Below are 115,343 nucleotides of genomic sequence, written 5' to 3' on the forward strand. Positions count from 1 at the left end.
TGACGTGGACACTAAAGAGCGCTTGCTGTCCACCGCCGACTGGCTGCTACACGATAATCTGCGCGATACATTGGAAAAATCCTTGGTGGTACCCATGAGCCAGCAACTGGCCGAGGTGCCGGTCAAGATAGAAACAGCCTTCGCCCAGGGTGGTGCTGGAAAGAAGACGATTCTCGACATTAACGCGTTCCGAATGGTGCCACAGAAGATTGTCGTTCGTCCCGATGGCATACAAGTTTTGATTAAAGTAGAGTCGAAGGTGGCGGTGGTAGTAAAACATTTGTAGTGGGCGTCGGGTGCCAGCGCCACAGATACCGGCTGGCCGTCGTGCGGTAGGGACGCCAGGGTTCGGCAATCGCCAGCAGCGCTCTATAGAGTGCCTTGCCCGTTAAACCATTGGTTTGATCAGGGTAGGCCCGGATCATTTTCTGTCGAATGATAAGGTCGTCGATAGGCAGTACGTCCGGGCGATCCAGCGTGAACATCAACAGCATTTCTACAGTCCATCGGCCAACGCCTTTGATCGGAATCAGGTATTGTACGATTTCTTCATCAGTCATGGAATTCAGATAGGCCCGGTCCATGGGATTTGTCAGAAAAAACTCCGCTACACTCTGGATGTACTTGATTTTCTGAAAGGACAGCCCAGCGCTACGTAGCTCATCGGTTGTTTTGAGCAAGACTAACTCCGCCTGAGGATCATTGTCAGGAAACAGGGCCAGAAAACGGGCAAAAATAGCGTTGGCGGCTTTGACCGAAATTTGCTGGGAGACAATGCTTTCGAGCAGGGATAAGTAAAGCTCGTTAGGCGGTGCCGGAGCCGTGGGATCTGGGATACGAATAGCGGGAGTTTCGGCAATAATCTGCGCCAGAACAGGGTCCTGGCTCAGGTGCGTACGGATGAAGTCGGCGGGTTGCATCGGCGGTTTCGGAATCTCTGGTAAAGATAATACCTGGCATCGCGACTGGTCGTAGATTTGTGTTGGATTCACTACCTGATGTTGCGGGAAGCCGGAACAATCGGGCGGGTAGTGGGGTAATACGTAGACATTCTTTTCCGACGCTTCATGTCGAAACACAAACGTTACCGCTCGGCGGAGAAAACCTTTGGTACGTCACCGGGGACCCTGACCTACATTGGTGAGGACATCGAGCACGCGATAAAAATCAAGCGGATCAAGTATAACGCCGACGAGTACCACATTGATGATAACAGCAAATTAAGCGCCTGCCAGCTTCCCGACACGGGCACGCCGTTTGTCAACTGGACCGACGTCGATGGCATTCATAAAACCAAGGTAATTGCCGCCTTGGGGCAACGTTACCACCTGCACACGCTCCTGCTGGAAGACGTAATAAACGTCGAGCAGAAACCCAAGATCGAGCTGTACGACGCTCCCCCCGCGCAGGACAGCGAAACATCGAGCGGGCCGGTTGTTTTCGTGACCCTAAAAATGCTGCACCATAACCAGGAACAGCAGATCATTGAAGCGGAACACGTTAGTCTGGTGCTGGGCGAGAATTACCTGCTGTCGTTTCAGGAAGAACGCACGCATGATATCTTCGATCCGGTGATCGAGCGGATCAAAGCCTCGTCGGGCAAAACGCGCCGGAACGGACCCGATTACCTGATGTATTCGTTGATGGACCTGATTGTTGACCATTATTCGGTCGTTGTTGAGCGGATCAGCGACAAAATCGACGAGCTGGAAGAAGAGATTGTGAAGGAAGCGACGGACCGGGAAATCCTTAACCGACTGTACCGGCTAAAACGCGAGCTGGGATACATCCGCCGAACAATCCTGCCAGTACGCGAGATCATGTCGGTGCTCCTGCGCGAAGATTCATCCCTGATTAAGGCGAGCACGGTGCCGTTCCTGCGGGATTTATCAGACCACGTAAATCAGACAGTGGAGACGCTTGATTCCCAGCGGGATATAATTTCTGGGCTGATGGATGTCTACTATTCTATCGTGAATAACCGGATGAATTCGGTCATGAAAACGTTGACCATTGTGTCGGCCATTTTCATTCCGCTAACCTTTATTGTGGGCGTCTACGGTATGAATTTCGACCATATGCCCGAACTTCACAGCCGCACCGGCTATTTCTGGGTGTGGACGGCCATGGTTGCGATCGCCATCGGCGAAGTGATTTATTTTAAACGACGCGGCTGGATGTAAGTCCGGCGGCTCTGATTATGATGACTGCGTATCAACCATCGCTGCTCGACGCACGCTGGCTAACCGATTCCCGTCAGGTTCCTGACCAGGTGACGAATGCCGTTTTTTTTGCCATTCGGGGGGAGCACCACGATGGCCACCAGTTTATTGGTGAGCTTTACCAAAAAGGCGTCCGGCAGTTTGTAGTGGAGCGGGCAGCCCTGACGCCCGACCGGCGCGCTGAGCTGAGCCAGTACGCCGACGCTACGTTTGTTGAAACCGACAGTAGCCTACGAATGCTGCAAACGCTGGCGGCCGACTACCGGCGTCAGTTTACAATCCCGGTCGTCGGCATTACGGGCAGTAACGGTAAGACCATTGTCAAGGAATGGCTGGCTCAGCTGCTGAGCGATGATTACGTCGTGGCCAAGAGTCCGAAGAGCTACAACTCGCAGTTGGGCGTGCCGCTGGCCGTTCATCAGCTCAACGAGCGGCACACGCTGGGGATCTTTGAAGCGGGAATCTCGCGACCCCACGAGATGGAAATGCTCGAAGCAATCATCCAGCCTACCGTTGGTATTTTCACAAATATCGGTACGGCTCACGATGAGGGGTTTCGGACGCACCGCCAGAAGATTGCCGAGAAACTGCGGTTATTCAGCCACGTTAAAACGCTGATCTACTGCGCTGATTACCACGAAATCGACGAAGAGGTTCGCTTGTTGATCAGAGCCGTTAATCCCAGCGTGCAGCTCACGAGCTGGTCGCTGACCGGTAAGAACGCTACGTATCAGGCATCCGTTGATGGTGATCTGCTCCGGCTAAGCACATCAACCGACACGCTCACGTTGCAACTGCCTTTCTGTGACCCTGCCTCGGTCGAGAATTTATTGCACTGTCTGGTAACCATGCAGGCGTTGAACGGAGAAATCGTACAGGCCCAGCTACAGACACGGTTGAATCGATTACGCCCGGTATCGATGCGATTGGAGCAGAAGGAGGGGATCAACAACTGCGTCCTGATTGATGATTCGTACAATAACGACGTAGCGGGGCTGCAATTGGCACTCAGCTTCCTGAACCAGCAAAACGGCCGCGACAAACGGGTGGTTATTCTGTCCGACGTATTGCAGTCGGGGCAACGGGAAGAGGACCTGTACGAGCAGGTTGGCACGATGATGCGGCTCAATCAGGTAAGCTGGTTTATAGGCATCGGGCCGGTTGTTGGGCAGCACCGTAGCTGTTTTGCGGACAACAGTTTATTTTACGAAACAACGGATCAGTTTCTGGCCGAATTCCCCGTTGACGAACTGCGCGATAGTGCGGTGCTGGTAAAGGGAGCCCGACCTTTTTCGTTCGAGCGGATCGTGAACCGACTACAGCGAAAAGTGCACGGTACGGTGCTGGAGATTAATTTGGATGCGCTGACGCACAACCTGAACTATTACCGGGAAAAGGTGGGGCCGCAGACCAAGATTATGGTCATGGTGAAAGCCTTTGCGTATGGCAGTGGTAGTGCCGAAGTCGCTCAGCTACTTCAGTTTCACCGGGTCGATTATCTGGCCGTGGCCTATGCCGACGAAGGAGTGACGTTGCGGCAGAACGGCATTACGTTACCCATCATGGTTATGAATCCGGCCCCGCAGAGTTTTGCTACGTTGCTGGACTATCGCCTGGAGCCTGAAATCTACAGCCAGCGTATGATGCAGGAATGGGGAGCTTTTACGGCCAATCAGCCAGCTGATGTGATTCCGTCGATTCACCTGAAGATCGATACGGGTATGCACCGGCTGGGCTTTCTGGAAAACGAAGTCGCTGGGGTTGTGGCGTATATTAAGGAGCGCCCTGCACTCCGGGTCGCTACCGTATTTACGCATCTGGTTGGGGCCGACGAAGCCCGGTTCAATAGTTTCTCCCGCCAACAGTACGACACTTTCCTGCGTAGTACCGACCAGCTGGAAGCCCAATTAGGGTATCGACCTACGCGCCACCTGCTCAACTCGGCCGGAATCGTGCGCTTCCCTGAATTTAAATTGGACATGGTACGGCTGGGGATCGGCCTGTATGGCGTCGAGTCAAGTCAGCTGGAAAGCGCCATGGTACGTCCGGCGGGAACGCTCAAAACGGTAATCAGTCAGATAAAAACCATCCCCGCCGGCGAGTCCGTTGGCTACAGTCGCCGGGGGGTACTCAATCATGTCGCCCGTATTGCGACGCTGGCAATTGGCTACGCCGACGGTTATGACCGGCGGCTTGGTAATGGCGTTGGCCACGTACTGGTCAATGGCGTTCGGTGTCCAACGGTGGGTAGCGTCTGCATGGATATGACCATGGTAGACGTAACGAATGCCCGCGTCGAGGAAGGTGATGAGGCCATTGTCTTTGGCGCAGACCTATCAATCACCGAGCTGGCCCGGCAGATTGGCACGATTCCCTACGAGATTCTGACTGGCGTAAGCGAACGGGTCAAGCGAGTATTCTTTAAGGAAGGTAACTGATCTACTTACGGCTGCTGACAGGAGCGTTGGTCACACGGGTCTGCTTTAGCAACCAGGTGGCCAGCTCTTTGCCCGCGTTGAAGTTTTCGTACTGAGCTGGAATTCGGCGGCCGTCTGTGTACTCATTATACAGCCAAGGATCGCCGACAGCGAAAACGGTACCCTTGCCCCATTTGGCTATTGCCATAATGATATCGCCGTTTTGACTGACGATAGTTTGGGCGGGTGACTGCACGCCAAGCGGGGATAACTCTTTGATGTAAACCTGCTTTGTTGTCGGAAAGATAGTTTTTGAGAGGGCCGTGCGTTGAGTCGTAGCGATCTGAACGGTACCCTGTTCAAACTTCGTGCCCTGCACCATATTAACGTTTTTGGGGAGAAACCGAATCCCGAACTCGCTCGCTAGCTGATTAAAGTGCGGGTGTTCGCAATTGGACGTATCGTTCGCCAGCAGCATCAACACCCCGCCGTCTTTTACCCATTTACTGATCGTCTGAATGTCCGCCGGACTGACGTAGTTAGGGGACGCTGTTTCCTTCTTCGTATCGGGGTCGACGATGATATAGACATTGACATTCTGCAAGTTACTGGCCGTTGGCGCTGTAACCGAAACGGTGCTTGCTCCCAGATTTCGGAACGTATCGCCCCAGAGCCAGAAGCCAGAATGCTGCCGGTCCTCCCAAGTGTAGTGAAACGGCTCAAGCTGGCCGTCGGCTCCCTTGCGGAATTCGTGATTAAAGTACGTATCAACGCCCACCGTCTTTTTTACGCCCAGCGGCACAGCACGTTCCTGATCGATCTCCATTTCGATGCTGGCAAAAATAAAAGGACCAACACCTTTCAGATCATCCTGGCGCAGGGGCTCACTGAGGTAGTAATCGTAGCTACCGTCGCGGTACGGATTACCGCCCAATCCGCTCACCAATACGGTTTTTTCCAGGTGAATCAATCCTTTGTCATCGGTCGAGATAAAGTTTTTGAGCATACCCGCGTATCCTTTACGTGCTGCTGGCATCATCGATACGGGCAGGTAACCCATACGCACACCTTTCGCCAACGCATACACGAACATAGCTGTACCCGACGCTTCCAGATAGTTACGATCGGCACCCATTCGATCGGTTACCTGAAACCAGCAACCCGACGCCGGGTCCTGAAACTTGACGACGGCGGGCATGAGCCGTTGCAAAATGGTAATTAACTCGCCCCGGCGGGAATAGCTGGCTGGTAAGTAGTCCAACACATCGACCAGTGCCATGGTATACCAGCCAATTGAGCGGCTCCAGAAATTGGGCGACGTGCCCGTCTGGTGGTTGGCCCATTTTTGCTGCCTGCTTTCATCCCAGCCGTGGTAAAGGAGCCCCGTTTTAGAATTGCGGGCGTGTTTTTCCATCCACACAAACTGGTTCGTTATGTCGTCAAAGCTCTTGGTTTGCGTGTTTTTGGGCGCAAACAGAAGGCTATATTCGGCGTAGAAGGGCTCGGCCATGTACAGACCATCCAGCCACATCTGATTGGGATACCGCTTTTTGTGCCAGAAACCACCTTCCGTGGTCCGGGGCTGCTGGGCCAGTTGATTGCGCAGAATATCGGCTGCTTTCCTATATTTCTCCCGGCCGGGAAGGGTTTGCTGCGCGAGCATCAACAGCGACCGGCCGGGCGTAACAAGGTCGATGTTGTATTCGTCCAGCGCGTACGTCCGGATCGTACCATCGTTTTGCACGAAGTTGTCAACGTTTTTCTGAATATAATCGAAATAACGCGCGTTGCCCGTCCGGTACCAGAGCCGCTCCACCGCTTCCAGAAAAACGCCCATTTCATACTCCCAATGCGCTGCTTTTGCCATCGGATAGCGAATCGAGTCCGGATTGTTTTTGATTATAGTTTCGGCGAGTCGTTGCGACCAGGGTAGCTGAGTGGGTGATATCGTCTGTGCCCGTGCAGAACAAGCAAGAAGGGACAGGCAAAAAAGCAGTTTTTTCATGGGGGCAAAAGGAGAGGCATGCAGCGTACGGCTAAAAGAGTTGTCCACCCGCTTATATACTTTTTCTTGTCAGAAAAGCTGTGCGAATTGCGCCGGAAAGTGCAACTGATTATATATCCATTTCATAGATAAGGCCGCTTGATTACTAAGAACGAGGGGTGTTATTGGGTCGTTTAATAGGAGTAAAGCGCTGGTTTGTAGGGGTATTAAGATAAATGTAACCGGTCGATAAGTTGCATTTTCCTTAATAGTTTAATTACTTACATTCACTATGCTCCCCAACTAACTTTATGAAGTATGAATCAGTACCTTATTATGCTCATTGGCGCTGTTCTGTTAGTCGCCATAGTCGTGTTCCTGGTTCGGAAAATCACGTTTCGAAAGCGTTGTCCCGTTTGTGGTAATCGACACACGGACCGAATAGCCCGGCCTCGGTGGCTGAAAGCAATTCTGCCTACAGTACCCATTAAATCATACCGCTGCCTGGCATGCCACCACAATTACCTTCAGATTGATTTATCGGCAACCCGGCCAACTCGGCAGACTACCTGATCGATTGCAGATACTTGGTGCAAGCGGTGTGCGTTCTTGCACCAGCTCATCATCCATACTATAAGCAAAAAAGCCCAGCCTTGTTGACAAGGCCGGGCTTACTTATTACGTCAATCAGTCTATTGCTCAGCAGTTAGTAACCAATATTTCTGGAAACGACCGACAATCTGCTCCAACTGGTCTAGGCTCAGTGGCTTGGTGATAAATTCGCGGGCGCCCAGCCGAAAAGCTAGATCCCGGTCGTCGGTATTGGTTGACGTGGTAAGCATGATTACGGGTGTATTCATGTGCTTACTGCTTTGCCGAAGTGACTCAAGCACCTCGAATCCGTTGAGTCGGGGCATGTTCAGATCCAGTACGATCAGAGTAGGTGTGTGTTCAGTTTGTTCCAGTTGTTCCAGCAGATCCTGCCCGTCGTTAACAAACTGCAGGTGGCAGTGAGGATAATGCAAACTGAAACTGATTTTGAGTAAAAAGCGGTCATCGTCATCATCATCGGCGATGAAGACGTAAGGGGTAAATGAAGGATTCATTCGGTTAAGATTAATTACGGTGGCTAATACACGTCAAAAATAAGATTATTCGTGACATTGTACCTATATACGGAATCATTGGTCAACGGGATTACCCTGCTAAAGAAATTGTACTATTTCTGCCGATGCCTCCTATGTATCAGCAATAAATAAGTAGCAGCGGATCGGTACAGCTTTATCGGGTATAATTATTGTAACATCACTTACGTTGATATAGTACTAATTAGAAAATAAAGGAAAAGCGAACTACTGTGGCGTTGATGGATTATTCAATGACTAACATCAGGTGGCTGCTTGGGTAAAGTTTTTCAGTTAATAAGTGCATTTATGTTCCTGACTTTCGGTCAATACAGTACGCTTACTGCAGTGCGCCAGTGCTTAACCTGGGATCAATTGGCCGAACAGACCAGTTTCGACCAGCTGATGGTTAAGTATTACGTCATGGGGTTGCTAAACAGCGGTTTAGTGGTAGCTAACTATGACGAAGAAGAGAACGACGTTTGCTACCAGCTGACGCCAGAGGGTGCCGATTGCGTGCGCGAATACGAACGAAACAACCCCGAACTGACCATTCGTCAGATGATTTGGTAGGTGTATACTAGATTGCTGGCGGGCGGCTGCTTAAGAGTCGCTACGTAACAGCAACGTATCGAGTTGAGCTTTGCTTAAGTCCAGCTCCTGCTCGGCTGCGCGTACACTGGCGTCGCTGAATTTCCCCTCTTTGTGTAGTTTTATCAGCAGATCCTGCTGAAAATTGCTGATTAGTAACTGGGCCGTCAGCAAGTCGTTGAACGCATCCATGGCATCGGCTGACGTTTCGTAGGTTTTTCTGCTTTCGGAAAGATTACGACCCAGTCGATCGACAACGCGTTCGTAACGAACCCGGATCTGACGTTGAACGTCCTTGTCGATCGTGTCGGGCAGATCGTTTTTCACGAAGCTCAACACACTGCGTGCCATAAATAACTGGAGTTCGTTTTCCTCGTTTCGATCGGCTTGCTGTGGCTCTACACCCAGCAGTCGAATAAGTAACGGGAGCGTTAGTCCCTGCAGTACCAGGGTAGCGAAAATCACCACGAAGGCGAGGAACAGGATAATTGGCCGGTTGGGAAACGGTGTACCACTGGGCATCGTCAACGGCAGGGCCAGCGCTGTCGCCAGCGAAACAACCCCCCGCGTACCCGTCCAGGCAACGATCAGTACATTTTTCCAGTGAATTTCCTCGTGGTCAGTTGCATTACGTTTGTAGGCCATCAGGCGCTGATAGTACGCACTAACGAATACCCACAAAATCCGGACAATGATCGTTACGATGCTGATAATGATACTATACCGAACCAGATCCCAGGTTGAGTAGGTGTACAGACCCCGGACGATAGCCGGTAGCTGCAACCCGATCAGAATAAAGATTACCCCATTCATCAGAAAAATGACCGTATCCCAAACCGCGCGTGATTGCATGCGGGATTTATAGGAAAAAACTTCGGGAGCGCGCCAAGTGATGACCAATCCAGCGCTGACGACCGCCAAGATGCCGGAAACCTCAACGTGCTCAGCGGCTAGATAAGCCACAAAAGGAGCCAGGAGGGTCAGACTGGTTTCGACAATCGGATTGTTATGAACACGCGCGAAAACCAGGCTGAATACGTATCCGGTAGCGATTCCTATTAGTAACCCTCCACCGGCCACAAGCAGAAATTGAAGGCTGGCCTGCCAGAAGACAAATGATCCCGTCATCACGGCGGTGACCGCGTACCGGTACGCAATTAGCGCTGACGCATCGTTCAGTAAACTCTCCCCCTCTAGAATCGCAATAACCCGTTTGTTCAGGCCAAGTCCCTGCGTGATGCTGGTTGCGGCTACCGCGTCCGGTGGCGAAACAATAGCACCCAGCACAAAAGCCAGGGGCCAGCTAAAGCCTGGAATAAAATAGTGGGCGGCCATAGCGACGGCCAACGTAGTAAAAAAAACCAGCGTAACGGCCAGCGTCGATATGGTCCGGATGGAGGCCGTAAACTCCTGCCAGGAAGTCTTGGCCGCCGAATCGTAGAGCAGCGGAGGCAGAAAAATCAGGAAGACCACGTCTGGATCGAGTGACAGATCGGGCAGGACGGGAACGAAACCAATGAACAGCCCCACCGCGACCAGCAGTACCGGGTAAGGCAGTTTTATTTTGTCAGCTACCGCCGACAGGCCTATCAAGATGGCCATGATAAAAATTACGTTCTCAAAGTTTTCCATAGTGCAGGGGGGGCATGGTGACTCGCCATGGTCAGGCTTGTTCCTGTTTTCTCGTTAATAGCTGGAGATCTTGTGGGTAATCAGTAATCGTTTGTCACCGTTTTGCAGGGTCGTCGCGAAAATATACGTATCGCCCCCTTCCTTCAATCCCAGCTTTTTGCGCAGGTCAGCAACTGACTGGGGGAAGTTTCGTACGGTTAGGTTAGCTTTCAAACCGGGTACGATCGGCTGCAACGACTTCCGGTCGGGTTTGCTGATCTGTTGCAGCGCAAATGTCCGACCTGGAAACGCCGGAACGAGTTCATCACTGGTGTAGAGATGGCTGCTGGGAGCCAGCTTCCGCAGGCCAAAACGCGTCGCTACCAGCCGAAAGGCCCCTGCCTTTAAAACGGCCGCGTTGGGTTCGTAGAGATACATCTGAGGATCGCCGAGCTGGACGGCCGCCGTTCGTTCGTCGCTATGCTGGTAGGCAAAGCGAATAGTTCGTTCGGGAAACAGGTTTACCGCAGTAATGGTAAGACCTGGGGCAGACTCCGCCGTAAGCACAAACAGTACTTCTTTGACTTCCCCTTGTACCGCCACAATATGAACAGCGTCAACGCCCGACAGTTGCCGAACGGTATCATCGATGTCAATCAGCGGAGAGACCTTTAGGAGTACTCGATTGGTCTTGGTCAGTAAGTTCGCTAAAACAGCGGGTTGGGATAGATCGGGCTCGCAGTCGGCCAGTCGAACGACCTTCCCGCCCTGTTCGTTCCGGCGATGGGGGTCCAGGTAAATCCAGTCGACGGGTTCGGCCAGTTCCTGAGCAACGGTCAAACCGTCGCTGGTCTGGACGGTTACGTTCGTCGCACCCAACCGGGGTAGGTTGTAAGCCGCAAGTTCGGTCAGATCCGCCCGATGTTCGATGTACCGAACCTGTTTTACCCGTTCCGCAAAGGCCCAGCTATCAACACCCATGCCTCCGGTTAGGTCCAGCAGTTGGTGCCCACCGACCAGCGATGCCTTATAACGGGCGGCCTGCTCCGACGAAGCCTGCTCGACCGATAGCGCCGGTGGAAATACCAGCGCCTGGTTGGCGTACCAGGTTGGCAGTTTGTCTTTGGCTTTCTGCCGGGCGGCAATTTGCGCCGTTAGCTCCCGAACAGGTAACTCCGCTGGATGCGATCGTAGGAGCAGCTTGCTGGTATCGGCGGTGAGATGCTGCTGAATAAACTGCTGGTCGGAAGCGGACGGAACAAACAAAGGAAATGCGGAATCGTTGCTAGTATAAACAGGCAACGTCACAACCCGACTTTACGGTTCCGGAAATGAAGGGTCGTTTTTACACAAGTGTGTAGTACATATAGATTAATTGGGTTATAAAATCGTTTATAGTGCAGGTCAATCCGTAATTGCTCAGGTTCGTTTATGAAAGTGCTTTTCACCATTACTATAGTACTTGTCTGCCTGCTGACGCTGGGCTCCTTCACCCCAAAAGCTGATAATCCCGATGCCATTGTTGGCACGTGGCTCAGTTCCAAAAAACGAAACCAAGTACAGATTTTCAAACAGGGGAATACCTATTACGGTCGCGTTGTCTGGATGATAGAGGCCAACGAACCGGGGACAAATAAGCCTAAGATGGATGAAAAGAACCCGGAAGAAAAATTACGTAATCGCCCCCTGATTAACCTGGTCATCCTGACAAACATGAATTATAAAGGGGGGAACCTGTGGAGTGATGGGCAGATCTACAATCCCGAAGACGGTCGTACCTACGGCTGCGATCTGGCGATGCGCGGGCCCAATATCCTCAGTGTTCACGGATACATGCTCGGCATGCGAATGCTCGGGCAAACCAAAGACTGGACCCGGGTGAAGTAATTCGCCTGAAATCAATAGAAGAAATAACGGGTCCATTGACTCGCAAACGGACATTCTACATAAACAATGGATTTTATGGGCAGTTAGGTGTGAGCTGGGGTGTTTTAATCAGTCTTTAATCTAAGACGATCTCGCTCCGACTCAACTAATCAGGGTAAACCCATGAAAAACCATTTCTTCTCAGCGCCCAGTATCTGGGGCGTACTCGTTGCCAGTTGCCTGCTGGCCTGCAACAAAGACAGCGTCGTTGACCCACAGATTCCGGAGACAACCGATTCACCAACATCCTCTCAAATCCAAGGGAACGTATTTGAACCCGCTCTGGTCCCGGCAACAGATGCCCGGATTGCACAGCTTAAAGTGCCCGCCGGGTTTACCATCGCCAAATTTGCCGATCAACTGGGGAAACCCCGCCAGCTAGCCGTTAGCACTTCGGGAAATGTGTACGTTACCGACCGGGCGGCTGGCACGGTAACGCTGTTACGTGATACCAATGCTGATGGAAAAGCTGATACTAAACAGGAGGTCGCTAAAATCGCTAATGTACACGGTATCACAATCCACGCTGGCCGAATGTATCTGGTGTCCATCAACGATGTGTACACCGTCACGATGAACAATGATGGTACCCTGGGCCAGCCTCAGCGCATCATCAGCGATCTGCCCGACGCTGGTCAGCACCCCAACCGCACGATTGCCTTCGGACCGGATGGACTGATGTACCTGACGGTGGGGAGTACTTGTAACGCCTGCGCCGAGCCCAATCCGGAACACGCGACTATCCTGCGCGCCAATCCAGACGGGACCGGGCGGGTCATTTTTGCGAAGGGGTTGCGGAATACGATTGGTTTCGGCTGGCATCCGCAGACTAAAGAAATGTATGGCTTTGACCATGGTATTGACTGGTTGGGCGATGAACAGCAACCCGAGGAATTAAACCTAATTAAGCAGAACGCTTTCTACGGCTGGCCTTACATTTTCGGCGATGGGGTGTACAACGCCCACCCACGCCCAACGAGCGATACAACCTACGCGCAATATCGGGCACTGACGACCGTGCCAGTGCTAACCTATAAGGCACACGCGGCTCCGCTGGCCATGATTTTCTACACGGGAAGCATGCTGCCGACCGAGTATCAAAATGATGCGTTTGTTACGATGCGGGGTTCCTGGAACCGCACCGAGCCATCGGGCTATAACGTTGTTCGCGTGCATTTCGAAAATGGTAAACCCGTTCGAACGGACGATTTCGTCACCGGCTTTCTGGTTGACAACAATCGTTCACAGTTTGGCCGGCCGGTTGGTTTGATTGCGCATCCTGATGGCTCCTTGCTCTTTACGGATGATAACAACGGAGTTATTTACCGGGTGAGTTACCAACGGTAAGAAGGCCGTTTCGCTACTAAGTGATCGTTTATTAGACGGCGTGTTGACAGTTAATCAAAAACTGTCAACACGCCGTTTTTGCTTATATAAATTGTATTGAGTATGGCAAAAGTTAAACTTTTTACAGGATTTTAGGATTATTTACTGAGAAAGCTATTTTTGTGGCTTACAGTATGAATAGACAGCATAAACACATACTGATCCTTCGATTTGCTTGCTTATTACTGGCATTACATGTCATTAACATAAGCATCGACGCTCCCGATACGTATCCACTAACCGGTCAGGCTGTTGAATACCGGGAAGCTCGGTCGTCGGGAACCTCCCAAAGTTTTCGAAAATTACTGATGCAATCCTGGTTGGGCGTGCCCGAACTGGGTCAGACGGACGGCATGGCACCCGGTGATTCGGCCAGTAACCCCATCATTCCCAACGTCGATATTCTGGTCGAAAAACTGCCTACTTACGCTATCCGTACGTTTCGGGAACCTGCTGCTGAATCTGTTTTTCCCAACCCCCTGATTCATTCCAGCCTGTATATTCTGGATTATCTGACGCCCCCTCCGCAGATCGCTTAGGTCAATTTCTGGTTTGATACGTTCGTTTGCTATCGATTTCTCCGGTTGAAGTCGATCAGACCGCCGTATCCTGTCCCGAACGTTCTACCCGTTTCGGCGACTTCTAGTCATTTTCTTTTCATTTTTCTGCTCATTCTATGATTGATAAGATCATTGCATGGAGCGTGCGCAGTCCATGGACCGTTGGACTGCTGCTGCTCGTGCTTATAGCCTGGGGGGGCTATTCACTCAAAAATTTACCTATCGATGCGACGCCTGACGTAACTAATCAGCAGGTGGACGTAATCACGAACTCACAGAATCTGTCGTCGCTCGAGATCGAGAAATTCATCTCCACGCCCATCGAGCTGGCCATGGCTAATATTCCTGGTTTGATCGAAGCCAGGTCTGTATCGAAGTTCGGTTCGTCGGTCGTGAAGTTGATTTTTACGGACGACACGGATATTTACTGGGCGCGTCAGCAGGTATTCGAACGACTCGAACAGGTCAAGAACGACATTCCCGAGGGGGCCGGGACGCCCATTTTGGGTCCGGTATCGACGGGACTGGGGGAAATCTACCAGTACGTTATCCGACCGATCGATCCCAAAAATCCGCGGTACACGTTGACCGAGATCCGGACGTTGCAAGACTGGTCAATCCGGCGACAACTGCTTGGTATGGAGGGTATCGCTGATGTGAGCGGCTACGGCGGCTACAGTAAGGAATACCAGGCGAAGCTGAAACCCGACCGGATGCGGGCGCTGGGCGTTACAGTCGACGACCTGTACGCAGCCCTCTCGCAGGGCAACGGTAATACGGGGGGGGCCTACATTGAGAAGGACAACAAAGCATTTACCATTCGCGGGGTCGGACTGATCAATACGATCGATGAGGTCGCCCAGACGGTCGTTCGTAAGAATGGGAACGCGCCGATTCTGGTCCGGGACGTGGCTGATGTCGACATGGGCCACGCCCTTCGATTTGGCGCCTTGAGTCAGAACGGCAAAGGCGAAGTAGTAGGGGGCTCGATCCTGATGATGAAGGGTGCCAACGGGAACGAAGTGATCAGTCGCCTTAAGGAGCGGTTCAAAGAGATTCAGAAAACCCTGCCCGACGGCCTGGTCATCGAGCCGTTCCTGGATCGGTCCCGGATCGTTACGGCCGCCATTGATACCGTAGCGCACAACCTGATTGAAGGAGCGGTCATCGTTGTGATCGTGATCCTGGTGCTGCTGGGGAACTGGCGGGCTAGTCTGTTGGCGGCATCAGTGATTCCACTGGCCATGCTGTTTGCCTTCATCTGGATGGGACAACTGGGCATTGTCGGTAACATCATGAGTCTGGGCGCCATTGACTTTGGGCTGTTGGTCGATCCGGCTATCATCGTGGTGGAGTCAGTTGTCCTGTTTCTGGCCATTGCCATGGGGAAACGCCAGGAACAGGCTGAGCACGAGGACGGAGTAAACAAAAAATTTACGTACAAGGAACGGCAGAATATTGTGATCGACTCGGTTGTCGACGTAAAACGATCCGTGCTGTTCGGGGGGATAATTATCCTGATCGTGTATTTCCCGATTCTGACGCTGGAAGGCGTGGAAGGGAAAATGTTTTCACCCATGGCGAAAACCGTTGGTTTCGCCATCCTGGGTGCGCTGATTCTGGCCATCACCTACGTACCGATGATGAGTGCGCTCATCATGCGCCCGCCCAAGTCAGCCCATGATCATGGCTTCTCCGAGAAACTGGTTCAGTTCTTTTACAAGGGCTTACGGCCGGTATTGGCGGCTGGTCTGCGGGCCAAGCTTGTCGTCGTTGGCGTAGCCGTTGGAATTCTGGTACTGGGTGTCATCGGTTTCTCCCGCATTGGGGGGGAGTTCATTCCGAAGTTGCAGGAAGGGGACATGATGATTGATATGGACTTGCCAACTGGTACCACGCTGACGGAGTCAATTCGCCTGAGCCAGATTTTTCAGGCCGCGCTGATCAAAGAATTTCCGGATGAGATCAAAGGCGTAGTTTCCAAGATCGGCACGTCGGAGGTTAAAGTTGACCCATTGCCGCTGGAATCGCAGGAGTTGTACATCTCCCTGAGTCCCAAAGAAACCTGGACGAAGGCGACGAAACAGGAAGACCTGGCCGTGCAGGTCAATGACTTCATGGCGCAGTACCCCGGTCCGATCTACGCCATTACGCAACCCATCGAAAGCCGGGTCAACGACATGATGAACGGGGCCCGTACGGATGTAGTAGCGCAACTGTACGGCGACAACCTGGATACGCTGCTCGTAAAAATGCGGGAGATTATTGGCGTCGTGCGGGAAGTCCCCGGTGCGGTTGACGTAAAAGCCAGTAAAGTATTCGGGCTGCCTCAGTTGAATATCAAGTACGACCGGCAGCGGCTGGCCGTGCATGGGATCAAAGTCGAGCAGGTGAACCGGGCTATTCAGATGGCCTTCGGGGGAGCGACCGCCGGTACGATCTTCGAAGGGGATCGGCGGTTCGATCTGACGTTCCGGCTCGCGGGCGACGACCGTGTCCGCCCGGACGCCATCGAAAACCTGCTGGTGAACGATCAGAATAACAATCCGATTCCCCTGCGCGAACTGGCTGATATTACGGAAGACATTGGCCCCTCGGAAATTACCCACGTTAACATGAAACGGGTGGTCAATATTGGCTTCAACGTGCGGGAACGCGACCTGCAATCGGTGGTAAACGACGTAATCAAAGCCGTTGACGCACAGGTAAAACTCCCCGCCGAATACTCGATTACGTACGGCGGGCAATTCGAAAACTTCAGTCGAGCTAAGGACCGGTTATCGATCGTATTGCCCATTTCGCTGCTCGTCATCTTTGGACTACTCTATCTGACGTTCGGCAATTTCCGGGACAGTCTACTGATTTACGCCGTCGTTCCATTGTCGGCCGTGGGAGGCATTCTATCGCTGATGCTGCGCGACATGAACTTCAGTATCTCGGCGGGGGTAGGCTTTATTGCCCTGTTCGGCATCTCGGTGCTGAACGGGATTATCCTGGTCAGCCATTTCAACGCGCTGGCCGAAGAGGGCGTTGCCGACCCGAACGAGCGGGTATTACGTGGGTTGCAGGAACGATTGCGCCCTGTACTGATGACCTCGTTCGTGGCCGCGCTAGGCTTTATTCCCATGGCCTTGTCGACCAGCGTTGGTGCCGAGGTGCAGAAGCCGCTGGCAACGGTTGTGATTGGGGGCCTGCTGACGGCAACCATTCTGACCCTGATCGTACTGCCCGTGCTTTACGCTATGTTCTCCCCGAAAAATGTATCTGCCCAGCCACCCGTCGAAACTGAAACCATTGCATGAGTAGTCCTATAAAAAAACAATTACCACTAGCCGTAGCCTGTTCGCTGCTGTTGGTGGCTACGGCGAAGGCGCAGCCACAGTCGCGCCGAGTTGTTACGTTGCCAGAAGCCATTGAGTTGGCAATCCGCGAGAACCCACAGGTGAAAGTAGCCCGGCTGCGGGTCGATAAGCAACGGGCGCTGATACCGGGAGCATTAAGTTTGTCGGGGCCAGAGCTGATTTTCGAAGCGCCAACCACAACTCGGTTTCAGCCGGGGGTACTGCTGCCGTTTTCGTTGCCCACTGTCTACAAGAATCAGAAAAAAGTGCAAATGCAGCAGGTTTCACTGAGCGAAACCGAGCGGAGCACGGTGGCGAATACGCTACGCTACAACGTACGAACCGTATATAATGACCTGAAATACCTGCGCGAAACCATCAACAACTACCGCCAGCAGGACAGTCTGCTGCTGGTTTTCTCGCAGGTAACTCAGGTTCGTTTGCGGGTCGGCCAGATTTCCCGCATCGATCTGCTGAATGCGCAGGCGCAGCAGCGTGAAATTAACTACCAGCTCGACCAGACCAGGGCCAAAGTCAGAAGCGCCCGGATTCAACTGGGGCTGCTGATTGGCGTGCCCAACGACACCACGTTACGGGTAACGGGGCCATTCGAGCGAATGGGATCGTCATACTCGTTCCTGACGACGGACTCTACGTTTACGCGTAACCCGCAGACGGCTTTCTACCAGCAGAATCTGCGGTTGAACGAGTCGGCGCTGGTGCTGGAAAAGAAACGGCGGCTGCCTAACCTGATCGTCGGGTATCTGAACCAGGGGTACCGGGATTCACCGCTGCTGTACCGGTTCCGCTTTGGGTTGTCGCTGCCGGTCTGGGGTTGGGTTGCTCAGTCACGCATTGCCGCGGCTGAAACGGACGTAGCCATTGCTAACAGCCAGATTACCCTGAACAATTATGAGTTACAGGGTGATTACGACAAAGCTTACTCGGATTACCTGCAGTACGCCGAGGCTTTGGAGTATTACACCTCCATCGGTCTGTTGCAGGCTAACGAACTGATCAAAGCGGCCAATGATGGCTACCGGCTCGGTAGTATCGGTTACTATGACGTACTGCTTAGCTTACAGCAGGCATTTAAAACCCGGCTGGGGTATCTGGAAGCCCTCCGTAATTTCAACCAATCGGTCATCACGCTACAATATCTGAAAGGAGAATAATCAACCATGAGTCGACATACTATTGCGGGAACGTATTTAATACTGGCGTTACTGGCAGCCTTGAGTGGCTGCCAGGGATCGGCAGAGAGTAAGGAAGGAGAGGCCGTGAAAAAGGCGCCGGTTAAGCGGGACGTTAACCGGCTCAACCTGACTAAGAGCCAGCTTAATACCGTTGGTGTTGATCTGGTCAGTCTGGAATCACGTGTGCTGGAGCCTATCATTTATGCGAATGGGGTCATTACGTTGCTTCCCGACAGTAAGGCCGAAGTGAGCAGCCACATCAGCGGGAAGATCGAGCAGATTTACGTACGGGAAGGGCAGGGGGTTCGCAAGGGCCAGCCGCTGGTACGCTTATCCAGCTTTGCGTTGCTGGAATTAGAGAACGACTACGCGGCTGCGGCCAGCGATGCTGAATTTCTACAGGCCGAGTTCAAACGGCAGGACGAACTGCGGAAAAGTAACATTGGTGTACTGGCTGATTATCAGGCCATTGACGCCAAGCTGAAAGCGGCCATTGCCCGCCGGACGGTGCTAAAAAGCAAGCTGAATCTACTGGGGGTGAAAGCCGGGCTGGCGCTCGAAGGTCATCCGACCAACACCGTTATCATTCGCTCGCCCATTGACGGTTTTGTGTATAAATTTCTCGAGAATATCGGCGCTACGGTACAACCCGAAACGCTACTGGCTGAAGTGATTGACGCCAACCGGGTACAGGCTGATGTATTTGTGTACGAGAAAGACGCCAACTACGTGCGCGAAGGGCAGGCTGTGGAGCTAAGTTTTGTCAACCACACGCTAGCGCCCGTCAAAGGGACGGTAAAATACATCTCGCGCTCGATCGATAATGAGAACGGCGCCATTACCCTGCACGTTGTCTTCGAGCGGCCAAAAAATAGCCCAATGCTGCTGGCCGACATGACTGTTCAGGCCCGGCTGGTGGGCTCTGGTAAGCGGGAGAGCAAGAATACCTTGCCACGAACGGCCATTCTGGATGACGGAACGGATAAGTTTGTCTTTGCGACCAACGAAGCCAAAGGGGATACGATGACCTTCCACCGGGTTAAAGTCGAGTTGCTGAGCCAGGGGGAAAAATACGTGGAAGTGCGACCCGTCGACAACCTGACGGCCAGCATGAAAATAGCCAACAATAACGTCCTGGCGATCGAAGCCGAACGTAAGAAAAACGAGTAATCTACGGTTTTCTTGACGGTCAAGCGGCATAGCGTTCCGGAGAAATATAGTCGGATACGTTGTGCCGCTTTGGGTTTATCCATAGTTTCGTCAAACGAATCGCTCTTCAGCCGTGTTGGAAGAAGATTCGGACACCTAATACCACCTCAATGCTCCTCAACCTGTTGCTGACCTTATTACTGGTTGGATTAAATGGTTTTTTTGTCGCGGCAGAATTTGCTATTGTTAAAGTACGCGCGTCTCAGCTTGAACTAAAAGCCCTGGCGGGCAACGCTTCGGCCAAATTGGCCACGCATATGGTATCGAACCTGGACGGGTACCTGGCGGCAACCCAGTTCGGTATTACGCTGGCCAGTCTGGGGCTGGGCTGGATTGGCGAACCGGTCGTATCCAGGGTTCTGATTGCTGGTTTCGACCTGATGGGTTTGCAGATTGCGCCCGACCTGGCCCATCAGATTGCCCTACCCGTTGCCTTTGCCGTGATTACCGTGCTACACATTGTGTTTGGTGAACTGGCTCCCAAATCGTTTGCTATTCAGCGCTCCGAAACGACTACCCTGCTGGTGGCCTATCCGCTACAGGGATTTTACGTTATTTTTCGCCCCTTTATCTGGCTGCTGAACGGCGTTGCTGGTTTGGTGCTAAAGGGCTTTGGTATCGAGGCTAGTCATGGTAACGAAGTTCATAGCCCCGATGAGCTAAAATTCCTGGTCCACCAGAGCCAGGAAGAAGCCGATACGTCGAATGATAATACGCAAACGGCAGACCTGACCATTGTCGAAAAAGCCTTTGACTTCTCGTCGCGTACCGTGCGGCAGATCATGACCCCCCGCACTAATATTTTCGGGGTAGACGCCAGTAAATTCAACGAAGACACGCTGGAACTGATTCTATCCGAGAATTATTCGCGGATCTTGTGCTACGAGGATGACCTGGATCACGTATTGGGTATCATTCATCTGCGCGAGTTGCTGGTGTGGTTACGAAGAAATTCGTCGGTTGATCTGCATCAGCTCATTCGGCCTGCGCTTATTGTGCCCGAAACCAAACGAATCCGGGTGCTACTGCGTGATTTTCAGCAACAGCGCAAGCACGTGGCAATCGTGGTGAACGAGTATGGTGGTACCGAAGGCCTGGTCACCATGGAAGATATTCTGGAAGAACTCGTCGGCGAAATTCAGGATGAATCGGATGATGAGCGGCCTATGGTGGAACAAGTTGGCGAACGTACCTACGCCGTGCTGGCGGGGCAGTCACTCGATGACATGAACCCCCTACTGCCGCACCCGGTGCAGAAACGGGGCAATTACGAGACTCTGGCGGGGCTACTGCTGGATCGCTTTGGCCGTCTGCCCGAAGTGGGCGAAAAAACCGTCATCGACGAGTACGAAGCAACTATTCTGGGGAAAAATGGGAATTCCATTGAGCGCGTGGAGCTTCTCGACGTATCGCAGGAAGACTGATAGGAAGTAGTAGACATCGTTCCTGTTACTAATCGGGTCAGACGGGGTTGAGGCCACTTTTGGCAAAAAAATTAATCTTATTGGGGCCGGAACGAGTTACTAATATGTGGGACCCTCGGTCGAGAAGTCCCTATAGTTAAGTTTCTTTTGTAACGTTAGAATCACCCGTGCTATGGCTGATAAGTCTGTCAATCTTGACGAATTAAGTATCAATACCATCCGGTTATTATCTGTTGACCAGGTTCAAAAGGCAAATTCCGGTCACCCAGGCTTACCCTTAGGCGCAGCGCCGATGGCCTATGTACTCTGGTCGCGTTTCCTGCGCTTCAATCCGAAAGATCCCCATTGGCCCGACCGCGATCGCTTCGTTTTATCGGCCGGGCACGGATCGGCACTGTTGTACAGTTTGTTGCATTTGTACGGTTATGATCTGTCGCTGGATGAGTTGAAAAACTTCCGGCAGTTTGAATCGAAAACACCAGGACACCCCGAGTCAAATCTCACTCCGGGTATTGAGGTGACCACGGGTCCGCTGGGACAGGGCTTTGCCAACGGTGTGGGCATGGCCATGACCGAAGCGTTCTTGGGCGCTACGTATAACCAGGGGGATCACAAAATAGTCGATCACTACACGTATTCGATCGTCAGCGACGGTGACCTGATGGAAGGTATTGCTTCCGAAGCGGCTTCGCTGGCAGGACACCTCAAGCTCGGTAAGCTTATTTATTTGTACGACGACAACCTGATTTCGCTGGATGGACCGACGAATCTGGCCTTTACTGAAGACCGGATGCAGCGTTTTGACGCGTACGGTTGGCATACCCAGACGGTAGAGGATGGTAATGACCTTGACGCCATTGAAGCAGCAATCAAAGCTGCTCAGTCGGAAACGGAGCGTCCGTCTATTATTGCAGTACGTACCATTATTGGTTACGGCAGCCCGAAGGAAGGCACCAGCAAGGTACACGGCAGCCCCCTGGGCGAAGAGGATACGAAAAAGGTGAAAGAGTTCTTCGGGTTTGATCCTGAAAAATCGTTTTTCATTCCCGACGAGGTTAAGGGCTATCTGCTGCAACCCGGTCAGAAAGGAGCCGACCTGCAAGCCGACTGGCAGCAGCGGTTTGAGGCATACAAGGTTGAATTCGCTGATAAAGCCAATCTGTTCTCGCTCTCGTTCGATCACAAATTGCCCGAAGGATGGGATGCTGAGCTTCCGGTTTTCGAAGCCGACAGCGATCCACTGGCCACCCGGCAGGCATCGGGCAAAGCCCTCGAAGCCCTCAAAAAATCAGTATCGTTTCTGTTTGGTGGCTCGGCCGATCTGGCGTCCTCGAATGACATGCCCACCAAAGGGGATGTCAGCTTCCAGCCCGGACATTACGATCACTCGAACATCTGGTTTGGGGTGCGCGAACACGCCATGGGTGCCGCGCTCAACGGCATGGCGCAGCACGGCGGAGTTCATCCCTACGGAGGGACGTTCCTGAACTTCTCGGACTACATGCGGGGAGCCATCCGGCTGACGGCCTTGGCCGAATCGGCTGTTACGTTCGTATTTACCCACGATAGCATCGGCCTGGGTGAGGATGGACCAACCCACCAGCCCGTCGAGCAGGTCGTATCGCTCCGAACTATCCCCAATATTATTGTTATTCGTCCCGCCGACGCCAACGAAACCGTTGAGGCATGGCGCGTAGCGATGACGCAGCCAAAAACACCGGTGCTGCTGATTCTGAGCCGGCAGAAGCTGCCTATTCTGGATCAGAAAAAATACGGGTCAGCGCGGCAAGGGGTCGAGCGGGGAGCATATATCCTCAGCGAAGCCGAGGGTGGAAAACCTGAGTTGATCCTAATCGGTACTGGTTCTGAGGTGTCGCTGGTGATGAAGGCACAGGAAGAATTACAGAAACAAGGCATCCCGACGCGGGTGGTGAGCATGCCGTCCTGGGAGCTGTTCGAAAAACAAGACCAGGCCTATCACCACGAAGTACTACCCCCGACGGTCAAAAAGCGGCTGGCGGTAGAAGCAGGTTCGCCCATCGGCTGGCACAAATACGTTACCGACGAAGGCACCACCATTAGCATGAATCGCTTTGGTTTGTCCGCCCCCGGCGAGGAGGTCATGGCGTATTTCGGCTTTACGGTAGACAACGTCGTGAAGGTGGCGCACACAATTTTGCAGGGGCAGCCATCGGGCATTGAAAAGAAAGAAGTGCTTTCGTAAGGTGGGTTTGTCCACTATCAACGAGGAGCTTATCATACATTAATCTAGTAACAAACATGGCAACGAGTAACGTAAAGAAAATCCATGATTTCGAGCAGAGCATCTGGCTGGATTTCATTGACCGGAAGATTATGGATTCCGGCGATCTGCAAAAGCTAATCGATGAGGACGGAGTACGGGGTGTAACCTCAAACCCGGCCATCTTCGAAAAAGCGATCAGCAGTAGTTCGGACTACGATCAGGACATCAAAGAACTTGCCCAGCAGGGAAAAAATAACGAAGATATCTTCTACGGCCTGGCTATCAGCGATATTCAACGGGCGGCCGATATGTTCAAACCGGTGTACGAAGGAGAAGTACGTGGTGCCGACGGCTACATCAGCCTGGAAGTATCACCCCACCTGGCGCGGGATACCGAAGGGACTATCAGCCAGGCACGTGCACTGTGGAAAGCCGTTGATCGCGAAAATGTCATGATCAAGATTCCGGGAACGGCCGAAGGACTGGCCGCGATCCGAACCTGCATCAGCGAAGGCATCAACGTAAACGTAACGTTGCTGTTTGGTCTGGAACGCTACGAAGCCGTGACAGAAGCTTATGTGTCAGGCTTAGAAGATCGAGTCGCAAAAGGCGAACCCATTGATCACATTGCGTCCGTTGCCAGCTTCTTCCTGAGCCGGATCGACGTACTGGTTGACCCGCAACTGGACGAAAAAGGACTGGGCGATCTGAAAGGTGAAGTGGCGATTGCGCTGGCCCGGAAAGCCTACGAAATCTACCTGCGCGTGTTCAGCAGCGACCGGTTTAAAAAACTGGAAGAAAAAGGCGCTACGCCCCAACGGGTGCTCTGGGCCAGCACCAGCAGCAAAAACCCCGCCTTCTCGGACGTGAAATACGTCGAAGCGCTGATCGGACCCAAAACCGTCAATACGGTGCCAATGGAAACGCTAGAAGCGTACCGTGATCATGGCCAGCCCGAAGACCGGCTTGAGGCCGGTATTCCGCAGGCAACCGAAGTACTGAAAAAAGTTGAAGCGGCTGGTATCGACCTGGAAGGTGTTAGTCAGCAGCTCGAAGACGAAGGCATCGAGAAATTCAATAAGCCGTACGACAAACTGCTGGCGGCTATCGATGAGCAGAAGCAAAAGGCGCTTCAATCTGCCTAATCATTGCTAGTCAACCAGCCGGTTCGTCCGTGGCCAGTCTGTTCTACAGGCGTGTGGCTACTGGATAGACCGGCTGGTTAATTCCCACCTCTTAGTATTACCAATTTTCACAATGACTTCTCAAGCAGAACAGCAGGCTGTTTTCGGCATGATTGGGCTCGGTACCATGGGGCGCAATCTGTTACTGAACATGGCCGAACACGGCTTTCCCGTGGTGGGGTACGATATTAACCCCAAACAGATCGAAACGCTGGAAAATGACGGCGCTGGCACACCCGTCAAAGGATTCACTAGCCTGCCCGATATGATTAAAGCGCTGAAACCGCCCCGGGCTATTATGATGCTGGTTCCAGCGGGTAAACCCGTTGACGACGTAATCGCTACGTTAACTCCGTTGCTCGAACCAGGTGACATCATCATCGACGGTGGTAATTCGCACTTTACGGATACCGTCGTTCGCGACAAAAAGCTGGACGAGCAAGGGTTCCATTTCTTTGGTATGGGTATTTCCGGTGGCGAAGAGGGCGCTCGTAAAGGGCCTAGTATGATGCCGGGTGGCGACAAGGAAGCTTATCAGTCGATGAAGCCAATCTTCGAGGCCATTGCGGCCAAGGTAGACGGTATCCCCTGCGTTACGTACATCGGGCCGGGCGCTGCCGGGCACTTCGTCAAGATGGTGCACAACGGCATTGAATACGGCCAAATGCAGCTGATTGCCGAAACCTACGAGATTCTGCGGAAAGGCCTGAAACTACCCAGCGAAGAAATTCACCAGTTGTTCACCCAGTGGAACGAAGGCCGGTTGCAGTCGTTCCTGATCGAGGTAACGCGGGATATTTTTGCTTACAAAGAGCCCGGTAGCGATCACCTGCTGCTGGACGACATCAAAGACCAGGCCCGGTCTAAGGGCACAGGCAAGTGGACGTCACAGGTGGCCATGGACCTGCAGGCTCCCATCACAGTGATTGATACGGCCGTGGCGATGCGGGATCTGTCGAAATACAAAACGTTACGTACCCAGGCCGCCGAACTGTACGGCAACGATTATCCAACGCTGGACGTCGATAAAGAAGCATTCCTGAAAAGTCTGGAAGAAGCGCTTTATTTCAGCATGATCCTGTCGTACGCGCAGGGAATGCACCTGCTCTATCTGGCGTCGGCTGCGTACGAATACGAGCTTGATCTGGCGTCAATCTCAACCATCTGGCGGGGCGGCTGTATTATCCGGGCTGCGTTCCTGGAAGATATCCGTAAGGCATACGAAACGAATCCGAAGCTGGAACACCTGCTGATGGATCCTTCCGTCAGTGAGATTGTGAAGGCAGGCATCGGTGACGTACGGACCGTAGTTGGTACGGCCGTATCGTCGGGAATTGCCATGCCCGCATTTTCGGCAGCCCTGTCTTACTTCGATGCGTTCCGGAGCGAGAAGATGCCGTCGAATCTGATTCAGGCGCAACGCGATTACTTTGGTGCGCATACGTACGAACTGATCGGTAAAGAAGGCGTTTTCCATACGCACTGGACGCCGATGCCGGGTAAACCATAAACTCAGCTAGTTACCAGTTATATATCGGTCGATAGTCTTGTCATTAGCAGGACTATCGACCGATTTCTTTTCAAAAAGGCTGATCTGGCGGTATATTGGGGGCCTGAATGCCACGATCCAATCGAAGGGTTGGATCGTGTGGCTATTATCTAATTAGTTGTCCTGATGATTTCCCGTCGAACATTTATCCAGCAGTCTGCCCTCGCCACGGCCGCTGTTATGGCTGGACCTACCCTGCAGGCGCAGGCCGATTTCCCCGTTGTCCGTATTGCCGAGAAGGAACGGAATTTTAAAAGTCAGGCCGTTGAAAGCACGATCAAAACCATTCAGTCCAACGTTGGTAACAAGGAGCTGGCCTGGTTATTTGGCAACTGCTTCCCAAATACGCTGGATACTACGGTCGACTACCAACTCCTCAATAACAAACCCGATGCATACGTTATCACGGGCGATATTGACGCCATGTGGCTACGTGACTCGACTGCACAGGTCTGGCCTTACCTGCCCCTGACGGCCTCGGATAAACCGTTGCAGCAGCTTATTGCGGGCGTCATTAATCGGCAGGCCAGCTGTATCCGAAAAGACCCCTACGCCAACGCTTTCTACAAGGACGACACCAAAGAAGGGGAGTGGAAAGACGACGTAACCGACATGAAGCCGGGACTCCACGAACGCAAATGGGAAATTGACAGTCTTTGCTATCCCGTTCGGCTGGCGTATGGCTACTGGAAACGGACCGGGGACAAAACGCCGTTCGACGCAGACTGGGCTCAGGCCATGGCGCTGATCGTGAAAACGTTCCGGGAGCAGCAACGGAAAAACGGCCTGGGGCCCTACAAATTTGAGCGAAAAACAACCTGGGCGACGGATGGTGTACCGCTGGGCGGTTACGGCTACCCCGCTAAGCCCAATGGTCTAATCTGTTCGATGTTCCGCCCCAGCGATGACGCGACGATTTATCCGTATCTGGTACCCTCTAACTTCTTCGCGGCCGTGTCGCTGCGACAGATGGCCGAACTGCTGAATGCGACGGGCCAACAGAAAGCGGTCGCCGACGATGCGCTGAAACTAGCCGCCGAAGTGGAAACCGCGCTGCAGAAACACGCCGTCGTGACACACCCGCAGTTCGGGAAGATATACGCTTTTGAAGTGAACGGCTACGGAAGTTACAACCTGATGGACGACGCCAATGTACCGAGCTTATTGTCGCTGCCGTACTTGGGCGCTGTAAAAACCAGCGATCCAATTTATCAAAATACCCGCAAATACGTTTTGAGTCAGGAAAATCCGTTCTTTTTCTCGGGTAGCGTAGGCGGAGGAATCGGCGGACCCCATACGGGCCGGGATATGATCTGGCACCTGGGTGTTATCATGCGGGGGCTGACCAGTACAAGCGATGCCGAGATAAAAGAGTGTCTGGCTTTGTTACAACGCTCGCACGGCAATACGGGCTTCATGCACGAGTCGTTTCACAAGGACGACGCGACGAAGTTCACCCGGAAGTGGTTTGCCTGGGCGAATACCCTTTTCGGCGAGTTTATGCTGAAGACGTACCAGGAGCGGAAAAATCTGCTGGCCTAATCGCTCTATAGTCTGATGTTGGGGAAGCTGGTACGTACTCAGGCAATCTAGTTGCCGGGTAGCGCAGCAGCTTCTCACCAGCAGGTTCGGAGGGTCTCAAAATAGATTGACCAGTGTCGCAGATCGAGCGGCTTGGCAACAAAAGACGTGCTGCCGTAGCGATACGAACCTCTGACAGCTTCGGTCGTATTCGAATAACAGAAACCAACGATGGATAACCGTCCGGGAGATAACGATCTGACAGCACCATTTTGGGAAGACCATCGCACTTGCCCAGGCAGCTATTCAAATACACGATTGCCTGTTTCTGCGTAGCTACCCGGATGACCATCACTTCGGGTTGAACCCGTTTTTCTCCGTGCGGATCAAGTGCGAGTGGGCGGGGTATCGGCGTCTTTAGCAACTAGCAGTCAGGCCTGACGGAAATTGAGTGTACGGGTGGATCACAGGCATACGTGGCATCGTCTTAATCCGTCAGAGTTGCTTATTAATGCACGGGGGCTAGGTACGTAATCAATGGGTTGTTTCGGGTCCTGTCGAAAATAAAAAGTAAATAGACCTATCTGCCGAGGTCGGCAAAAGGAATAAAAGGAAGTTTATTGGTTTATACTAAGACGCTGACAGTATTGGTCACTGTGTTGGTTACCAAAAAATATCATTTATGGATGAAATGACACCGCTTGATTTGGCTACAGTGCCTGACCTGACGGTTTATCTGTTTGCCCGCCGAGATGCGGTCCTAAGTAACTGGCGTGGTGCTTGTGAGCAAGATTCCGGGTTACATACCGTCGCTACGTTGTCAACCGAGGAATTCAATGACCAGGTACCACTACTGCTGAATATCCTGCTTCAGCGGCTACGCGGAGAAGATGAGGAGGAAGACCCCATTCTTGTTGCCCGTGAACACGGGCTGCACCGATGGCACAAAGGATACCTGTTACTCGAACTCACCCGCGAGGTTGGGCACTTACATCAAACCCTGGCCGAAGAAATCGAAACGTATCGGGCACTCTACAGCGAAGCTAATACCAACGATCTGATGCGCGCTTACCAGGAAATCATCTGGCTTAACAAAGAAATTGTCGAGGGGAGCGTATCCCAGTATGACGAGCTGGCAACGACAGCCGCCGTAAGTCGGGCTAGTACGTTGCAGGCTGCTCTGGAGCAGATGAATGAACTGGCCCGGCAGCGTAGCAACCTGCTTCGAACATCCAGCCATGATCTGCGTAGTAGCTTTAGTATTATCCAGGGAGCCGCCTTCCAGCTGGATATGGACAACCAAAGCCCGGAAGAAAGGGAGCTGCTGGTGGAAATGCTGAACCGCAACCTAACTAACGTACAGGGAATGTTACAGAGCCTGATGAGCCTGGCTCGTCTGGATGCTGGGCAGGATCAGCCCGAAATCAGTGAATTCAATGCCGCAAAGCTACTGCATGGTGTAGTAGACGGGGCGCAGCAGTTAGCCCACGATAGAGGACTGACCTTAATGGCAACTGGCCCGGACGAAATTGTTGTAGTCAGTGATGCAGTCAAAGTTCAGCGTATTGCGCAGAACCTGCTGTTGAATGCCCTGACATACACCTCGTCCGGTATTGTGTCCGTTTCCTGGTTGAGAGAGGACGCACACCGCTGGACGTTGAGCGTGCAGGATTCCGGGCCGGGGCTACCCGACGATGTTGTTAAGAACGTAGCGGTGTTTCTGAAGCCTACTGTAGACTCAACAAAAAGCCTGGAAAAAACAACCGACAAGAGAACAATCGATGAGCTGCCAATGACGACTCCCAATGTTGCCGTACCATCAACCCGGCGGGGCGAAGGAATTGGTCTTCACATTGTTAAGCGACTGTGTGAACTACTGGATGCAAATATTGATATCGAAACAGAGGCTGGCAGAGGAACGTTGGTACGGGTTCGATTTCCCATCCAGCACCACCAATAGCCAAACAGTCTAATTTTGGCCAGCCGGTCTTATCGGCTGGCTTTTTGTTTGCCCCGGCCGCCCAACCACAGTATCGCGTTGGTAATAAGTTGGTCCTGATCTGGATTGCCGAACGTAACCGATAGTTCCTTGTTGGTGCCGTGCTCGTAGTCGATGTCGTTGTGACCCATGTTCACGTAAAGCATGCGGTAATTTTTGTTCGTCCATACTACCGGATAATAGCCGTTGTGCCAGATTTCATGTGGTTTGGGGCCAGTACCCAATGGATAACTGCTGGAGTCGATGGAAACTAGTATATCGATGGCTGGATTCTGACGTAGATCTTTTTCCCACCGGTACCACTCATTAGGCGATGCTTTGAATAAGGCAGGTAACCCCTCAGTAGCCGGGTGCTTTCGGTCTTCGACTCGCAGCACAGCCGAGGTGGGTCGCCAGGTATTACTCTTGTAAGCACCTGATCCCAGGAATTCGTTGTGATACCAGAACCAGTTCTGCGGGTAGGTGGATGGCGTCAGGGCGAAAGCGGCAAAGTGAAAGCCTAGCCAGCCCCCGCCGTTTTTCATGTACTGTTCAAAGGCTGCCCGCTGCGTTGGCTCTTCGGGGCGCGTATCCAGAAAAACGACGACCTGATAGTTACGTAAAAAGTCAGGATTTAGCTTGGTCCAGTCGCTGGTCGAATCGTACGAGAAATGGTGTTTAGCGGCCAGTTTCGGAAACCAACGATTTGCTTCGTGCACAAAACTAATGTGCGCCCTGTCGTTCTTAGCGGTATAAAAGGCTATTACGTTAAAACGGGATGGGTTTTTCTGCGCAACGGCTTGATACGTTAGCCCGATCAGAAGAAACAAAACGAAAATGGGGCGTCCAAAACGAAGCGGCATAAACTGAATCAGGCAAGAGTTGAGGTTTCGGGTTGAATGATAACGAAGCGAATCAGCGGAAACTCTTTTTTGATGCGAGCCTGTAACCGGTCGATAGCCAGGTTAAGATCGGCGGTGGTCAGGTCCTCGCGAAAAGCCAGAATCAGCATCAAAATTACTTCTTCCGGCGATTGATACGTTGATATAATATGCTGCGACTGGAGAACGGCAGGATCACTGGCTACCAGTCTGCTGATTCTATTCCGAATGTCGGGCGACAGCCCTTCGCCCATCAGCAAACTACGGCTCTCGCGGGCGAGAATAATGGAGACCACAACCAGCAGGAGGCCAACCAGCAGCGAAGCAACGCCGTCCAGGACGGGCATGTTGAACTGATGCTCCAGAAACAGACAACTGAGTACAATTAACAAGCCCAGTACGGCAGCTCCATCCTCGAACAAGACCAGAAAGCTGGATGGGTCCTTACTCACTTTAATGGCTTTCCAATACCCTAGGTCGCCACGCACTTTGTCGAATTCACGGATGGCAATAACCAGTGACGTGCCTTCAAAAACGATAGAAAGCCCAAGGACAACGTAGCTCCAGAGGGGATTGCCCAGCGGCTCGGGTTCGCGAATGTGCAGAATACCCTGATAAATGGAAAGCCCGCCACCTAGACCAAAAATCAGGATAGAAACGATGAACGAGTAAAAGTAAAGCTCTTTGCCGTAGCCAAACGGATGGCTGGCGTCGGCTGGTTTCTTGCTTTGGCGTAGACCGAAAAGAAGTAAAATCTGATTGGTTGTATCGACCAGGGAGTGAAAGCCCTCGGCAATCATGGCCGCGCTGTTGCTGAAACTACCCGCTACGAACTTCGTGATGGCGATGGCTACGTTAGCAATCAGGGCGCTGTAAATGGATTTGTGGGCGGCAGCCATTGGGGAAACATGGATAAAGAATGAGCGGAAAGCTTCCGTATAACGGAACGTCAATCCGTTCAGATGGTTTTTAAGTTGATACCCGAAAGCTCTTGTTCGGCAAGACTAGTTAGATTACCGTACATGAATCGAACCGAATTCTTATCCATAAGTGGCCTGGGGCTGCTAACAACCGTATTGCCTATGCATTCAGCACCAGAACCCGAAGCGTATCGGTTCAAAGACGATGGCCTTATACCGAACAGCCAGTACCCGTTGCTTCTTTATCGCGCTGCGTTTTCGGCCCGAGGCTCGGCGGGTGCGTTATGGCTGGAAGAACATTTCGCGGTCAACGACTGGACAAACTCCTGGCGGAACGGCGTTTTTCCGTATCACCATTACCACAGCACCAGCCATGAGGTACTGGGCATTTACAGTGGCTCCGCCGAGTTGCAGGTAGGTGGGGAGCAAGGTCAAGCGGTTACTGTCGAAGCGGGCGACATCATTGTTATTCCGGCTGGGGTGGGGCACAAGAAGTTAACGTCGTCGTCTGACTTTGGCGTGGTAGGTGCCTACCCGGATGGACGGAGCTTTGACGTACTGCGAGGTAAGCCGGAGGAACGCCCTGACGCTGATAAACGAATTGCCGCATTACCGATTCCTAAAACCGATCCACTGCTGGGCAAAACGGGTGGTCTGCTTTCGCTCTGGAAGTAGGCGTCGGGAAAGTGACCTTGACAAGCCAGACGAAAAGGGCAATGCAGAACGACCAACTGGCGATAGCCGTATTGGGCACTACTCTTTGGACTACGCTGGCTAATCATAACAGAAGTATGGAATTATAGGCCAAATACAGCCAGAAAATGGTCATTTTGACCTTTGGGACGGAATACTATTCTGATGTTCAGAGAAATTGAAAAGAAAATAGAGTAACGTGGTGAAATATTGGTTGATTCAAAGGAATTCTTAGAATTTTTCCGAAGAAAAACCTGTTCATTTAACAGATAGCAGTTTTAAAACTGCGATGCGAATCGTATTTTTAGATCAAAATTTAACCGCCGAACTTTTAATGCTTCAAAGAGGGGTTTGCCAGACAACTTTTCCTAAAACACAGGCCGAATCGGCCAATCAATTATTCGACGAAGCCGTTAAACAGTTCCTCCAGAACTGGATTGAACACGTCACTGTTAACGGCCTGGCAAATTCATTTACCATCGATGATAGTCTTCATAGCTTCGTGGAAGAAGGTGCGTTGCGCACGTTTTTTCGCCTGCATGCGGATGACGCTCTCGAGCTGCTGATGAAAGACCACGTCATCGCCCGGCATCTGCTCCGTCCCGTCAGTGAAGTCCATTTTGAGAACGATGCGTACGAGCCGATGTTATCCCGGTTTGAGCGCCGTATCTACAACCTGGCTATGCACCGCGAGCACCTGGAAGTTCCTTTCCGTTACAGCTCGCCAAGTCGCCAGGGGGATCATGGTGACACCGTCGCGCCGGTTATCGCTCCTGACGAACCCATCCGGGAAGACATTGGCATGTACTTCGGAACGCGTCGGAGTGATGAGACCGCGCTATCTATCCTTGGGGGCCAGCTCCGCCGGGAAGTGGCAGTCTCGGCGCCATCGCGTCTGCCAATCCATATTGTTACGGAAGGGTACATGACCGAATCGCTGCAAGCTGTTCGTGAGCACGCGGCTATGCTGGGCAGTATTGGTGAAACGCAACTGCAATGCTTCCTCATTCAACGACGTCACGCGGCCGATGACCGACACCTGGGGGCGGCCTTACTACTGATGGATCCGCAACAGTCCGGACGTCCGCTCCGAATTATTTTTGGTGATACGTTAAACCCGAATGGGCAGCCTCCCTGGTGGGATAAATTCCGGGCGAAAATCGATAGCGTCTTTCCTCAGCCAGAAGGCGTAGCGCCCGTATCGGATATTCTGGAAGATGGAGGGGTGAAATTGCAACGTCTGCACGACGGTGTTCCCGTTCGGCACCAGGACATTGACTGTGCTTTTTACACCGCGTCTATGTGCCGGTCGTTGATCCAGCTTATTCACGAAAATCCTGAATTGGTACTGACGGGCGATATCAAAGCGATTGTTAGTCGGATGACGGCGGGTATGCCCGAGTATTACGAAGAAGCCGACCAGCCACGGGCTCCTGAACTCGTTCGAGAAGAGAACGTAATTCGGCGGTGGAACACGGGGCAGGAGGCTCTACGTAAAATCTGGCAACGTCAGACGGTTACGACTAAATTGATGATGCCCGTAAAGGCTGCTATCGCGTCGTAAGAGCAATTACTGATTACCACTTTTCGTGGTCTTCTTCGTTGTTACAGCTTTCTTCGTGGTTGTAGTCTGGGTAGTCTGACTGCCGGTGCCGTCGGGCGAAGTGCTCCGGTTCTTTTTCTGCGCAGCGGGTGGCACATACATGTAATCCCGGCTGGAGCCTTCGTCGGCAATAGTCATACTTTGGGCCGCGCTGGCTGCGGGCCGTTTGCCTTCGGTCAGGTAACCCGTGCCGGTCGAGGCTGTAGAACCGCCACTTTTGCCACCAGTTGTCGATTGAGCCTGGCAATACGTAACGCCCAGCAGGCAGAGGCTAACCATTGTGAGTATCTTTTTCATATGATTGTTGAGTAAAAAGGCTGCGGCTGCTTCGCCAATGGCCTGTATAGTATATAACAACAAGCGCCCCGATATGGCTGTTCAGCCAGGGGCGCTTGTTTATTTTTAACTAGTAGTTAATTGGTTGTCAGGCCCAGGCAGTTCTCAGGAAGCGTAGCCAGTTGCCATGCATGACGTTCCGAATGTCTTCGTCTGAATAGCCACGCTGGCTCAGCAGGTCCGGGACTTTCTGTAGATCAGCAATGGTTTCCAGATCGTACGGACTCTGTTCCTTGCCGAACGCCCCGTCCAGGTCGGAACCGATACCAATGTGATTCGCGTTCCCGGCGATCTGGCAAATGTGGTCAAGGTGGTCGATCATTACGGCCAGGTTGCAGTTCATGCCTTCGGGCGTCGACTGACCCCGGACCCAGTTGGGTACCATCATCCAGGCGTCCAGCGCCCCGCCAATGACGGCTCCTCGTTCGATGAGCGCTTTGATCTGGTCATCGCTGAACTGCCGGTTGTGGTTGACCAGCGCCCGGCACAAATTATGGCTGGCCCAGACGGGGCCGTTGAAATGGTCCAGCGCTTCCCAGAAGCTATCGTCGCAGAGATGCGTAGCGTCCAGAATGATGTTGAGCCGCTCCATTTCGTTCAGCAGCTCGTGGCCGGCTGGTCCCATGAAACCCGTGGCGTCGGTGCCCTGCGCGTAGCGTCCCGGCCCGTAGTGAGCAGGCCCAATAGCGCGGAGACCGTATTCATACGCCCGCTCGACATATGCCGGAGTGATGATCGAATCAGCACCTTCCACACTCAGGATGTAGCCGATGGGTTTCTCGTCAACCGGTGTGTCGTCGCTCCAGAGAACGACGTGGTTTTCCAGTTCGTCCAGGTTCCGGATCGGGGTCATCTCGCCGTCCTCGACCATAGTTTCGTACCAGATACGCTGTCCCTGCGTTTGCGCCCAGGCCTGCTCGGGCGAATGCCAGCCTGGTAATGGATTATCGGGCGCTACGTAACGGCCAATCTGGGTGGCCACGACCAGGCCGACTTTTCCCCGACGCAACTCGGGAAACGATACGGTACCTTTTGCTCGATCAGGTTTATCGGTCAGGCCGCTCTCCCGGTCACGAATGGCGTCGATGGGTTGCCGCAGATCGCGGTTCCATTCCAGCGCGTTCATGCTGAGGTCGAGGTGAGCATCAATTGTAAACATACTCGTCAACGATTTTTAAGTAATTGGCTTTGCGGCAGGCAACTGCGTTACTAGCGAAAATTACACGGCAATGATCCGGTCGCGGGCCACGGTGGCCCACTCGCCGGTAACCATTCCGTCCTCTATTGTGAACGCTCGCTCGTAGAGCGCCACAGTAGGGCAGATGTGGTTTGGAATACCATACAGAACGTCGCCAACCTGGTAGCCATGGTCGGCACCCGCTTCGACAACCAGGTGCTCTTCGCTCTGGCCGACTGCCTGTAGCTCGGGCGCGTTCAGAAAAGAGACCCGTAAACCCAGTTCGCACTCGGCCGCGACGGATTTGTGACCCAGGTCCAGGCATAGCTTGGTGGCGTCGGGCAGCGAAATGACCCGCGCAACGACTAAGGCTGCTGGCAGGAACGCTTGTTCGGCCAACGTCGATCCGTAGCCTTTGTCCCAGTAGATGAACGTACCGGGACTACACTCTACCGGTGGCAGTCCATCGATATGGCGTTTGGCGTGGATAGGGAATGTCGGGCTACCACCGGCAACAATGAGCGGGGGCGTAAACCCGTTAGCTGACAAGGCTTCGGCCAGTTGCTGAACGGGGGCAAAAGCACTATCGCATTCCGCTGTACGTTGGGCCAGGTCAGGGTTACGGATGTGCCCATCGTAGGCATGCAATCCCACGGGACGGACGCCACTTAACTGAGTCAATTGCGCGTACAGTGTCTTGGCGTGTTCGTCGGGAATAATACCCGTACGGTTCATGCCCACGTTCAGGTCGATATACACAGGAATAGAAATCTCCGCTACTGACGCCAGATCGGATAATTGCAGGGCCGTGGCTAGGTTGTCGACCAGACAGGAGAATAACGTATCGGGATATTTCTGGATCAGCTCGACAAAGCGCTGCTGCTTGGCACCCACCGGCTGGTAAGCCAGCAGGACATCCGTAGCCCCCGCCATCGCCAGCATTTCGGCCTCGGCGATGGTCGCGCATTTGAACTTCTGAATGCCCGCTTCCTGCATCAACCGGGTTGCTTCCCGCGATTTGTTTGTTTTAACGTGGGGCCGTAGCCGGTTTACGTCGTAGATCGCATGCGTGAGCAACGTAACGTTCTCCCGCACCCGATCTGGATAAACAACGAGCGCCGGACTATCCAGCTGCGCTACGTTATCAATGATATACCAATTTGAATCGCTCATAGGAGAAGGTGGAGAAAATGGAGGAAAGATACCAGATGAAAGATGATTCGCTCTTTTTGTCATCCCGACGCCAGGAGGGATCTTAACATTTCCTGAATCTCAAGATAGGATGCTTTAAGATCCCTCCTGGCGTCGGGATGACAAAATCGAGATGACAAATGTCTTTCTCCATCCTCCTTTCCTCCCTTCTCCTCTATTTTTTATACCAATTCGAACAGCGCTTCAATTTCGACGGGGATGTTGTCGGGCAGGGAGCCGAAGCCTACCGCCGAGCGAACGCCGATGCCGTTCTCTTCGCCCCACACCTGCGCGAACAGTTCGCTGCAACCGTTGATGATGTACGGATGGCGCTCGAAATCGGGCGTGCAGTTTACCATGCCCAGTACTTTGATAACCCGTTTTACCCGGTCCAGGCTACCCAGGTTCGTTTTGATCGTCGACAGCATCGTTAGACCCACCTGCCGGGCTGCCAGTTTACCGGCTTCCATATCCATATCGGCACCAATCCGGCCGATGATCAGGCTTTTGTCGTCCTGCACGGGGCCGTGGCCTGATAAGTACAGGTATTTACCGTCGATAAGATAGGGTTTATAAACGCCCAGCGGACTTGGAGCGGGGGGCAGCGAAAGACCAGTTTGTGCAAAAGCGGATTCGGGAGAAACGGTAGTTTCCATAAAAAGGGAGAAAATTAAATAAAGGCGTTGATTAACAGGACACCCGCCAGACCGATGACGGCAACCAGCGTTTCCATCATGGACCAGGACCGGATTGTGTCGGTCAAACTTAGGTTAAAATATTCTTTGAACATCCAGAAACCCGGATCGTTGACGTGCGAAAACATCAGGCTTCCCGCACCAATGGCAATCACCATCAGGTTTGGATCAACATGCTGCTGGGCGATCAGGGGTGCGATAATACCAGCCGCTGTCAGCCCCGCTACCGTGGCTGAACCCAGGCAGACCCGGATGATAGCGGCAATAAGCCAGCCCAGAATCAGCGGATTAAGCGAGACACGCTGCAACTGATTCGCAATCTCCTGACTGATGCCGCTGTCGGACAACACCTGCTTGAAGGCGCCTGCACCGGCAATAATCAGCAGAATCATCGCTACGTCCTTGGCGGCTTCTTCGTAGATGCCCATGATCTGTTTCATGGATTTACCCTGCTGCAAGCCCAACGTAAGCGTGGCGACGGCCACCGAAATCAGCATCACCGTGGCCGGGTCACCGATGAACGTCATCAGACTTTTGACAGATGGACTCGTCTGGAAAACAAAGGTAAATACGGTGGTCAGCGCCAGCAGGACCACCGGCAATAGTGCCGTCAGGAAGCTATTGGCAGCGCCGGGAAGCGCATCGGTTGAGCGAGACTTAGCTGCGAATGTATCTAATGGTTCAGATTTGATATTTTTCAGCGTCTGGGCGTATACGGGCCCCGCCAGGATGATGGTTGGTACCGCAATGATCAGCCCGTACAGCAACGTAACGCCCATGTTAGCCCCGAATTGGGCGACCAGCGCGGCCGGGGAGGGGTGGGGCGGCAGAAAACCGTGTGCCACCGACAGTGATGAGAGCATGGGCAGACCGATGTACACCGCCGGCAGCCGATACTGATACACCACCGAAAAAATGAGCGGTACCATCAGCACGAAACCAACGCTATAAAATAGCGGAATCCCGATGATAAAACCCGTGCAGACCAGTCCCCACTGGATATAACGGGTGCCGAAGAGGCCCATCATGACATCGGCAATCTTCTGGGCGGCCCCGCTTTCGGCAACCAGCTTACCCAGCATGGCGCCAAGCGCGATCACGATGACCAGCGAGCCCAGCGTATCACCGATGCCTTTCTGTACTGACTTCGCAATGCCCGTTAGGGGAACGCCAAGAAGCCAGCCCGCCAGCATCGACGTAACGAGAAATGCTAGGAAGGGGTTGACCTTTCCCCAGGTGATGAGCAGTACCAGCAGAAGAATACAAAGCGCAACAATCAAAATCGACATACGTATGGCGGGTTAAGCGAAAAGGAAACAGGCTTAGATGACTACAAACGGGCTGACTTAGTCCAGTCGTAGTTTGCTGATCTTCTGCGTGTCGCCCTCAATCTTTAACCCGTCCTGGTAGAGTACCGCACGGTACTCGATTTCGTCGTACGACTGAATATTACTGCCCACAATTTCCAGGCTTTGTTCGCCGGTCTTAGATACTGGATAAATGTCTGTGCTGGTCCATTTCTGGTTGAACTCTTCCTCCAATGACGACTGTACTGGGCGGTACTCGAAGCCGATACGGTAGTTTTTGCCGTTGCCCAGTTTCAGAATGTTAGCCAGCAAACGTAGGTTGCCGTTCGGCAGTTTCTCGGCCTTCACCGTGCGGAACTGGGTGGGCTCCAGGGAGGGCGTTACGTTCTTGAACTTAACCACGATGGGGTTCGGCCACTTGTGGTTGTTATAAATTCGCTGCGCCCGTACTACCGAAATTTCCAGGCCCTCGGGCGTCTGTTTGAAACGGGTTTTGCCATCGACGTCGGGTTTGTATTCCACGACGTTGCCACTTTGCCCCAAAACGCTGACTTCCGTGTTGGCCGTCGTTTTGATGGAACGTAACAAAAAGTTTCGGCGCTCGCCCCGCGGCCAGTCGGGCATGTTGGTGATGTAGGCATAAACGGTACTGCCATCTTTGCTCTGCGTCAGCCAGATGTCGCCCTCGTTCCGCACAATCCAGGGCCGTACGTTGTGCACGGCTTCCTGGTTGATGAAATGCCAGGCCCCAATTTCCATCAGGCGTCCCTGCTGCCCTTCGTTCAGTTGGCCCCACTGGGTTGGTCCGACGTTGAGCAGGTAGGAGCCACCTTTCGCCCGTGATTCGATCAAGATATTGATCAACTCGGTCCCTGATTTGTAATGATCGTTGGTGGGCTTGTAGTTCCAGGCGGTACCCATCGTCATGCAGCTTTCCCAGGCCGTGGTCAGCGTCTCACCGGGCAGGTACTGTTCGGGCGTTTGCAGCACCCCCCGCGTCACCAGGCAGTTGGGTTGGTATTTCCAGATGGTCGCTTTGACTTCCTCACGCAGGACATCGCTGTCGATGAAAAAGAGATCAACGGGGCCATACTTGGTCATCAGTTCCTTGCACTGCGCTTCCACGAACTGTTTGTATTTGGCCTGAAATGGTTTCGCTTTCTCCCAGTGGTCGTCGCGAGTTAGGTCTTTCATCCCGTTCCGGTAGGCAAATGAGAAATCTTCGGGCGAGTAGTAAAAGCCAACGGCTAGACCCCACTTGCGGCAGGCGTCGACGTACTGCCGGACAATGTCTTTTTTGTAAGGCGTGTTCATCACCCCAAAATCGGTGGTCTTCGTATCCCACATGCAGAACCCCGCGTGGTGCTTGGTCGTGAACATGATGTACCGCATACCCGCGTTTTTGGCCAGAATGACAAGCCGCTCGGGTTCCCAGTCTTTTGGGTCGAAGGTTTTGGGCAGTTCGCTGATGTAGCGTTCAATGTAATCTGGCGACGCCCCAACCAGCGAGTGACTGATAACGACGCCCAACTGCGTATCAACATTCCAGTGGATGAACATGCCAAAACCAGCATCTTTCAGCCATTCTTCGCGTTCGGGTTTGTTATGGTTCGCGCCAATCTGGGCGTGAGTTGCTGGGAGAAATGGACTTAGGAGTAGGAAGGTGAGTAAGCAGAGGAATCGCATAGGGAAATGAACTACACTACTGAATAAATGAATGGTAACTAACGTCAATCAATTCGGAACTCATCGAGCAGGAGCCAGGCCTTACCGCCTGCGCCGTACTCACCCGCTGGAATGATCCCCTTGTTGGTAGCCTGCATCCGTACGTAACGGGCGTTGACGGGAGCAAACCGGGCGTCTACGGAATTGATCCCGTTCATCGGAAACTGGGTTTGGGTAAAGACGTCCCGGTATGTTTTACCGTCTTCCGAAACCGCCAGCCGAAGCGCAGTAGGCGCCCACATGCGCTGCCAATGGTAATTCAGGATGTGGGTACCAATCTGGGAAATAGGCTGGGTTTTCTGTAGATCGATGACCACCTCGGCATCGTCACCCTGGAAACCAATCCACTCGCCGGTGTTGTAGCGGCTGGTGCCCACCACGCCATTGACGGCTACCAGCGGACTCGCAGGCTTGTAGCCCCCTTTGGGCGTGTTGGTGAACGTAACAGGCTTGCTGGTGGCTTTGCTAATGGTTAGCTGTTTCTCAAACACGCGTCCCTGCTGCTGGCTGCCCGCAAAAACGGCGGCTTTGACAATAGCGCTTTTAGTGATCGTGACTGGAGTTGTATAGACTGGACTTTTCGCCGTCGGGACTTGTCCGTCGGTGGTGTAGCGAACAGTAGCGTTAGGGAGCGTAGTGAACAAGGCCAGCTGCAACGTTCCGTTGGCATTGACGGTTACGGAGTCGGTCAGTTCATCGAATCGGTCGGCGTAGTGAACGTTACGTCGCGTGAGCAGGGGTTCGTGAGTCCGCAGTCGACGCAGGAAATCCGGGTAGTTGCGCTGCTGCCGCTGACTCCAGCCCATCTCGGCAACGGCCAGCGCCCGGGGGAAAATCATGTACTCGGCTTTCTCGGGGCTATCCATATACTCGCTCCAGGCGTTGCCCTGCACGCCTTTCAGGTATTTTTCTTCGTCGGCTTTCAGATCAGCCGGAACAGGTTCGTAACTGTACGTTTTGCTCAGGGGGGTGTAGCCTGCCGCCGTTAGGGGCTCGGCGGGATACAGTGATTGGTAGTAATCGAAATAGACGTACGGCTCGGGCGTCATGATGGCGTCGTGCCGCTGCCGCATGGCCTCAATGCCGCCCTGGATGCCCTGCCAGCTCATCACCGTCGCGCCGGGCGAAAGTCCGCCCTCCAGAATTTCGTCCCAGCCAATAATCTGGCGACCCTTACTGTTCAAATGTCGCTCGATCCGCCGGATTACGTAGCTCTGTAGTCCGTGCTCGTCTTTCAGATGTTCGGCTTTAATACGCGCCTGGCAGCGAGCGCAGGTTTTCCAGCGGGTTTTTGGACACTCATCGCCACCAATGTGAATGTACGTGGAGGGGAACAACTGAATGACTTCATCCAGTACATTTTTCAGGAACGTGAACGTACTGTCGTTACCCGCGCAGTACACATCGTCAAAAATTCCCCAGAACGTAGCCGCCTGATACGGTCCACCGGGCGATCCGTCGGGTTTCAGACAACCCAGTTCGGGTTTGGCGCTCAAGGCCGCCAGCGCGTGGCCGGGCATCTCGATTTCGGGAATGACCGTGATGTGGTGCTGGGTGGCGTACCGGACCAGATCGCGGACCTCGTCCTGCGTGTAGTAACCGCCGTAACGCTTGCCGTCAAACCGGTGCGGGAGCTCCTTCTTATGCCCGATCAGCGTCTCTTTTCGGTAAGCAGCTATTTTCTGTAATTCCGAATAGCGTTTAATTTCAATCCGCCAGCCCTGATCATCGGTCAGGTGCCAATGGAACGTATTGAATTTGTACAGCGCTAGCAGATCGATGTATTTCTTCAGAAAAGCCACCGGAAACATATGGCGGCTCACGTCCAGGTGCATGCCCCGGTACGAAAAGCGCGGATAATCATCGATCCGGGCCGCGGGTAGCCGAAACGACGAATTCCGGGATTGATCCAGGAGTTGAACGAGCGTTTGCAAGCCGTAAAAGAGCCCAGTTTCGTTGTGCCCCGTTAGCGTAATGGTGTTGGGCGTAATATGCAGTTGATAGCCCTCGGATTTAGGAACCCGTGCGGAGTCAATCTGTAACTGAATGCTGGCGTTGTTTTTAACTGTACCCGTTGGTAGCGTAAGTCCCGTCACGCTGGTAATCGTCTGCTGAAACAGGCGTAGGAACTCGGGCGAAACGGTGCCCGTCAGGCGGGTTTGGGCCGATAGGTGAAACGTACCCGATTCGACCTGGTATGAAACCGGCTGCGGAATGATCGCGGGCTGCTGCGTCGTGGAAAAAGTTGGCTGGGCACAAACAGAGGCCCAGCCAATCCCGATTACTATTAAACCTATGAGTATTAAATGCCGAAACATCTGCACGTTTAGTTAGCCTGCCAGCAATCCGATTGTCGGCAGAAGTACCTCATCAGTTGTGGTAAGCTGATGCCAGTCAATCCAGAGTTGCACTATGCACTACTATGAATCGCAGGTTATGGTGTCAGACGAGTAAACGCGCTATTAAATTGCAAATAGTGCGTCGTTTTTGGTGAGGTGTGTGCGAAATTGGCGAGTATTGACAACAAAGGCAAGTTTTATTTTTAAAATAAATTAAAATACGGTCAGATGTGTGCAAATTCTGCAAATTGCACTCAATAGTAGGAGTAGATTCGTGCGAATAGTTGCATAACATTTTGCGATAGATGTAATATTGCAGGCTTTACTGGTGATCGTCAGTCGAGATAGGTAGTTTAGTATAGTTCAGCCGGAGTACGCCATGCCCCAAACAGATACGTCAGTCATTCTTTTAAAGGAAGAACGCAAGGATTTAATTATTAAAGAGATAAACCTGCACACCCGGATTTATTTGGCTGATCTGGCTACCACCCTGAACGTATCGGAAGATACAATTCGACGGGATATAAATGAACTGGCTGAAGAGGGGAAACTGATCAAGATCCGGGGTGGAGCTATGTCGAAGGCGTACCACCACACATCGGCTCTTCAGGAAACGTATGCGCACCAGAACAAACGGGTTATCGCGCAGAAGGCACTGTCCTTGTTGAAAGACGGTATGCTGATTCTGATCGGTGGGGGAACGACCATTCGCGAGCTGATTAAATTAATTCCGCAGGAGCTAAAAGCCACTTTCATTACCGTCAATCCGCTGACGGCCGTTGAGCTGCTCGATAAGCCAAATCTGGAGATCATTCTGATTGGCGGGCAGATTTCGCGCTATAGTCAGATGAGTATAGGGGGGGAAGTATACCAGCGGCTGTCAGAACTGCGGGCCGACCTGTGTATCATCGGTACCAACGCCATCGATGCCCGCGAGGGGCTCACCGACTCCGACTGGGAAACGGTACAGACCAAAAAGGCTATGATCAAGGCATCGTCGAAAGTGGCTGTCCTGACGATTTCGGAGAAGATGGATACGGTCATGCGTATGAAAATTACCGACCTGGACCAGATCGACTACCTCATTACGGACCTCCCCGCCGATGCTCCCCAAACGGCCCCATACCGGGTTGGCAACGTAACGTTCCTGTAAGTTTTCCAACTACCGCCGTGTTTGAGGAATCCTGTTTAGAAAGGCTTCTTTATGCGACCACGGCTATTACTTCGTTTTCTGCTTAGTTCATCAATACTCGCGTTGGGAACGATTGGCTGCGAGCGGGACTGTGCCAGTTCGGCCAGATGCCAGCTCGACCCCGATAGTGGTGTCTGCTTGGCCTATATGCCCCGCTTCTATTACGACAAAACCGAAAAGCGCTGTAAGGAATTTGTCTACGGCGGTTGTGGCGGCACCGTACCCTTCGAGACCCTGACCCAGTGTCAGGAATGTGAGTGTGGGAGATAAGGAGGAAGCAGGAGAGGAGGAAAGCAGGAAAGGAGTTACTACCCCAAGACTTCCTTTCCTCCTCTTCTGCTTTTCTGCCTTTCTCCTTTTACTTAAGTTTAATTACCTCCGAACCAGCCAATAGAAACGCGCCGGTGCCGTAGACTTCCCAACTATTGGAGTTGAAATTTCGGCGGGGATCGGCACCGATGGGCTGCACCCAGCCGACCCGACCCTCATCCGACACCAGTTTGTTCAGTGCCACCCAGGCCTTCCGAACGGCGGGCAGGTATTTGTCTTTCGGAAGAATTCCGTTATTGATGCCCCAGGCCAGCGCGTAGCAGTCGAAACCTGAACCACTCGCTTCGCCACCCGGATATGCATCGGGGTCGAGTAGGCTGGCGCGCCACAAACCGTCGGGCTGTTGCAGACCTAGTAGGCGTTCGCTCATTTGCTTATATAACGTTACGTAGAAATCCCGCTGGGGATAGTTGGCCGGTAGTTCGTTGAGCACCAGTACCAGACCGCCCATAACCCAGCCGTTGCCTCGCGACCAGAAGACCTTCTGGCCGTTACTTTCTTTCTTGCCACTACCGTCGGCGCTGACCAGATACGATCCATCCCGCGCGAACAGGTGCTCCTGCGTGTTGTACAAACGATCGTACGTTTGTCGAAATAGGCTGTCGTTCAATTTATTGTACCAGTTCTCGTTCAACGTGCGACCCAGACCGGTCAACACGGGAGGAGCCATAAACAAGGCATCGCACCACCACCAAGTAATACCATTTTTTTGCACCTCCCGACCCGGTGTGGTGCGGAGTTTCTGCACCGTGTCGATCGTTGGCTGGATCATCCGCCGGTCTTTTTTGAGCCGGTACAGGTTAAGGTAGGTCTGGCAGATGGCAATGTCGTCGGCGTGGTCGTACCGACGGCCGGGTTGCCAGCCGGTGCGGTTACCCATTGCCATCAGCGAATCCATTAGCAGGGGCGACTTGGTGGTTTGGTAAGCCGCGAATACACCCGAATAAAACGCTCCGTTCGTCCAGTCGGTCGTGGCGTGTTTGGGATGGTTCAACTGCCAGGTGGCGGCTTTAATCAGCGTTTCTTTGATATAAGCAGGCTTGAAATAAGCCTTGTCATCGGGGAATTTGTCGCCGTAAACACGGCTGCTGGGGTGGGGGCGAGTAAAACCGAAGAGGGTACAGGCTAGCACACCCAGGAGAGCCAGGTGGGAGCTGTGACGTAGTTGTTTTGTCGTCATCGTGTAGAGGTTCGTTTTCAGCAGGAATAGTCCAGGCAACTAAAGGCGATTGACGCCCGCATTTTACTGACTGAGTATATGGCGGACTGGAGTACCCCCTTGTATTCCACCTCAGTTTAGGGGCCGACCGTGGTGCGACCACCTCCTGCCCCCTCCTAAAACAGGAGGGGGATTAAACGAATATCTCTGGGGGGGGCTGTTTTAGGAGGGGCTATGCGGGGCGGCCCGTGCCAGTGGTCAGTGCCAACTTCCTATCCAATAGCAGTCGCTCTTTCGCTCATTCACACTTTCGCTCTTTGAAGTCATTAGCGTCCCATCCAGCCGCCGTCGACGGTTAGGATTGTACCGTGAACGTAACGGGACGCATCCGACGCTAGAAACACGATTGGCCCTTTGAAATCGTCGGGTTCTCCCCAGCGCCCCGCCGGAATTCGTCCCAGAATGGCCTGGCTCCGTATTGGGTCCGCCCGTAGTGCTTCCGTGTTGTCCGTCGAAATGTAGCCGGGCGCAATGGCGTTGACGTTAACGCCCTGGCCCGCCCATTCATTGGCGAACGCTTTAGTCAGGCTACCGATGGCTCCTTTGCTGGCGGCATAACCGGGTACGTTGATGCCCCCCTGAAACGTGAGCAGCGACGCCGTGAAAATAACCTTGCCGCTGCCCCGTGCTATCATATCTCGACCAATGTCACGAGTCAGCAGAAATTGTGCGGTCTGATTGATCGCAATGACCTCGTCCCAGTACTCGTCCGAGTGCTCGGCGGCCGGCTGGCGCAGGATGGTGCCAGCGTTGTTGACCAGAATATCGATGACGGGGTGATTCTGTTTTACCTGCCGGATGAAGGCGTTCAGGGAATCCCGCTTTCCAAAATCGGCCTGATAGGCGAAGAATGTCCGGCCACGCGCTTCAACGGACTGGGCTACGGCGCTGCCGGCCAATTCCTGACTGGCTGAAACGCCGATGATATCGGCCCCGGCTTCGGCCAGTGCCTCGGCCATCGCTTTGCCGATGCCGCGTTTGCAACCCGTCACCAAGGCCGTTTTACCGGCTAACGAGAACGTTGATAAAATTGAATCCATGATTGGTTAGTTGCCTGCTTTTTTGGGCAGGACAGTGATACGTAACGGCTGTTTCTGCTGAGCCGCGAACTGATTGAGATAGGCGAACCAGTCGGCGCTGGACGTAATGCGTCCCGCTTTGTCCCAGGCGCCACCGGTGTAATAGATCAGATCATCGCTGGATTTGGCGGTTAGCCGGGCCAGAGCGTGGTTATACTTATGTAGCATCGAAACGGGGGCTTTCGGGAAAACGCAGCCAACGCCAATAGTGCCGTCGTTGCCGTGTTTCGGTTCCCAATAACCCAGCACGCCGTTTTTCTCGTCCTGTAATAACGGACTTGATTCCGACCGGAGAGAAATGCCGACAACCATTGGTAAAGGCTTTGGGGACGTATGTTCGATGTGAACCTGCACGCGGCTGAGCTGTGCTCCGGCATCCAGCGAGACCGTACGTACCTCTCGCACCGTAACGCCTTCGAACGTGTACGGATCAAACGTAACGCGAAACGTAGACCGAAGTGGGCCGTTATCCAGGATTTCCCAGGAACGGTAATTATGCACGAACTGGATGGAATCGTTTAGAAAAACGCCGATGTCGCCCGCGCCGAGGGTGAGTCCGACGTGGTAATAGTCCAGCCCTTCGCCGTGGTCTTTATGATAATCGTCCTGTTTGTACCACTTGTCCAGCACTAGTTCGTTGGTCCGTTTGGCCCAGATGTCGGTGCCGTAGGCATTGTCGGAACGACCATTCAGGGCCGCCCCGTAAATACGAAACGCTACGTTGTCATTCTCCCAGGCAAAGTCGTCGAAGCGTTCGGGTACGTAGCGGCAGTACGTTTTTGCTTTTACGGGCGCTGGCGTGCCTTTGCGCAACATAAGCCGAACCGATTGCTTGGGGGCCAGGCTGAGCTGCACGAGCAGGTTCTGCACGGGTTTCTGTCCCCGGTGTTCCAACTGATACGGTACCTCCTGGCCATCGCTGATCTGCACAACCAACTGGCTGGTGTCCACTTGTGGGTAGGCTTTCAGGACGGTCGCCCACGGAATATCAACGACGGTTTGCGTCAGCGACGCCGAACCAGGGTTAATCACTTGGATTGGGGACGACGACTGGGCCAGCAGAGAGCCGCTCAGGCCCAGTAGGTACGCGAAAAGAAAGAACTTCATGGTTAGCGTAGATCGGTGATGGGACAGAAATCCATGTCGCCGTAATCAAGATTTTCGCCGGCCATGCCCCAGATAAAGGTGTAATTCGACGTGCCAGCTCCGGAGTGAATCGACCAGTTTGGCGAAATAACGGCCTGCTCGTTCTGTATCCAGATGTGGCGGGTTTCCTGCGGCTGGCCCATAAAATGACAAACGGCCTGCCCTTCGGGCACTTCGAAATAGAAATAAACCTCCATGCGCCGGTCGTGGGTGTGGGCGGGCATGGTGTTCCAGACGCTGCCTGGTTTCAGCTCGGTCATGCCCATCTGGAGCTGGCAGGTCGGAAGGACCTTATTAATCAGCATCTGGTTGATAGTGCGGTGGTTGGCCGTTTCCAGCGTGCCCAGTTCGAGTTTGTTGGCATCGGCCCGGGAAACTTTCCGGCTTGGGTAATTCGTGTGGGCGGGGGTGGAGTTGAGGTAGAATTTTGCGGGGGCGTTGGCATCCACGGAGGAGAACGTTACGTTTTGAGTACCCTGGCCAATGTAAAGCGCTTCCTTGTAATCTAGCTCATACGTAACGCCGTCGGCCACCACCTGCCCCGCGCCACCAACGTTGATCATGCCCAGCTCCCGGCGTTCGAGAAAATAAGCCGCTTTCAACTGGTCGGGTGCTTCGAGCGTGATAGGGCCAGCCACGGGCATAACGCCCCCGGTTAGGTACCGGTCGAAGAACGATAGCGTCCAGTTAACCTGATCGGCCGTAAAGAGATTCTCGATCAAAAAATTCTGACGGAGCTGGTCGGTGTTCATGCTCTTTACTTCGGTTGGTGACGAAGCATAGCGGCTGTCAAAAGTCGTCATGGTAATCAGGTTTTGTGTCTTTGTCATGATTGTCTACGTAATATCCTGTATTAAAATACCTCAAATTCGTGGAGACCGGCGCCCACAGCGGCAATTTTCCAGAAGTTGCCCTCGGCAGTGACCTTAACAAGTTTTCCCTCCTGCCGAACCCGATCCTTGGCCGTTTTCCGGGGCAGATACACCACGCCATTTGTGTTGCCCGGCAGGGTGACCCGCAGCCGGAAGCGGCCGGGTTGGTTGTCGAACGAGACCGCGATGGATCCGCGCAGGGTAGCTACCTGCAAAGAGGCCTGCCGCAACGTGTCGGGCTGGGGTTTGATCTGAACCGTTTCAAAAGCGGGCGTCAGCGGTTCGACGCCCATCAGCTTCCGGACGATGATATTGGCCGGAGCCGCTCCCCAGGCGTGGTTCCAATCCTGGTTGGGTTTGTAGCGGGTGTCCCAGGCTTCGGTGGTCATGGTCGATCCGGTACGAATCATGTTGTACCAACTCCGCTCAGCCGTCGAGTTCATCAGCGCCAGCCCGTAGGCCGACTCGTGGGCGTTGTAGAGCGCATCGAGCAGGAACTGGGAGCCGTAAACGCTGCACGCCATACCCCGCGACCGGATGTGCGCCAGTACGTTCGACTGGTGTTTCGGGGAAACCAGGTCAAACGCCAGTGCCATCATGTTGGCGTGCAATGACGCGTGGTCGGTGCCATCCCCGTCGCGGATCAGGCCGGTTTTGGGGTCGAGAAAAGTCAATTCGAAGGCTTTCTTCACCTGAGCCGCCCGATTGGTAAAAAACGTAGCGTCGTCGGTTTTGCCCAGTTGTTTCGCCAGTTTCGCCATAAACACCAGCCCCTGGTAATGAAAGGCGTTGACCACGGCGTTATAATCCCGGAAAACAAAGCCATCTGTTTCGCCTGCTTCTTTTTTGCCCAAGCCTAAAACGCCCTGCTGCGGCCAGTCGACAATATCCTGGATGGTGGGCCGCCCGTCGAACGTCGTGTAGTGAATAGACTGTTTAAACTCGGGCGTCTGCAAACCGGTGCGCGTGCTGATCAGCCCGTCCGGCCGGGCCAGCGGTAGCAGGAGCTTGGCTTTCAGGTCGGGATACAGGGCGTCAACTGTGCGCGAATCGCCGGAGTAGAGGTAGTCGTACCAGGCAATCAGGACGTTCTGCAACGACCACTCGGTTGGCCAGGTTGCGTGGAAAACCAAGTAATTCAGCGATCGTTTGGCGATGGTGTATTCGGCGTCGGTGGCGTAATGGGAGAGTTGATTGATCAGCGCATCAGCCTCGTACGGAATCCGCTCGCGATCGCCGTCGACGTAGTATCCCGTAAATGTGGTGGCTTTGATGGTGTGTTTGCAAATATCCCAGACCTGATTCAGCACCGAGTCCGAGCTAACAAACGTCGTAGCGTCCTCATCGAACGGATAGTTGACCGTTTCGCGCACCAGCTGCTCGACGCGCCCCGTGCTGTTCGACATGTCCACATCAACGTAACGGAACGGCAGCACCTCGCCGATGTAATCGGGCATCAAAATAGCTTTGGGGCCGGTATTGCGCGGATCGGACTTGAACTGGACCGCGTAGCGTTGTTTCCCCCGCTGAAGTGGCAGCACAATTCGGCGGTACCGTAGCGTGCCAGCGGGTTTGGTATTGACGTAACCGTCGGGTGTCAGTGCTTCGCCGACGTGCATGACCAACGTATCGTGGTCGGACTGGGCCGATGCCGTAACGGAAATCTGCCCAAAGGCATCGTTGCCGAAGTCGTATAACATGCGTCGGCCGGGTAAGGAGCGCTGCTCTTTGGTGCGCTCTTCGGTTTTTACCAGCGGATAAAATGGCGTTTCATAATCGGTGAGCCTGGGGGCCGTGCGAAACGCTTTTATCGCGGAGACATCGCTCGCTGTCTGCTGCTCGTTCCAGGTTTTGACCCTCCAGAAGTAGATCCGGTCCGCAGCCAGCCGGAGCGTAGCTGGTAATTGCACCCCCACACTTTGGTTGCTCAGTACCTTTCCCGAATCCCAGACATCGCCCACGTTTGCCTGACTATTCTTGCGGGATGAGCTGAGAATGAGCTGGTACGCTGTCTGACGACTACTGGCTGCTGTGTCGGGCAAAATCCAGCTAAACGAAGGACGAGCGCTGCGAATCAGGGCCAGCTGCCCCGTAAACTTCGCCGAATCGGCCGCGTCGAGCGACCAATTCGTTAAAAAACCATTGCTCCACACCCGGTCGGTATGGAGCAATAAATCCGTACGCAGGGCCGTCGGCGCCGTCTGGGCCGTGACCGCCTGAGCGATTAGGAAAAACAAAACAAAAAAAAGATGCCGCATGAACCGGTTGGTCGATTAGCGCAAATCCACGCTGTGGTCGTGCGGAAAATCGTCTCCGCCCCAAATTTTCTGTGAACTCCACTTCGCTGGCGCATCGGCCCAGAACGGATCGGTGGCAGGAAGGCCGAGCGGCAGAAAGATGTTCGTGGCAATATACAAACTACCCTGGTTGTTGTAAAAATCAGCCAGATCAGGTTGCGAACCGTGCAGCCCGATGGTGAGCCAGCCGTTCTGGTAGGTAGATGGGCTTTCCAGCGTCCTTTTGATTACCGCCGTCAGGGCACAGCGCACCTGCGCCGGGGTCAGTTGCTCGGGCAACGTTTTCCGCCAGGCCATGTCGGCCAGGTGCTGAAAAACGGCTCCCCGGTACACAATGGAACGGCCCGTGGCGGGATACGTACCGTCGGTGTTGATAAGCCGCTCCTGAATGACGGCATAGCGGTCGTTTCGCTTGTTGATCTTGTCGATCATGCCCTTGTAAGCGTTCGTTTTTTTGCTAATAATTTCCGTGATGGCGGTTAAGTAGGGGTGAATGACATAGCTGTTGTAATAATCATAAGCGTACGACGGCCCGTCTGAATACATACCATCGCCAACGTACCACTGCTCAAGCTGCTGGAGCGCGTAATCCACCCGCATGGGATCCCACTCGTAGCCGTATTGGGCAAAGAAGGCTTCGGTCATAGCTGCGAATAACAGCCAGTTGGAAAAGACGGGTTTGAACTGGCGGGTGCTTTTCAGCGCCTTGGCCAGCAACGCCTGATCGGGTTTGCTTAGATGCTCCCATAGCCAGGGTGCTCGGGTAAAGGCGAGTGCGATGTAGGACGCGTCGACGAGCTGCTGCCCGCCAATGTTAAAATACATGTAGTCTTTGGCCGTCGAGTCCAGTGCATGGTGCACCCCGTCGAGCGCCCACTGCCGGTACTGGTTTCGCAGGGCTACTTCCTCGGCGCTGCCGCCTTCGCCCTGGAGCCAGGGGGCAATCCCGCTCAGTACCCGACCCAGCACTTCGACGTATTGGACCTGTATCCGGTGGTCTTTGTTGTCAATCCGCTTGGAGACCACTTTCGGCATCACGATGCGCAGGCTATCGTGGGCAAGACTTGACATCACTGGTCTGACCATCTTGTCCATCTCGGTCAGCCAGAACTGCCGGTCGGAAATAGTAGGAGCGGGGGGCTTTTTGGACGTTTTTTTCTTCTGGGCAAAACCGACTCCGGTCGATAGACCGAGGAGCAGGCCGATGCCCAGCAGGCGTAAACTGATTCGTTTCATCAAGGAATGGGTATTGATTATCGGAGGTGTTTGTCATCCCGACGGCAGGAGGGATCTTCGCTAGCAGGCGGCTTTCAACGCTCTTGCCGAAGATCCCTCCTGGCGTCGGGATGACGAAAACGGGGAAAATAGAATGGCAAAAAGGATACAGCGATCACTTCCGCTTGCTCACGCCCTTTTTCTCCAAAAAGCGGTACATCTCGCAGCCAGCCACGAGGAAGGCACCGACGCCAAAGTTAGTCGTTGATTTGGCGTTGACGACTTGCCCTGGAATAGCTTTCTCTCCGATGGGTTGAACGTAACCCACGGCTCCGTCGGGTTGTAGCGCAACGGTTGACAGATACGTCCACCCCTTCTGGGCGGCAGGTAGATATATCTTCCGGTCCAGGTAGCCGTTGTTGATGCCCCACAACAAGCCGTACGTAAAGAAGGCCGTGCCACTGGTTTCGGGGCCGGGGGCGTGGGCCGGATCGAGCATGCTGCGGGTCCAGTAGCCGTCGGCCTGCTGGGCAGGCAGGATCGCTTCGGCCATACCGGTAAATTTCGCTACGTACTCGGCACGGTGCGGATCGTTTCTGGGCAGGTCTTTCAGCACTTTGGCTAGTCCGGCAAAAACCCAGCCATCACCCCGCGCCCAGAAATCCTTCTGCCCGTTGGCACTCTTGTGCTTAGGATAGACATACTTCGCATCGCGGTAATACAGCTTCACGTCGCGGTCATACATAATGCTGTTGGCGTAGGTGAAGTACTCGTGCAGCTTGTCCAGGTACTGCTTGTCGCCGGTCAGTTTATAAAGCTTAGTCATGACCGGCATCACCATGTAGAGCCCATCGGCCCACCACCAGTAGTCGTTCCGGTCGGTGCTCATTTCGTACTTCATTACTTCCTTGGCACGGGTAATCCGTTCGGGCTCCGGCTTCAGATTGTAAAGGTCGATGTACGTCTGGAAGCAGATCTGCCAGTCGCCAAACAGGACGTAATCATCGGTTTCACCGTAGGAATATTTCCAGTTGGCTTTATCGTCGGACTTGGCACCCTTCCATTGGTTGTGTTCGGCCCAGGCTTCGGAGTACGCCCGGTACGCATCATTTTTAGTCAGAAAATACGCTTCCATATTACCCGTGTGGTAGGCCGCGTTATCCCAGAACGCTCGTCCGTGGGTGGGATTGGTGGTCTGCCAGTGGTCGTTGACGCGCTGAATCGTTTCCAGCACCGCAGCCGCCGTTGGCTGTGGCTGAGCCTGTAGCGTGGACGTGACGAATAGGAGAAAGAAGCCAATGGGACGAAAGAACTGCATAATCTGGGTGCTCAGTTTGTCCATTGGTTTAGGGTCCAGGTATCCACCCATTTCACTACGGGCTGGTTGTTCTCAAAGGTGATCGGTAACCACAGATACCGGCTATCCATCAAATCTTTTGGGTTCCACTTGTCGGCAATAAAGATAAACGCGTCTTTCTTGCCCTGAACTGGCTGAATGTATGTCGACTGGCCGCCAAAAGTTTTATCCGCCAAAGGACCTTGCATGGGATCGCCAACCGGTTTCCAGGGGCCGAACAGCGACTGCGCTACGTGCATACTGGCCTGATTGGGTGCCCAGCCGGTGCAGCCGCTGGTAATCATGTAGTATTGACCGTCTTTCTTGAACAGGGCGGGGGCCTCCTGATGTTTACTGAACAGCAACGTATCTTCTTTACTGGCCGACAGGTAATCGTCGGAGAGTTTAGTAATGCGCAGGTCGTAGTTCTCGCGGGCCGAATAGATGTGATAGGCCGAGCCGTCATCGTCCACGAACAGGGTCATGTCCCGCGACATGTGGCCATTGGGTCGGAAGCTGTTAACGTAGCGGTATGGTCCCGTCACCTTGTCGCTGACGGCCACGCCAGCCCGGGCGGCTTTGTAGCCCTGCCCCGGTAGTTCGAGGTGAAACCACATGACGTATTGCTTTGTCGTCGGGTTGTAAATGACCTTCGGCCGTTCCATCAGACCGCCCACGGCAATTTCACTCTGTGGATCCGTCGATTTGGCCAGCGCCATGCCTTCGGCCTTCCAGTTGTAGAGGTCTTTGGAGGAATAGACGTTGATACCTTCCGAGGCCGACTGTCCCCGTTTTTCCCCAAACCAGTAGTAGGTTCCGTTCTGGTACAGCAGTCCCCCGCCGTGGGCATTGATGAGGTCGCCATTCTGGTCGTACCAGCGTTCGCCGGGTTTGAATGCGGTTTGTTTGGCGGGTGTCGATTGCGCCTGAACGGTCAGCATACCAATCCCAAGCAACAGACTCAAACAAGTTGAGCGTACGATGTTCATTGAATAAAGCAGTTGAAAAGTGTCTGAAAATTATTTCTTAACGAGCTACCGTTGATAGACTCGAACGTAATCGATTTCGAAACGTCGGGGAAAGGTGGTTTTGCTGGGATCACCGCCATTATCGCCACCCAGGGCCAGATTGAGCAGTATGTAATGCGGTTGTTTGAACGGATTAGTCCCGGGACCATTCTGGTTGATAGTTTCCCGGAGCGGCACGCTGTTCAGGAGCTGGTCATCGACGTAAAGCCGGATGCCTGTTTCGTCCCAGTCCATGCGCCAGACGTGAAATTTACTGGCCCAGGCGGGGTCGTTGAACGACGCAATAGGTTTCTTGGTTGTGCGCCACTCCGCTTTGTAGCGTTGGTTCGTGCCCCAGGCTACATTGGCTAGCAGGTCGTTCCGGTAATACTCCATGATGTCGATTTCTCCGTTAGACGGCCACTCGCCCGATACCCCCAGCGTCCAGAAGGCGGGCCACATACCGGGGCTGATGTCAATACGTCCCCGCATTTCGAATCGGCCGTACTGCCACTGGTGCAGCCCATTCGTGTTCAGGCTGGATGATGTGTAGTCGATGGTTTTCCGCTGCGTACGCCAGTCTCCGCCCGTGGCCTGGTACGTCGGATTAGGCTTTTGTTCCCGGCGGGCTTCGATAATGAGCAGGCCGTCGGCGCAGCGGGCATTATCGGTCTGGTACCACTGGTCTTCGTGGTTCCGGGCGAAGCCTTTTTCAAACTGCCAGTTCGTAGGGTTGGGCGCACCCGGTTTGTTGAACTCATCCGACCAGACCAATTTCCAGGTTGTGTCTGATTTGGGTTTGGTTGCTTTGCCTCCCGATCGAACTGATTGGCAGTACCCAAGAAGCGGTACCACGTAAAGAACGAACGAGCTAACAAAGAGAAGACGGAAAAAAGCCATAGTGAGCAAACGAAAAGGGTGTCGCACCGAATAAGCACGACACCCTGAAAAGTTACTAGTATCCTGGATTCTGCGCCAGTACGGCGTCTTTATTCAATTGAATCTCGTTCAGCGGAATCGGCATGAGCAGGTGCGTATTGCTGACACCCGTCATCCGGTTAACGGCGCTGTTGCTGTTCAGGCGCGTTGCCCGGTCGACCAGCGTTTTGGTGCGCATAAGCGTCATTCGCCGGTTTTCTTCGCCGATCAGCTCGCGTGCCCGCTCGTCCAGAATGAAATCCAGTGTCATATCCGATGCGGCTACTTTGCCCACCGCTGGATAAGCCGGGAAGGCCCGTTCGCGTAGGGCGTTGATGCTGGTGGCAGCCGCTTCCAGTTTACCCTGTTTGAACTGTGCTTCGGCCAGCAGCAGGTACGTTTCGCCGAGTCGCATCAGGATAAAATCTTTGATCATGGCGTACCCGAACGTATCGTTGGGGTCAAACTGGTACCACTTGGTGGTGTGCGGAGCGATGTTGAATAACGTATCTGTGCCCGTGTACGGAACCGGCTTGCCGAAGGTCGCCGATTTCGTTGGATCGTTATAAACGTAACGACGGCGGATGCTGTACTGCGAATTGCGAATATCACCCTGCTTGTAGAGACTGTACAGGACCCAGTTGCTCAGCCGCAATCGGCCCAGCGCCCGGCCGCCCGTTGAATCGGAGAGCGCCATGCCCTGTACGTTGTGGTAAGCCGCGCCCCACACCCGACGTTGCTGCGGGTTGTCGGTGATACCGCCCACAACCGTTGCTGGGTTTTCCTGTTCCAGCACCCAGATGGCTTCGGTATTGCCCTGTACCCGGCGTTGGTTGCCGTAGACGAACATATCCGAGTAGTAGTCGCCTGCGCCACCGGACCGGAGACCGTAGCGATTCTTAATCAGCTTGAAGCGACCGCTGCTGACGATGCTTTGCAGCTGGGTTTCGGCCAGGTCGGGCTTACCCATTCGCAGGTAGGCTTCGGCCAGTAATTGCATAGCCATGAATTTGTTGGCCCGGCCGTAGAGTTTTCCTTTCGAGTTTGACTTTACGCTTTCGATGTCGGGTAGATTCGCTACGGCAAACGTCAGGTCGTCGACGATCTGTTTGTCTACGTCGGCCAGCGGTGCCCGTACGAAATCCGTCTTGGGACCCGTGAGCGCCTGAGTAATCAGAGGGACTCCACCAAAGCAGGTCGCCAGGTTGTTGTAGGCGTAACCCCGGAAGAACTTAGCCTCGGCGCTGATACGGGCTTTGCCCCCTGCGCTGATGCTCGTTAGGGTAGACGCTTCGGTTCCATTGATGATCGTATTCGTGAGGTTGATCATAATGTAGTTCCGATCCCAGGTACGGGCCGCTGCCCCATCAGTAGGCGTCAGTTGCGCGTAGTTGTAGTACGGAATCTCGACACCTTCCTGGTTCGCCGTGGCGTTGGCTACGTCGGTACCTACCTGCCAGACGCTGGGCCAGCCCTGGCGGGCCGACCAGGAGAAATACGTACTGGTGTGGTTGTATAGGCCGACCAGCGAGGCTTCGAAACCCAGCGAGTCGTTCAGCGTCAGGGGGGTGTAGGCCGAGTACGGTTTTTCTTCCAGAAAGGTATCCTTACAGGCCGTAGCTGTGGCCAGGACCGAGACGGATAAGGCTATTTTTAAGTATGTTTTCATTCGTATAAAGAGCGAAAGTGTGAAAGAGCGTTTCTTCTGGCTCGTTTGCTCACATTCATTAGCGCAGGCTGATGTTGAGGCCACCGACGAAGGAGCGTGTAACCGGATAGTTGTTCGTCCAGCTGGTGTTCGGGTCACTACCATTAGATTGTGTTCCCCGAGATTGTTGTACTGCTTCGGGGTCCCAGCCAATCCAGTTGGTGAAGGTGTACAGGTTCCGACCGCTGACGTATACCGTCAGGCTGCCCAGTCCCAGTTTGTCCAGCAGCTTGGGCGCCAGAACGTAGCTCAGCGTTACGTCCTTAATGCGTGTAAAGCTGGCATCCGACGCATAGCCGTAGCCCCGAGGGTTTTTGAAGGCCAGCGATGGGCGGGTACTGCTCATGTTCTCGACGGTCCAGTACCCAACGTCGACAGGAGTGTTCCGTTTGCCGGTTTCATCGGCGTAGGTCAGGTCGGCGTTGTTGCGGGTCACTCCCTGTACGGTCTGGATGAAGACGCTCAGGTTGATGTTCTTGTAGTGGAACGTGTTGGTGAGACCCCCCGTCCATTTTGGAGCCGTCTGGCCCAGAATCATCCGGTCGCCGTCGGGCGTAATCTTGCCGTCGCCGTTCAGGTCGGCGAATTTCAGATCACCAGCTACCGAACCGGGGTCCTGCGCGGCTGCGCTCTCGCCGTTCTGCCATACCCCCGCCAGCTTGTAATCGTAGATCACGCTGATGGGCTGACCAATGAACCAGCGGTTACCCAGGTCGTCTTTCTTGTCGCCGTACAGGTCCAGAATCCGGTTGCGGTTGGACGCAAAAACGACAGTGCTTTCCCAGCCGAAGTCGCCACGGGCTACGTTACGTGTGTTCAGCGTTACTTCTACCCCTGTATTCGAGGTTTCGCCCAGGTTGTCATACACGTTGTAGTACCCAGTAATGATGGGCAAACTCCGCAGCAGCAGTAGCCCTTTGGTTTGGTTCTGGTACACGTCGATGCTACCGTTGATGCGGTTGCTGAAGAAGCCAAAGTCAAGACCAACGTTCTTGCTCAGCGTCGTTTCCCACTGAAGGTTGTTGTTGCCCAGGTTGCCGGGGAACGCGCCGATGGTGCTGACGCCATTGAACGGCGAACGGCCTACGTTGTTGGTCGTGATGGTCCGGTAGACGCTGATGGCTTCGTTCCCCGACTGACCGTACGACAACCGCAGTTTCAGATTGGTAACGGCCGGGATGTCTTTCATGAACGCTTCGTTGCTGATATTCCAGCCGAGGGCGGCCGACGGGAATAAGCCATACTTGGACGTATTGGACCCGAACACCGACGAACCATCACGCCGGGCGGTTAGTGTGAACAGATAGCGGCTGTCGTACGAGTAGTTGATCCGGCCCATCTGTGAGTTCAGCGCGTAGCGGTCGGCGTAGGAGTTACTGGTCTGGGTAGCTCCGGCGCCCAGATTGTTGAACGACAACTGATCGTTGACGAAACCTATGGCGTTCGCCGTCGAGGAGTTATATCTCCGCTGCTGCGCGCTGTACAGACCTGTTAAGTCGATATGGTGCTTGCCGAAATCCTTGGCGTACGACAGGATGTTCTCCAGCGTAAAGCTGTTGGTTTCCGAGAAGAACGTATTGGCCGTACCCAGCAGATCGTTGGCTGGCCGACCGGTGTAGCTGGCCGTCCGCGATGGAATGAACGAGTAACCGATGTTCATCCGGTATTTCAGGCCCGACAGCTTGTTCGGCAGTTTCAATTCCAGGTAGCCGTTGCCGTTCAGGTTGGTACTACGATCAATCCGGTCGGTTGTTAGCCCCAGCATCGGGTTGGTGTAGAGCTGCTCCGGAAACATCGGGTAGATGGTGTACGTACCATCGGCGTTGTACTCCTGCCCGTACGGACTCATGGCCGTGGCGTTGAGCAGATTGGCCCGGCCTCCGTCGCGGTTGTTGTTGGCGATAAAGAGCGAGGTGCCAATCGTCAGGTAATCCGTTACGTTAATGTCCAGGTTGGAGCGGAAGCTGGTCCGTTTGTACTGGTAACCTTTGATGACGCCCTTCTGGTCGAGTATCTCGCCCGAGACAAAGTAGCGCACGTTGGGGCCACCGCCCGATATGCTCAGGTTGTGATCCTGTAGGATACCGGTCTGCGTCGCTTCCTTCAACCAGTCGGTGGTGATACCCGCGTTATAATTCGCCAGCTCGTTGAAGTTAGGGACCGGATTGACCAGTTTCTGACCGGTTTGGGTAAGCCAGTCTTTGTACTTCTGCACGTATTCCTCGCCGTCGCGGGGCCGCAGGATGTGCGCAAAATTCTCCACCCCGACGTAATTGTTGTAGCGGATCGTGGGTTTGCCCGTGCTGCCCCGCTTGGTCGTAATTAGGATAACCCCGTTGGCCCCGTTGGTCCCGTAAATCGCTACCGCCGATGCATCCTTCAGAATTTCCATCGACTCGATGTCGTTGGGGTTAATGTCGCTGATGGAGCCGCCGGTTTTGCTGAGTGGAATCCCGTCGACGACGACGTACGGACCCGAGTTAGCGTTAATCGAGTTTTGGCCCCGGATGACGGTCGAGGGCGTCGCGCCGGGTACCGACGACGACTGGGTGATGTTCACCCCGGCTACCGAACCCTGAATGGCCTGAAGGACGTTCGTGACGGGCAGCTGCGATAAACGAGCTTTGGGAACCGATGCCACGGCTCCCGTAATGTCGGAACGTTTCTGCGTACCGTACCCAACGACGACCACTTCGTTCAGTGACTTAGAATCGCCCTGAAGCTGGACGTTGACCGTAGTTTGATTGCCAATGGCAACTTCCTGCAATTGGTAACCGATGTACGAGAAGATCAGTACGGGATCTTTGGTACCATCGGGAATGCGGATCGTATAGCCCCCGTTCGCGTCCGTATTGGTACCGATCGACGTACCTTTAAGCGCGACGCTGGCGCCGGGTAGGGCACCCCCTTTTTCGTCAGTCACCTTACCCACAACGGTGATAACTGCTGGTGCAACAGCTACCGGCGAGAAGGAAGTCGCACGAATAGTGAGGGGGGGACGAGTCGGATTAGTATCCGGCCGTAGCGACACCGCAAATACTCCGTGGAGAGGGAGCAGTGTGCCGCAAACGAGTAACCATTTCATTTTCATAGAGAGAGGGGTAGAGCTTTGTTTATTTGGCTATTTGGTTGACTAAGATGTTCTGGTTCTTTAAATTTTTAATTGGAATAGTGCAAAATTAGAGAAGGTGTGCGCCGATGGTGGGGTTGGTTTTCGTCAATTAAAGGGGGTATTTTCGTAGCACCGAAATTTTCTGATCGCTATCTGTTATTGACTATTGATAAATAAGTGACTGACTGATAGTGAGTTGTTGGTAAGTTGTTTGCGGAATGCTGGTCAATTGGTGATTAGAGGTGAGACGATATAAGGATCGCGGCTGGATGAATAGTATTTTCTGTCGAACAATTAGTTGGTTTTCAATCATGCTCCTGCCGTTACTGGGTCATGGGCAGCAAAAGCCGGACGAGTACCGGTTTGAGCACATCACCGTGAACGAAGGTTTGTCGCACAGCGATGTCATGTGCAGCGTCGAGGACAGGGCGGGTTTTGTCTGGATTGGTACCAACAACGGAATTGATCGCTACGATGGATACGAGCTGAAAAACTACCAGATGCCCGTTAATCCCCTGAATGGCTTGTCGGGAAATCGCATCCGAGCGATGCTGCTGGACCAGGCTGGCCGGATCTGGGTAGGGGCCGAGAGTGCTGGTCTCAGCCTATTCGACGCGGAGCACGGTCGTTTTGTAAACAGTAGTCAGCGGGTAAGACCCACCGCCGATCCGAAACTGGTGCAACTACTGGCCCAAACGGACGTAACCAGCCTGACGGTGGATCGGAAAGGTCGGATCTGGGCGGGAACACCTAGGCAAGGAATATTCAGGCTGACCCTTGACGGTCAAGGCTGGGTGACGCACATTGCCTGGATTCAGATACCCTCTAGTCCTGAGCGTTCGTACCGGGTAACGGATATGGTGGCGGATAGCGAGGGTAAAATCTGGATCGCTACGCTGGGCAATGGCCTTTGTTACGTTGATGCGTCAGGCGAAGGGACGCAACTGCCCCGCGTCAATCGGGCACCGTTGTCCGCGACGGTCGTGCTGGCTCTGCACCTGGACCGGCGGGGTGATTTGTGGATTGGCACCAGCGATACCGTCTTCTGGGTGAGTAAAGCCAATCGGCGCGCCATTCGGCAATTGGATGCGCATCCGCTGCCTAAGTCCTATGAAGACATCGAATGTATATATCTGGATTCAGTTGGCCAGTTGTGGGTAGGTACCAATTTCGGCCTGTCGCTCTGGGAGGCTAACCGCGCCGGCCGAAAAACCGAAGCGGTGGAAGGGGATGCGTTGCCCGTTCGAGTCGATCAATCAAGAACATTTCTGCCCCTGGACAACAGTCCGTTCAGTATCAACTCGGGTCGTATTCACCAGATCTCAGAAAGCCGGTTTGGAGTCCTTTGGCTGGCGGCTTCGGCGGGTGGCCTCAATAAAGTCGATCTGCATCGGAAGCCCTTTGGCATTCTACGTCGGCAGCTGTCACAATCGCCGACGTTGCCCAATAATTACGTTAATGCCATCCTGAAAGACGAAAAAAGCAATACGCTCTGGATTGGTACCCGCAATGGATTCGCGGCCTATCAACTGTCCACGGGTACGTACCGAAATTTTATGAGTCGTTCGCTGCCGGGCAATGCGACGGGCGTTGACGTATCGGCCTTCTGTCAGGCGTCGGACGGGACGCTTTGGGTCGGTACCCGGTACAACCGGCTGGCTCTCCTGCGGAACAGCCCGACGCCGACCTACGCTCAGCTACCCGGATCGACCAGTGTGGAACGGATCGTTGAAGATCGTTTCGGCACCATTTGGGTCGCTACGTTCGAACTGGGGCTGCTGCGTTACGATCGCCAAGGGAAGCTGCTCCAGCAGTTTGGCCGTGAGGAGCTGCCCACCCGTCAGTTTACGAATCTGCTTTACGACAACACCAGCGACGTACTCTGGGCCAGTACTCGAGGGGCAGGGCTGTTGAAACTGCGCGTTACGCCCACGTCGCTGCAATTGCTGAAACAGTTTGCCCACGATCCCGCGAACAAAAGCAGTTTGTCCGTCAATTACACCTGGCCCTTGCTGAAAGATCGTCGCGGGGGGCTGTGGATCGGTACGATCGGAGGGGGACTAAATCACCTGACGACCAACGCACAGGGGCAGGACGTCATCCAACGCTATAACGACATAATCCCGCAGTCGAATGTGGAGAGCCTGCTGGAAGACGAAAACGGACAGTTGTGGATGGGCGGGGATGGTCTGGTTCGCTTCGATCCTAAAACCCGGCAGTTTTTGCGATACAACGAAGCCGATGGCCTACAAAGTAGTTCGTTTAAGGTTGGGGCTGCCTATCGCGCGGGCGACGGTACGCTTTACTTCGGCGGCATCAATGGTATTACGTATTTCCAGCCCCGGTTCCTACGCCCCAATCCGTATCCGCCCCTGGTTCGCTTTACGGACTTGCAGGTCTTCAATAAACAGGTTACAGTTGGCGAAACCGTCGACGGACGGGTGTTGCTGAAAAAACCACTAGATCAAATTGATCGGTTGATCATTAAAGCTGCGGAGAACGATTTTTCGATTGGTTTCGTCGGGCTGAATTACGTCAATCCGCAAAAACATACGTATGCCTACCAACTTGTGGGGTACAACAGCAATTGGGTGTACCCGACAAAAGGGCAACGGACGGCCAGTTTTGCCAACCTGCCGCCGGGCGACTACACACTGGCCGTCCGAGCCAGCAATGGCGAGGGGCGGTGGGCACCCGAACCGGCTACGCTGAATATTACGGTGTTGCCGCCCTGGTGGCGAACGGGATGGGCGTATCTACTGTATCTGGCAGTGGTGGTAGGGGCTTTTCTGCTGTACCAACGGATCACGGCCAAGCAACAGGAGCTGAAGAACAAACTGGCGTTGGAGCAATACAAGGTTGAAACCGAGAAAGAAGTGACCGATGCGCGGTTACGTTTCTTCACCAACGTCTCGCATGAACTCCGTACGCCACTAACGTTGATTTTGGGGCCGATGGAAGAACTGGCTTCTACGCCCGCCCCGCAATACGGCTTCCGGGACAAGATTATGATGATGCACCAGCAAACCCGCAAACTGCTGGATCTGGTCAACCAACTGCTTGATTTTCGGAAGGTGGAGTCGGGACACGTATCGCTGCAAGCCAGCCGAAGTGACGTACTACCGTTCCTGACCGAACTCTTTCTGATCTTCAGATTGAAAGCTGAAGAATGCCGGATTGAGTACACACTGGAAGCGCCGACGGAGCCCATTATGCTCTACTTCGACCGGAGTAAGCTGGAAATCGTCCTGACCAACCTGATGTCGAATGCCTTTAAATATACGCCGGAGGGCGGCAGGGTACGGCTCCAGCTCGCAGTAGTGGGGAATACGGAGAAACCAGCGCATCGGGTGGAAAATAAGCTGGTAGACAACTACCTGCAACTAACGGTGCGCGACTGGGGCGTTGGTATGCAGACGGACGAGCTTGACAAAATCTTTGATCCCTATTACCAGGCCTCACACACGGATACGTTACGTATGATGGGTACCGGTATCGGTTTGTCGCTGGTAAAACAGTTTGTTGAAGCGCACACGGGCGAAATTACGGTACAGAGCGAAGTTGGACAGGGGACGACATTTACTATCCGGCTCCCGCTTGGGCACGCCCACCTGACACCCGCCGAGATTCGTGAGGAAACCCCCGCCGTGGTCGTTGATGCAGCCTCATTTCCTGACACAGCCACCGAGGCTGAAACGCAGTCGGCCGCCGAAACCAGTTTAGGGCCGGCAGGGCGTTTGCTGCTGGTGGAAGATAACGATGAACTTCGCCAATATTTGCAACAACTCTTTACGTCGACCTATGACGTTTTTGTTGCCGTTGATGGGGTAGAGGGCTGGCAGAAAACGCAGGAAATCCTGCCCGATCTGGTCATCAGCGACGTAATGATGCCCCGCAGCGACGGACTTGAGCTATGCAAAAAGATAAAGGAACATCCCAAAACGCTCCATATCCCGGTAGTACTGCTGACGGCGCGGGTGGCAGCTGTTCAGGAAGTAGAAGGGCTGGAATCCGGAGCCGATGAGTACATGGCGAAGCCGTTCAACCCTCGAATTCTGTACGCTAAAATTGGGACTATGCTGCAGAGCCGGAACCGTTTGAAGGAGTATTATCACCGTCAGATCCTACTGGAGCCGACCCAGGTGGTGATACCGGATGAAGAACGGCAACTGCTGGATAAAGCGATGAACCTCGTCGAGCAGAATCTGACGAATCCTGAATTTAACGTACCCCTGCTGGTGCGCGAAATGGGCATGAGTCAGTCAGCCTTCTACCGGCAGTTGAAAGCCATCACGGGGCAGTCGGTTATCGAGTTTATTCGCGACGTGCGTATGAAACGTGCCGCCCAGTTGCTGACCGACAGCAATCTGCGTGTATCCGAAATTGCCGAGCAGGTGGGTATTGATGATCTGAAACACTTCCGGAAAACGTTTCAGGGCGTCTATAACGTATCACCTTCCGAGTACGCCCGCCAGCACCGGGTTCCGACCAGACCAGTGGCTGAAGCGTACGATTCTTGACAAAAGGCTCAACGATGAGTCAGTGAGCGGCTAAGGCAGTTGTTGCATCGTTTCGTTGGTCCGTTGCTGAATCTGCTTGATGGCGTTCAGCAGTTCACGCTGTAAATCGCGCATCTGAGCCGGAGGCAGGTCTTTCATCAGCGGATCAGTGTGGTGGTGATGTTCGTGTTTGCCGTGGTCGTGGTGATGTTCATGGTGTTCCATCCCCGGCACTTCAACCAGGTTTGCTTCCCACTCCTGAAAGGCCGTTTTCAAACTGTCAAGAGTGGTAATCGTTGCTTTGGTCGCAGGCGTAGAGCGGCTGGTCAGGATTGTTTTGAGCGAATCGATCTGGTCGATCTGCGGCTCCACCTCGCCCTGGATAGCGGTTGCCTGCTGGTGGTACGTAGCGGCTTCGGCTAGTAGTTGTTTGTCTTCGTCCGACTCCGTCGACCGGCCGCAGGAAGTTAGCGTACCAGCGCCAATCAGAAGCAGTAAGGCAATAGGTTTCATAGCAGGATAGCGAAAAATATGGGCTAATTTTCGGAAAGATACCGTATATGAAACAATGTTGCAAAAATAAGGAAACCTAAACGAACAGGGGAAAAGCAAAACCAACGCTACGGTATTGCGGAGTACACAATAAACTAAGTTTATGAGCAGTTAACCCCTTGCTCCTGCCCTGGATCTTGTTGGGGCTTCATGAGGTAGTGAACCGGACTTAGTTCACCGCTAGGTACCAACCACCGGCACGGGACCCCTTCTAAAACCTATTCTTGTAGGAGGGGCTATACGGGAGCGGATCGTGCCGGTAGTCAGAGTAAAACCTGTATTAGACTAAATTTCATTGTACGTGGAGCCCGTAACGATGGCTGATTTGTTGCGGAGAGGCAGTGCCGATACGCGTTGCAATTATAACTTTTCTGGTTACCCAACCATCAACCGCGTACACTTGAAGACTGCACTCTCCGCTAAACATCCTTGAGCGATCGCTTCCCGCCTGCCTATTCCCAAACGGGAAATGGGTCTTTGAAAGCACCGTTGTTTTCCATGTGTTTCAACTCTAGCTCAGTGCACAGACAGCCCTGGAGTTCGGTCGTGATTTTCTCCTGATCGAGATCCTGCCCAATAATGACCAGTTCGTTCTGACGATCACCGAAACGCTTATGCCAGCGGGCTTCGATGGACTGCCGATGGTCGAGAAACGAGCCGTATTGCGTACGTTGATGGAACGGCATGGACGCCCACCAGACCCCAGCCGCTTCGGCCCGCAGACTACCGCCGGCCTGACTGAAATTAAGGGCGTCGTTCGGACGGGATGCGAGCCAGAACAGACCCTTACTGCGGATGATACCCGCCGGGAAATTCTCGCTCAGGTACTGCCAGAACCGGGCCGGGTGAAATGGGCGACGATCGCGGAAAACAAAGGAGCCGATGCCGTATTCCTCGGTCTCGGGCGTGTGTCCCTTACCGGATTTCGTTTGCTGCAATTCCTGAATCCAGCCCGCTGATTGCGAGGCTTCCTCAAAGTCAAACCGACCCGTGTTCAGAATTTCGGCCGGATCAATTTTACTGAACTGGCTTTCCAGTAGCTTCGCCTTCGGGTTGAGTTTATGCAGAATAGCCTTCAACTCACCAACCTGCTCCTGACTCAACAAATCTGTTTTGTTAAGCAGTAATACGTCGGCAAACTCAATCTGATCCGTCAGCAGGTTCACGATTGTGCGCGTATCTGCCGTCTCGGGTGAGCCGTCGTTCGGGTTCAGGCCCCGATCCAGGACGGTGTCGATCGAGCCGAAATCACGGGGGAAGTTGAACGCATCCACGACGGTTACCATGGTATCAAGCCGCGCGAACCGCGACAGATCAATACCGGCCTGTCCATCAACCGAATCGTCGGATCGAAACGAAAACGTCTGGGCTACCGGCAAGGGTTCTGAAATGCCTGTCGATTCGATGAGCAGGTAATCGAACCGCTGCTCACGAGCCAGTTTTTCTACCTCAATCATCAGGTCTTCGCGCAGGGTGCAGCAGATGCAGCCGTTACTCATTTCGACCAGTTTCTCCTCGGTGCGTGACAGGGTATTCTGGTCTTTAACCAACTGCGCGTCGACGTTAATTTCGCTCATGTCGTTCACGATAACCGCTACTTTCAGGCCGGCTTTATTGTGCAGTACGTGGTTAAGCAGGGTGGTTTTGCCGGCCCCCAGAAAGCCGCTGAGAACAGTTGTTGGGATGGGTTTCATGGGAAGAAATAAAGAATGGGGTACGTAAAAGAGCCTGTGTCAGTGATGGGCCGCGTGGTGCTGGCGAATGTTGATCAGGTGCGTGACGACCAGCCCCAGTGAAGCCGCGTAGCCCGCGTATTCGAACAGATCACTGACGTCTTCCAGGATGATGGCAACGGCAAACAAGGCTAGGAAGCACCAAAGAGACCGCTTAACGGCCGGAGTCGCGTGGTGACGAGTGGCGAAGTAAACCGCTACGCAGTTGACCGCAATGAACACATAGTCGAGGCTGAGATAGCCGATACGTAATGTACGATCGGTTAGCAACGTGCTGGTCATCAGGAGCAGCGGAGTAACCAGGCAGTGAATGACACAGAGAACAGAACCCGTGATGCCTATATAGTCAGCTTTGCGGTAAATAGATTGATTGTTCATTGGCTGGATCGATATGTACTTAAATATGCAACATTGTTGCAAAAATGAAATAAAATCGATTCGCAAGCAAGCACTTTATATATAAATGCATCTTTGTTGCATTTTTAAGTTTAAGCAATAAGATTGGAAAAGAAGGTCGGTAAATAGGCGAATAGGCGAGTAAGCCGCACGTTTGCTAAACTTTCGTAAGTTTGTGTAAACAGTATTGCTATGCAGTCGCACGAGTTATATGATGAAATCCCGTCGCTGGATTTAGCCGATTTCACGTCGGGAGATCCAGAACGGAAAGCGCGCTTTGTGGCCGATCTGGGCCGGGCGTTTAATCAGATTGGGTTTGTTGCCATCCGTAATCACGGACTAACCGACGAGTTGACCCACCAGCTCTATGACAGTGCCCAGTCCTTCTTTTCGGCACCCGACGAGGTAAAAAGACGGTACGAGCGACTGGACCTGAACGGTCAGCGAGGTTACGTCGGCAAAGGGAAGGAAACGGCCAAAGGCTTTAAAGTGGCCGATCTGAAAGAGTTCTATCACTTTGGTCAGCCCGAGCCCGTTGGCGACATGCCCGGAAATGTACTGCCCGATGAGTATCCTCAGTTTGGCGAAGCGGCCCTGATGGCCTACCAGACGCTGGAACGGGCGGGGAAGCAGTTATTACGTGCCATTGCTTTGTACCTGGAACTGCCCGAAGATTACTTCGAGGATAAAGTGCAGAATGGCGATAGTATCCTGCGGGCCTTACACTATTTCCCGCTTGATCCGGAAACGACTCCCGAAGGAGCCGTACGGGCAGCCGCCCACGGTGATATTAACCTGATTACCTTGCTGATGGGCGCATCGGCCGACGGGCTGGAAGTACTCCGGCGCGATGGCAAGTGGATCGGTATCACAGCCCTGCCCGATCAGGTGGTCGTTAACGTGGGTGACATGCTGGATCGGCTCACGAACCATAAGCTGAAGTCGACCATTCATCAGGTGGTAAACCCCCCGCGGGAAAAGATGAACCAGTCGCGTTATTCGATCCCGTTCTTTATGCACCCCCGGGCCGATATGAATCTAAGCAGCCTTGAGAGCTGTATTGATGCCAGCCATCCCAAGCTATACGTTGATATGACCGCCGGTGAGTTTCTGAACGAACGACTGATGGAATTGGGGTTGAAAAAAGCCTAAACGGTACGTAGTAGCGGGCCGTGTCTGATGGATTGCTTCATCGGACACGGCCCGTGAATCATTCAGCGGCCTATGGCAAACTATTTACTGCAAGCGGCACCCGTCCGTCGGATTCGGTACATCATTTTTCTGAAAGATGTACTGATTCTGTCGCTTACTACGTTCGGTGGTCCTCAGGTTCATCTGGCAATGCTCTACGAGCGTTTCGTGAAAAAACGGCGCTACATTACGGAGAACGAACTGCTGGAGTTGAATGCGCTCGGCCAGATTCTTCCCGGTCCAACCTCGACCCAGACCATCACCGCTGTTGCCTTTAAAATTGGTGGGCCTAACCTGGCTTACCTGACGCTACTGGTATGGGTCCTGCCCGCTGTATCGCTCATGACGGCGGTGGGGATGATCATGTTTTACCTAGAGCAGCGGCATTTGTCGTTACGGTTTGCCCGATTTATTCAACCCATGGCCGTGGGTTTTCTGATCGTCGCGGGCTATCGTATAGGGCAGAAGGTTATCAAAAATCAGGTTAGTCTTGCCTTGGCGGTCACGGCGGCCTTTGTTGCGTACGTATTCCGGTCGCCTTATATGACGCCGGTTGTTATTATCCTCGGTGGACTTACGACGGCGCTGACCTACGAGAAACAGGACAAAATGGAAAAACAACCCCTTCGAATCGAATGGAGTAATTTTCTCCTGTGGCTGGGGGTGCTGATCGGTGCGGCTGGTTTGGGGGCGGTTACGCAGTCGCTGCCAGTTCGTTTGTTCGAGAACTTCTACCGGAACGGGAGTCTGGTTTTCGGTGGGGGCCAAGTGCTGACGCCTATGCTTTACAATGAGTTCGTCGCGTTTAAGCACTACCTGACCCGTGAGGAGTTTCTGTCTGGTCTGGGCCTAGTACAGGCGGTACCGGGTCCCGTTTTTGCCTTCGCGTCTTACATCGGGGCCATGTCTATGCGCGACTCCGGCCTGATGGGGCAGTTCTGGGGAAGTTTTGTGTCGACGGCGGGCATTTTCCTGCCGGGTACGTTCCTGATCTTCTTTGTGTACCGCTTCTGGGAGCAGCTCAAACGTTACCGGGTCGTGCGTGCTTCTTTGGAAGGGATCAATGCCGCCAGTACGGGGTTGACGGCCGCTGCGGCCATTGTCTTGTTTCAACCGATGGCGCCCCACTGGCCATCTGTTGTGGTTGTTGTGCTGACCATGTTGACTCTGATCTACACCCGTACGCCACCCGTTGTCCTGATCGCACTTGGTTTGGTAGCCGGTGTGGTAATCCAGTAAGGAAAATGAATCACCTGTTTACCAGATTATAAGCTCACGCTGAACGGGGGCTCATGTATTCGTATGAGTAGATTGGCGAGCGGGCGTACTCCTGATACTGGTTTAATCACCGGCCAGGAACAAATCTATTCCGTTTGTCCTGAATACTTCACGAAACTATATCTACCGCTTATGAGAAAATTAGCCCGCTTTCTGTTCATCGGTTCCGTTGCGACAACGTCGTTCGTTCAGGCTCAGACAGTCGACTTGAAACCGCTCTGGGAAACGGACACAACATTACGTACTCCCGAATGCGTACTGGTTGATCCTGCCAAGAAAGTACTGTACGTAGCCTGCATCAACGGCGGGCCGTCGTTGGAAAACAAAAGTAGTTACGTTGCCAAACTGGGGATGGATGGAAAAGTGATTCAGTTGAAATTCACCGAGAATCTGAACTCAACGAAGGGCATGGGAATGCTAGGCGATAAACTTTACGTTACCGAAATGACGCAGGTCGCCGAAATCGCGCTGGCAACCGGCAAAATTGTCAATCGGTATCCCGTCGAAGGAGCGAAGTTTCTCAATGACATTGCCGTCGATACAAAGAAAGGCATCGTTTACGTTTCGGACTCGAACGATAGCAAGATATGGGCTTTGCAGAATGGTAAACTTACTCTCGTCTTAGGTGGGTCTCCGCTGAAAGGAAACAACGGACTCTTATTTGAAAACGATCAGGTATTGATCGGCAACGGCGACGGATCGCTGCTATCCATGAACCCGGCCACGAAAGAGCTGAAGACAATTGCTAAAGTAACGGGAGGAATTGATGGCATTGTCGCCCTGGGTAACAAAAAATACATCGTTACCGAATGGGGCGGTAAGGTTTGGTACGTCGGCGCAAACGGTACCCCAGAGCTTAAACTGGATACGTCAGCCGAAAAGATTAACTCGGCGGATATTGGCTACGATGCCGCTGGACGGGTACTGTTCGTGCCAACCTTCTTCCACAATACCGTTAAAGCGTATTCGGTCAAGTAAGTAGCTGCAACAGTATTGATGCCCCGTAGTACAGTTTCAGGCTGTACTACGGGGCATCTCGGTTATTGTCAATAAAGGCAAATCAGGCGTAGCTGCCAAGATATAAACTACTCCTCATCAACCGAAACCGTACGAATGGGCTGATAGGGCGGCTGAGGATGGCTATTGCCGTTCGTTGGTTTGTCGGGGCCATGTCCGTTGGTTCCGTTAACGGTCGTTAAACGTCCTTTCAGGAGAAGTCTCTGCTCGTCATCGGTCAATGAGCCCCGGATGACTTCTCCCTGATTATACCCGTCATTGAACGTACTGATGCGACTATCGGCCAAGGCCAGTTTCAGTTCGGCAATCAGGGTGTTCAGCTCGATTTTAGTTGTCTGCCGCTGGGCTTTCAACTCGTCGAGGGTTGGTAGCAGGTCCAGGTTATGCTGCAATACGTTCTGGTGCGTACGTTGCTCAGCCAGTTGCGCCAGCAGCGGCTCCAGATCGGTGTCCATGCGCTTCAGGCGACGGCGTAGTTTCCAGAGCTTAATGTCCGCCTGTAGCCAACGAAACCAGAAAGCCGCCAATACGGGGAGGGCAATGCCCAGACAGACCGCCCCCGCCAGCGCAAACAAAATTCCGCTCAGCACGAACGACAGCAACGCCCAGGGACTGTTGACCAGCGCCAGATTCAATTCGCTCGACTCGCTTAACTGCCTCTCGATCTTACTCAGTGTAACGTCATCGAGCGTTTGCGTCGTAGCGGTCTGGTCGGTGTTGAGTTGAAGCTGACGTACCGATTTATTGATAGCGGCTTTTAATTGATCGGTTCGGTAAGCCTCGTAGCGAAACCAGCCTAACACGGCCAGCGTCAGTACGGCGAATACCGCCAGCGAAATCTTAAACCGCTCATACTTGCCGCGGTTAGCCACCGGGTCTTCCTGGTACGGTTGTTCAATCAGCCGGTCATAGGCCGGTTTCAGCAGAATTGATACCATGGCCAGACCAACCGCAAAGGCCCACGCTTCGTTGGTGTTGCGGATGTTCAGCGCGTAGGCAACAATCTCGTGGGAGATGATCAGGTCCCCGGCCAGAAACGATATGCCCGCAATCAGGAACAACAGACCCGCCAGCAGTGAGTAGTCCGGCGACGCTTTCGCCCGACGTTCACGTAGCTGATCACGGTCGGCGATAAGCGCCAGCCGGTCTGCTTCCCGATTCTCGACCTGTTTTGCCAGCCGTTCTACCTGCAATGCATGATTCTGCAGGTCGGCGTAGGTGTCCCGGCGGGCGTTGGTTGCTTCGGTAAGCTGGCGTTCAGTACCCGCCAGTTCCGTTTGTTTCTGCTCAATACGTTCGGCCAGCCAATCGGAATTAACCCGACTCGACAGGTAACCTTCGTAATTTTCCCGACTGACGCCCTCCACTCCACTGGTGTAGCCATGACGGAAATCGGGGTTATTATTCATTTCCATAAAATCAATTCATTACGTTTCTGCCAGAGAACCGCCCCCAATGGGACGAGTTAGTTACAGGTGACAGAAGCGGTTCAAGGCGAACGAGTTAGCTCCGCAGTGGGCAGACATGACCCTCCGCAAGCGTGGTTGCTGCGTTGAAAACGGTGGTAAATACGTGAATAGTGCCCCAATGATCCAAATATAAGTCCGGTAGCTATTGGGTTTGCTGGTCCAAAGTGGGGAGGACAAGGAGTCGAAACAGCAGCCAGCAAACTAGCTGCAAGCCGGCGAAAATGGCCGTAAGGCCGGGGAAATACCACATAATAGCAACCAGACACACCAGCGACAGTGCTAACGCTATGGCGGGAACAACCGGATACCAGGGAGTTTGAAACGGACGGGAGAGTTGCGGTTCAAGGCGACGCAGGGTGAACAGACTAAACATACTGACGATATACATCAGTACGGCTCCGAGTGCTGACAAGGTGATGATTTCGCCCGTTGTGCCCGAAAAGAGAGCCGCCAGTCCAATCAGTCCCCCAATAATCAATGACCAGTGCGGAGTTCTAAAACGTTTATTTACGTCAGCCATGAACGACGGTAGGTAGCCCGCCCGGGCCAGCGCAAACAACTGCCGGGAATACCCCAGTGTATTGGCGTGGAAGGACGCAATTAGCCCGAATAAACCCAGCCCAGCAAAAACCTTAGCCCATGAGTCTTGACGGCCTAGTGCCATAGCCAGGGTTTCGGGGAGGGGGTAATCGATCTGGCTTAGTTGCCGCCAGTCACCCACGCCCGCGCAGAGTAGCATAGTACCGATAGCCAATACAACTAAGGTGCCAATGCTGAGCAGATACCCACGGGGAATGGTTTTGTCCGGGTCCTTGACTTCTTCGGCTACCATGGCTACTCCTTCGATGGCCAGGTAAAACCAAATGGCAAAGGGAATGGCCGCGAAGATGCCACCTAGGCCAAACTCTTCGTTATGGGCGAGCACATTTTCGGTTTTGTACGCCGGAGCGACCAACGCCATAAATACCAGTAGCTCCACAACGGACAAGATGGTAATCACGACCGAGAAATTAGCCGATTCCTTGACGCCCAGAATATTAATCCCGATAAAGACAAAGTAAGCCGCCACCGCCACACCCAGTACCGATAATTCGGGGTGGAGAAAATGGGCGTACGCGCCCAGGGCGGCTGCGATGGCGGGGGGAGCCATCAGAAAATCAACCAGCGTAGCGAAGCCGGCAATGAACCCGCCCGTTGGGCCAAATGCGCGGGATGCGTACGCGAATGGGCCGCCCGCATCGGGAATCGCCGTGGTCAATTCAGTGTAGCTAAAGATGAACGTAACGTAAAGAACTGTAACGAGCAGCGTGGCGATGAAAAAACCAATCGTTCCGGCCGTGGCCCAGCCGTAATTCCAGCCGAAATACTCCCCGGAGATCACCATACCTACCGCAATAGCCCATAGCTGAGTCGTCGTAATGACCTTTCGTAGCGATGGGCTGGATGGGGAAACCGGCGAGAGGTCGGAGCGTTCCGGGGGCGTATTCATTGGAAAGTAGACTAGTGGAGTAAAGAATTGCGGGAAAGAAGCCGCCGGGAAACGTCGGCCTGTGATTGGCCGTCGTCGGATTGACTCCAGCGGCTGCTGCAAAATAGTGCACAGGCGTTTAGAACGCTATTCGTTCACTTGACAAAACGAGCCACAACCAACAAATTCTTCCTGACTTGCTGTGTGCCTCAATAAATTGATAGAGACAATATGCTTCTTGCTAGCTAAACTTGGTAGCAATTACCTACTGCCAAGTGGGATCACACGGAATAGAATAGCCATTCACTAAACCGTTCAGAGGCTGAAGGAATGCCTAAGTAGTTGTAAATTAATAGATTGCCTTTATTTTCTAGTGGCTAAGTAGAATAGTGCCAGCTCTCGATAGATTAATGGGTAAATAGCTGACAATCATTTTTTCGTGTTTTTTCTTGCAGAACCAAGTTTTGCTGGTAACCTTTGTACTCGAAGCGGACAGAATCAGTAACCAAAGCCAGTTAACTGGCTTATTTATTTACCATATAAATCTATTTAATAGATAGATTATAAGTAGTAATAATGTAAACCTGAGCGTAGGCGAACTATCGGATCGGCTAGTCGGGGGCTGGCTGTCGTTAGTCCTTACTGCCTAGTGGGTTCGGTGCCATTCTCTGGCCGACAACGTCGAGGGGTTTACTCAGGCAAAATATATTCACAATGGCATGCCGCAACAGGCGCAGGCTATCTAAATAAAATAAATTGATGAATTTAAAGCTGCTGTGCCCCGTCGACGGGGTTAAAATCAACGAAACGAAAGTACGCCTGGTGGCCGGGTTTGTCTTGCTGACAACGCTGCTCTACCTGCTGAAAGGTTGGGTACTGCTGCCTGTCTTGCTATTGCTAGACTTTGGGCTGCGCAGCATGGACCTGGGTAAGTTCAGCCCCTTCGGGAACGGAGCAGACGGGATCGTGCAGGCGCTCCGGCTGCCGTATAAAGCGACTGACCTGGCACCGAAACGCTTTGCCGCCCGAATCGGGCTGGTCTTCAGTATCCTCATTTTGAGCCTTGATCTGTTGCGTATACCAACATTGCTGCCAGCGAGTATACTCGCCGTTTTTGCGGCCCTCGAATCCGGTGCGGGATTCTGCGCGGGTTGCTACGTGTACACCTTTTACGTACGTCTGTTTTCCAGAACAGCTTAAATCGATCTTATTTTATGCTGACTACCACCACATTGCAACCGTTCCACCTGACGCAGGTATTATCCACCCAGCAACTTGACTTTTTTGCTAAAAATGGGTTCATCCACATCAAACGATTTGTCGATCGCCCGGTCGTGCAGGCTTTTTTGCACGAAATTCAGCGGGTCGAAGCGCTCTGGCTGGCTGAGAAAGTGGATACGGTAAACGGTACGCCCCTCAAATTCGGGTATGATGAAACCGGCCGCCGGATCGTTCAGCGCTTTGCCTTTACGTCCCAGTATAGTCCGCTGCTGAGCCAGTTTCTGGAAGACCCCCGCTTACAGGGACTCACGCAATTGTTATCGCCCTACGAAGGACGAATCAGCCCGGACGAAAAAGACGGTCTGGTCGTCAATCATTACGTACGAACACCCGAGAGTAATTTTTCGCGGATGGGCTGGCACACGGATAGCCCACGGGATTTGTTTCTGGGTCGGCGCATTCGGCCGATGCTCAACGTGGGTCTGCACCTGGACGATTGCCCACAGGCCAATGGCGGCCTGCGAGTTCTACCGGGTACGCACCGGCAATCCACGCTGCTGACCTTATTTCGTAAGCGCCAGTTCATCGATCACCGCCCTGATCCGCGCGAAGTAGGCTTCGATATCGAAGCGGGGGATCTTACTATTCATAATGGAAGCCTCTGGCACCGCGTCGAGCAGTCCCCGTATCTGGGAGCTGCCAGCCGACGGCGTGTGATGTACATCCCGATCATTACCGGCGACCGCCAGCCCAAGCACGCTGCCAGCAAAACGCCCTTTTATCATCGTTTTGCCCAGCGGATACAAGACTAGCTGTCGCAGATACAGAATTAATTGTACCGCTGTAGAAAAACGCGCTGGAGCGCCTGCCACAGGCGCTTCTTCAGCGCTTGATCGGCTTCGATAGTTGGCAACGAATCCGCCATCAGGAACGTAATACCCTCGAACCGAACCGGCGAGTAGCGGTCCATCATAATGTCGAGGTTGATCCGTTCGAAAGGGACCCCGAACGTAATGAAATGATTGATGTATTTGCCTTTCAACAGTTCGTCGAAATCGACATCCCGCACGCCATGTAAATTCAGCAAATCGACGCCGTCGATGTTGAGGTTTACTGCTTTCAGAATTTTCTCCAGAAAGAGCAGATTGCTGGGATCTAGTTCCTCATCGGCCAGAACGAGCACTTTGTGGTTCAGCTTTGGTAAACGTGATTGCTGTTGAATAGGCGGCAGGATCGACGGTGTTGTTGGACGGGGCGCCGGTTGGGGTAAAGGTTCTGGTGTACGCGTAACAACAGGTTCTAGTTCAGTTATATCCACTGATTCCTCAAAGGCCTCGGCGGTTCGTACCGTCTTGGTGATTGTAACCGTACCAGCCGTTATTGCGTCTAACTCGTCCAGAAAACCGGACGCTGCTGTAGCAGGTTCCGGCGTGACGGGTTCAACAAGCTCGTCTACAGAAGAAGATACCGGCGAATCAGACTGCACTACAGGTGCCCAGGTATCGTCGGCCAGCCGGAACAACGTATCGGACTGATAGAGCGTCTGGTAAAAATTTCGTACGGACATAGGAATCGTTGACGCTACTAAATTAGTTAAATCCAGCCTGTTTATACAAGCTGGTGAAGCGAGGCATGGCCAAAAAAGCGAAGGAGCATCCGGCTTCGAATGCTCCTTCGCTGGCGATATATTTTTGACAGTTAAGCCGTTAACACCTGCCGATGAATAATGGCTTCCCGGTCAGGACTGGTTGAGATAAAGCTGATAGGTAGACCCAGCGTCTCTTCCAGGAACTGAACGTAATCGGCCAGTTCAGCAGGCATGTCATCAAACGTTCGAATGTCGGTCAGATTCGACCGCCAGCCTTTAAACGTTTTATAAATGGGAGTTACAGCCGTGTCGCACAGGTCGTAGGGGAGCTGCTCCGTAACCGTACCGTCGGGCAGTTGGTAGTGCGTACACACCTGAATTTCATCGAAAATGTTCAGCACGTCTACTTTCATCATCACCAACTGCGTTACGCCATTGATCATGATGGTGTACTTTAACGCGGGCAGGTCCAGCCAGCCGCACCGGCGCGAACGACCTGTCGTCGCACCAAACTCGCGACCTTCCTGACGAATTTTCTCGCCTATTTCGTTGTCCAGCTCGGTGGGAAAGGGGCCGCTACCGACGCGGGTACAGTAAGCTTTAAAAATTCCGAAGACCTCGCCGATCTGACCAGGCGCTACGCCCAGACCCGTGCAGGCACCGGCAGCCATGGTACTTGACGACGTAACGAAGGGATACGAACCAAAGTCCAGGTCCAGCAGCGAACCCTGTGCCCCTTCGGCCAGTACTTTACGGCCATCCGTCAGCGCGTTGTTCACGACGTATTCGCTATCGGTCAACGAGAACTGCTTCATGAACTCGACAGCTGTGAAAAACTCTTCTTCTGCCTGGGGTAGTACCGACGCGTAGTCGAAGTTATTCTGGTCCAGAATGATCTTGTGCAGGGCAACCAGTTTGCTGTACTTATCCGCAAAGTTTGGCGACAGAATATCACCAACCCGCATACCCTGACGCGCAACTTTGTCTTGGTACGTTGGGCCGATTCCGCGCAGTGTCGAGCCGATTTTTGACTCGCCTTTCGCTTGTTCGTAAGCCGCGTCCAGTAAACGGTGCGTTGGCAAAATAATGGATGCTTTCTTTGAAATCTGTAGATTCTGGGTCAGCGGTAGGTTGAATTTCGCCAGCCCATCGATTTCTTTTTTGAAGACAATCGGGTCCAGCACGACGCCGTTGCCGATGATGTTTAGAATATCGTTTCTGAAGATTCCAGAAGGAATCTGATGAAGGACGTGTTTGAACCCGTCAAACTCGAGCGTATGCCCAGCGTTCGGCCCACCCTGGAAGCGGGCTACAACCTGATATTGTGGGGCCAGTACGTCCACAATTTTGCCTTTTCCTTCGTCGCCCCACTGGAGGCCCAATAAAACATCTACCATTGATACAGGAACTAGAATAAAAGAAGAGCACGCCCGACCAGGCGTTTCCTGATCGAAGTGGAGTGCTCCTGTCAAGTCAAATTAGTTTTCTACCGGCACCTGAACACCCTGTTCGGTCTTCTCGGTCACCTGACGGTTTTCGCAGTTTTCCCGGTTGCAGGAACCGTAAAAAATCAGCGAATGGTGCATCACATTGAATTTGAGCATGTCACCCACCATGTTCTGGATATTCTGCACCCGAGGGTCGCAGAATTCCATCACTTTGTGGCAGTCCGTGCAAATCAGGTGATCGTGCTGGCGATACCCGTACGACTTCTCGTATTGGGCCAGGTTCCGGCCAAACTGGTGCTTGGTGACCAGATCGCAGTCAACCAGTACGTCCAGCGTATTGTACACCGTAGCCCGGCTAACCCGGTATTTCTTGTTCTTCATGGAGATATACAGCTCGTCCACGTCAAAGTGGTCCTGGCGGTTGTAGATCTCTTCAAGTATGGCAAAGCGCTCGGGTGTTTTACGTAAGCCTTTCCGTTCGAGGTAGGCGGTAAAAATCATCCGGGCGTTCTCTAAATTCGATTGAGTCGGCGCAGGCATATCCGGTTCCGATAGTTTTTGTGCAAAAATAAGACTTAAAAACTGGTTTTGGCGTACTAATACGCCTGGATCAGCAAATGAACCCCTGGCGAGTAACTGGAAAACCAGGGGCGAGGCCAAGCAGCGCTAATCAAACCGCACGACTTCAAAAACCCCCGACACCCGCTCCAGTTTGCGCATGAGCGTTTCGAGGTGGCCCGTATCATGGACGTACAAACGGATATTTCCTTCAAAAATGCCGTCCGTAGAGTCAATCGTTACCGACCGCATGTTAATATGCAGTTCATTGCTGATAACCCGCGTTACATCGTTGACCAGTCCCACCCGGTCAGTACCCGTGATCCGCAGCCCGGCTAGGAAAGCCAGTTCTTTCTGGGATGTCCATTTAGCCTTGATAATCCGGTTGCCGTGGTTCGACATCAGCTCAACGGCGTTGGGGCACGTAACGCGGTGAATTTTAATGCCTTCGTTAATCGTCACGAAACCAAAGACGTCGTCGCCCGAAATCGGATTACAGCACTTGGCAAGCGTGTAATCGATTTTGTCCATGTCCTCGCCGATTAGCAGCATATCCGCATCTGCCCGCTCGCCGTGGATTTTTTTCAGTTCTTTCACGAACGCTTTCGCGTCGGGCAAAGCATCGGTATTGAGTTTGTTGGCGCGATTTTCTTTGGCATCCTTATCAGCTTTAAAGCGCTTCAACTCCTGCACGTCGATGTGCCCTTTTCCGACCCGGTAGAAAAAGTCATCCGTCGTTTTGGACCCGAAATACGCCCGTAGCTGATTGATTATCTCATTGGTCATGTCAACCCGCAACACCCGTAGTTTCTTGGCAACCAGATCGCGGCCGTCAGTAACGTATCGTTTGTTGTCCTCCTTGATTAAGTCCTTGATCTTGGTTTTGGCCTTTGAGGTAACCACAAACCGCAACCAGTCTTCGCTGGGTTTCTGCCGATTCGACGTAATGACTTCGACCTGATCGCCATTCTGCAGTACGTGGCTCAGCGGAACCAGCGTATTGTTAACTTTGGCGGCCATGCAACGCGCGCCGATCTGGGTGTGAATGTCGAACGCAAAGTCGAGCGCCGTAGCGCCCCGTTGCAGGACTTTCAGGTCACCTTTCGGCGTAAAGACGAACACTTCCTCACTGTACAGATTAGACCGGAAATCATCCACGAACTCAATGGCGGCTTTCTTGTCGCCACTACCCGCTGACTCGATCATATCGCGCACCTGACTGATCCACGTTTCGATACCCGCGCCGGTCTGTGTGTCGTTACCTTTGTATTTCCAGTGGGCCGCGTACCCTTTTTCGGCAATCTCATTCATCCGCTCCGACCGAATCTGGACCTCAACCCACTGCCCGGATTTGCTCATTACCGTTGTGTGCAGCGATTCGTAGCCGTTCGTTCGGGGTGTACTGATCCAGTCTTTCAACCGATCGGGGTTCGGTTTATAGTGATCTGTGACGATCGAATACGCCCGCCAGCAGGCCGCTTTTTCCTGTTCCTGCGGTACGTCCATGATAACCCGGACGGCGAACAGATCATAAATTTCCTCGAAGGGTTTCTTCGATTTATTGAGCTTATTCCAGATCGAATAAATCGATTTGGGACGTCCTTTGATGACGTATTTGAGACCCGTTTCGGTGAGATCCTTATCAATCGGCTCAATGAATCGGTTGATGAAGCGATCGCGCGACAGCTTGGTTTCCCGCAGCTTCCGGGCAATGTCCTTGTACGCTTCCGGCTCGACGTGCTTCAGATAAAGATCTTCCAGTTCAGACTTGATGGCGTACAGACCCAGCCGATGGGCGAGGGGGGCGTAGATGTAAATCGTTTCTGAAGCAATCTTAAGCTGTTTGTCGCGGGGCATCGAATCCAGCGTCCGCATGTTGTGCAGTCGGTCCGCCAGCTTCACCAGAATCACCCGTACGTCGTCCGACAGGGTTAGCAACATCTTGCGAAAGTTCTCCGCCTGTTGGGACGTACCGTACTCGAAATAGCCTGAGATTTTCGTGAGTCCGTCGATGATCCGGGCTACTTTGGGCCCAAATGCTCGGTCGATATCGGCAATCGTCGTATCTGTGTCTTCAACGACGTCGTGCAGCAGGGCCGCTACAATACTGGTTGGACCAAGCCCAATTTCTTCGACGGCAATCTGAGCTACGGCCAGTGGGTGGTAGATGTACGGTTCGCCGGATCGGCGACGCATGTTTTTGTGCGCTTCGGCCGAGGTGTTAAACGCTTTTTTTATCAGTTTGGCGTCATCGCCTTTGAGAGAGGGCTTGGCAGCTCGCAACAGTCGTCGGTAGCGTTTCAGGATTTCCTGGCGCTCCTGTTCTAAATCAATCACAGGCTCCGGATTAGGGCGACGTTCGACGGCATTTATCATAAGTATCGCTAGCGGGAAATGGCAATTCGGTTGTAGTCGTATAACAAGTTAACAAATTAATCCCCGATTTCTGATTACAGACTAAAGAAAAAATAAAACCTTTTCCCCAAACCCTTGCATTAATGAAATCCCTTTGTACTTTTGCACCCGGTTAAGGAAATGAACAACGTTACTTTAACCGACGGGAAAAGCGGGCGTGGCGAAATTGGTAGACGTGCCAGACTTAGGATCTGGTGCCGCGAGGCATGGGGGTTCGAGTCCCTCCGCCCGTACGATGTGCAAAGGCGAAAGAGCGGAAGAGTGAAAGAGCGTTTTTCGAAACAATTCACTCTTTCGCTCTTTTCCTCTTTCGCTCTTTTTATTTAAAACCGACACAAACGTGGATATTACGTTAGACAAATCCAGCGAAACCAACGCTTCGCTGAAAATTACCCTGACGCCGGACGATTACAAGCCGGAGGTAGACAAGAAGTTGAAGGATTACGGTCGTAAGGTGCAGCTGAAAGGCTTCCGCCCCGGACACGTGCCTGCTTCGCTCGTTAAAAAAATGTACGGTAAAGGTATCCTCGTTGATGAAATCAACGCGATGCTGAGCAAGACCGTCAGCCAGTATATCCGCGAAAATAAATTACAGGTTGTTGGTGATCCTGTTCCTAATCGGGAACTGGCCGACGCCATCGATTGGGATAATCAGACAGATTTCGCTTTTAGCTATACCCTGGGTCTGGCTTCGGAATTTGATATTGATTTTTCTCAACTGCCTAGCGTAACCGACTACGAAATTCAGGCCGGTGATGCTGAGGTCGATTCAACGATCAAAGAACTGCGTGATCGTTTCCACACGCACACCCACGCTGACGAAGTAGGCGATGGCGATACCATCTACGGCGAACTGAAGCAGGTAAATACGCCTGAAGGCGCAGAAGCTGGTTTCTCGGCTAAAACGGCGTTCCCGCTGAACCAGATGGCCGAAGAGGCAAAGGGTCAGTTCGTTGGTACGAAAAAAGGCGACGTGATTACGTTCCAACTGGAGCAGGCGTTCCCGGATGAAAAAGCCCGGGCTACGGCGACGGGTGCACCGAAAGAAGAAGCGGCTAACCTGACGGGTGAGTTCACATTCGAAACGGATGATATCACGCGCCACGAACCCGCTGAACTGAACCAGGAGTTCTTCGACAAAGTACTGGGCGTAGGTGCTGTTTCTGACGAAGAGCAGTTCCGCGTGAAAGTGGCTGAGATCATTAAGAGCAACTACGAGCGCGAGTCGAACCAACTGCTGCGTCTCGACATCGAGAAAACGCTGCTCGACGCTACGGCGATCCAACTACCCGACGAGTTCCTGAAAAACTGGCTGCTGGAAGTAAACGAAGGTAAATTCACGCCAGAGCAGGTTGAGGAACAGTACGGTGATTTCACCAAGTCGGTGAAGTTGCAACTGATCAAAAATAAAATTGCCGAACAAGCTGACATCAAAGTTGAATTCGATGAAGTACTGGGCGCAACCCGGGAAATGGTTCGGAATCAGTTCGGCTACATGGGTGGCGACAACGAGGAGATGAACGAGACAATCGATCGCATCGCCCGGAACTACCTGATGGATGAGAAAAACAACGGTCAGAATTACACCAGCCTGTTCAACCAGGTGTACGATGACAAGGTGATTGAATACGCCAAGACGCAACTGACGATCGTTACGCAGGACGTAACGGTTGACGAGTTTAAAGCACTGGTTGAAAATCGCTAAGCCGTTTTTGATACATAACAAAAAAGCCCTGCCGGTATCGGCAGGGCTTTTTTTGTAGTCCATAGTTGACAAATTACGATTATCGCTGTGGCATCCGGGTTATTCCTAGAAAATCCAGCGCGGCTGAATCACTTAGGGCAGCCGCCTGGGGGCTTTTGCCAAATACCATTATTTCTTTGCTTTTGACGGTATAAAGGGGCCACTTAGGTACCAACGAACCATTTGGGTTACCGGTTTTGATAAAGTTTACCCAGTACATCGACATCGTTCTGGCCAGTTCCCGGTCAGTGGGTTCCCAGGGGCGATTGACGAAATCAAGATTATCGTAGGCGTAGGGAACCTCGCCCGTGTGGAAAGCGCCGTATTTTACGTATTCGCCGGTAGCGGGTACCTTGCGTGTGAACCGGTACACGTATGTTGGCTGTCCCTGTTCGCTCTGAACGTTAGCCCAAGTGTAGTTTGGCATACCGAAAATCTGGTCACGCGCGAGATTAAGCTGCGACTGAGTAGCCTCCGCGTCGTTGGACGCCGGGTAGAATTTTAAAAACTCCGCAGCCTGATCGCCGTAGCGCTGTTCGACCTGTTGACGAAAGTCGGCCGCGTTCTTGATTGGTCCAGAGAGTAATCCTTCATCCTCATTCCAACCCGTTAGTAAGGCGACGGGATTCTGACGACGAGCGGCAAAAATATTGCTAACTGATTCGGGTAATACGTATCCGTCGGTAATGAGGCCGCGTAGCGCCTGGCCGTTTTTCAAAATGTCGTCGGCAGGTTTGGCGCGCAACTCAGCGAGGGAGGAAGCGCCCAGCACCTGCATGACTTTCGTGCCGTTTTCCTCGGCTTCCTGGCGTGACGGATACGGTCTGGCGAAACTGGCACCACTTTCGGCGATGGCTTTGTTGAACAGCCCCTTACCGAGCGGGCTGGCCACCAGACAATTGACGCTCATCGAGCCCGCTGACTGACCGGCAATCGTTACGTTGCTAGGGTCTCCGCCAAAGGCTGCGATGTTCTGTTTCACCCATTGCAAGGCCGCCAACTGATCCATCAGCCCGTAATTACCCGACGCGTTACGGCCTGACTCTTTTGTCAGTTCCGGGTGGGCGAAGAAGCCGAACGGCCCGACGCGGTAATTGATGCTGACAAACACAACACCTTTTTTTGCCGTTGCCTCGCCGTCGTAGATCGGTACGGCGCTGCCTCCGCTGGCGAATCCTCCGCCGTAAATCCAGACGACTACCGGCCGTTTCGTTGCGCTGGATGTGGCACCCGTCCAGACGTTCAGATACAGGCAATCTTCGCTAATGGGTTCTTTGGGTATCAGAAACTCCTCGCTCCACATGCTGAACGGAGCAGGCGCACTCTGCATGGGGCTGGGGCCAAACGCATCGCATTGCCGAACGCCCGACCAGGGCTTAACGGGCTGCGGGGCTTTCCAGCGTAGCTCGCCAACGGGCGGAGCGGCAAATGGAATACCCCGGAAAATACGAATAGTACCGGCTTTGTTCAGCGTGCCTGCTATTTTGCCTCCAGTAATCTGTACCGTCGTTTGGGCGGCTGCTCCCCAGGCGATCACGGTGGATAAGAACAGACTAGCCAGTAGTTTACGTTGACCTATACGCGATTTGAACGGAGTAATCATAGGACGGCTGCTTGGTTCGCTTTCAAGATCTTGCTAAAAAACAGCAGTTGGTAGGGGAGGGCGTTCTCCCAGTACTCCCAGGTATGAGTACCGGGTCGCTCGATGTATTCGTGTGGCGTCTTGTTGTCGACGAGTCGGCGGTGTAGGTCCCGGTTGGTCTCGATCAGAAAGTCGTCCACGCCAACGTCATAAATCAGGGGCAGGTTATTCGCCTTGAGTTTGTCGGTGAGCGTTACCATCGTGTAGCCAGGGTAAGGCGTGTCGCCCGCCTGGGCCGGCCCCAGCAGTTCCGCAAAACTGTCAGTGCGCGATTTCGCAAAAGCAGGATCTATTTTCCATGTGGCTGTATTAATATTCATAACCCCGCTCATGCTCCCGGCCGCTGCGTACAGGTCAGGGTGTCGACTGGAAATAAACATAGCGCCGTGCCCGCCCATCGATAAGCCAGCAATCAAGCGGCCCTTCCGATCCCGGACCGTGCGATACGTGTTGTCAATCCGGTCAATCAGTTCTTTTGAAATGAACGTTTCAAACTGACTGGTCTTGACCAGTGGGCTATCGAAATAATAGCTCCTCGGATCGCCCTCGGGCGTGACGATGATGAGGTTGTACTGATCGGCCAGGCGATGCAACAACGTCTTGTCCGGTGTCTTGGTCAGCCAGTCACGAAAGCTGCCCGAACCACCGTGAAGTAAGTAAAGCACCGGAAATGGTTGCGTATCCCGCTTTTTAGCTTTGACGTACCGCTCGGGTAGGACTACAGCGGCCCGTAACGTTCGGTTCATGCTTGGACTTTGGACATCAATCGTATCCACTTTGGCTGCCAGCGCGGTCAACGGGCCCATTAGCGTAGCGATCAGGAGTAGGGAAGCAGCTTTAGTAAGCATTAGGTCTTATGGGGCAGTAGTGCCGTTGGTTTTTAGTACGTTGGAAAAGAACAGAATATGATTGGGCAGGGAGGTTTGCCAGTACTCCCAAGTGTGGCCGCCGGGCCGCTCGCTGTAGTCATGCGGAGTCTGATTAAAGACCAGCCGACGGTGTAACTCGCGATTCGATTCAATCAGAAAATCATCGACTCCACAATCGAAAATCAGCGGCTGGCCGTTCGCTTTCATTCGGTCGGCCAGATTGATGACTGAATAAGTTCCGTACCGATCTGGCGATTGTTCGATGGGACCCAGTATTTTTTCAAACTCGCCCTTAATCGCTTTGGCGCTTTCGGGGGGAAGTTTCCAGCTACTCATATCCAGATTCAGCGCACCGCTCATGCTGCCAGCCGCGCAGTAGACATCAGGATGGCGAGTTGCCAGATACAGCGATCCGTAGCCGCCCATCGACAAACCCGTAATAACCCGGCCTTTGGCCGAACGTACCGTGCGATACGTGTTGTCAATTTGGTCAACGACCTCTTTAGTTAGATACGTTTCGAACTGACTGTCTTTGACGACCGGGCTGTCCAGATAATAGCTAAAAACTTCGCCTTCGGGCATAGCGATGATGAGATTATACTGGTCGGCCAATCGTTGTAAGAGTGTCTTATCCGGCGTTTTCCTGATCCAGTCGTCGAAATGACCGTAGCCGCCGTGGAGGAGATACAGCACCGGGAAATTAGTTTTGCTTTTCGCGTAAGACTGAGGGAGAACGACAACGGCCTTCAGCTGCTTTTTCATCACCGCGCTGGGAACGACCAGCGTATCGACTTGGGCCGCAAACAGCGGTAACGTAAAGAACAGCGTGTATACTGTTAGTAGAGTGCTGCGCAAAAGAAAAGGGATTCTGTTCATTGAGCAGTCGTGCCGTTGGCTTTTAATACGTTCGAGAAGAACAGCAGGTGGTAGGGGAGTGAGTTCTGCCAATAATCCCAGGTATGCGCGCCCGGCCGTTCGGTGTAGTCATGCTCCGTTTTGTTGTACACCAGCCGCCGGTGCACTTCCCGGTTGGGTTCAATCAAAAAATCATCGACTCCACAATCAATAACGATCTTCAGCCCACTGGCTTTCAGCTTGTCACACATGTTGACGACCGAGTTAGCCGCGTAATAATCGGGCGTTGATCCCATGGGTCCCAGAATCCGCGCGAACTGAGGCTCGATCTGTTTGGCAAACTCGGGAGGGATTCGCCAATTGGTCGCGTTCAGATCTAGGGCACCGCTCATGCTGCCAGCTGCGCAATACAACTCGGGGTGACGACCTGCCAGATACAGTGCCCCGTGGCCTCCCATGCTAAGCCCTGTGATAACCCGCCCCTTACGATCGCGTACGGTGCGGTAGGTCTGGTCAATTTTCTCGATAACCTCTTTTGTGATATACGTTTCAAACAGATTGTCTTTCTGAATTGGACTGTCGAGATAGCCGCCTAGCCGATCACCTTCGGGCGTAACAATAATGAGGTTATACTGGTCGGCCAGGCGCTGGAGTAGTGTTTTGTCCGGTGTCTGCTTCAGCCAGTCGCTGAACTGTCCACCGCCCCCGTGCAGTAAATACAGCACGGGATAGCTGGTTTTCCCTTTTGCGTATGATTCGGGAAGGACAATGCCCGCCCGCAACTTTCGCTTCATTGCGGCACTGGGTATGTCCAGCGTATCGACTTTAGCGCTGAAACCAACAAGAGGCAGCAGGAACAACCAGCTACAGAAGAATAAACGAACTAGGCACATAATGCATGAGGATTTAAGTAGGAATAGCGAAAATGGGCCAAAATTACTCGGCTCAATAAAGATAATTTTTACGTTACGGGGCTGATTCTGTTGATTCACAGGACTAACATAGAGATGACTACCCGCTCAGATACCTCAGGAAGTAGTCGCACGGAAAGGCTTAGGTAAGCATCATAGCCCGAATCACCTCAAAATCCTGACGGTCGATTTCGAAGAAACCGAATCGAAACGTATACCCCCATGATTTCTTGTTTGGAATGAAATTGAGCCTATCGATCAAGGGAAGAATCGAAACGTCTTTGCCAGTAGAAAAGGCGATATTTCGCCGGTAGGGTTTAAATTCATCGCTTATCGTAACCTGGTAAATAGGTTCATCCCGAACCTGGCCAAGCGCCGTAAAGGATTGATACTTCCCGGTGTCATTCAACGATTGCCTGGGTGAATAGAAAAGCACCCAGTCGCCGGGTTTTGTTCGCTTAAGCGGTGCCAGCTTCCCGTGGTTAGCCTGCATGAACTCACCGTCGATACCTTGCAAAACGTGGTCTTTGGAGGCCACTGCAATCCAGTATTGAGCAACGTCTTTCGGCATAATGTGTATTGGAGAGCATACGTCTTCCTGTTCGGTTGCGGAATTTAATGATTTAAAGACAAAATCGTGAGTTGATGTCGCTGGGAGATACCTAGAGCAAATAGGTGAAAAAGACCAATGCCCTGGTTTGCCCAATTTAATGAGCAGACCAGGGCATTGGATTAAAAAGGCGGCAGCCTATTGGTACTGAATGTACATTGGTTTCGGATTCAGAGCCAGCACTTCGGCGGGCGTCATGATCCGTGAACCCGGCTTCCGGAAATCGTTCTCGTAGAACAGTTTGAAGCCAGTATACTGGACGGGTTCCTTCTGAATGTAGGCCTTGTAAGAGTCTTTCTTCAGTACAGGTGGTCCCCAGCCGTCCATGTCCATCACGATCTGGACATTCGGGTCCAGTTTGATGTTCTTATAGTTCTTGATCATGCCCTGCGTGAAGCGGTGAACTACCAGGATTTTAGGCGGCAGATTGTTCTCTTTTACAATCTGGCTCAAAAATTTCACGGCCTGGTTCACATCAGCCGCGTCGTAACTTCCGATTTTTGTGCCGGGCTTCGCTCCTGTTACCATCGAGAATTCCGGATCAATACCCAGATGAACGAAAGGCAGCTTGAGGTACTTTTTCATGTATTCCATTTCGGGGCCTAGTGGCGCGTGTCCCCGCTGAATGTCAAGAAAAACGATGGCTTTGTGTTCATCCCCCCATTTAATTATTTTCTTGATGGTTTTGTCCGACATCCGTAGCCGGTAGCCACCGTCCTTACCGGGTGCTCCCTGAGCCGACGTAGCCACCAGATGAAGCGCGGGCAGGATTGGTAATTTAGATGAATCTGCTTTCTCCCAGTTTTTGATTTCCTGATTCAGTCGCTGCAGCATTTCTTCTTTCGGGTACTTACCTAAGATCCCCATCTTCTTGGAATGAGGGTTACCGTAATAAGCCAGAATCCGATGTTTTGGTAACAAGGCGCCCTCCGGAGCAAACGTCAGCGAATCCAGGGTAGGATCGCCGGTACGACCAGTTGAGCGTGCTTTTGCTTCGCTGGAATCAGAGGCAGCCGTGGCTTCCGAGGCTGGCGTAGCCGGAGCGGTTGACGCTTTAGTGGCCGCCGACGCCGACAAACCGCTGGTAGAATGGCTGTCCTTTTGGTCGGATTGAGAAGAAGTGCAGCCAGCCAACTGACTTAAGGCCAGAAAAGATAGGGCGGCCAGGGATAAACGCATATAAACTGATATTAGGGATGATGCACAAAAAAAGGGTTAAGACTCGACGGTAACGAGCGTTAACCCTACGGTGCAAGTATAGAACGCTAGGCTTGCTTTTCAAAGCATTAATTCGCCCAGGCCCTGCCGTATGATCGAAAAATCATCATCGGTGGCGTCAACGATCGTCGAGGCCACGTTGCCACCGTAACCCCCATCGATGATGATATCGACCTGATGCTGAAATTTCTCGAAAATCAGTTCGGGATCGGTCGAATACTCGATGACTTCGTCTTCGTCGCGAATAGAGGTTGTGATGATTGGATTGCCCAGCTCCCGTACGATCTGCCGGGGAATGTTATGATCCGGTACGCGAATACCCACCGTTCGTTTGTTGGTGTTCAGCAGTTTGGGAACGGCATTGGTGGCCTCCAGAATGAACGTAAAGGGTCCTGGTAGCACCCGCTTCATCAACTTAAACGCCTGATTACTCACGCGGGCGTAGTCGGCAATGTGGCTCAGGTCGTAACAGATAAAAGAAAAGTCGTTCTTGGTAGGCTTGATACCTTTAATACGGGCTACTCGTTCAACGGCGCGGGCGTTATGAATGTCGCAACCCATTCCGTAGATCGTATCCGTGGGGTAAATAACAACCGCTCCGTCGCGGAGCGCCTTTACAATATGGTCAACTCGGCGCGGATCGGGATTCTGAGGGTACAGTTTAACAAACTCAGCGGGCATGGGACTAGGCAGTTTCAATCCTGCGTTTATCTACAGGATCAATACCCTAAAAACGTCGAAGCAGGAACATCTGTTTAAATCTCCTGCCCAGCAAGCCGGTTATCTTACACTTTCTGCTGCAACTGGAGATACTGTCGGTACAACCGATTGACGGGAATATTCAGCCAACTCAGTCGAAGGACCAGGCGGGTGAGTAAATCAGGTTGTTCGAGTTTCCGAAGTAACTGGCCAAACTGCTGCGCCAGAACGAACTGCTCGGCGTAGAAAGCCTTGCGCGTAAACCGACGAATGCGGTTGGCCAGCGCGTGTCGCTCAACGGACGTAACACATTGTGGCAACGCTTTCTGACACACGACCAGCGAGGAGTGAAGCAACTGATTGGTGGGGAGAACAACCTGCGCCGACAGTGAATTGCCCACCCGCCGTTTGAGCGTGAGCACTTCATCCTGGTAGGCGTAGAGGTACTGTCGCGAGGAACGTACCCAGAAATCAAAGTCTTCAAAGGCCAGATTTTCGTCGTACCCTCCCAGCTCGTTCAGCACATCCCGGCGCATCATCATGGTTGGCGTGCAGATGAAATAAGACTCCAGCACTTGTTGAAATACGTTCCCCGAGGGTACCCGAACAGCTGATCTTCCCGAACTATCAGTTGGGTAATGCTGATGTAAACGGTTCCCCTGTTCGTCGATGTACGTAGCGTTGGAGAAGACAACGGCATAGGGGCCAGCCAGTTCTTCAAATAAGGCTACCTGTCGGCTGATGCGGTTGGGCAGAAGCAGATCATCGGCGGCCAGATCGATTACGTAACGACCTCCGGCTCGGGCTAGCCCCTGATTAAAGGCCCGGTTGAGGCCTATGTTAGCATCGTTTTGGATGAACTGGGTAGCAGGGTACCGACTTCTAAATTCGTTAATATAATTGGCCGATTGATCCTGGCTGGCGTTGTCGATCACGATCAATTCAACGTTTGGATAGTCCTGATCGGCTACCGACTGGAGCGCTGCCGCCACAAAACGATCCTGATTGTAGCAGGTGCAGATAATAGTCACCCAGGGTCGGATCTGATTCAGATAGACACTCATGGGTAAAGAGGCAGATGGGCCGGTAATCGAATGCATACTAAGGCGAAAATCAACGAAACGGCCATGCTATCAGATTACTTGCCAACCTCCGGTTCGTTTAAACAAACTTACCTGACGGTGGCCAGCGGATGCTTACTTTTTTGATTAAACGTAGAAAAAGGTAACAAAAGGCTACCAAAAATGCAGATTGGCATGGTTTTTCGCCATAAATAAATAGATTCTTTCCAATGCACGTCAGTAGGCGGAAGGAGTTCTTACATTTATGGGTTAGGGTTTGCAAACGTCACTTCACTCGTCTGAGGTGACGTTTGTTGTTTTCTCGGCAACGCTGGGATTCTTGTCGCCCTCCAGGTCGTATAAGGCTACGTTTATTTCAAAGCCAACGATTAACAGGAGCGATATTAAGTTGATCCAGATCATCAGCGCGATCAGCGTACCGATGGAGCCGTATACTTTGTTATACGAGCCGAAGTTGGACAGATAATACGAAAAGCCGAATGTGGTGAGCACAATGAGCAGGGAAGCCGTTACGCTCCCGGGCGTAACAAAGGCCCATTTCATGTTTACGTCGGGGCCGTAGCGATAGATAACCGACAAGGCTCCAACAAACACGGTGAAGACAACCAGGTACCGGCCAACGGTCAGTAAATTGACGAAAACAACGTTGTTAAGGATACCAAACTTTAGTAGATAGTCGCTCACGAGACTCCCCACGATCAGGACAATGATGGCCAGAATCAGCGCAAAAGCGAGCGTGAAGGTTAATCCGACAGCAATGGCCCGAACTTTGAAGAAGCTACGATCCTCGTGTGTGTGGTGCGACGAGTTGAAAGCGTTCATCAATGCCACTAAACCACTGGTAGCCGAATACAGCGCGAGTAAAAAACCAAACGAGAGGACTCCTCCCTGCGGACGACTGATAATATCATGAATGGTCGTATCAATCGTGCTGAATGTATTACCCGGTAATGCTTGCCGCAGAAGTCCCATAATCTGTTCCTGCAGATTGTCGATGGGGATGTACGGAATCAGCGTAAAGAAGAAAATGACGGTTGGGAAGACGGCCAGAATCAGACTGTAAGCAACCGATGCTGCCCGTTCGCTGGTATCGTCCTCGGCGATCTTATTGATCATCTTGTTCAGAAACTCGTACCAGGTCAGTCGGGAATCAAGGGGCTTGTGTTCCTGAAGCCAGATGCGCGTTCCCTGCAGCGCGCCAAAGCTCATCAACTTGTCAAACATAGGCGGAAAGGAATTGAGGGAAAAAAAGAAGGAGAGGAGGAAGGGCAAGAAGGACAAAAAATGTAGTCTTTTTTCTTGTCTCCCTTTCGTCCCTCTCCTGCTTTTCTTTCACGGTCTCCTCTTTTGCTAACCCCCTAGTCAAAGAAAGGTTTGATCGCGCTGATGAGTTCGGGGGGAGCAGAGCAGGGGCGTCCGGTAGCCGACCGGACGAAGACCAGCGTTGTCTGACCGCTGTTTAAGACATGCCCGTGCTGATCAATGATTTCGTAATTGAAGCCGATCCGCGTCTTTGGTAGTTGCGGGATCGAGACCCGAATGGTGAGCAGATCGTCGTAGCGGGCAGGCCGAATAAACCGCGATTGCAGGTCATAAACGGGCATACCAATACCACTCGCTTCCAGGTCTTTATAATTCACGCCCAGATGCCGCAGGGCTTCAACCCGCCCGATCTCATAGAAGCGGGCGTAATTGCCGTAATACACAATGCCCATCTGATCCGTGTCGTAGTAACGAACCCGGATGTTGGTAACGTCGTAGGAGAACATGGGGAAAAGAAGGGGGGAGAGAGAGGAATGGAGAAAGGGAGGGGGGAGGAATGGAGGAAAGGGATAGTATACATGCTATTTTCCTTTCTTCCCATTCCTCCCCCTCCTCCTTTCCTCCTCTTATTTCATAATCTTCATTCGAGTCAGGGCCTGCTGGTATAATCGGGCGTTGGCCAGGTGCTCGGCTAACGTTTTTGAGAACGTATGATACCCATTGAACCGGGCGTCAACCACAAAATAAAGGTAATCGTGCTTCTCGGCGTTCAGGACCGCGTCGATGGTTGCGGGGGCGGGTAGGTTGATGGGACCCGGTGGCAATCCCGTGTACCGATACGTATTGTAGGGCGAGTCGACGGTGAGTTGCTTGTTGAGTAGCCGGCGGATTGAAAAATCACGCAGGGCGAAAATTACCGTCGGATCCGCTTCCAACTTAATACCACGTTTCAGGCGATTGAGGTACACCCCTGCTACCCGAGGTTGTTCATCCCGTTTGTTGGTTTCGGCCGCGACGATGGACGCCAGTACCTGTACCTCGGTTTGCGTCATGCCCAGTTCCTTTGCTTTGGCTTGCCGCTCGGGCGTCCAGAATTTCTTGTACTCGGCCCCCATCCGGTCCAGTAAGGCCTCGGGTTTGATCGTCCAAAAGATTTCGTACGTATTCGGTAGGAACATGCAGACGATGGTCGTAGTATCGAACCCGTATTTCTGACAGGTTGCCGGATCGTTCAGTAGCTTACCCAGCGATTCGGGACCAAATTCGAACTTGCTGCCCAGCCGGTAGATCAAATCGCTTTTCTGCCGCATGCTATTGAACGTAACGGGCATAGCGTCCTGATTACCGCTACGCAGTTTGACCAGTGCGGCCCGGTTGCTCATGTCCGGCGTAATCTCGTAGCGGCCTTCCTTCACCCGCTCCTGGTACTTCATCAACTTAGCCAGAAAGCGGAACGATGTTTCGTCGTTGATGACCTTATGCGTTTTAAGCGTGTCCATCACCGAATCGAACGTGGACCCTTTGGGAATGAGAAGGGCAAAGGTCTTGTCGCCATCCCGTACCTGAAGGTTTGGGCTTTTGAAGACCTGCCAGAAATAAAAAGAGAAAGTTGTCAGCAGAATGGATACTGTAAGAAACAGACCAATCTTAACATTATTCGACATACAGGTTACTGGAATTTCAAGCGCGAATTTAGAAGAAAAGACCCGCAAATGAGCTACAAGGACTGATAACTCTTGTTGCGCAAAAATGCGAACGCGATGGATCAACGATTAATCCACTGGATACGCAAGCACACCAGTGGCTACTAATTGAACCACACTTCCGAAAAAAGGCCGTACTTTTGGGTAAACCAAATCCCAGCTGCTTTGGTAGTTCGTCCTCTTTTTATCCGCCGGATTTCCACCGGTCCATCACTCTACACATTTTCTTTCTGGTTATTAAGCGCCAGTAACTTTCTGTTCTCGGCCAGCTTCTCCATGATGATCCCGGAACTGCCCGACTATCTGACGCGGCTCGGTGGACGGGAATACGTTGGATTAATCATTGCCCTGTTTACGCTCACGGCGGGCGTGTCCCGACCGTTTTCCGGTAAGATTACTGATACGGTCGGTCGGGTACCGGTCATGGCGTTTGGGTCGGTTATCTGTTTTCTGTGCGGGTTTCTATATCCTTATCTCATTACGGTCTGGGGCTTTCTGGCGCTTCGGCTTATTCACGGTTTCTCGACAGGAACGAAGCCGACGGCTACGGCCGCGTACGTCGCTGATGTTGTCCCCGCCACGCGCCGGGGCGAAGCGATGGGTATGCTGGGCCTTTTTACGGCCACGGGTATGTCACTCGGACCAGCCATCGGGAGCTGGCTGGCCAATGATTATTCCATGAACGTCATGTTCTGGACCTCTTCGGTCTTCGCGTTGCTGTCGATCCTGATTCTGTTACGTATGCCCGAAACCCTGGGCAATGCTCAGCCCTTTCGATTCGGGCTGTTGAAACTGAAAAAGGAAGAAATCTTTGAGAAACAGGCGTTCAAGCCCTTCGTTGTGCTGTTGTTACAATCTGTGTCCACGGGGGCGATTCTTACGGTTGTTTCCAGTCTGAGTGCGTCGTTGGGCATCACAAATAAGGGACTGTTTTTTACGGTCTACACCATTGCTTCGCTGGTTGTGCGGATGGTGTTCAGCCGTACATCGGATAAATACGGGCGGGTACCGGTTCTTTTCGTGTCTACGCTGGTGCTGGTTGTGGCAATGGGATTGCTGATGATAACTGATACCGTATTATGGTTCTGGGTAGCCGCCGTTTGCTATGGGCTGTCAGCGGGTATGAACTCACCTACGGTGCAGGCCTGGACCGCTGATCTGAGCGACGAGCACACCCGGGGTCGCGCGATGGCTACCATGTACATAGCGCTCGAAGCGGGCATTGGCCTGGGTGCCGTCGGTTCGGGCTGGATGCTCAACCATATTGTGGGAGCAGAAGGAATTAGTGGTGCTTTTGCGCTCTCAGGCCTACTAGCCCTAGGGGCGGTAGCCTACCTGGGCTTTTTGTGGTATAAGGATACCAGAGTGGCCCGATGACAATGTAAGCAGACACGGAAGAAGAGTCGTGTAGTAGCCCACGGATTACGTCTGGTGAAACCCTCTAACTCCTCTACTTCAGGTAGTAAATACGTTAATGACGTGTGCTGGCCTGGCTATATACCCGCTGACTTCGTTTGGTTAATCGGGCAAATAGACATGGAACGTCGTGCCCTTATCGAGCTGACTTTCGGCCGTGATTGCCCCGCCGTGGTTCTCTACTACCCGCTGACAGATCGCCAGGCCAATTCCCGTACCTGAAAACTGATTTCGTCCGTGCAGCCGCTGGAAGACCTGGAAGATCCGGTCCAGGTATTTCGTGTCGAAGCCAATGCCCTGATCCTCAATACTGATCTGGTGGTAAAAAGAAGTGATGCGAGTGGGCTGAACCAGCGAGGGTAGTTCCGTCAGCGACCGTTTCGTATACCGGATATGGACATTTGGAGCCTGATCCGGCTGAACGAATTTCAGCGCGTTGGTTAACAGATTCTGCATCAGCTGACCCAACTGCGATTCATCGCCCTGTACGATTGGTAGTTCGTCGACGGTGATTTGAGCCCGCGTCTGTTGAATTGACCAGTCGAGCATGGCAATGACTCTATCTGTAATTGCTTTTAATGAAACCAAACCGAAGGTTTGCTGGCGGGTGGCGATACGGGAGTAAGCCAGTAAGTCCTTGATCAGAATGGACATTCGTTCTACCGCTGAAGTAATCCGCAGTAGGTAATCTTTTGACGAATCGTCGATTTGTTCACCCAGTTGTTGAACGAGTAAGTCGCTAAACGATTGAATCTTCCGAAGAGGCTCTTGCAGGTCATGACTTGCTACGTAAGCGAACTGCTGTAGGTTGTCGTTCGAGCGTTTCAAATCGCTGATGGACGTTTGTAACTGTTCGTTGAACTGGCTAACCTCCTGGTTGGCCGATGCCAGTTCCTGCGTACGTTTCCGGACTTCGTTTTCCAGCGCTAACTGGAGTTCTTGCTGAAGTGTGATATCCTGCGCTGTTCCGTCAATGCGAAGCGGTTGGCCATCGGTCCCGTACTGCCGTTTGCCAAGTGCCCGAATAATCCGTTTGTGGTCGGTTTGGCGATTGATGACGGAATGAACCAGGTCATAAACGTCAGTGGAGTTGGGGGCGAGCATGCTTACCAGCTGCTCACGAACCTTTGTTTGATCCTCATCGCCCATCTGGGCAAGAAAGGTTTCGACGTCGGCTTGTTGCGTTTCCAAACCAAACCAGTCGGCCGTACGGGTCGATACAGATAATTTCTGCGTCGGATAGTCAAACGACCACGTACCAAGCTGGGCCACTTCGAGGGCGTTCTGCAAAGAGATTTGACTGGCTTCGATCTGCTGCCGGATGAGGACCTGCTGGGTAATGTCTATTGCCGTCACTAATATCCCATCCACCTGTCCTGTTGCGTTACGTAATGGATGATAGACGAAGTTGAAATGAACCCGCTCAAGTTGGCCATGACGCATCAGTTGAGCGGAGAGTTCAGTAGCGTAAAAGGGCTCTGCCGAGCTCAGAACGTTAGCTAACAGCGCTTCATACCCTTGACCCTTTGCCTCAGGAATTGCCTCAAAGAGTGGCCGACCAATAACTTCTTCGGCCCGGCGACCCCATAGCTGAAGATGGGCGTCATTCGCCAGTTCGATAACATGCTGCGGTCCTCGGAAAATCGCCATCGCGATGGTCGACTCTTCCACCACCATCCGCAACTGGCGCTCGCTGGCGGCCAGCAGTTTTTGCTGCAAGACGACCGGGGTCGTTTCAATACAGGTAACGAATACACCAGCTATTTCTCCGGTTTCGTCGCGGACGGGGCTGTAACTGTACGTCCAGAAACCGGCCTCAAGCTGACCGTTTCTATAGAAGGCGCCGTTTGCGTTTTCGTGCCACGTAGCTTCCCCGCCCGTTAGTACCTGATCAATCTGTGGGCCAATGATGGACCAGATTTCAGGCCAGACCTTGGCGCCGGGTCGCCCCAGCGCAGAAGGATGTTTATCGTCGTTACCCAGGCTGGGTCGATACGCGTCATTATAAAAACAAAGCAACTCGGGCCCCCAGAATAAAAACATGGGGAAATTAGAGTTGAGAACGATACTCAGCGTGGTGCGCAGGCTTTGAGGCCAGCTATCGGGCGAACCCAGCGACGTACGAGACCAGTCGAAGGAGCGGGTCAATTTTCCCATCTCGCCACCCCCTTGTAAAAAAGAATATGTCGAATTCATACAGGCAATGAAAAACTACCGAATAGCCAACCCTACATACGCTACGGCCAGCGACTATCGATTCGTAAGAATCGGAATATAGCGGTATTGGAGTCTGTTATAGTGGGTATATCCTGATCAAAAGGAGCAAAACAGCAAGCTTAACCGAGTTAAAGCTTGGCTAAAGAACAACGATTGCAGCACGCGACGCATACCCACCTGCACAGGTGGCTAAACAAATATAGACGATACACTGATTTTTTACGACTAATGCTGGAATAGTCCGCGGGAACGGGAATGCCTGCTCCGATTTTACGCTCTTTTAGCAAAGTAAGTAGAAGCAGGATTTGCGTCGCCGACAGCACCAGTAAAACAGGTAACGGTACGGGCGATTCGTAGGCGCTGCTTAATGGCTGGACTTTATAGAGAACGTAGTCGTGACGAGGAGGTAAATAAACCGATCGGCTTTAGCTTAGTAAAAGGGTTGCGTGTATCAGTACACATAGCTCGAATGTAAACTAATTAATACAGTAACTCGTATGCAGTGGGTTTTTCTGCTCCTGATCTGGGTAGTCTGTCGAGCCGGCGGGTACGCACAGACCCCCATCGCATCGCCCCAAATAATTCATTACACCAGTAGTCAGTACCAGGCCGGAATGCAGAACTGGGCGATTCAGCAGGATAGTCGAGGGATTATTTACGTTGGCAATAATGAAGGGTTGCTGACTTTCAATGGGCGGTATTACGCCATACACCATCTCCCCAATCGTACGGTGGTGCGCTCGATCGGTATTGGCGCTGACAACCGGATTTTTGTGGGAGGGCAGGATGAGCTAGGTTATTTCTCGCCGAACGCCAATGGTATCCTGACCTATCATTCACTTTTGCCACTCCTGCCGGTGGCTGACCGAGGTTTTGCCGATGTCTGGTCGATTGAAGTGGTGGGTAAGGATGTTTTTTTTCGGACTATGCGTCAGTTGATGCATCTCCACGATGGAAAACTGGATGTTGTTCGGGCAACTCAGCAATGGTCTTTCATGGGGCAAGTAAAGTCGCAGGTATTTGCGCAGGACGGGGACCGGGGGTTGGTACGGTTTACCGGTGGACGGTGGCAAGTTGCTCATGCACCACTGTCGTTATCAAAAACCACAGTTACGTCCGTGCTTCCATACGGACGTGATTCAACTTTAGTGACTACGTTGACGAGGGGATTATTCGTTCTGCATAACAACCAGTTAACTCACCAGCCAACGCCTATTGATCCTGCTTTACGAACGGACCGGATCTATTGTGCGGTTCAGCTCTCGCCCAGCGCGTATGCCCTGGGAACGACCTCGGCCGGAGTGCTGATCATCAACCGACAGGGGCAGCTGATTCAAACCTACAGCAGTCCGAAAGAGCTGCAGAATGCAAACGTGCGCGCAATTCGCCTGGATCAGCAACGGAATATGTGGCTGGCACTGGACGACGGTATTGATTTTGTCGCGATTAATAGTCCCTTTAAATACATTCATCCGGACGGGGGAAAAAACGCGACTGGTTATGCTATGCGCTTGCATGGGAAGACGCTTTACGCTGGGACCGCCAATGGGTTATACGCCAGCCAACTCGACGAACTAACCGGCGATTTAGGACAGGCGAAAGGACACTTTGAAGAAGTGGCGGGCACAAAGGGCCAGGTCTGGCGACTCGACGTGGTGGATAATCAGTTACTGATGAGCCATGAAATGGGACTTTTTGCTATCCAGAACCAGCAGGCTACGACGGTGTATTCAGGAATCGGGACCTGGCTGACCCAACCTATCTCGACGACCGGTATGTTAGCTGGAACGTACCAGGGTTTGCGATCGGTAACGGTGGGACCGACGAGCTTGCGCGACCAGGGAGTGGTGGGGACGTCGCGCGAGTCACTTCGATTTATCAGCGTCGATCGAGGGCATAAGCGAGTCTGGGCTTCCCACCCCAACCGAGGAGTGTTTCGAATCGATGGGGTGGGAAGCCCAGCCGTGGGCCAGTCAACCAAATTGTATACGGATCGGGAAGGGCTGCCGTCGACCCAGTATAATTACGTCTACACCATCCAGGACCAGTTGATGGTGGCTACCGAAAAGGGGATCTATGACTATGATTCCAGTCAGGATCGGTTTGTGCCATCCCCTCGCTTAACGCCGATTTTAGGTCAGCAGACCGTACAATATCTTCATGAAGATCAGGAAGGAAATATATGGTTTGCCAGCCAGAAACGAGTTGGAGTTATTGATTTTGGCCAGGGGAAAACGAGCCTGCCAGCGCGAGTGGTGTATTTTCCGGAGCTGACCGGGAAATTGGTTGGTGGGTTTGAGTTCATTCAGGCGCACAATCTGGAAAACATCTTCGTCGGGACCAACAGAGGATTTACACTGCTAAACTACCAACAGTACCGTACCCGCAGTCGGCGCCCCGATGTGTTACTGGGGCGAGTGAGCCTAACAAACGCTAAAGACAGCGTTCTGTTCGGGGGCTATACTCCGGCTACCTCACAGACCGCTACTGAACCAGCAACAGACAATCCGCTTAGACTACCTGCACCCCTGAATTCGCTGCACTTTGAATTTACGTCGACATTATTCGACCAGAGCAGCAGCATCGAGTTTAGCTACCGGCTAATCGGTGCTGATCGGGACTGGTCTCCCTGGAGCAGTAAAAGCGACAAGGATTACACTAATCTTCCCTGGGGCGATTATACGTTCGCCGTTAAGTCCCGAAACAACCTGGGCAATGAGTCGCCCATCGTTTATTACGCGTTTCATATCAATCCCGCCTGGTATGAAAGCTACTGGGCCTGGTTAGTCTACATCCTTGTATTCGGCTGGCTGCTTTATCAGGGGTTCAAATGGCAGCGGCATCGGCATCAAACAGAGCAGGAACAGCTAACGTATCTCCATCAGCTCGAACTGGACCGGAACGAAAAGGAGATGGTTCGATTACGAAACGAAAAACTGGAAGCGGACATGGATTTCAAAAACCGGGAATTAGCCTCAATGACCATGCAACTGGCGCAACGAGGTGAGGTACTGGTAAAGGTTAAAGAGGTAGTCGCTGGTATGGCGAAAAAGCAGGATACCAAAGAGATCGCATTGAACTTCAGGCAGGTGCTTCGACTCATCCGGAACGTAGAAACGAAAGATGCTGATTGGGGACAGTTTACTCTGCATTTCAATGCGGTGAACGAAGCTTTTTTTCATGCGTTGCAGCAGCAGTATCCAGAGTTGACCCCCAATGATTTAAAGCTGTGCGCTTTCCTGAAAATGAACTTGTCTTCCAAAGAGATAGCGCAGTTCATGAATATTACCAGTAAGGCCGTAGAGATTAGTCGGTATCGACTTCGTAAAAAGCTACGACTCGAATCGGACGTCAATCTGTACACATTTCTGGCTAACATATCGAAAGACAATACGGTAAAAAACATAGAATAGGAGCCTGTCTATGCGTCTGAGTGCTAAAAAAAATAATTAAAATTATAAATTCACAATAGCTTGTAAATCAGATTTTTACAGGTTGCATGTAGTGATAAAGTAGAGGTCAAAACAATAAAAAATCATTTAAAACCGACGTCACGTAGTGGTAATGTAGGGGGGCTTGAAAAACCAGTTTGGTAACACAGGCCTATAGTTTTGGGACATTCTTTTTTCTCAAAACAACATAGTCCTAAACCCCTTACATGTATGAGGAAACGTTCTACACGTTACTCCGCTCGCTTGCTTTTCCTGCTGCTGTTCCCCCTTAGTTTATGGGCGCAAACGCGTCAGGTTACCGGCACTATTACGGCCCAGGCCGACGGCAACGCTCTACCCGGCGTATCGGTGCTGGTACAGGGCACGACAACCGGTACGGTTACCGATGCTACCGGTAAATTCACGATTGCCGTTCCGAACAACAACGCCGTACTGGTATTCAGCCAGATCGGTATGAAGCGGCAGACAATTCCGGTTGGCAACAATAGCGTGCTGACTGTTTCGATGGTCGACGATGCCAGTAACCTTGACGAGGTGGTGGTGGTCGGCTATGGTGCCCAGAAGAAAAGCGTGGTAACAGGAGCTATCTCCAGCGTGAAAGCGGCCGATCTCAACACCATGCCGATTACCCGCGTCGAAGAAGCCCTGCAGGGGCGGGCGTCAGGGCTGACGATTGCGTCGAGTTCGGGACAGCCGGGTTCGGGCTCGTCGGTGCGGGTGCGGGGCGTAACGACGCTCAACAACAACGATCCACTATGGGTCGTCGATGGGGTCGTGATCGACAACGGCGGGATCGGCTACCTCAATCAGTCGGACATCGAGTCGATTGAAGTACTGAAAGATGCGGCTTCGCAGGCTATCTACGGTGCGCGGGCTGCTGCCGGGGTTATCTTGGTCACGACAAAAAAAGGCAAGGCCGGAACGCTTCAGGTCAATTACAACGGTTTCTACGGCGTGTCGGCACCGGCCCGCAAACTCGACCTGCTGAACGCAACGCAGTACGCAATACTACGTAACGAAGCGGCTGTCAACGCGGGTGGCAAACCGGCTTATGCCGACCCGGCTGCGCTGGGACAGGGCACCGACTGGCAGGCGCTGATTTTCAACAAGAGCGCCCGGCGGCAGCAGCATGAACTGAGCTTGAGCGGAGGTAGCGAACGATCGACGTATTACTTATCGCTGGGGTATATTGATCAGCAGGGCATTGTCGCGACGGATATTTCCAGCTACAATCGCATGAATGTGCGGATCAACTCGACGCATAAAATTGCCAAATGGTTAACATTCGGACAGAACCTGGGCTACGCAAATGACAAATCGGTCGGGCTGGGGAACACCAATAGCGAGTTTGGCGGACCGCTTAGCTCAGCTATCAACCTCGATCCCATCACACCCGCGGTAGTGACTAATCCGGCCGTTGCCAGCGCTCCTCCCTACACCAACGTGGGTATCCGGCGCGATGCCAATGGCAACCCGTATGGTATTTCGCAGGCCGTCGCGCAGGAAATCACCAACCCGTTGGCGTACATTCAGACTCGTCTGGGCAACTATGGCTGGAGCGATAACTTCGTTGGCAACGGCTACCTGGAAGCCGAACCGGTAAAAGGGCTGCGACTGCGGTCGACGGTGGGGGCTAAGCTGGCGTTCTGGGGTGGTGAGAACTTCTCGCCCTTGTCATGGCTAAACGCAACGACCATTTCATCGCAGACGTCGTTCAACCGGAGCAACAACCGCCGGATCGACTGGAACCTCGAAAACACCATCGCGTATACACGCTCCGTTAACAAACATACGGCGTCATTGCTGCTGGGGCAGGGGGCGTACAAAGACAACAACGGCCGGTCGACCAGCGTAACGTTCTTCAATGTGCCGGTCGACAATTTCTACGACGCGTCGCTGAACTACAAAGTGCCTGTCGATCAGCGGTCGTCGGATGGGGGCGAAAGCGCCATTCACACGGTTAGCTCGCTGTTTGCCCGAATCAATTACGAATACGACCAGAAATACCTGGTGCAGGCACTAATCCGGCGTGATGGCTCGTCGCGATTCGGGGCCAACCACAAATACGGTGTGTTTCCCTCGCTGTCACTGGGCTGGGTGCTGTCGCGCGAGCCGTTCTTCCCCCAGAACAAGGTGGTTAACTTCATGAAAGTGCGGGCGGGGTACGGTGTAGTAGGTAACGACAACATCGGCGATTTCGCTTACCTGTCGACCATCGGCAGCGGGCGTAACTACACGATCGGCTCGTCGGGGAGCTATATCATTGGATACAGTCCCAACGCGCCGGCCAACCCCGATCTGAAATGGGAGCAGACGAGCCAAACCAACGTCGGTATCGACGCAACACTGTTCAACAACGTAAATATCACGCTGGAGTGGTTCCGCAAGAAAACGACCGATATCCTCCAGAATCCCCGCATCCCGGGCTATGTCGGCGCTATTTCTAATCCAGCGGCCAACGTAGCCGATATTCAGAATACGGGGTTTGAACTGGAACTGGGCTACAACCGGCGTATCGGCGAGGTAAAACTGTCGATGAACGGCAACGTGTCGTACGTGCAGAACCGCGTGACCGACCTGGGTAATGGCATCGCGTGTCTGTCGGGCGGGCAAGGGCTTCAGGCCAGCAGCTATCCTATTACCCGCACCGCCGTTGGACAGCCGATCAACTCGTTTTTCGGCTTCCAGACACGGGGTATTTTTCAGACTACCGAAGACGTCAACGGCTACGTCGGGTCGGATGGAAAGCCGATTCAGCCGAATGCCAAACCGGGCGATTTTCGCTGGGCCGATCTGAACGGCGATGGTCGGATTACCGAAGCCGATCGGACATTTATCGGTAATCCCACGCCAAGCTGGACGTACGGTTTTACGTTTAACGCGTCTTACAAAAACTTCGACCTGGTGCTGTTCGGACAGGGAGTTTCGGGTAATAAGATCTTCCAGGGGCTGCGCCGACTGGACATTCAGAATGCCAACTGGCAAACCAAAGCCCTGAATCGCTGGACAGGTCCTGGTACGTCGGACAGCTACCCGCGCATCGTCAACGGTGATCCGAACAAAAACTTCCTCAACCCGTCGGATTTCTACCTCGAAGACGGGGGCTATTTCCGGGTCAAGACGTTGCAGCTCGGCTATTCGCTACCCAAATCCATCACCGACAAGTTGCGAATGCAGCGGGCCCGAATTTACCTAATGAGCCAGAATCTGCTGACGCTGACCAAGTACACGGGGTACGACCCGGAGATTGGCGGGGGCGTCCTGAGTATCGACCGGGGTATCTATCCGCAGGCCCGCAGCTTCATGCTGGGATTGAACGTTGGTTTCTAATTTCTTATCACTTCGTAGCTCATGAAAATCTGGTATAAAACACCGGCGCTGCTGCTGGCCTTTAGTCTGCTGGGCGGCTCGTGCACCGAAAAATTCCTGGAAGTACAACCCAAAGGCACTAACCTCGAATCGAACTATTACCGCAACCAGCAGGAAGCCTTCAACGGACTGGTTGCCGTCTACGACGTAGTAGGCTGGCAAAGTGGTGGTTACATTACGAAAATCGGAACGATGAATGCCGCTTCCGACGACCATTACGCCGGTGGGGGCGGCCCCAGCGACATCAACTCCTTCCAGGTGATGACCAACTACACGCTGACGCCCGACACGGGACCGCAGGGCGACCTGTGGCGCAAAGGCTTCTCGGGCATCTTCCGGGCCAATACCATTCTGCTGAAGCTCCCCGGCGTGCCGATGGATGCGACGCTGAAAAGCCGCTACACCGCCGAAGCGAAATTCCTGCGAGCTTATTTCTACTTCGATCTGGTCCGGCTGTTCAAGAACGTGCCTTTGTTTACAAAACCCGTCGACACGGCCGATATGTACAACGTAACGCAGGCAAGCCCGGCGGAGGTGTACAAACAAATCGAGCAGGACCTGACCGAAGCGTTAACAGCCTTGCCAGCTACGGTACCGGTTGCCACGGAAGGGGGGCGGGCCACACAGGGGGCCGCCCATGCGCTGCTGGGCAAGGTATATCTACAACAGGAAAAGTTTAATCAGGCCGCCCAGGAACTGGCGCTTGTCAACGGTACGCCGGGCGGTACGAACCAGTACGGCTACAAGCTGCTGAATAACTTCGCCGATCTGTGGAAAGTCTCGAACAAATTCAACAGTGAGTCGATTTTCGAGATTTCGTTTACCAACACTTCGGCGGGCGACTGGGGCTGTGTGGCCTGTACGGAAGGAAACGTGCTGAACATCATGACTGGTCCGCGCGGCTACCGACCACTCAAAGCAGGGGCACCCGACTATGTGTCGGGCTGGAGCTTCCTGGTCGTAACGCCGGACCTGTATAATGTAATTAAAAACGATCCGCGGAGCCGGTCGACGGTGGCTAACCTCGACAGTCTCGAACGGAATGGTATCGCGACCTACGAAAAAGGCTACATGAACACGGGCTATTTTCTGGAGAAAACGGCTGCCCGTCAGGCTAACCGCCCCACCGGAGCGGGCGCGCCAGAGCTGAACTATGCGCAGAATCTGTACGATATGCGGCTGGCCGACACCTACCTGCTTGAAGCCGAAGCCCTGATTCGGGGCGGGGGCGATCAGATACGGGCCGCTACGCTGATCAACGCCGTGCGCGACCGGGCCTATGGCGATAAGCTGCATCGTGTGACGGCGACAATGGAAAACCTGATGACGGAGCGCCGGATCGAACTGGCGGGCGAAGGCCACCGCTGGCTCGACCTCGTTCGCTGGGGGAAAGCGGCTTTGGTACTATCGTCGCGCGGGTTTGTGGCGGGGAAGCACGAAATTCTGCCGATCCCGCTGCTGGAAATGGAGAACACCAAAATCCGGCAAAGCAAGGAATGGGGCGGTACGCTCTAAGCGGGGGTTTATAAATGCATGCACAGTCTTTTCTGTCATCCCAACGATAGGAGGGAGCTTCCGTAGCAGCAGAAAAATTGCTAATTCCCGGAGAGTCCCCTGGCGTCGGGATGACAGAAACGATTCCTGAATAAACCCTGAAACGACTCGACATAGCATGTATATCTTCATCAACGAGTTCGTAGCGGGGCTGCTGGCTGTTAGTTTGCTGGCAGCCTGCTCCGGGCAACCCTCGACCGTGCGCCCCAATCCAGTCGTCACGACCGGTCCGACCGATCTGGGCTGGACCTTTGACACGACTCCGGTCTGGGCCGATGAGTTTGATTATCAGGGGTTGCCCGATTCGAAAAAGTGGGGCTATGACCTTGGCGGGAGTGGCTGGGGTAACAATGAGCTGGAATACTATACCGACAGCCCCGACAACGCCCGCGTAGCCGATGGTAAACTGACGATTACGGCCCGGCGCGAGAAACGGGAAAACCGCGACTACACCTCGGCGCGACTCGTAAGCCGGGGCAAGGGCGACTTTCTCTACGGTCGGTTCGAGATTCGGGCGAAGCTGCCTGTCGGCAAAGGTACCTGGCCCGCTATCTGGATGCTGCCTACTGACTGGGTCTATGGAGGCTGGCCGAATTCGGGTGAAATCGATGTCATGGAGCATGTCGGCTACGATCCCAACGTTGTCCATATCTCGACCCATACACTGGCTTACTATTTCAAAATCAACACGCAGAAGACCGCCACGAAGCGGATAGAAACGGCCACGACCGACTACCACCGCTACCGCGTCGACTGGACACCCTACGCCATTCGGGGCTATATCGACGATCAGCACGTATTTGAGTTTGTGAACGAGGGCAAGGGCTACGCGGTGTGGCCCTTCGACAAGAAGTTTCACCTACTGCTGAATCTGGCGGTGGGTGGCGACTGGGGTGGGGCGCAGGGCATTGAGCCTACCGCTTTCCCGACGGCCATGGACGTTGACTACGTCCGTGTGTACAGGATGATTGAAAAATAAGGTGCAATCAAGGCTAAACCACGTACATCAATGAACACAATTCTACGGAAAACGACCGGGCGTCAGACGCTCGGCTACTGGTCAGTCATTTGTTTAGTAATCAGTTGGTTGTTTAGTGCGTCGTTGGCGCAGGCGCAGTTGAGTCGGCTGCGGGCCGATGGGCAACGCATTGTGAACGCGAGTAACCAGGAAGTGCTGCTGAAAGGCGTCGGGCTGGGGGGCTGGCTGTTGCAGGAAGGCTACATGATGAATCCAAATTCGGGCGGTACGCAGGGGTCATTCAAGAAGCGGCTGTACGATCAGGGTCAGTCCGATGCACAGGTCGAAACGTTCTATCAAAGCTGGCGCGATAATTTTATCACCCAGGCCGATATTAACTGGATCGCCGATCAGGGTTTCAACTGCGTCCGGATTCCGATGCACTACGAACTGTTCCTGACACCGTCGCAGCGGGCCGTGCGCAACAATGTCATCCGCAATCCGAATACGTACAGTACCTACGTCAGTTCGATGACGAGCTGGTATAACAACAACCAACTGTTTACCGATCCTAATTCCGAAGGCTTTCGTACGCTGGAGAACTGCCTGAACTGGTGCGCAGCCCGCGGTATGTACGTTATCGTCGACCTGCACGCAGCACCGGGTGCACAAGGGAGCGACTCGAACATCTCCGATGCGCTGGTCGCCAACGACCTCTGGAACAAAGCTATTTTCCAGAATGTCACGGTGCGGCTGTGGGAAACCATCGTCCGTCGGTACATCAACAACAATACGGTCGCGTTCTGGGATCTGATCAATGAACCCAACAACGTCCCCGGTGGCGGACAGGCCATTTTTAGTTTGACCAATCGACTGATCAACGCCGTGCGAAATCTGGGCGATACGCACCTGATTATGGTGGAGGGGAACGGCTGGGGCAACAACTACGATTACCTCGAACCGAACAACTTCAACAACCGCTCGAATCTGGTGTACAACGCGCACCGCTACTGGATCAATCCGAACGACGATTACGTTCGCGACGGCAATCCGAATCAGATCAACCGGATGATCAATCTGACCGAATTCCGGTCGCGCTGGAACGTACCGGTCTGGATTGGTGAGACCGGCGAAAACGACGACAACTGGCTTCGGCAGAACGTCGACAAGCTGAATGGGGCTAAAATTGGCTGGGCTCACTGGACCTACAAACGCACCAGCGACAGCCCCAACGCGGCCCTGCGCCGAATCGCGGGGCCGCCCTACCTGACCGACGGTGTATCGGCCATGAACGGGGTACTGAACAACATCAAATTCGCTAATACGAGCATCAACTACGGTCCGCTGGATGCGGTAAATCCACGGCGGGGCGCTACCAACGTTTGTACCGGTAATTACAACGCCGTACCCGCTACGATTCAGGCCGAGAGCTACTGCTCGATGAGTGGCATCGGTACCGAAACCACCACGGATGCTGGAGGTGGACAAAACGTCGGTAATATCGAAACAAACGATTGGCTGGGCTATCGCATCAACGTACCGACGGCGGGTAGCTATACCATTCAGTACCGCGTCGCAACGCCCAACAGTGGCGCTAGTATTCGCTTCGAGCGGCTGGGGGGGGCGTCGTCGTTCGGCACGATTGGTGTGCCCAACACGGGCGGCTGGCAAAACTGGCAGACCATCACGCAGACGGTACAACTACCGGCGGGTGAACAGGAAGTGGCGCTGGTTTCGGCCAATGGTAGTTTCAATATCAACTGGTTCCGTATTGCGGGGACCGGGGCACCAATCGGGCAGACGATCTGGCTACGGGGCTTCAACAATCAGTACGTATCGTCGGAGAACGGGCAGGCCCCTATCAATTGTAACCGCGCGTCGGCGGGGGGCTGGGAGCAGTTTGTCGTCGTGAATGCGGGCAACGGCAAGGTCGCCCTCCGTGGTAGTAACGGTGCTTACGTCAGTTCCGAAAGCGGGCAGGCGGCCATGACCTGTTCACGAACGACGCTGGGTACCTGGGAGTCATTCGACTGGGTCGAGCTTAGTGGCGGGCAGGTCGCCTTCCGGGGAAATAACGGGCAATACGTATCGTCGGAAAACGGGCAGACACCCATGAACTGCAATCGCTCGTCGATCAGCGGCTGGGAAGCCTTCAACTGGGGAGCCGCCGGCTCGGCCCGGTTAGCGACCCTGCCGGAAGCGGGCGGAACGGATGCGCGGTTACAGGTGTACCCGAACCCATCGACCGGTAGTTTTACCATCCGGGTGGCTCAACCAGCTCAGGTTATTATCTCGGACATTACGGGTAAAGCGATCCAGCAAACTCATGTTAAAGAAAGTCTGGACGTAACAAACATGAACACCGGCGTTTACATCATCAAAATGGACGATGGGACTAAATCGCTGTCCAAGAAAGTAATCGTAAATCCTTAATTTTTGTCGAATCCGAGTAAACCGAATAAGTCGACGGGTTATTGTTCGCCGGGGTGCGTGTTCCGGGGGACAATAACCCGCTTTGTGTATAACTTAATTAACTATGTTTTTTTCGAGACTAACGATTCAAATGGTTCTGGTGGCCAGCCTGCTTGTAGGGGGCCGGGTACTCGCCCAACAATCACCAGGATTTCTTAAAGCCGACGGTTCGCTGATCGTCGACGGAACGGGTAAGAAAATCATCCTGCGCGGGATGGGACTTGGTGGGTGGATGCTACAGGAAGGATACATGTTTCGGCTGAGCAACCTGGGGCAGCAGTACCGCATCCGGGAAAAGATTGCGGACGTCGTCGGACCCGAAAAAGCAGCCCAGTTCTACGATCGCTGGCTGGCTAACCATACCCGTCGAATTGATGTCGATTCAATGGCGGCCTGGGGCTTCAACTCGGTTCGCCTTCCCATGCACTACGATCTGTACACCCTGCCCGTCGAGCAGGAGCCGGTAGCGGGGCAACAGACATGGCTGGACAAGGGTTTCGCGATGACGGATAGTCTGCTCAACTGTTGCAAGGCTAATCGGATGTACCTCATCCTGGATTTACACGCAGCTCCTGGTGGACAAGGCAACGATCTGCCCATTGCCGACCGTGACCCGGCCAAACCGTCGCTCTGGCAAAGCGAGGCCAATCAGCAAAAGACCATTGCGCTCTGGCGAAAACTGGCCGAACGCTACGTCAATGAGCCGTGGATCGGTGGGTACGACATTATCAACGAACCCAACTGGGGCTTCGAGGACCCCAAAGACGTGCGCGGTACGGCTGAGTCGAAGAACGTTCCCCTGCGAAAGCTAATGGTCGACATCACGAAGGCTATTCGAGAGGTCGATAAAAATCACCTGATCATCATTGAGGGTAATGGTTTCGGCAATAATTACGCAGGTATCCTGCCAACCTGGGACCCAAACATGGCGTTGAGCTTTCACAAATACGGCAACTTCAACGATCAGAAATCAATTCAGAAGTTTCTGGATTTGCGGCAGCAGTATAACGTGCCGATCTGGCTGGGGGAATCGGGCGAGAACTCGAATACCTGGTTTACTGAAGCGATCCGGCTGATGGAAAGCCACGACATTGGCTGGTGCTGGTGGCAATTGAAGAAGATGGGAATCAACAACCCGCTGGAAATTAAAGCACCGGTGGGGTATCAGCGTCTGCTTGATTACTGGAGCGGTAAATCTCCGAAACCATCGCCCGCTGAGGCTCAGAAAACCCTGGACGAACTACTGACCAACGTAACGCTGGAGAAGAACCAGTACCATCGAGACGTAACCGACGCTATGTTTCGGCAAGTCCAATCCGCTTCGTCGATACCTTTTGTGGCGCATAGCCTGACGAACAAAACCACAATTCTGGCTGCTGATTTTGATATGGGGCGGCAGCGGATAGCCTACTTTGATACGGATACGGCCCGCTACCAGTACACGCCGGGCGTAAATACCGATGGAAACCGGGGGCGGGCCTACCGTAACGATGGCGTTGATATCCAACTTGATCAAACGGACAGGCGTCCGTACGTGTCGACTATTGAAACGGGCGAATGGTTAACATACACCATAGAGGTATCCAAAGCTGGTACGTACGCTGTGCGATTCCGCGTGGCCAGTGACACGACGGGTGGTCGGCTGGCAATCCAGGTCGGTAACCAGGGGACGGGTAAAGCGGTCGCTGTGCCAAATACGGGCGGCCCTACCGCCTGGCAACTCACCCCCGCCGAACCGATTCGCCTACGTAAAGGAAAGCACACATTGCGGTTAACAGCTGAGCAAGGTGGCTTCAATTTGGCCGCGGTAGAGTTGACGTCAATAACTCGAAATCGAGCGACACCTTGATAAGTGCTTGGTATAGTTATGAATGGCAGTGGGCTTAGCGAGTCAACCAGACCTGCTGCGTGAACGCACCGTTTACGGCTGCGTCCCACACCTCAACGCGTACCCACGTACGGTTTTTGAGGTTCGTCTTGAACGAGAAGGTCTGCTTACCAAACGGGAGCGTGTTGGTTAGTTCAATTCGCTCCCGAAACACCTGCTTCCCGTCACCGGAAATAATTTCGGCAAACGTCAGGGGGAAGGTCCAGTCCACGGCCAACGTAATCGTGGTTTTTCCGTCGCTGGGTAGCGTAACGATTTCGCCCGCTCCTTTGCCGTTTACGCTGAAGGCGGGGAGAAGTACCTCGCCGGTTGACACGAAAAACTTTCCCTGCCGCATGGCGTCTAGTACGGGCTGCCACCCCTGCTGGTAGGCAGGCAGTTTGTCCAGTTGCAGGTAGTTGACATTCAAGTGGGCGTAGGTCTCATTTTCCGGTTCCATGGAGAAGAGATCTGCTTCGGCGATGGCGTGTTTTTTGTGCCCCCAGTTGGCCATATCGTCCATCAAATCCAGGACCCGCCGACTCAGGCGAGGCTCCGATAAATCGGCGGGGATATTCTTCCAGGCAGCCCCGAAAAAGTGATCCGATTTGAAAAACGCTTCTTCTTTGTAAGCATCCGGGTAGCCGGTCGACCCTTTCGTGCGGGCGTGGGCGGTCCAGGCCAGCCCGTTTTCGGCTTTCAGCAAGTTGAGCATGTCCGTCTTGTCGCCGACTCGGTAGACTTTTCCGTACTGGGGATCATTCGTGACGAAGGGCATGTCGGCCTTCCGGGACATAATCCAGGTGACGGGCCGGGGAAAAAAGCTGAGCCAGTGCCCGCCAAAGAACTCATTGGGTTCTTCGCCCGGCAGCAGCAGAAATTTGCTCGTCGAGTACCGCTCGCACATATTGTGCAGCGTTTTCATCTCCCGAAGCCGCAGGCTGTCTGGTCCTTTCGGGTGGGCCGTGTAATGAAACTCGGCCAGGTGAACAATGTCGACACCCGTATTTTTGAAGACGTTGACAAAATTAGGCGTTTCCGGTACCGGCTTACCCGCCAGAATTACGTTCATCACATACTCGTTATGAAAGTGGCTCGACATGGTTTTGTAGCCCGGTACCGGCTTGTACGAATCGCCGTGGGTGAACTTTTTTACGTTCTCAAGGGCCTGAGCAGGTTGATCCGCGCTCAGCAGGCAGAAAAAGTTGAGCCGTTGCTGCGTTTTGGGCGGGGCGTTCACCCAGGGTACCCAGCGTTTGTCCCCCATCAAATCCTGCCGGATACCGATACCAAAATCGGGGATCAGGCTCCGGTAGTTTCTACCGTACCACGTAAAGTCGAGGTTAAAGGCTTCGTCGAGCGGGTAAAAGTATTGATGGGGGGCCGGGAACACCGCCAGACTACCGGCCTGGCTCTGGCCAATGATGGTTCGGTACTTAACGGCCTGCGCCTTGTTGAGCTGGCTCAGCTGGGCGGGTACCTGTTGCATCCGGTTGTCCGTATCTGACCAGGCAATTTGCGTCCAGACTGGCTTTTTTGTCACCAGTCCAGCATCGTACAGAATGGCCGTCGAGTCGACTTCCGTAGCCATCACGGCGGCTACGTTGACCAACGGCGTACCCGTGTAGACCGTAATCTCCAGAGCTCCGCTGAACGTACCCGCCTGTACGTCACCAATCCGAATAACGGTTCGTGAGCCAACCGTCCGAACGCTGGCGCTCCGTTTCGTCAGTTCAACGGCATAGGACTGGTGCGGTCTTTTGTTGGTTTTATCAAAAAAGATGTTCCAGCCGTTTTGCGAGACCAGATCGCGTTTGCCGACAGTTAGCACGAACGCCGGGTCGAGCGCGCTGGCAATTTCTTTCCAGCTTCCCCGCTGGGACACCTGAAGACTGCTGAACAGCGGCTGGGCTGGATCAAGATTAATGACGATTCTGGCTTTTTCCTGGCCGGTCGTTGGCCAGCTTACTTCCAGACCATTTGCCTGGCGGGTTACGGTCGCACCCTTGTTTTTCTGAAAGTCAGACAAATCGATAGGCGTTTGGGCATGAACAGCCGAACAGGCAAGTAAAGCGAACAGAAAGGCTAGTTTTTTCATCAACGCGCTACGTATAATGTCTGATGGGGCAGAAAGCATGGTATTGGCAGTTAGACGTATCAACGGATCAGCCAAGCATCGACCGATCTTACAGTCTAAAAGGGTAAATAATACATGAACATACTGACTTGTCTTCGTTATCGACAGGCTTTGGGTCTACCTATAACGCCGGTCAGGCGATATTTTTGAGCTGATTCGCTAGGAAATGAGATCGGTAATTCGTTGTAATTATTGACTTTACGTGACTATGTTCTACCTAAAACAAACCTCATCGCATCTCACTATGACTCTGGATTTAACGGGCATTCGGACGAAAGCCGATCTTCATAATCTGTTTATGGTAAAGCTCCAGTTTCCCGAATGGTACGGCGTGAGCTGGGATGCCTTTTGGGACTGTATCATCGCGGTAGTCGAGATGCCCGCGCAGGTGACCCTAATTCACTGGGAAGAATTTGAGCAGCAGTGTCCGCGTGATATGGAAATTTTACGTAAAATCATCTATGATTATAAGGAGACGATGAGGCCTAAATCGATCATACTGGCCTAGCTGTTCAGCGCGACGATTTGGAAATTTTACCCCGACCTAAACTCAGTAAAATGATAGTCGCCTTGTACACAAGCAGGTAGCTATCGTGCCCCCGAAAGAAGGTGATGAAGCAGCGTTATTTGTCCGCATTTCGCTACTAATCCCGGCGGTCAGCAGCGGATAAAAGCGTATTTTTATCGTCAATCAAAAAGGGGGGAGAGATGGTGAATGACCGAGTGATGGAGAAGCTGGAAATACTTGCTGATGCGGCTAAATATGATGTGTCCTGTTCCTCTGGTCAGAGCAAGCGAGTTAATAAAGACAAAGGGTTAGGTGATTCAAAAGGATACGGTATTTGCCACGCCTTTACCGAGGATGGTCGGTGCGTATCGCTACTAAAAATACTGCTTACCAATCATTGCATCTTCGACTGTGCGTATTGCGTGAGCCGCAAAAGCAATGACGTAAAGCGGGCCGCTTTTACGGTCGAAGAAGTGGTTGATCTAACGATCAATTTCTACCGGCGCAATTACATTGAAGGCCTTTTCCTGAGTTCGGGCATCTTCGACAGTCCGGATTACACCATGGAGCGCCTGGTACGGATTGCCAAAAAGCTGCGCACGGAGCAGAACTTCAACGGATATATTCATCTCAAAGCCATTCCGGGGGCTAGTGAGGAGTTGATGAAAGAAGCCGGTCTGTACGCTGATCGCCTGAGCGTCAACGTCGAAATGCCTACCGAGCAGAGCTTGAAGCTACTGGCACCGGAGAAGAACCACCAGGACGTCATCCGGCCGATGACTTACCTGAAAACTGAGATTGCTGGCTATCAGGAAGAGAAAAAGCGTAATCACAAGGCGCCACTTTTCGCGCCCGCCGGTCAGAGTACCCAAATGGTAATCGGGGCGACCAAAGAAAGCGATCTGGACATCTTGGGGATGGCGACTCATTTCTATCATCAGATGAACCTCAGGCGCGTGTATTATTCTGGCTATGTGCCCATCAGCCAGGATAACCGGCTCCCTTCGATTGGTACGCCGGTGCCCATCATTCGGGAAAATCGACTGTATCAGGCGGATTGGCTACTGCGTTATTATGGCTTTGCGTTCGATGAGTTGGTGGGCCTGGAGCAACCTAATCTGGAACTGGATATTGATCCCAAGCTGGGCTGGGCGCTACGGCATCTGGAGCAATTTCCCGTTGATGTCAACACGGCTGATCTGGAGCTCATCAAACGGATTCCGGGCATCGGCTTTCAAAGTGCCCAGAAAATCGTGGCTGCCCGGCGTTACCGAAAAATGCGCCCCGACCACCTAAAACAGATGGGGATTGCTTACAATCGGGCTCAGTATTTTCTGGCGTTTGCTACACCGTTTTCGTTGGTTAAAGACTACACGTCTTCGCAACTCAAACAGTTGATCCTGGCGCGGCAAAAAAGCAAGTACGAGCGCAACCTGTCGACGCAACTAAGCTTATTCTGATGACAACGCTGCTTTACGACGGAACCTACGAAGGCTGGCTAACGGCCGTGTTCGACATTTATAAGTACAAGCTGGGGGATGTGCAGTTCGCCAATCAGGAAGCGTACTGCGCCCCGCTGTTTGGGGCAACCAAGCCGGTCATTACCGATGAAGAGAAGGCGAAGCGGGTACTCGATGGTTTACGAAAACGGTTGTCGGTTCAGGCAATAGATCAACTGTACAAGGTGTACCTGTCCGATACGGCGAAGTCGGAAGAGGTGATGTGGCAGTTCGTGCGTCACGTTTTTGGGAATACCCAAAACGTGGAGGAGGATTACGGTCACCCGGCCGTGTGGGCTGTTCGACAGGCAGCTAAGCGGGTAAAACGAGAAGCGCACCGAATGGAAGCGTTTGTTCGCTTTAAGCTGACCAGCGATCAGTTGTACTACGCCATCATTGAGCCGGACTGTGATGTACTGCCCCTTATCGCTGGCCATTTTGAAAGCCGGTACGCTGACCAACGGTGGTTGATTTATGACGCCAGACGCAAATATGGTGTCTATTACGATTTAATGACTGTAACCCCGGTGTCGGTTGATTTTAATCAGGGTAGGCGGGCTACGTCTACGCTCATTGCCGAGATCAGCGACGAGCGAGAGGAGTTTTACCAGGAACTCTGGCGTCGCTACTTTAAGAGTGTTACGATTGACGCCCGCAAAAACGTACGGCTTCAGCTACAGCATATGCCCAAACGCTACT

85 protein-coding genes and 1 tRNA gene (2 of these 86 running past the window's edge) are annotated in these 115,343 nt (G+C 53.1%); 39 read left to right on the plus strand and 47 right to left on the minus strand.

All coding sequences use genetic code 11. The annotated features are described in order from the left end of the window. A protein-coding gene (locus tag ACYVAD_RS10265; RefSeq protein WP_461139395.1) for a DUF4403 family protein crosses the window boundary here: on the plus strand, positions 1–286 show its 3' portion. 1,100 nt of this gene lie to the left of the window's left edge; the window shows 286 of its 1,386 coding nt (coding positions 1,101–1,386); its start codon lies beyond the left edge, outside the window; it ends in the stop codon at positions 284–286. Here the strand turns inward: ACYVAD_RS10265 and ACYVAD_RS10270 are convergent. Beyond that, a complete protein-coding gene (locus ACYVAD_RS10270; protein WP_461139557.1) occupies positions 243–920 on the minus strand; it encodes a DNA-3-methyladenine glycosylase family protein in 678 nt (225 codons plus the stop codon). The two genes, ACYVAD_RS10265 and ACYVAD_RS10270, sit on opposite strands and share 44 nt — an antisense overlap. 147 nt (positions 921–1,067) lie before the next feature. On the opposite strand from ACYVAD_RS10270, the gene corA reads away from it, so the two are divergent. Then, the gene (gene corA / locus ACYVAD_RS10275; protein WP_461139396.1) at positions 1,068–2,183 is read left to right on the plus strand and encodes a magnesium/cobalt transporter CorA; all 1,116 of its coding nucleotides are present in this window, start codon (positions 1,068–1,070) and stop codon (positions 2,181–2,183) included. A gap of 20 nt (positions 2,184–2,203) precedes the next feature. Beyond that, positions 2,204–4,660 (plus strand): bifunctional UDP-N-acetylmuramoyl-tripeptide:D-alanyl-D-alanine ligase/alanine racemase, encoded by a 2,457-nt coding sequence (locus ACYVAD_RS10280; protein WP_461139558.1) that lies wholly within the window; start codon positions 2,204–2,206, stop codon positions 4,658–4,660. A gap of 1 nt (position 4,661) precedes the next feature. On the opposite strand, the gene ACYVAD_RS10285 is transcribed toward ACYVAD_RS10280, so the two are convergent. Beyond that, on the minus strand, positions 4,662–6,644 hold the full coding sequence (locus ACYVAD_RS10285; RefSeq protein WP_461139397.1) for a DUF4350 domain-containing protein: 1,983 nt from the start codon (positions 6,642–6,644) through the stop codon (positions 4,662–4,664). A gap of 297 nt (positions 6,645–6,941) precedes the next feature. On the opposite strand from ACYVAD_RS10285, the gene ACYVAD_RS10290 reads away from it, so the two are divergent. Beyond that, positions 6,942–7,196, plus strand: a complete 255-nt coding sequence (locus ACYVAD_RS10290) for a hypothetical protein (protein ID WP_461139398.1) — start codon at positions 6,942–6,944, stop codon at positions 7,194–7,196. Between the two features lie 119 nt (positions 7,197–7,315). On the opposite strand, the gene ACYVAD_RS10295 is transcribed toward ACYVAD_RS10290, so the two are convergent. Then, positions 7,316–7,729, minus strand: a complete 414-nt coding sequence (locus tag ACYVAD_RS10295) for a response regulator (RefSeq protein ID WP_461139399.1) — start codon at positions 7,727–7,729, stop codon at positions 7,316–7,318. A gap of 327 nt (positions 7,730–8,056) precedes the next feature. On the opposite strand from ACYVAD_RS10295, the gene ACYVAD_RS10300 reads away from it, so the two are divergent. Then, positions 8,057–8,320 carry a hypothetical protein gene (locus ACYVAD_RS10300; protein WP_461139400.1) on the plus strand — a complete coding sequence of 88 codons (264 nt, stop codon included), beginning with the start codon at positions 8,057–8,059 and terminating at the stop codon, positions 8,318–8,320. Between the two features lie 30 nt (positions 8,321–8,350). Here ACYVAD_RS10300 and ACYVAD_RS10305 read toward each other — a convergent pair whose 3' ends face one another. Then, entirely contained in the window at positions 8,351–9,970 is a 1,620-nt protein-coding gene (locus ACYVAD_RS10305; RefSeq protein ID WP_461139401.1) for a Na+/H+ antiporter, read from the minus strand. A 54-nt stretch (positions 9,971–10,024) separates the two neighbouring features. After that, positions 10,025–11,215: a THUMP-like domain-containing protein gene (locus ACYVAD_RS10310; RefSeq protein WP_461139402.1), complete on the minus strand. Its 1,191-nt coding sequence runs from the start codon at positions 11,213–11,215 to the stop codon at positions 10,025–10,027. Between the two features lie 165 nt (positions 11,216–11,380). Here ACYVAD_RS10310 and ACYVAD_RS10315 point away from each other — a divergent pair, with 165 nt between their 5' ends. From ACYVAD_RS10315 to ACYVAD_RS10370, 12 genes are all read left to right on the plus strand, one after another. Then, the gene (locus tag ACYVAD_RS10315) at positions 11,381–11,836 is read left to right on the plus strand and encodes a DUF2147 domain-containing protein (RefSeq protein ID WP_461139403.1); all 456 of its coding nucleotides are present in this window, start codon (positions 11,381–11,383) and stop codon (positions 11,834–11,836) included. 162 nt (positions 11,837–11,998) lie between these two features. Further along, entirely contained in the window at positions 11,999–13,222 is a 1,224-nt protein-coding gene (locus ACYVAD_RS10320) for a PQQ-dependent sugar dehydrogenase (protein ID WP_461139404.1), read from the plus strand. 173 nt (positions 13,223–13,395) lie between these two features. Next, entirely contained in the window at positions 13,396–13,800 is a 405-nt protein-coding gene (locus tag ACYVAD_RS10325; protein WP_461139405.1) for a hypothetical protein, read from the plus strand. Between the two features lie 137 nt (positions 13,801–13,937). Further along, a complete protein-coding gene (locus ACYVAD_RS10330; RefSeq protein WP_461139406.1) occupies positions 13,938–17,123 on the plus strand; it encodes an efflux RND transporter permease subunit in 3,186 nt (1,061 codons plus the stop codon). Then, positions 17,120–18,337 carry a TolC family protein gene (locus ACYVAD_RS10335; protein WP_461139407.1) on the plus strand — a complete coding sequence of 406 codons (1,218 nt, stop codon included), beginning with the start codon at positions 17,120–17,122 and terminating at the stop codon, positions 18,335–18,337. The genes ACYVAD_RS10330 and ACYVAD_RS10335 overlap by 4 nt, the downstream gene beginning before the upstream one ends. Positions 18,338–18,343: 6 nt before the next feature. Beyond that, a complete protein-coding gene (locus ACYVAD_RS10340; RefSeq protein WP_461139408.1) occupies positions 18,344–19,528 on the plus strand; it encodes an efflux RND transporter periplasmic adaptor subunit in 1,185 nt (394 codons plus the stop codon). Between the two features lie 149 nt (positions 19,529–19,677). Beyond that, positions 19,678–20,991, plus strand: coding sequence for a hemolysin family protein (locus ACYVAD_RS10345; RefSeq protein ID WP_461139409.1), 1,314 nt, complete (start codon positions 19,678–19,680; stop codon positions 20,989–20,991). A gap of 172 nt (positions 20,992–21,163) precedes the next feature. Next, positions 21,164–23,215: a transketolase gene (tkt, locus tag ACYVAD_RS10350; protein WP_461139410.1), complete on the plus strand. Its 2,052-nt coding sequence runs from the start codon at positions 21,164–21,166 to the stop codon at positions 23,213–23,215. A gap of 56 nt (positions 23,216–23,271) precedes the next feature. After that, complete coding sequence (tal, locus tag ACYVAD_RS10355) at positions 23,272–24,381, plus strand: transaldolase (RefSeq protein ID WP_461139411.1); 1,110 nt, start codon at positions 23,272–23,274, stop codon at positions 24,379–24,381. Positions 24,382–24,493: 112 nt separating this feature from the next. Further along, complete coding sequence (gndA, locus tag ACYVAD_RS10360; protein WP_461139412.1) at positions 24,494–25,930, plus strand: NADP-dependent phosphogluconate dehydrogenase; 1,437 nt, start codon at positions 24,494–24,496, stop codon at positions 25,928–25,930. 168 nt (positions 25,931–26,098) lie between these two features. Beyond that, positions 26,099–27,511 (plus strand): glycoside hydrolase family 125 protein, encoded by a 1,413-nt coding sequence (locus ACYVAD_RS10365; protein WP_461139559.1) that lies wholly within the window; start codon positions 26,099–26,101, stop codon positions 27,509–27,511. 661 nt (positions 27,512–28,172) lie between these two features. Next, entirely contained in the window at positions 28,173–29,450 is a 1,278-nt protein-coding gene (locus ACYVAD_RS10370; RefSeq protein ID WP_461139413.1) for a sensor histidine kinase, read from the plus strand. Between the two features lie 29 nt (positions 29,451–29,479). Here the strand turns inward: ACYVAD_RS10370 and ACYVAD_RS10375 are convergent, their stop codons facing one another. Then, on the minus strand, positions 29,480–30,331 hold the full coding sequence (locus tag ACYVAD_RS10375) for a ThuA domain-containing protein (protein WP_461139414.1): 852 nt from the start codon (positions 30,329–30,331) through the stop codon (positions 29,480–29,482). 8 nt (positions 30,332–30,339) lie between these two features. Then, a complete protein-coding gene (locus ACYVAD_RS10380; protein ID WP_461139415.1) occupies positions 30,340–31,248 on the minus strand; it encodes a cation diffusion facilitator family transporter in 909 nt (302 codons plus the stop codon). 123 nt (positions 31,249–31,371) lie between these two features. Between ACYVAD_RS10380 and ACYVAD_RS10385 the strand changes: the two genes are divergently transcribed. Both ACYVAD_RS10385 and ACYVAD_RS10390 read left to right on the plus strand, forming a co-directional pair. Beyond that, positions 31,372–31,944 carry a cupin domain-containing protein gene (locus ACYVAD_RS10385; RefSeq protein WP_461139416.1) on the plus strand — a complete coding sequence of 191 codons (573 nt, stop codon included), beginning with the start codon at positions 31,372–31,374 and terminating at the stop codon, positions 31,942–31,944. A gap of 352 nt (positions 31,945–32,296) precedes the next feature. Beyond that, the gene (locus ACYVAD_RS10390; protein WP_461139417.1) at positions 32,297–33,526 is read left to right on the plus strand and encodes a hypothetical protein; all 1,230 of its coding nucleotides are present in this window, start codon (positions 32,297–32,299) and stop codon (positions 33,524–33,526) included. A gap of 6 nt (positions 33,527–33,532) precedes the next feature. On the opposite strand, the gene ACYVAD_RS10395 is transcribed toward ACYVAD_RS10390, so the two are convergent. From ACYVAD_RS10395 to ACYVAD_RS10425, 7 genes are all read right to left on the minus strand, one after another. Further along, positions 33,533–33,862, minus strand: a complete 330-nt coding sequence (locus ACYVAD_RS10395; protein ID WP_461139418.1) for a hypothetical protein — start codon at positions 33,860–33,862, stop codon at positions 33,533–33,535. Between the two features lie 127 nt (positions 33,863–33,989). Further along, entirely contained in the window at positions 33,990–35,060 is a 1,071-nt protein-coding gene (locus ACYVAD_RS10400; RefSeq protein ID WP_461139419.1) for a dipeptidase, read from the minus strand. A gap of 60 nt (positions 35,061–35,120) precedes the next feature. Beyond that, positions 35,121–36,251: a D-TA family PLP-dependent enzyme gene (locus ACYVAD_RS10405; RefSeq protein WP_461139420.1), complete on the minus strand. Its 1,131-nt coding sequence runs from the start codon at positions 36,249–36,251 to the stop codon at positions 35,121–35,123. A gap of 200 nt (positions 36,252–36,451) precedes the next feature. Further along, the gene (locus tag ACYVAD_RS10410; RefSeq protein ID WP_461139421.1) at positions 36,452–36,925 is read right to left on the minus strand and encodes a RidA family protein; all 474 of its coding nucleotides are present in this window, start codon (positions 36,923–36,925) and stop codon (positions 36,452–36,454) included. Positions 36,926–36,939: 14 nt separating this feature from the next. After that, on the minus strand, positions 36,940–38,253 hold the full coding sequence (locus tag ACYVAD_RS10415; RefSeq protein ID WP_461139422.1) for a gluconate:H+ symporter: 1,314 nt from the start codon (positions 38,251–38,253) through the stop codon (positions 36,940–36,942). 57 nt (positions 38,254–38,310) lie between these two features. Further along, the gene (locus ACYVAD_RS10420; protein ID WP_461139423.1) at positions 38,311–39,957 is read right to left on the minus strand and encodes an alpha-L-fucosidase; all 1,647 of its coding nucleotides are present in this window, start codon (positions 39,955–39,957) and stop codon (positions 38,311–38,313) included. A 44-nt stretch (positions 39,958–40,001) separates the two neighbouring features. Continuing rightward, positions 40,002–42,314, minus strand: a complete 2,313-nt coding sequence (locus ACYVAD_RS10425) for a glycoside hydrolase family 20 protein (RefSeq protein WP_461139424.1) — start codon at positions 42,312–42,314, stop codon at positions 40,002–40,004. Between the two features lie 400 nt (positions 42,315–42,714). Between ACYVAD_RS10425 and ACYVAD_RS10430 the strand changes: the two genes are divergently transcribed. Next, the gene (locus tag ACYVAD_RS10430) at positions 42,715–43,488 is read left to right on the plus strand and encodes a DeoR/GlpR family DNA-binding transcription regulator (protein WP_461139425.1); all 774 of its coding nucleotides are present in this window, start codon (positions 42,715–42,717) and stop codon (positions 43,486–43,488) included. Positions 43,489–43,539: 51 nt separating this feature from the next. Further along, positions 43,540–43,797, plus strand: coding sequence for a BPTI/Kunitz domain-containing protein (locus tag ACYVAD_RS10435; protein WP_461139426.1), 258 nt, complete (start codon positions 43,540–43,542; stop codon positions 43,795–43,797). Positions 43,798–43,885: 88 nt separating this feature from the next. On the opposite strand, the gene ACYVAD_RS10440 is transcribed toward ACYVAD_RS10435, so the two are convergent. The 11 genes from ACYVAD_RS10440 to ACYVAD_RS10490 all read right to left on the minus strand — a co-directional run bounded on the left by ACYVAD_RS10440 (position 43,886) and on the right by ACYVAD_RS10490 (position 59,739). Then, positions 43,886–45,037, minus strand: coding sequence for a glycoside hydrolase family 88/105 protein (locus ACYVAD_RS10440; protein WP_461139427.1), 1,152 nt, complete (start codon positions 45,035–45,037; stop codon positions 43,886–43,888). A 305-nt stretch (positions 45,038–45,342) separates the two neighbouring features. Continuing rightward, on the minus strand, positions 45,343–46,107 hold the full coding sequence (locus tag ACYVAD_RS10445; protein WP_461139560.1) for an SDR family NAD(P)-dependent oxidoreductase: 765 nt from the start codon (positions 46,105–46,107) through the stop codon (positions 45,343–45,345). Between the two features lie 15 nt (positions 46,108–46,122). Beyond that, positions 46,123–47,262 carry a DUF4861 family protein gene (locus ACYVAD_RS10450; RefSeq protein ID WP_461139428.1) on the minus strand — a complete coding sequence of 380 codons (1,140 nt, stop codon included), beginning with the start codon at positions 47,260–47,262 and terminating at the stop codon, positions 46,123–46,125. A gap of 2 nt (positions 47,263–47,264) precedes the next feature. Then, positions 47,265–48,131, minus strand: coding sequence for a 5-dehydro-4-deoxy-D-glucuronate isomerase (gene kduI / locus ACYVAD_RS10455; protein ID WP_461139429.1), 867 nt, complete (start codon positions 48,129–48,131; stop codon positions 47,265–47,267). Positions 48,132–48,154: 23 nt separating this feature from the next. Beyond that, on the minus strand, positions 48,155–50,431 hold the full coding sequence (locus ACYVAD_RS10460) for an alpha-L-rhamnosidase-related protein (protein WP_461139430.1): 2,277 nt from the start codon (positions 50,429–50,431) through the stop codon (positions 48,155–48,157). Positions 50,432–50,446: 15 nt separating this feature from the next. After that, positions 50,447–51,706, minus strand: a complete 1,260-nt coding sequence (locus tag ACYVAD_RS10465) for a DUF2264 domain-containing protein (RefSeq protein ID WP_461139431.1) — start codon at positions 51,704–51,706, stop codon at positions 50,447–50,449. Between the two features lie 154 nt (positions 51,707–51,860). Beyond that, positions 51,861–53,027, minus strand: coding sequence for a glycoside hydrolase family 88/105 protein (locus ACYVAD_RS10470; RefSeq protein WP_461139432.1), 1,167 nt, complete (start codon positions 53,025–53,027; stop codon positions 51,861–51,863). Beyond that, positions 53,015–54,010, minus strand: a complete 996-nt coding sequence (locus ACYVAD_RS10475; RefSeq protein WP_461139433.1) for a glycoside hydrolase family 43 protein — start codon at positions 54,008–54,010, stop codon at positions 53,015–53,017. The genes ACYVAD_RS10470 and ACYVAD_RS10475 overlap by 13 nt, the downstream gene beginning before the upstream one ends. Before the next feature lie 45 nt (positions 54,011–54,055). Beyond that, positions 54,056–54,928 carry a glycoside hydrolase family 16 protein gene (locus ACYVAD_RS10480; protein ID WP_461139434.1) on the minus strand — a complete coding sequence of 291 codons (873 nt, stop codon included), beginning with the start codon at positions 54,926–54,928 and terminating at the stop codon, positions 54,056–54,058. Between the two features lie 55 nt (positions 54,929–54,983). Then, positions 54,984–56,615: a RagB/SusD family nutrient uptake outer membrane protein gene (locus tag ACYVAD_RS10485; RefSeq protein WP_461139435.1), complete on the minus strand. Its 1,632-nt coding sequence runs from the start codon at positions 56,613–56,615 to the stop codon at positions 54,984–54,986. Between the two features lie 58 nt (positions 56,616–56,673). Further along, on the minus strand, positions 56,674–59,739 hold the full coding sequence (locus ACYVAD_RS10490; RefSeq protein ID WP_461139436.1) for a SusC/RagA family TonB-linked outer membrane protein: 3,066 nt from the start codon (positions 59,737–59,739) through the stop codon (positions 56,674–56,676). A 338-nt stretch (positions 59,740–60,077) separates the two neighbouring features. On the opposite strand from ACYVAD_RS10490, the gene ACYVAD_RS10495 reads away from it, so the two are divergent. Then, entirely contained in the window at positions 60,078–64,286 is a 4,209-nt protein-coding gene (locus ACYVAD_RS10495) for a hybrid sensor histidine kinase/response regulator transcription factor (RefSeq protein WP_461139437.1), read from the plus strand. Between the two features lie 30 nt (positions 64,287–64,316). Here the strand turns inward: ACYVAD_RS10495 and ACYVAD_RS10500 are convergent, their stop codons facing one another. The 3 genes from ACYVAD_RS10500 to ACYVAD_RS10510 form a co-directional block, all read right to left on the minus strand. Beyond that, positions 64,317–64,778, minus strand: a complete 462-nt coding sequence (locus ACYVAD_RS10500; protein WP_461139438.1) for a hypothetical protein — start codon at positions 64,776–64,778, stop codon at positions 64,317–64,319. 491 nt (positions 64,779–65,269) lie between these two features. After that, positions 65,270–66,511: a GTP-binding protein gene (locus ACYVAD_RS10505; RefSeq protein ID WP_461139439.1), complete on the minus strand. Its 1,242-nt coding sequence runs from the start codon at positions 66,509–66,511 to the stop codon at positions 65,270–65,272. Positions 66,512–66,550: 39 nt separating this feature from the next. Beyond that, a complete protein-coding gene (locus ACYVAD_RS10510; RefSeq protein ID WP_461139440.1) occupies positions 66,551–66,928 on the minus strand; it encodes a MerC domain-containing protein in 378 nt (125 codons plus the stop codon). A gap of 210 nt (positions 66,929–67,138) precedes the next feature. Between ACYVAD_RS10510 and ACYVAD_RS10515 the strand changes: the two genes are divergently transcribed. From ACYVAD_RS10515 to ACYVAD_RS10525, 3 genes are all read left to right on the plus strand, one after another. Further along, positions 67,139–68,098 carry an isopenicillin N synthase family dioxygenase gene (locus tag ACYVAD_RS10515; protein ID WP_461139441.1) on the plus strand — a complete coding sequence of 320 codons (960 nt, stop codon included), beginning with the start codon at positions 67,139–67,141 and terminating at the stop codon, positions 68,096–68,098. A gap of 72 nt (positions 68,099–68,170) precedes the next feature. Continuing rightward, positions 68,171–69,376: a chromate efflux transporter gene (chrA, locus tag ACYVAD_RS10520; protein ID WP_461139442.1), complete on the plus strand. Its 1,206-nt coding sequence runs from the start codon at positions 68,171–68,173 to the stop codon at positions 69,374–69,376. A 171-nt stretch (positions 69,377–69,547) separates the two neighbouring features. After that, positions 69,548–70,393: an SMP-30/gluconolactonase/LRE family protein gene (locus ACYVAD_RS10525; protein WP_461139443.1), complete on the plus strand. Its 846-nt coding sequence runs from the start codon at positions 69,548–69,550 to the stop codon at positions 70,391–70,393. 107 nt (positions 70,394–70,500) lie between these two features. Here ACYVAD_RS10525 and ACYVAD_RS10530 read toward each other — a convergent pair whose 3' ends face one another. Beyond that, positions 70,501–71,847, minus strand: coding sequence for an AAA family ATPase (locus tag ACYVAD_RS10530; protein ID WP_461139444.1), 1,347 nt, complete (start codon positions 71,845–71,847; stop codon positions 70,501–70,503). A 196-nt stretch (positions 71,848–72,043) separates the two neighbouring features. Then, positions 72,044–73,390: an ethanolamine permease gene (gene eat, locus ACYVAD_RS10535; RefSeq protein ID WP_461139445.1), complete on the minus strand. Its 1,347-nt coding sequence runs from the start codon at positions 73,388–73,390 to the stop codon at positions 72,044–72,046. A gap of 738 nt (positions 73,391–74,128) precedes the next feature. Here eat and ACYVAD_RS10540 point away from each other — a divergent pair. Beyond that, positions 74,129–74,569, plus strand: coding sequence for a DUF4395 domain-containing protein (locus ACYVAD_RS10540; protein ID WP_461139446.1), 441 nt, complete (start codon positions 74,129–74,131; stop codon positions 74,567–74,569). 14 nt (positions 74,570–74,583) lie between these two features. Next, on the plus strand, positions 74,584–75,402 hold the full coding sequence (locus tag ACYVAD_RS10545) for a phytanoyl-CoA dioxygenase family protein (RefSeq protein ID WP_461139447.1): 819 nt from the start codon (positions 74,584–74,586) through the stop codon (positions 75,400–75,402). A gap of 17 nt (positions 75,403–75,419) precedes the next feature. Here the strand turns inward: ACYVAD_RS10545 and ACYVAD_RS10550 are convergent, their stop codons facing one another. The 4 genes from ACYVAD_RS10550 to ACYVAD_RS10565 all read right to left on the minus strand — a co-directional run bounded on the left by ACYVAD_RS10550 (position 75,420) and on the right by ACYVAD_RS10565 (position 80,560). Continuing rightward, positions 75,420–76,157, minus strand: a complete 738-nt coding sequence (locus ACYVAD_RS10550) for a hypothetical protein (RefSeq protein WP_461139448.1) — start codon at positions 76,155–76,157, stop codon at positions 75,420–75,422. A 131-nt stretch (positions 76,158–76,288) separates the two neighbouring features. Then, on the minus strand, positions 76,289–77,575 hold the full coding sequence (locus tag ACYVAD_RS10555; RefSeq protein WP_461139449.1) for an adenylosuccinate synthase: 1,287 nt from the start codon (positions 77,573–77,575) through the stop codon (positions 76,289–76,291). An 81-nt stretch (positions 77,576–77,656) separates the two neighbouring features. Next, positions 77,657–78,166, minus strand: coding sequence for a Fur family transcriptional regulator (locus ACYVAD_RS10560; RefSeq protein ID WP_461139450.1), 510 nt, complete (start codon positions 78,164–78,166; stop codon positions 77,657–77,659). Positions 78,167–78,292: 126 nt separating this feature from the next. Then, the gene (locus ACYVAD_RS10565) at positions 78,293–80,560 is read right to left on the minus strand and encodes a RelA/SpoT family protein (protein ID WP_461139451.1); all 2,268 of its coding nucleotides are present in this window, start codon (positions 80,558–80,560) and stop codon (positions 78,293–78,295) included. 190 nt (positions 80,561–80,750) lie between these two features. Here ACYVAD_RS10565 and ACYVAD_RS10570 point away from each other — a divergent pair. Both ACYVAD_RS10570 and tig read left to right on the plus strand, forming a co-directional pair. Beyond that, positions 80,751–80,832: transfer RNA gene (locus tag ACYVAD_RS10570), tRNA-Leu, on the plus strand. A 107-nt stretch (positions 80,833–80,939) separates the two neighbouring features. Then, the gene (tig, locus tag ACYVAD_RS10575; RefSeq protein ID WP_461139452.1) at positions 80,940–82,304 is read left to right on the plus strand and encodes a trigger factor; all 1,365 of its coding nucleotides are present in this window, start codon (positions 80,940–80,942) and stop codon (positions 82,302–82,304) included. Between the two features lie 79 nt (positions 82,305–82,383). On the opposite strand, the gene ACYVAD_RS10580 is transcribed toward tig, so the two are convergent. The 11 genes from ACYVAD_RS10580 to mltG all read right to left on the minus strand — a co-directional run bounded on the left by ACYVAD_RS10580 (position 82,384) and on the right by mltG (position 93,156). Next, complete coding sequence (locus ACYVAD_RS10580) at positions 82,384–83,946, minus strand: carboxylesterase/lipase family protein (protein WP_461139453.1); 1,563 nt, start codon at positions 83,944–83,946, stop codon at positions 82,384–82,386. After that, entirely contained in the window at positions 83,943–84,833 is an 891-nt protein-coding gene (locus tag ACYVAD_RS10585; protein WP_461139454.1) for an alpha/beta hydrolase, read from the minus strand. The genes ACYVAD_RS10580 and ACYVAD_RS10585 overlap by 4 nt, the downstream gene beginning before the upstream one ends. Positions 84,834–84,839: 6 nt before the next feature. After that, positions 84,840–85,730 carry an alpha/beta hydrolase gene (locus ACYVAD_RS10590; RefSeq protein WP_461139455.1) on the minus strand — a complete coding sequence of 297 codons (891 nt, stop codon included), beginning with the start codon at positions 85,728–85,730 and terminating at the stop codon, positions 84,840–84,842. Beyond that, positions 85,727–86,602, minus strand: a complete 876-nt coding sequence (locus tag ACYVAD_RS10595; protein WP_461139456.1) for an alpha/beta hydrolase — start codon at positions 86,600–86,602, stop codon at positions 85,727–85,729. Before ACYVAD_RS10595 ends, ACYVAD_RS10590 begins: the two co-directional genes overlap by 4 nt. Positions 86,603–86,762: 160 nt before the next feature. Further along, positions 86,763–87,191, minus strand: a complete 429-nt coding sequence (locus tag ACYVAD_RS10600; protein ID WP_461139457.1) for an EVE domain-containing protein — start codon at positions 87,189–87,191, stop codon at positions 86,763–86,765. A gap of 177 nt (positions 87,192–87,368) precedes the next feature. Further along, positions 87,369–88,409, minus strand: coding sequence for a hypothetical protein (locus ACYVAD_RS10605; protein ID WP_461139458.1), 1,041 nt, complete (start codon positions 88,407–88,409; stop codon positions 87,369–87,371). Positions 88,410–88,508: 99 nt separating this feature from the next. Then, a complete protein-coding gene (locus ACYVAD_RS10610) occupies positions 88,509–89,129 on the minus strand; it encodes an L-threonylcarbamoyladenylate synthase (protein ID WP_461139459.1) in 621 nt (206 codons plus the stop codon). A 104-nt stretch (positions 89,130–89,233) separates the two neighbouring features. After that, positions 89,234–90,247, minus strand: coding sequence for a glycosyltransferase (locus tag ACYVAD_RS10615; protein ID WP_461139460.1), 1,014 nt, complete (start codon positions 90,245–90,247; stop codon positions 89,234–89,236). A 252-nt stretch (positions 90,248–90,499) separates the two neighbouring features. Then, on the minus strand, positions 90,500–91,453 hold the full coding sequence (locus ACYVAD_RS10620; RefSeq protein WP_461139461.1) for a YihY/virulence factor BrkB family protein: 954 nt from the start codon (positions 91,451–91,453) through the stop codon (positions 90,500–90,502). 134 nt (positions 91,454–91,587) lie between these two features. Next, positions 91,588–91,998 (minus strand): acyl-CoA thioesterase, encoded by a 411-nt coding sequence (locus tag ACYVAD_RS10625; RefSeq protein WP_461139462.1) that lies wholly within the window; start codon positions 91,996–91,998, stop codon positions 91,588–91,590. Between the two features lie 120 nt (positions 91,999–92,118). After that, positions 92,119–93,156, minus strand: a complete 1,038-nt coding sequence (gene mltG / locus ACYVAD_RS10630; RefSeq protein ID WP_461139463.1) for an endolytic transglycosylase MltG — start codon at positions 93,154–93,156, stop codon at positions 92,119–92,121. Between the two features lie 204 nt (positions 93,157–93,360). Between mltG and ACYVAD_RS10635 the strand changes: the two genes are divergently transcribed. Then, the gene (locus tag ACYVAD_RS10635) at positions 93,361–94,572 is read left to right on the plus strand and encodes an MFS transporter (RefSeq protein ID WP_461139464.1); all 1,212 of its coding nucleotides are present in this window, start codon (positions 93,361–93,363) and stop codon (positions 94,570–94,572) included. A 141-nt stretch (positions 94,573–94,713) separates the two neighbouring features. On the opposite strand, the gene ACYVAD_RS10640 is transcribed toward ACYVAD_RS10635, so the two are convergent. Then, positions 94,714–96,807, minus strand: a complete 2,094-nt coding sequence (locus tag ACYVAD_RS10640) for a PAS domain-containing sensor histidine kinase (RefSeq protein ID WP_461139465.1) — start codon at positions 96,805–96,807, stop codon at positions 94,714–94,716. A gap of 518 nt (positions 96,808–97,325) precedes the next feature. On the opposite strand from ACYVAD_RS10640, the gene ACYVAD_RS10645 reads away from it, so the two are divergent. The 6 genes from ACYVAD_RS10645 (at position 97,326) to ACYVAD_RS10670 (ending at position 110,482) form a co-directional block, all read left to right on the plus strand. Continuing rightward, complete coding sequence (locus ACYVAD_RS10645; protein WP_461139466.1) at positions 97,326–100,241, plus strand: triple tyrosine motif-containing protein; 2,916 nt, start codon at positions 97,326–97,328, stop codon at positions 100,239–100,241. Positions 100,242–100,490: 249 nt separating this feature from the next. Next, positions 100,491–103,610, plus strand: coding sequence for a SusC/RagA family TonB-linked outer membrane protein (locus ACYVAD_RS10650; protein WP_461139467.1), 3,120 nt, complete (start codon positions 100,491–100,493; stop codon positions 103,608–103,610). 21 nt (positions 103,611–103,631) lie between these two features. After that, the gene (locus ACYVAD_RS10655) at positions 103,632–105,164 is read left to right on the plus strand and encodes a RagB/SusD family nutrient uptake outer membrane protein (protein WP_461139468.1); all 1,533 of its coding nucleotides are present in this window, start codon (positions 103,632–103,634) and stop codon (positions 105,162–105,164) included. A gap of 157 nt (positions 105,165–105,321) precedes the next feature. Then, positions 105,322–106,182: a glycoside hydrolase family 16 protein gene (locus tag ACYVAD_RS10660; RefSeq protein ID WP_461139469.1), complete on the plus strand. Its 861-nt coding sequence runs from the start codon at positions 105,322–105,324 to the stop codon at positions 106,180–106,182. Between the two features lie 30 nt (positions 106,183–106,212). Further along, positions 106,213–108,594 (plus strand): cellulase family glycosylhydrolase, encoded by a 2,382-nt coding sequence (locus tag ACYVAD_RS10665; protein ID WP_461139470.1) that lies wholly within the window; start codon positions 106,213–106,215, stop codon positions 108,592–108,594. 103 nt (positions 108,595–108,697) lie between these two features. Beyond that, the gene (locus tag ACYVAD_RS10670; protein ID WP_461139471.1) at positions 108,698–110,482 is read left to right on the plus strand and encodes a cellulase family glycosylhydrolase; all 1,785 of its coding nucleotides are present in this window, start codon (positions 108,698–108,700) and stop codon (positions 110,480–110,482) included. A gap of 34 nt (positions 110,483–110,516) precedes the next feature. Here the strand turns inward: ACYVAD_RS10670 and ACYVAD_RS10675 are convergent, their stop codons facing one another. Then, on the minus strand, positions 110,517–112,637 hold the full coding sequence (locus ACYVAD_RS10675) for a CehA/McbA family metallohydrolase domain-containing protein (RefSeq protein ID WP_461139472.1): 2,121 nt from the start codon (positions 112,635–112,637) through the stop codon (positions 110,517–110,519). 244 nt (positions 112,638–112,881) lie between these two features. Between ACYVAD_RS10675 and ACYVAD_RS10680 the strand changes: the two genes are divergently transcribed. The 3 genes from ACYVAD_RS10680 to ACYVAD_RS10690 all read left to right on the plus strand — a co-directional run. Next, positions 112,882–113,145, plus strand: a complete 264-nt coding sequence (locus ACYVAD_RS10680) for a barstar family protein (protein WP_461139473.1) — start codon at positions 112,882–112,884, stop codon at positions 113,143–113,145. A 203-nt stretch (positions 113,146–113,348) separates the two neighbouring features. Next, on the plus strand, positions 113,349–114,605 hold the full coding sequence (locus ACYVAD_RS10685; protein ID WP_461139561.1) for a putative DNA modification/repair radical SAM protein: 1,257 nt from the start codon (positions 113,349–113,351) through the stop codon (positions 114,603–114,605). Next, a protein-coding gene (locus ACYVAD_RS10690) for a TIGR03915 family putative DNA repair protein (RefSeq protein WP_461139474.1) crosses the window boundary here: on the plus strand, positions 114,605–115,343 show its 5' portion. The gene runs 38 nt beyond the window's last position; the window shows 739 of its 777 coding nt (coding positions 1–739); it begins with the start codon at positions 114,605–114,607; its stop codon lies beyond the right edge, outside the window. The genes ACYVAD_RS10685 and ACYVAD_RS10690 overlap by 1 nt, the downstream gene beginning before the upstream one ends.

The organism is Spirosoma pomorum (assembly GCF_054776615.1).

Coding starts and splice junctions, on each gene's coding strand:
- ACYVAD_RS10270 (WP_461139557.1), bottom strand. CDS start 920: ATGCAACCCGCCGACTTCATCCGTACGCACCTGAGCCAGGACCCTGTT.
- corA (WP_461139396.1), top strand. CDS start 1,068: ATGTCGAAACACAAACGTTACCGCTCGGCGGAGAAAACCTTTGGTACG.
- ACYVAD_RS10280 (WP_461139558.1), top strand. CDS start 2,204: ATGACTGCGTATCAACCATCGCTGCTCGACGCACGCTGGCTAACCGAT.
- ACYVAD_RS10285 (WP_461139397.1), bottom strand. CDS start 6,644: ATGAAAAAACTGCTTTTTTGCCTGTCCCTTCTTGCTTGTTCTGCACGG.
- ACYVAD_RS10290 (WP_461139398.1), top strand. CDS start 6,942: ATGAATCAGTACCTTATTATGCTCATTGGCGCTGTTCTGTTAGTCGCC.
- ACYVAD_RS10295 (WP_461139399.1), bottom strand. CDS start 7,729: ATGAATCCTTCATTTACCCCTTACGTCTTCATCGCCGATGATGATGAC.
- ACYVAD_RS10300 (WP_461139400.1), top strand. CDS start 8,057: ATGTTCCTGACTTTCGGTCAATACAGTACGCTTACTGCAGTGCGCCAG.
- ACYVAD_RS10305 (WP_461139401.1), bottom strand. CDS start 9,970: ATGGAAAACTTTGAGAACGTAATTTTTATCATGGCCATCTTGATAGGC.
- ACYVAD_RS10315 (WP_461139403.1), top strand. CDS start 11,381: ATGAAAGTGCTTTTCACCATTACTATAGTACTTGTCTGCCTGCTGACG.
- ACYVAD_RS10320 (WP_461139404.1), top strand. CDS start 11,999: ATGAAAAACCATTTCTTCTCAGCGCCCAGTATCTGGGGCGTACTCGTT.
- ACYVAD_RS10325 (WP_461139405.1), top strand. CDS start 13,396: ATGAATAGACAGCATAAACACATACTGATCCTTCGATTTGCTTGCTTA.
- ACYVAD_RS10330 (WP_461139406.1), top strand. CDS start 13,938: ATGATTGATAAGATCATTGCATGGAGCGTGCGCAGTCCATGGACCGTT.
- ACYVAD_RS10335 (WP_461139407.1), top strand. CDS start 17,120: ATGAGTAGTCCTATAAAAAAACAATTACCACTAGCCGTAGCCTGTTCG.
- ACYVAD_RS10340 (WP_461139408.1), top strand. CDS start 18,344: ATGAGTCGACATACTATTGCGGGAACGTATTTAATACTGGCGTTACTG.
- ACYVAD_RS10345 (WP_461139409.1), top strand. CDS start 19,678: ATGCTCCTCAACCTGTTGCTGACCTTATTACTGGTTGGATTAAATGGT.
- tkt (WP_461139410.1), top strand. CDS start 21,164: ATGGCTGATAAGTCTGTCAATCTTGACGAATTAAGTATCAATACCATC.
- tal (WP_461139411.1), top strand. CDS start 23,272: ATGGCAACGAGTAACGTAAAGAAAATCCATGATTTCGAGCAGAGCATC.
- gndA (WP_461139412.1), top strand. CDS start 24,494: ATGACTTCTCAAGCAGAACAGCAGGCTGTTTTCGGCATGATTGGGCTC.
- ACYVAD_RS10370 (WP_461139413.1), top strand. CDS start 28,173: ATGGATGAAATGACACCGCTTGATTTGGCTACAGTGCCTGACCTGACG.
- ACYVAD_RS10375 (WP_461139414.1), bottom strand. CDS start 30,331: ATGCCGCTTCGTTTTGGACGCCCCATTTTCGTTTTGTTTCTTCTGATC.
- ACYVAD_RS10380 (WP_461139415.1), bottom strand. CDS start 31,248: ATGGCTGCCGCCCACAAATCCATTTACAGCGCCCTGATTGCTAACGTA.
- ACYVAD_RS10385 (WP_461139416.1), top strand. CDS start 31,372: ATGAATCGAACCGAATTCTTATCCATAAGTGGCCTGGGGCTGCTAACA.
- ACYVAD_RS10390 (WP_461139417.1), top strand. CDS start 32,297: ATGCTTCAAAGAGGGGTTTGCCAGACAACTTTTCCTAAAACACAGGCC.
- ACYVAD_RS10395 (WP_461139418.1), bottom strand. CDS start 33,862: ATGAAAAAGATACTCACAATGGTTAGCCTCTGCCTGCTGGGCGTTACG.
- ACYVAD_RS10400 (WP_461139419.1), bottom strand. CDS start 35,060: ATGTTTACAATTGATGCTCACCTCGACCTCAGCATGAACGCGCTGGAA.
- ACYVAD_RS10405 (WP_461139420.1), bottom strand. CDS start 36,251: ATGAGCGATTCAAATTGGTATATCATTGATAACGTAGCGCAGCTGGAT.
- ACYVAD_RS10410 (WP_461139421.1), bottom strand. CDS start 36,925: ATGGAAACTACCGTTTCTCCCGAATCCGCTTTTGCACAAACTGGTCTT.
- ACYVAD_RS10415 (WP_461139422.1), bottom strand. CDS start 38,253: ATGTCGATTTTGATTGTTGCGCTTTGTATTCTTCTGCTGGTACTGCTC.
- ACYVAD_RS10420 (WP_461139423.1), bottom strand. CDS start 39,957: ATGCGATTCCTCTGCTTACTCACCTTCCTACTCCTAAGTCCATTTCTC.
- ACYVAD_RS10425 (WP_461139424.1), bottom strand. CDS start 42,314: ATGTTTCGGCATTTAATACTCATAGGTTTAATAGTAATCGGGATTGGC.
- ACYVAD_RS10430 (WP_461139425.1), top strand. CDS start 42,715: ATGCCCCAAACAGATACGTCAGTCATTCTTTTAAAGGAAGAACGCAAG.
- ACYVAD_RS10435 (WP_461139426.1), top strand. CDS start 43,540: ATGCGACCACGGCTATTACTTCGTTTTCTGCTTAGTTCATCAATACTC.
- ACYVAD_RS10440 (WP_461139427.1), bottom strand. CDS start 45,037: ATGACGACAAAACAACTACGTCACAGCTCCCACCTGGCTCTCCTGGGT.
- ACYVAD_RS10450 (WP_461139428.1), bottom strand. CDS start 47,262: ATGAAGTTCTTTCTTTTCGCGTACCTACTGGGCCTGAGCGGCTCTCTG.
- kduI (WP_461139429.1), bottom strand. CDS start 48,131: ATGACAAAGACACAAAACCTGATTACCATGACGACTTTTGACAGCCGC.
- ACYVAD_RS10460 (WP_461139430.1), bottom strand. CDS start 50,431: ATGCGGCATCTTTTTTTTGTTTTGTTTTTCCTAATCGCTCAGGCGGTC.
- ACYVAD_RS10465 (WP_461139431.1), bottom strand. CDS start 51,706: ATGAAACGAATCAGTTTACGCCTGCTGGGCATCGGCCTGCTCCTCGGT.
- ACYVAD_RS10470 (WP_461139432.1), bottom strand. CDS start 53,027: ATGGACAAACTGAGCACCCAGATTATGCAGTTCTTTCGTCCCATTGGC.
- ACYVAD_RS10475 (WP_461139433.1), bottom strand. CDS start 54,010: ATGAACATCGTACGCTCAACTTGTTTGAGTCTGTTGCTTGGGATTGGT.
- ACYVAD_RS10480 (WP_461139434.1), bottom strand. CDS start 54,928: ATGGCTTTTTTCCGTCTTCTCTTTGTTAGCTCGTTCGTTCTTTACGTG.
- ACYVAD_RS10485 (WP_461139435.1), bottom strand. CDS start 56,615: ATGAAAACATACTTAAAAATAGCCTTATCCGTCTCGGTCCTGGCCACA.
- ACYVAD_RS10490 (WP_461139436.1), bottom strand. CDS start 59,739: ATGAAATGGTTACTCGTTTGCGGCACACTGCTCCCTCTCCACGGAGTA.
- ACYVAD_RS10495 (WP_461139437.1), top strand. CDS start 60,078: ATGCTCCTGCCGTTACTGGGTCATGGGCAGCAAAAGCCGGACGAGTAC.
- ACYVAD_RS10500 (WP_461139438.1), bottom strand. CDS start 64,778: ATGAAACCTATTGCCTTACTGCTTCTGATTGGCGCTGGTACGCTAACT.
- ACYVAD_RS10505 (WP_461139439.1), bottom strand. CDS start 66,511: ATGAAACCCATCCCAACAACTGTTCTCAGCGGCTTTCTGGGGGCCGGC.
- ACYVAD_RS10510 (WP_461139440.1), bottom strand. CDS start 66,928: ATGAACAATCAATCTATTTACCGCAAAGCTGACTATATAGGCATCACG.
- ACYVAD_RS10515 (WP_461139441.1), top strand. CDS start 67,139: ATGCAGTCGCACGAGTTATATGATGAAATCCCGTCGCTGGATTTAGCC.
- chrA (WP_461139442.1), top strand. CDS start 68,171: ATGGCAAACTATTTACTGCAAGCGGCACCCGTCCGTCGGATTCGGTAC.
- ACYVAD_RS10525 (WP_461139443.1), top strand. CDS start 69,548: ATGAGAAAATTAGCCCGCTTTCTGTTCATCGGTTCCGTTGCGACAACG.
- ACYVAD_RS10530 (WP_461139444.1), bottom strand. CDS start 71,847: ATGGAAATGAATAATAACCCCGATTTCCGTCATGGCTACACCAGTGGA.
- eat (WP_461139445.1), bottom strand. CDS start 73,390: ATGAATACGCCCCCGGAACGCTCCGACCTCTCGCCGGTTTCCCCATCC.
- ACYVAD_RS10540 (WP_461139446.1), top strand. CDS start 74,129: ATGAATTTAAAGCTGCTGTGCCCCGTCGACGGGGTTAAAATCAACGAA.
- ACYVAD_RS10545 (WP_461139447.1), top strand. CDS start 74,584: ATGCTGACTACCACCACATTGCAACCGTTCCACCTGACGCAGGTATTA.
- ACYVAD_RS10550 (WP_461139448.1), bottom strand. CDS start 76,157: ATGTCCGTACGAAATTTTTACCAGACGCTCTATCAGTCCGATACGTTG.
- ACYVAD_RS10555 (WP_461139449.1), bottom strand. CDS start 77,575: ATGGTAGATGTTTTATTGGGCCTCCAGTGGGGCGACGAAGGAAAAGGC.
- ACYVAD_RS10560 (WP_461139450.1), bottom strand. CDS start 78,166: ATGCCTGCGCCGACTCAATCGAATTTAGAGAACGCCCGGATGATTTTT.
- ACYVAD_RS10565 (WP_461139451.1), bottom strand. CDS start 80,560: ATGATAAATGCCGTCGAACGTCGCCCTAATCCGGAGCCTGTGATTGAT.
- ACYVAD_RS10580 (WP_461139453.1), bottom strand. CDS start 83,946: ATGATTACTCCGTTCAAATCGCGTATAGGTCAACGTAAACTACTGGCT.
- ACYVAD_RS10585 (WP_461139454.1), bottom strand. CDS start 84,833: ATGCTTACTAAAGCTGCTTCCCTACTCCTGATCGCTACGCTAATGGGC.
- ACYVAD_RS10590 (WP_461139455.1), bottom strand. CDS start 85,730: ATGAACAGAATCCCTTTTCTTTTGCGCAGCACTCTACTAACAGTATAC.
- ACYVAD_RS10595 (WP_461139456.1), bottom strand. CDS start 86,602: ATGTGCCTAGTTCGTTTATTCTTCTGTAGCTGGTTGTTCCTGCTGCCT.
- ACYVAD_RS10600 (WP_461139457.1), bottom strand. CDS start 87,191: ATGCCGAAAGACGTTGCTCAATACTGGATTGCAGTGGCCTCCAAAGAC.
- ACYVAD_RS10605 (WP_461139458.1), bottom strand. CDS start 88,409: ATGCGTTTATCCCTGGCCGCCCTATCTTTTCTGGCCTTAAGTCAGTTG.
- ACYVAD_RS10610 (WP_461139459.1), bottom strand. CDS start 89,129: ATGCCCGCTGAGTTTGTTAAACTGTACCCTCAGAATCCCGATCCGCGC.
- ACYVAD_RS10615 (WP_461139460.1), bottom strand. CDS start 90,247: ATGCATTCGATTACCGGCCCATCTGCCTCTTTACCCATGAGTGTCTAT.
- ACYVAD_RS10620 (WP_461139461.1), bottom strand. CDS start 91,453: ATGTTTGACAAGTTGATGAGCTTTGGCGCGCTGCAGGGAACGCGCATC.
- ACYVAD_RS10625 (WP_461139462.1), bottom strand. CDS start 91,998: ATGTTCTCCTACGACGTTACCAACATCCGGGTTCGTTACTACGACACG.
- mltG (WP_461139463.1), bottom strand. CDS start 93,156: ATGTCGAATAATGTTAAGATTGGTCTGTTTCTTACAGTATCCATTCTG.
- ACYVAD_RS10640 (WP_461139465.1), bottom strand. CDS start 96,807: ATGAATTCGACATATTCTTTTTTACAAGGGGGTGGCGAGATGGGAAAA.
- ACYVAD_RS10645 (WP_461139466.1), top strand. CDS start 97,326: ATGCAGTGGGTTTTTCTGCTCCTGATCTGGGTAGTCTGTCGAGCCGGC.
- ACYVAD_RS10650 (WP_461139467.1), top strand. CDS start 100,491: ATGAGGAAACGTTCTACACGTTACTCCGCTCGCTTGCTTTTCCTGCTG.
- ACYVAD_RS10655 (WP_461139468.1), top strand. CDS start 103,632: ATGAAAATCTGGTATAAAACACCGGCGCTGCTGCTGGCCTTTAGTCTG.
- ACYVAD_RS10660 (WP_461139469.1), top strand. CDS start 105,322: ATGTATATCTTCATCAACGAGTTCGTAGCGGGGCTGCTGGCTGTTAGT.
- ACYVAD_RS10665 (WP_461139470.1), top strand. CDS start 106,213: ATGAACACAATTCTACGGAAAACGACCGGGCGTCAGACGCTCGGCTAC.
- ACYVAD_RS10670 (WP_461139471.1), top strand. CDS start 108,698: ATGTTTTTTTCGAGACTAACGATTCAAATGGTTCTGGTGGCCAGCCTG.
- ACYVAD_RS10675 (WP_461139472.1), bottom strand. CDS start 112,637: ATGCTTTCTGCCCCATCAGACATTATACGTAGCGCGTTGATGAAAAAA.
- ACYVAD_RS10680 (WP_461139473.1), top strand. CDS start 112,882: ATGACTCTGGATTTAACGGGCATTCGGACGAAAGCCGATCTTCATAAT.